Annotated in this window: 99 protein-coding genes, 1 pseudogene and 1 riboswitch (2 of these 101 running past the window's edge); of the genes and pseudogenes, 45 read left to right on the forward strand and 55 right to left on the reverse strand. The window is 70.2% G+C overall.

Annotation, left to right across the window (positions count from 1 at the left end; translation table 11 throughout):
• Together ku and ligD are read left to right on the forward strand one after the other, a co-directional pair.
• Positions 1-155, forward strand: partial view of a non-homologous end joining protein Ku gene (ku, locus tag CDN99_RS07220; protein WP_088384066.1) — the final stretch only. It extends 841 nt beyond the left edge of the window; 155 of the gene's 996 nt are visible here — the last part of the coding sequence; its start codon lies off the left edge, out of view; its stop codon occupies positions 153-155.
• Between the two features lie 8 nt (positions 156-163).
• Positions 164-3,100 (forward strand): DNA ligase D, encoded by a 2,937-nt coding sequence (gene ligD / locus CDN99_RS07225; RefSeq protein WP_088384425.1) that lies wholly within the window; start codon positions 164-166, stop codon positions 3,098-3,100.
• Between the two features lie 186 nt (positions 3,101-3,286).
• Here the strand turns inward: ligD and CDN99_RS07230 are convergent, their stop codons facing one another.
• The gene (locus CDN99_RS07230; protein WP_088384068.1) at positions 3,287-7,150 is read right to left on the reverse strand and encodes an ATP-binding protein; all 3,864 of its coding nucleotides are present in this window, start codon (positions 7,148-7,150) and stop codon (positions 3,287-3,289) included.
• Positions 7,151-7,393: 243 nt separating this feature from the next.
• On the opposite strand from CDN99_RS07230, the gene CDN99_RS07235 reads away from it, so the two are divergent.
• Complete coding sequence (locus tag CDN99_RS07235; protein ID WP_158218774.1) at positions 7,394-7,867, forward strand: DUF4019 domain-containing protein; 474 nt, start codon at positions 7,394-7,396, stop codon at positions 7,865-7,867.
• Positions 7,868-7,977: 110 nt separating this feature from the next.
• Positions 7,978-9,294 (forward strand): polyamine export protein PaeA, encoded by a 1,317-nt coding sequence (paeA, locus tag CDN99_RS07240; protein ID WP_259374713.1) that lies wholly within the window; start codon positions 7,978-7,980, stop codon positions 9,292-9,294.
• On the opposite strand, the gene CDN99_RS07245 is transcribed toward paeA, so the two are convergent.
• From CDN99_RS07245 to CDN99_RS07280, 8 genes are all read right to left on the reverse strand, one after another.
• Positions 9,260-9,772, reverse strand: a complete 513-nt coding sequence (locus tag CDN99_RS07245) for a lytic transglycosylase domain-containing protein (protein WP_088384072.1) — start codon at positions 9,770-9,772, stop codon at positions 9,260-9,262. The genes paeA and CDN99_RS07245 overlap by 35 nt on opposite strands.
• On the reverse strand, positions 9,769-10,851 hold the full coding sequence (locus CDN99_RS07250; protein ID WP_238139406.1) for a type II secretion system F family protein: 1,083 nt from the start codon (positions 10,849-10,851) through the stop codon (positions 9,769-9,771). The genes CDN99_RS07245 and CDN99_RS07250 overlap by 4 nt, the downstream gene beginning before the upstream one ends.
• Before the next feature lie 93 nt (positions 10,852-10,944).
• Complete coding sequence (locus tag CDN99_RS07255) at positions 10,945-12,906, reverse strand: GspE/PulE family protein (protein ID WP_141100683.1); 1,962 nt, start codon at positions 12,904-12,906, stop codon at positions 10,945-10,947.
• Positions 12,899-13,612 (reverse strand): hypothetical protein, encoded by a 714-nt coding sequence (locus CDN99_RS07260; protein WP_088384076.1) that lies wholly within the window; start codon positions 13,610-13,612, stop codon positions 12,899-12,901. The genes CDN99_RS07255 and CDN99_RS07260 overlap by 8 nt, the downstream gene beginning before the upstream one ends.
• 13 nt (positions 13,613-13,625) lie before the next feature.
• Positions 13,626-14,945 carry a type 4b pilus protein PilO2 gene (locus tag CDN99_RS07265; protein ID WP_088384078.1) on the reverse strand — a complete coding sequence of 440 codons (1,320 nt, stop codon included), beginning with the start codon at positions 14,943-14,945 and terminating at the stop codon, positions 13,626-13,628.
• Positions 14,945-16,594 (reverse strand): secretin GspD/PilQ domain-containing protein, encoded by a 1,650-nt coding sequence (locus tag CDN99_RS07270; RefSeq protein ID WP_088384080.1) that lies wholly within the window; start codon positions 16,592-16,594, stop codon positions 14,945-14,947. Before CDN99_RS07270 ends, CDN99_RS07265 begins: the two co-directional genes overlap by 1 nt.
• Complete coding sequence (locus CDN99_RS07275; protein ID WP_088384082.1) at positions 16,591-17,178, reverse strand: toxin co-regulated pilus biosynthesis Q family protein; 588 nt, start codon at positions 17,176-17,178, stop codon at positions 16,591-16,593. Before CDN99_RS07275 ends, CDN99_RS07270 begins: the two co-directional genes overlap by 4 nt.
• 11 nt (positions 17,179-17,189) lie before the next feature.
• Positions 17,190-17,843 (reverse strand): type II secretion system protein, encoded by a 654-nt coding sequence (locus CDN99_RS07280; protein WP_088384084.1) that lies wholly within the window; start codon positions 17,841-17,843, stop codon positions 17,190-17,192.
• Between the two features lie 103 nt (positions 17,844-17,946).
• On the opposite strand from CDN99_RS07280, the gene ligA reads away from it, so the two are divergent.
• Positions 17,947-20,016, forward strand: coding sequence for an NAD-dependent DNA ligase LigA (gene ligA, locus CDN99_RS07285; RefSeq protein ID WP_088384086.1), 2,070 nt, complete (start codon positions 17,947-17,949; stop codon positions 20,014-20,016).
• Positions 20,017-20,019: 3 nt separating this feature from the next.
• On the opposite strand, the gene CDN99_RS07290 is transcribed toward ligA, so the two are convergent.
• Positions 20,020-21,300 carry an MFS transporter gene (locus CDN99_RS07290; protein ID WP_088384088.1) on the reverse strand — a complete coding sequence of 427 codons (1,281 nt, stop codon included), beginning with the start codon at positions 21,298-21,300 and terminating at the stop codon, positions 20,020-20,022.
• 140 nt (positions 21,301-21,440) lie between these two features.
• Here CDN99_RS07290 and CDN99_RS07295 point away from each other — a divergent pair, with 140 nt between their 5' ends.
• Positions 21,441-22,052: a TetR/AcrR family transcriptional regulator gene (locus CDN99_RS07295; RefSeq protein WP_158218775.1), complete on the forward strand. Its 612-nt coding sequence runs from the start codon at positions 21,441-21,443 to the stop codon at positions 22,050-22,052.
• On the opposite strand, the gene CDN99_RS07300 is transcribed toward CDN99_RS07295, so the two are convergent.
• From CDN99_RS07300 to CDN99_RS07310, 3 genes are read right to left on the reverse strand one after another with little or no spacing between them, the layout of a single operon-like run.
• Entirely contained in the window at positions 22,027-22,971 is a 945-nt protein-coding gene (locus CDN99_RS07300; RefSeq protein WP_088384091.1) for a DMT family transporter, read from the reverse strand. The two genes, CDN99_RS07295 and CDN99_RS07300, sit on opposite strands and share 26 nt — an antisense overlap.
• Positions 22,968-23,522, reverse strand: coding sequence for a methylated-DNA--[protein]-cysteine S-methyltransferase (locus CDN99_RS07305; protein WP_088384093.1), 555 nt, complete (start codon positions 23,520-23,522; stop codon positions 22,968-22,970). Before CDN99_RS07305 ends, CDN99_RS07300 begins: the two co-directional genes overlap by 4 nt.
• The gene (locus CDN99_RS07310) at positions 23,519-25,114 is read right to left on the reverse strand and encodes a DNA-3-methyladenine glycosylase 2 family protein (protein ID WP_088384095.1); all 1,596 of its coding nucleotides are present in this window, start codon (positions 25,112-25,114) and stop codon (positions 23,519-23,521) included. Before CDN99_RS07310 ends, CDN99_RS07305 begins: the two co-directional genes overlap by 4 nt.
• A gap of 183 nt (positions 25,115-25,297) precedes the next feature.
• On the opposite strand from CDN99_RS07310, the gene CDN99_RS07315 reads away from it, so the two are divergent.
• Positions 25,298-26,686: a phosphomannomutase/phosphoglucomutase gene (locus CDN99_RS07315; RefSeq protein WP_088384097.1), complete on the forward strand. Its 1,389-nt coding sequence runs from the start codon at positions 25,298-25,300 to the stop codon at positions 26,684-26,686.
• Between the two features lie 59 nt (positions 26,687-26,745).
• A complete protein-coding gene (locus tag CDN99_RS07320) occupies positions 26,746-28,044 on the forward strand; it encodes a 3-deoxy-D-manno-octulosonic acid transferase (protein ID WP_238139407.1) in 1,299 nt (432 codons plus the stop codon).
• 5 nt (positions 28,045-28,049) lie between these two features.
• On the opposite strand, the gene CDN99_RS07325 is transcribed toward CDN99_RS07320, so the two are convergent.
• Positions 28,050-30,584 (reverse strand): GspE/PulE family protein, encoded by a 2,535-nt coding sequence (locus CDN99_RS07325; RefSeq protein ID WP_375134420.1) that lies wholly within the window; start codon positions 30,582-30,584, stop codon positions 28,050-28,052.
• 194 nt (positions 30,585-30,778) lie between these two features.
• Here CDN99_RS07325 and pcp point away from each other — a divergent pair, with 194 nt between their 5' ends.
• The 5 genes from pcp to CDN99_RS07350 all read left to right on the forward strand — a co-directional run bounded on the left by pcp (position 30,779) and on the right by CDN99_RS07350 (position 34,456).
• Complete coding sequence (pcp, locus tag CDN99_RS07330) at positions 30,779-31,417, forward strand: pyroglutamyl-peptidase I (RefSeq protein WP_088384101.1); 639 nt, start codon at positions 30,779-30,781, stop codon at positions 31,415-31,417.
• Positions 31,418-31,772: 355 nt separating this feature from the next.
• On the forward strand, positions 31,773-32,057 hold the full coding sequence (locus CDN99_RS07335; protein WP_088384103.1) for a BufA1 family periplasmic bufferin-type metallophore: 285 nt from the start codon (positions 31,773-31,775) through the stop codon (positions 32,055-32,057).
• On the forward strand, positions 32,054-33,037 hold the full coding sequence (locus CDN99_RS07340; RefSeq protein WP_238139408.1) for an MbnB/TglH/ChrH family RiPP precursor modification enzyme: 984 nt from the start codon (positions 32,054-32,056) through the stop codon (positions 33,035-33,037). Before CDN99_RS07335 ends, CDN99_RS07340 begins: the two co-directional genes overlap by 4 nt.
• A gap of 61 nt (positions 33,038-33,098) precedes the next feature.
• Complete coding sequence (locus CDN99_RS07345; RefSeq protein WP_141100685.1) at positions 33,099-33,869, forward strand: hypothetical protein; 771 nt, start codon at positions 33,099-33,101, stop codon at positions 33,867-33,869.
• Positions 33,870-33,877: 8 nt separating this feature from the next.
• Complete coding sequence (locus CDN99_RS07350) at positions 33,878-34,456, forward strand: DoxX family protein (RefSeq protein WP_238139409.1); 579 nt, start codon at positions 33,878-33,880, stop codon at positions 34,454-34,456.
• On the opposite strand, the gene tolA is transcribed toward CDN99_RS07350, so the two are convergent.
• The 16 genes from tolA to CDN99_RS07430 form a co-directional block, all read right to left on the reverse strand.
• Positions 34,434-35,339, reverse strand: coding sequence for a cell envelope integrity protein TolA (gene tolA, locus CDN99_RS07355; RefSeq protein ID WP_088384437.1), 906 nt, complete (start codon positions 35,337-35,339; stop codon positions 34,434-34,436). The genes CDN99_RS07350 and tolA overlap by 23 nt on opposite strands.
• Positions 35,340-35,367: 28 nt before the next feature.
• Positions 35,368-35,808 (reverse strand): protein TolR, encoded by a 441-nt coding sequence (gene tolR / locus CDN99_RS07360; protein ID WP_088384107.1) that lies wholly within the window; start codon positions 35,806-35,808, stop codon positions 35,368-35,370.
• Positions 35,809-35,829: 21 nt separating this feature from the next.
• A complete protein-coding gene (tolQ, locus tag CDN99_RS07365) occupies positions 35,830-36,522 on the reverse strand; it encodes a protein TolQ (protein WP_088384109.1) in 693 nt (230 codons plus the stop codon).
• A 171-nt stretch (positions 36,523-36,693) separates the two neighbouring features.
• On the reverse strand, positions 36,694-37,107 hold the full coding sequence (gene ybgC / locus CDN99_RS07370) for a tol-pal system-associated acyl-CoA thioesterase (protein ID WP_088384438.1): 414 nt from the start codon (positions 37,105-37,107) through the stop codon (positions 36,694-36,696).
• Between the two features lie 74 nt (positions 37,108-37,181).
• Positions 37,182-38,384 carry a pyridoxal phosphate-dependent aminotransferase gene (locus tag CDN99_RS07375; protein WP_088384440.1) on the reverse strand — a complete coding sequence of 401 codons (1,203 nt, stop codon included), beginning with the start codon at positions 38,382-38,384 and terminating at the stop codon, positions 37,182-37,184.
• 57 nt (positions 38,385-38,441) lie between these two features.
• Positions 38,442-38,939 carry a transcription antitermination factor NusB gene (nusB, locus tag CDN99_RS07380; protein ID WP_088384111.1) on the reverse strand — a complete coding sequence of 166 codons (498 nt, stop codon included), beginning with the start codon at positions 38,937-38,939 and terminating at the stop codon, positions 38,442-38,444.
• A gap of 5 nt (positions 38,940-38,944) precedes the next feature.
• Positions 38,945-39,409, reverse strand: coding sequence for a 6,7-dimethyl-8-ribityllumazine synthase (gene ribH / locus CDN99_RS07385; RefSeq protein ID WP_088384113.1), 465 nt, complete (start codon positions 39,407-39,409; stop codon positions 38,945-38,947).
• Positions 39,410-39,423: 14 nt separating this feature from the next.
• Positions 39,424-40,536: a bifunctional 3,4-dihydroxy-2-butanone-4-phosphate synthase/GTP cyclohydrolase II gene (gene ribBA, locus CDN99_RS07390; protein ID WP_088384115.1), complete on the reverse strand. Its 1,113-nt coding sequence runs from the start codon at positions 40,534-40,536 to the stop codon at positions 39,424-39,426.
• A 47-nt stretch (positions 40,537-40,583) separates the two neighbouring features.
• Complete coding sequence (gene ribD / locus CDN99_RS29605) at positions 40,584-42,368, reverse strand: bifunctional diaminohydroxyphosphoribosylaminopyrimidine deaminase/5-amino-6-(5-phosphoribosylamino)uracil reductase RibD (RefSeq protein WP_310732467.1); 1,785 nt, start codon at positions 42,366-42,368, stop codon at positions 40,584-40,586.
• A 14-nt stretch (positions 42,369-42,382) separates the two neighbouring features.
• A complete protein-coding gene (locus CDN99_RS07400; RefSeq protein ID WP_088384117.1) occupies positions 42,383-43,636 on the reverse strand; it encodes a hypothetical protein in 1,254 nt (417 codons plus the stop codon).
• On the reverse strand, positions 43,633-44,439 hold the full coding sequence (locus tag CDN99_RS07405; RefSeq protein ID WP_088384119.1) for a PilW family protein: 807 nt from the start codon (positions 44,437-44,439) through the stop codon (positions 43,633-43,635). The genes CDN99_RS07400 and CDN99_RS07405 overlap by 4 nt, the downstream gene beginning before the upstream one ends.
• Positions 44,436-44,870 carry a type IV pilin protein gene (locus CDN99_RS07410; RefSeq protein WP_088384121.1) on the reverse strand — a complete coding sequence of 145 codons (435 nt, stop codon included), beginning with the start codon at positions 44,868-44,870 and terminating at the stop codon, positions 44,436-44,438. The genes CDN99_RS07405 and CDN99_RS07410 overlap by 4 nt, the downstream gene beginning before the upstream one ends.
• Positions 44,867-45,427, reverse strand: a complete 561-nt coding sequence (locus CDN99_RS07415) for a GspH/FimT family pseudopilin (protein WP_088384123.1) — start codon at positions 45,425-45,427, stop codon at positions 44,867-44,869. Before CDN99_RS07415 ends, CDN99_RS07410 begins: the two co-directional genes overlap by 4 nt.
• A gap of 210 nt (positions 45,428-45,637) precedes the next feature.
• Complete coding sequence (nrdR, locus tag CDN99_RS07420) at positions 45,638-46,081, reverse strand: transcriptional regulator NrdR (protein WP_088384125.1); 444 nt, start codon at positions 46,079-46,081, stop codon at positions 45,638-45,640.
• A 16-nt stretch (positions 46,082-46,097) separates the two neighbouring features.
• Complete coding sequence (gene glyA, locus CDN99_RS07425; protein ID WP_088384127.1) at positions 46,098-47,348, reverse strand: serine hydroxymethyltransferase; 1,251 nt, start codon at positions 47,346-47,348, stop codon at positions 46,098-46,100.
• 87 nt (positions 47,349-47,435) lie between these two features.
• Positions 47,436-47,578: riboswitch (ZMP/ZTP riboswitch) on the reverse strand.
• A gap of 140 nt (positions 47,579-47,718) precedes the next feature.
• Positions 47,719-48,567, reverse strand: a complete 849-nt coding sequence (locus CDN99_RS07430) for a lytic transglycosylase domain-containing protein (RefSeq protein ID WP_088384129.1) — start codon at positions 48,565-48,567, stop codon at positions 47,719-47,721.
• A 301-nt stretch (positions 48,568-48,868) separates the two neighbouring features.
• Between CDN99_RS07430 and CDN99_RS07435 the strand changes: the two genes are divergently transcribed.
• Positions 48,869-50,422, forward strand: coding sequence for a UbiD family decarboxylase (locus CDN99_RS07435; protein ID WP_088384131.1), 1,554 nt, complete (start codon positions 48,869-48,871; stop codon positions 50,420-50,422).
• 229 nt (positions 50,423-50,651) lie between these two features.
• Here the strand turns inward: CDN99_RS07435 and CDN99_RS07440 are convergent, their stop codons facing one another.
• Positions 50,652-51,446, reverse strand: a complete 795-nt coding sequence (locus CDN99_RS07440; RefSeq protein ID WP_088384133.1) for a YdcF family protein — start codon at positions 51,444-51,446, stop codon at positions 50,652-50,654.
• Between the two features lie 35 nt (positions 51,447-51,481).
• Between CDN99_RS07440 and CDN99_RS07445 the strand changes: the two genes are divergently transcribed.
• From CDN99_RS07445 to CDN99_RS07475, 7 genes are all read left to right on the forward strand, one after another.
• On the forward strand, positions 51,482-55,432 hold the full coding sequence (locus CDN99_RS07445; protein ID WP_141100687.1) for a DUF748 domain-containing protein: 3,951 nt from the start codon (positions 51,482-51,484) through the stop codon (positions 55,430-55,432).
• A 103-nt stretch (positions 55,433-55,535) separates the two neighbouring features.
• On the forward strand, positions 55,536-56,111 hold the full coding sequence (msrA, locus tag CDN99_RS07450; protein WP_088384137.1) for a peptide-methionine (S)-S-oxide reductase MsrA: 576 nt from the start codon (positions 55,536-55,538) through the stop codon (positions 56,109-56,111).
• The gene (locus tag CDN99_RS07455; protein ID WP_238139410.1) at positions 56,111-56,893 is read left to right on the forward strand and encodes an ABC transporter ATP-binding protein; all 783 of its coding nucleotides are present in this window, start codon (positions 56,111-56,113) and stop codon (positions 56,891-56,893) included. The genes msrA and CDN99_RS07455 overlap by 1 nt, the downstream gene beginning before the upstream one ends.
• Complete coding sequence (locus CDN99_RS07460; protein ID WP_088384139.1) at positions 56,890-58,308, forward strand: ABC transporter permease; 1,419 nt, start codon at positions 56,890-56,892, stop codon at positions 58,306-58,308. The genes CDN99_RS07455 and CDN99_RS07460 overlap by 4 nt, the downstream gene beginning before the upstream one ends.
• 128 nt (positions 58,309-58,436) lie before the next feature.
• Positions 58,437-59,003, forward strand: coding sequence for a DUF3299 domain-containing protein (locus CDN99_RS07465; RefSeq protein WP_141100688.1), 567 nt, complete (start codon positions 58,437-58,439; stop codon positions 59,001-59,003).
• A gap of 9 nt (positions 59,004-59,012) precedes the next feature.
• Entirely contained in the window at positions 59,013-59,441 is a 429-nt protein-coding gene (locus CDN99_RS07470; protein ID WP_088384141.1) for a hypothetical protein, read from the forward strand.
• 274 nt (positions 59,442-59,715) lie between these two features.
• The gene (locus tag CDN99_RS07475) at positions 59,716-61,884 is read left to right on the forward strand and encodes a TonB-dependent receptor (RefSeq protein ID WP_238139411.1); all 2,169 of its coding nucleotides are present in this window, start codon (positions 59,716-59,718) and stop codon (positions 61,882-61,884) included.
• Between the two features lie 3 nt (positions 61,885-61,887).
• Here the strand turns inward: CDN99_RS07475 and pdxH are convergent, their stop codons facing one another.
• Positions 61,888-62,523: a pyridoxamine 5'-phosphate oxidase gene (gene pdxH / locus CDN99_RS07480; RefSeq protein WP_088384143.1), complete on the reverse strand. Its 636-nt coding sequence runs from the start codon at positions 62,521-62,523 to the stop codon at positions 61,888-61,890.
• Between the two features lie 162 nt (positions 62,524-62,685).
• On the opposite strand from pdxH, the gene CDN99_RS07485 reads away from it, so the two are divergent.
• Complete coding sequence (locus CDN99_RS07485) at positions 62,686-63,327, forward strand: nucleotidyltransferase family protein (RefSeq protein ID WP_088384145.1); 642 nt, start codon at positions 62,686-62,688, stop codon at positions 63,325-63,327.
• A gap of 95 nt (positions 63,328-63,422) precedes the next feature.
• Here the strand turns inward: CDN99_RS07485 and CDN99_RS07490 are convergent, their stop codons facing one another.
• Positions 63,423-64,070 carry a gamma-glutamylcyclotransferase gene (locus CDN99_RS07490; RefSeq protein WP_158218776.1) on the reverse strand — a complete coding sequence of 216 codons (648 nt, stop codon included), beginning with the start codon at positions 64,068-64,070 and terminating at the stop codon, positions 63,423-63,425.
• Positions 64,071-64,286: 216 nt separating this feature from the next.
• Here CDN99_RS07490 and edd point away from each other — a divergent pair, with 216 nt between their 5' ends.
• Both edd and CDN99_RS07500 read left to right on the forward strand, forming a co-directional pair.
• Positions 64,287-66,107, forward strand: a complete 1,821-nt coding sequence (edd, locus tag CDN99_RS07495) for a phosphogluconate dehydratase (RefSeq protein ID WP_088384149.1) — start codon at positions 64,287-64,289, stop codon at positions 66,105-66,107.
• A gap of 54 nt (positions 66,108-66,161) precedes the next feature.
• A complete protein-coding gene (locus CDN99_RS07500) occupies positions 66,162-66,794 on the forward strand; it encodes a bifunctional 4-hydroxy-2-oxoglutarate aldolase/2-dehydro-3-deoxy-phosphogluconate aldolase (protein ID WP_193531697.1) in 633 nt (210 codons plus the stop codon).
• Between the two features lie 249 nt (positions 66,795-67,043).
• Here the strand turns inward: CDN99_RS07500 and CDN99_RS07505 are convergent, their stop codons facing one another.
• The 4 genes from CDN99_RS07505 to CDN99_RS28160 all read right to left on the reverse strand — a co-directional run bounded on the left by CDN99_RS07505 (position 67,044) and on the right by CDN99_RS28160 (position 70,145).
• The gene (locus CDN99_RS07505) at positions 67,044-67,592 is read right to left on the reverse strand and encodes a hypothetical protein (protein WP_088384151.1); all 549 of its coding nucleotides are present in this window, start codon (positions 67,590-67,592) and stop codon (positions 67,044-67,046) included.
• Positions 67,593-67,644: 52 nt separating this feature from the next.
• Positions 67,645-67,806 (reverse strand): DUF1328 domain-containing protein, encoded by a 162-nt coding sequence (locus CDN99_RS07510; RefSeq protein ID WP_083525687.1) that lies wholly within the window; start codon positions 67,804-67,806, stop codon positions 67,645-67,647.
• Between the two features lie 238 nt (positions 67,807-68,044).
• Positions 68,045-69,829, reverse strand: coding sequence for a glycoside hydrolase family 19 protein (locus CDN99_RS07515; protein ID WP_141100689.1), 1,785 nt, complete (start codon positions 69,827-69,829; stop codon positions 68,045-68,047).
• Complete coding sequence (locus CDN99_RS28160; protein ID WP_141100690.1) at positions 69,816-70,145, reverse strand: hypothetical protein; 330 nt, start codon at positions 70,143-70,145, stop codon at positions 69,816-69,818. The genes CDN99_RS07515 and CDN99_RS28160 overlap by 14 nt, the downstream gene beginning before the upstream one ends.
• Before the next feature lie 401 nt (positions 70,146-70,546).
• Here CDN99_RS28160 and CDN99_RS07520 point away from each other — a divergent pair, with 401 nt between their 5' ends.
• A complete protein-coding gene (locus tag CDN99_RS07520) occupies positions 70,547-71,824 on the forward strand; it encodes an MFS transporter (protein ID WP_088384155.1) in 1,278 nt (425 codons plus the stop codon).
• Between the two features lie 72 nt (positions 71,825-71,896).
• Here the strand turns inward: CDN99_RS07520 and CDN99_RS07525 are convergent, their stop codons facing one another.
• Both CDN99_RS07525 and CDN99_RS07530 read right to left on the reverse strand, forming a co-directional pair.
• Complete coding sequence (locus tag CDN99_RS07525; protein WP_088384446.1) at positions 71,897-72,247, reverse strand: DUF1428 domain-containing protein; 351 nt, start codon at positions 72,245-72,247, stop codon at positions 71,897-71,899.
• Between the two features lie 496 nt (positions 72,248-72,743).
• On the reverse strand, positions 72,744-72,965 hold the full coding sequence (locus CDN99_RS07530; RefSeq protein ID WP_088384157.1) for a hypothetical protein: 222 nt from the start codon (positions 72,963-72,965) through the stop codon (positions 72,744-72,746).
• Positions 72,966-73,600: 635 nt separating this feature from the next.
• Between CDN99_RS07530 and CDN99_RS07535 the strand changes: the two genes are divergently transcribed.
• Positions 73,601-73,957: a hypothetical protein gene (locus CDN99_RS07535; protein ID WP_088384159.1), complete on the forward strand. Its 357-nt coding sequence runs from the start codon at positions 73,601-73,603 to the stop codon at positions 73,955-73,957.
• 119 nt (positions 73,958-74,076) lie between these two features.
• On the opposite strand, the gene CDN99_RS07540 is transcribed toward CDN99_RS07535, so the two are convergent.
• The gene (locus tag CDN99_RS07540; RefSeq protein ID WP_169727034.1) at positions 74,077-74,418 is read right to left on the reverse strand and encodes a PRC-barrel domain-containing protein; all 342 of its coding nucleotides are present in this window, start codon (positions 74,416-74,418) and stop codon (positions 74,077-74,079) included.
• 134 nt (positions 74,419-74,552) lie between these two features.
• On the opposite strand from CDN99_RS07540, the gene CDN99_RS07545 reads away from it, so the two are divergent.
• The 6 genes from CDN99_RS07545 to CDN99_RS07570 all read left to right on the forward strand — a co-directional run bounded on the left by CDN99_RS07545 (position 74,553) and on the right by CDN99_RS07570 (position 81,665).
• Entirely contained in the window at positions 74,553-75,485 is a 933-nt protein-coding gene (locus tag CDN99_RS07545; protein WP_193531698.1) for a YihY/virulence factor BrkB family protein, read from the forward strand.
• 110 nt (positions 75,486-75,595) lie between these two features.
• Positions 75,596-76,657 (forward strand): glycosyltransferase family 9 protein, encoded by a 1,062-nt coding sequence (locus CDN99_RS07550; RefSeq protein WP_088384163.1) that lies wholly within the window; start codon positions 75,596-75,598, stop codon positions 76,655-76,657.
• A gap of 540 nt (positions 76,658-77,197) precedes the next feature.
• Complete coding sequence (locus CDN99_RS29170; RefSeq protein ID WP_141100691.1) at positions 77,198-77,680, forward strand: hypothetical protein; 483 nt, start codon at positions 77,198-77,200, stop codon at positions 77,678-77,680.
• Positions 77,681-77,976: 296 nt separating this feature from the next.
• On the forward strand, positions 77,977-78,312 hold the full coding sequence (locus tag CDN99_RS07560; protein WP_088384167.1) for a hypothetical protein: 336 nt from the start codon (positions 77,977-77,979) through the stop codon (positions 78,310-78,312).
• A gap of 484 nt (positions 78,313-78,796) precedes the next feature.
• The gene (locus CDN99_RS07565) at positions 78,797-80,254 is read left to right on the forward strand and encodes a sigma-54-dependent transcriptional regulator (RefSeq protein WP_088384169.1); all 1,458 of its coding nucleotides are present in this window, start codon (positions 78,797-78,799) and stop codon (positions 80,252-80,254) included.
• Positions 80,255-80,459: 205 nt separating this feature from the next.
• Positions 80,460-81,665: a DNA topoisomerase IB gene (locus CDN99_RS07570; RefSeq protein ID WP_088384171.1), complete on the forward strand. Its 1,206-nt coding sequence runs from the start codon at positions 80,460-80,462 to the stop codon at positions 81,663-81,665.
• Between the two features lie 52 nt (positions 81,666-81,717).
• Here CDN99_RS07570 and CDN99_RS29175 read toward each other — a convergent pair.
• Positions 81,718-82,278: pseudogene (locus CDN99_RS29175) on the reverse strand (D-glycero-alpha-D-manno-heptose-1,7-bisphosphate 7-phosphatase); the annotation flags it as partial.
• Between the two features lie 61 nt (positions 82,279-82,339).
• Complete coding sequence (locus tag CDN99_RS07580; RefSeq protein WP_158218778.1) at positions 82,340-82,870, reverse strand: response regulator; 531 nt, start codon at positions 82,868-82,870, stop codon at positions 82,340-82,342.
• Positions 82,871-83,151: 281 nt separating this feature from the next.
• Here CDN99_RS07580 and CDN99_RS07585 point away from each other — a divergent pair, with 281 nt between their 5' ends.
• The 4 genes from CDN99_RS07585 (at position 83,152) to CDN99_RS07600 (ending at position 85,265) form a co-directional block, all read left to right on the forward strand.
• Complete coding sequence (locus tag CDN99_RS07585; RefSeq protein WP_088384177.1) at positions 83,152-83,640, forward strand: hypothetical protein; 489 nt, start codon at positions 83,152-83,154, stop codon at positions 83,638-83,640.
• Between the two features lie 164 nt (positions 83,641-83,804).
• Positions 83,805-84,197 carry an ElaB/YgaM/YqjD family protein gene (locus CDN99_RS07590; RefSeq protein ID WP_088384179.1) on the forward strand — a complete coding sequence of 131 codons (393 nt, stop codon included), beginning with the start codon at positions 83,805-83,807 and terminating at the stop codon, positions 84,195-84,197.
• Between the two features lie 14 nt (positions 84,198-84,211).
• Entirely contained in the window at positions 84,212-84,742 is a 531-nt protein-coding gene (locus CDN99_RS07595; RefSeq protein ID WP_088384181.1) for a hypothetical protein, read from the forward strand.
• 16 nt (positions 84,743-84,758) lie between these two features.
• Entirely contained in the window at positions 84,759-85,265 is a 507-nt protein-coding gene (locus tag CDN99_RS07600; RefSeq protein WP_088384183.1) for a hypothetical protein, read from the forward strand.
• A 75-nt stretch (positions 85,266-85,340) separates the two neighbouring features.
• On the opposite strand, the gene CDN99_RS07605 is transcribed toward CDN99_RS07600, so the two are convergent.
• The 3 genes from CDN99_RS07605 to CDN99_RS07615 all read right to left on the reverse strand — a co-directional run bounded on the left by CDN99_RS07605 (position 85,341) and on the right by CDN99_RS07615 (position 89,592).
• Positions 85,341-85,793 carry a ferritin-like domain-containing protein gene (locus CDN99_RS07605; protein WP_088384185.1) on the reverse strand — a complete coding sequence of 151 codons (453 nt, stop codon included), beginning with the start codon at positions 85,791-85,793 and terminating at the stop codon, positions 85,341-85,343.
• A 92-nt stretch (positions 85,794-85,885) separates the two neighbouring features.
• Positions 85,886-88,216, reverse strand: a complete 2,331-nt coding sequence (locus CDN99_RS07610; RefSeq protein ID WP_088384187.1) for an ATP-binding protein — start codon at positions 88,214-88,216, stop codon at positions 85,886-85,888.
• A gap of 92 nt (positions 88,217-88,308) precedes the next feature.
• Positions 88,309-89,592, reverse strand: coding sequence for an AI-2E family transporter (locus CDN99_RS07615; protein WP_141100692.1), 1,284 nt, complete (start codon positions 89,590-89,592; stop codon positions 88,309-88,311).
• A 735-nt stretch (positions 89,593-90,327) separates the two neighbouring features.
• On the opposite strand from CDN99_RS07615, the gene rpoN reads away from it, so the two are divergent.
• On the forward strand, positions 90,328-91,731 hold the full coding sequence (gene rpoN, locus CDN99_RS07620; RefSeq protein WP_238139412.1) for an RNA polymerase factor sigma-54: 1,404 nt from the start codon (positions 90,328-90,330) through the stop codon (positions 91,729-91,731).
• A 172-nt stretch (positions 91,732-91,903) separates the two neighbouring features.
• Positions 91,904-92,773 (forward strand): hypothetical protein, encoded by an 870-nt coding sequence (locus tag CDN99_RS07625; RefSeq protein ID WP_088384193.1) that lies wholly within the window; start codon positions 91,904-91,906, stop codon positions 92,771-92,773.
• Here the strand turns inward: CDN99_RS07625 and CDN99_RS07630 are convergent.
• Positions 92,742-93,098, reverse strand: a complete 357-nt coding sequence (locus tag CDN99_RS07630) for a hypothetical protein (protein WP_088384195.1) — start codon at positions 93,096-93,098, stop codon at positions 92,742-92,744. The two genes, CDN99_RS07625 and CDN99_RS07630, sit on opposite strands and share 32 nt — an antisense overlap.
• A 245-nt stretch (positions 93,099-93,343) precedes the next feature.
• Between CDN99_RS07630 and CDN99_RS07635 the strand changes: the two genes are divergently transcribed.
• On the forward strand, positions 93,344-94,351 hold the full coding sequence (locus CDN99_RS07635; protein WP_088384197.1) for a hypothetical protein: 1,008 nt from the start codon (positions 93,344-93,346) through the stop codon (positions 94,349-94,351).
• Positions 94,352-94,402: 51 nt separating this feature from the next.
• The gene (locus CDN99_RS07640) at positions 94,403-95,524 is read left to right on the forward strand and encodes a mechanosensitive ion channel family protein (RefSeq protein WP_088384199.1); all 1,122 of its coding nucleotides are present in this window, start codon (positions 94,403-94,405) and stop codon (positions 95,522-95,524) included.
• 178 nt (positions 95,525-95,702) lie between these two features.
• Here CDN99_RS07640 and otsB read toward each other — a convergent pair whose 3' ends face one another.
• The 3 genes from otsB to CDN99_RS07655 are packed head-to-tail and all read right to left on the reverse strand — an operon-like array spanning position 95,703 to position 99,348.
• Positions 95,703-96,461 (reverse strand): trehalose-phosphatase, encoded by a 759-nt coding sequence (gene otsB / locus CDN99_RS07645; protein WP_158218779.1) that lies wholly within the window; start codon positions 96,459-96,461, stop codon positions 95,703-95,705.
• The gene (locus CDN99_RS07650; protein ID WP_088384203.1) at positions 96,461-98,743 is read right to left on the reverse strand and encodes an alpha,alpha-trehalose-phosphate synthase (UDP-forming); all 2,283 of its coding nucleotides are present in this window, start codon (positions 98,741-98,743) and stop codon (positions 96,461-96,463) included. The genes otsB and CDN99_RS07650 overlap by 1 nt, the downstream gene beginning before the upstream one ends.
• The gene (locus CDN99_RS07655; RefSeq protein ID WP_141100693.1) at positions 98,740-99,348 is read right to left on the reverse strand and encodes a hypothetical protein; all 609 of its coding nucleotides are present in this window, start codon (positions 99,346-99,348) and stop codon (positions 98,740-98,742) included. The genes CDN99_RS07650 and CDN99_RS07655 overlap by 4 nt, the downstream gene beginning before the upstream one ends.
• Positions 99,349-99,772: 424 nt before the next feature.
• Between CDN99_RS07655 and CDN99_RS28610 the strand changes: the two genes are divergently transcribed.
• The 3 genes from CDN99_RS28610 to CDN99_RS07665 all read left to right on the forward strand — a co-directional run bounded on the left by CDN99_RS28610 (position 99,773) and on the right by CDN99_RS07665 (position 101,050).
• Positions 99,773-100,183 (forward strand): hypothetical protein, encoded by a 411-nt coding sequence (locus tag CDN99_RS28610; RefSeq protein WP_158218780.1) that lies wholly within the window; start codon positions 99,773-99,775, stop codon positions 100,181-100,183.
• A complete protein-coding gene (locus CDN99_RS28615; RefSeq protein WP_158218781.1) occupies positions 100,180-100,740 on the forward strand; it encodes a hemerythrin domain-containing protein in 561 nt (186 codons plus the stop codon). The genes CDN99_RS28610 and CDN99_RS28615 overlap by 4 nt, the downstream gene beginning before the upstream one ends.
• A gap of 115 nt (positions 100,741-100,855) precedes the next feature.
• The gene (locus CDN99_RS07665; RefSeq protein ID WP_088384209.1) at positions 100,856-101,050 is read left to right on the forward strand and encodes a DUF6496 domain-containing protein; all 195 of its coding nucleotides are present in this window, start codon (positions 100,856-100,858) and stop codon (positions 101,048-101,050) included.
• Positions 101,051-101,169: 119 nt separating this feature from the next.
• On the opposite strand, the gene CDN99_RS07670 is transcribed toward CDN99_RS07665, so the two are convergent.
• The gene (locus tag CDN99_RS07670) at positions 101,170-102,576 is read right to left on the reverse strand and encodes a PQQ-dependent sugar dehydrogenase (RefSeq protein WP_088384211.1); all 1,407 of its coding nucleotides are present in this window, start codon (positions 102,574-102,576) and stop codon (positions 101,170-101,172) included.
• Between the two features lie 23 nt (positions 102,577-102,599).
• Here CDN99_RS07670 and CDN99_RS07675 point away from each other — a divergent pair, with 23 nt between their 5' ends.
• Positions 102,600-102,977 (forward strand): type II toxin-antitoxin system HicB family antitoxin, encoded by a 378-nt coding sequence (locus tag CDN99_RS07675; protein WP_088384213.1) that lies wholly within the window; start codon positions 102,600-102,602, stop codon positions 102,975-102,977.
• 106 nt (positions 102,978-103,083) lie between these two features.
• A complete protein-coding gene (locus CDN99_RS07680; protein ID WP_088384215.1) occupies positions 103,084-105,258 on the forward strand; it encodes a TonB-dependent receptor family protein in 2,175 nt (724 codons plus the stop codon).
• 27 nt (positions 105,259-105,285) lie between these two features.
• Here CDN99_RS07680 and CDN99_RS07685 read toward each other — a convergent pair whose 3' ends face one another.
• From CDN99_RS07685 to CDN99_RS07705, 5 genes are all read right to left on the reverse strand, one after another.
• Positions 105,286-107,364, reverse strand: coding sequence for a hypothetical protein (locus tag CDN99_RS07685; protein ID WP_088384217.1), 2,079 nt, complete (start codon positions 107,362-107,364; stop codon positions 105,286-105,288).
• Positions 107,365-107,506: 142 nt separating this feature from the next.
• Entirely contained in the window at positions 107,507-109,069 is a 1,563-nt protein-coding gene (locus CDN99_RS07690) for a hypothetical protein (RefSeq protein WP_088384219.1), read from the reverse strand.
• Between the two features lie 2 nt (positions 109,070-109,071).
• Positions 109,072-109,485, reverse strand: coding sequence for a hypothetical protein (locus tag CDN99_RS07695; protein WP_088384221.1), 414 nt, complete (start codon positions 109,483-109,485; stop codon positions 109,072-109,074).
• 159 nt (positions 109,486-109,644) lie between these two features.
• Complete coding sequence (locus CDN99_RS07700) at positions 109,645-111,132, reverse strand: serine/threonine-protein kinase (RefSeq protein WP_088384223.1); 1,488 nt, start codon at positions 111,130-111,132, stop codon at positions 109,645-109,647.
• Positions 111,133-111,339: 207 nt separating this feature from the next.
• Positions 111,340-112,851, reverse strand: partial view of a hybrid sensor histidine kinase/response regulator gene (locus CDN99_RS07705; RefSeq protein WP_088384225.1) — the 3' portion only. Its footprint extends 471 nt past the window's final position; only the last 1,512 of its 1,983 coding nucleotides appear in the window; its start codon lies off the right edge, out of view; the stop codon is at positions 111,340-111,342.

Below are 112,851 nucleotides of genomic sequence, written 5' to 3' on the forward strand. Positions count from 1 at the left end.
TGATCGCCCGCAAGGTCGAGCAGGGCGAGACCGAGACCGTCACGCCGCTCGAATCCGTGCCGGACGAGTCCGGCGACGGCGGCGGCAACGTCGTCGACCTGACCGAGTTGCTGCGCCGCAGCCTGGGCGGCAAGAAGAAGCCCAAGGCGGCGTGAGCACCGCCATGCCGACCGCTCCCCGCAACGACCCGTTGGCGCGCTATCGACAGAAGCGCGACTTCCGCATCACGCCCGAGCCGGATCACGTCGAGGACGACGACAAGCCGCGGTCGACGCGGGCGCGCGCGAAGGCCCCGCGCCGCGCGACGCGACCCGCGGTGGGGGCCTTGTCCTTCGTCGTCCAGAAGCACTGGGCCAGCCACCTGCACTACGACTTCCGGCTCGAGCTCGACGGCGTGCTGCTCAGCTGGGCCGTGCCCAAGGGGCCGTCCTTCGATCCCAAGGAGCGCCGCATGGCGATCCATGTCGAGGACCACCCGCTGGCCTACGGCGGCTTCGAGGGCACCATCCCGCCGAAGCAGTACGGTGCCGGCGAGGTCATCGTCTGGGACAACGGCATCTGGGAGCCCGAGGGCGACCCGAGGCAGGCCTTGAAGGACGGCAAGCTGGTGTTCCGGCTGCGCGGACAGAAGCTCGCCGGCATGTGGCAGTTGATCCGCACCTCGCGCGACGCGTCCAGGCGCGAGCAGTGGCTGCTCATCAAGAAACACGACGGCATGGAGCGCGCGCATGCCGACTACGACGTCACCGTCGCGCTGCCGGACAGCGTCGTCGGCAAGCCGCTGGGATGGGCCGATGAGCGCGACGGAACGGGGGCCGGCAAGGGCGCCGACAGGGCCGCCCGGCACGGCGGTGCCGATGAGGCCGGCGGGGACGGCGCGTCGGCCCGGCAAGCCAGGAAGGGCGGCAAGACGGCCGCCGCGAGGGGGGCGATGGGCGGGACGTCCGCGACGTCCGGGAAGGGGGCCGCGGCGGCGCCCGTGGAGGCCGGACTCGATCCCGCCATCGGCGAGCCCGATCTGAGCCGGGCGAAGCAGGCGCGCCTGCCAATCGAGCTCTCGCCGCAGCTGGCGACGCTGGTCAGCGCGACGCCGCCTGGCGAGTGGGTGGCCGAGGCCAAGTTCGACGGCTATCGGCTGGCGGCGCGCATCGACAAGGGCCGGGCGCGGCTCGTCACCCGTGGCGGCAACGACTGGACGGCGCGGTTGCCGTCGCTGGCCGATGCGATCGTGGCGCTGGGCCTGAGCGATGGCTGGCTGGATGGAGAGATCGTCGTGCTCCGGGAGGATGGCGCGCCCGACTTCAGCCTGCTGCAGCAGGCGATCGGGCACCCGACGCGGACCCGGCACGAGGACATCGTGTATTTCCTGTTCGACGTGCCTTTCCTGAATGGCCACGACCTGCGCGAGGTGCCCCTGAGGCACCGCCGCGCGGTGCTGCGCGCGCTGATGGCGGGCCATGAAGGCGACCGCCTGCGCTTCAGCGAGGACTTCGCGGTCCCGCCCGACGAGATGCTGGCCGCCGCCTGCCAGATGCGGCTGGAGGGCCTGATCCTGAAACGGCCCGACAGCACCTACGTGTCCGGGCGCAGCGAGGCGTGGGTCAAGCTGAAGTGCCAGCAGCGGCAGGAGTTCGTGGTCGTCGGCTTCACCGACCGCTCCGACGGCGCGAAGGCGCTGGGCAGCCTGCTGCTCGGCTATCACGAGCACGGCGAGCTGCGGTACGCCGGACGTGTCGGCACCGGCTGGTCGCTGAAGCTGGCCGGTGAACTGCACCGGCGCCTGGTGGCCCTGGAGCGCAAGACGCCGCACTTCGACGACGAGACCATCGAGCGCAGCCACTGGGCCCGACGCGCCGGCCGCGCGGGCGGCGACGAGCGCTGGGTCAGGCCGACGATGGTGGTCGAAGTCGCCTTCGCGGAATGGACCCCGGAAGGGCACATCCGCCACGCGTCGTTCCAGGGCGAACGCGAGGACAAGGCGGCGAAGGACGTCGAACGCGAGACGGCGAAACCGGCCGATGCGGTGAGACGCGCCGATGGGGCGAAGCCGGTGTCGGGCGTCGACCAGCCACCCACGGTCAAGGTCGCGGCCAAGGCCGTCGCGAAGGGCGCGAAGGGCGTGTCGAAGGGCGAGGCCGTCGAGGCCGCGCAGGGCGCCGAGAAGACGACCGGCAAGACGGCTGGCAAGTCAACGGGCAACACGAAGCGACAGGCCGCAGCCAAGACGGCCGGATCACGCGCGTCGACCGCGGCGTCGGTGGCCCAGGCGTCCTCGGGTCAGCTCCGCATCACGCATCCGGAGCGCGTCATCGACCCGTCCACGGGCATCACCAAGATCGATCTGGTCCGGTATTACGAGAGCATGGCCGAGTGGCTGATGCCACACCTGGGCCGTCGCCCGGTGGCGATCGTGCGGGCGCCCGACGGGATCGACGGGCAGCTGTTCTTTCAGAAGCATGTCGAAGGCGACGACCTGATCGTGGTGCCCGATGCCGCCGCGCTGATGCAGTTCACGCAGATGAACGCGGTCGAGTTCCACACCTGGAATGCGCAGGACGACCGCCTGGATCGATCGGACCGGGTGATCTTCGATCTGGACCCGGGAGAGGGCGTGGCCTGGAAACAGGTGGCGGAGGCGGCCGGCATCGTGCGCGCGCTGCTGCGCGAGCTGGGCTTGCAGGCCTGGTTGAAGACCAGCGGCGGCAAGGGGCTGCACCTGGTCGCGCCGCTGGATCGTCGGCACGATCACGCGACCGCGAAGCGTTTCAGCCAGGCGGTGGTGCGGCACCTGACGGAGACCTTCCCGAAGCGCTTCTCCGCCAAGAGCGGTCCGAAGCATCGCGTGGGAAAGATATTCCCGGACTACCTGCGCAATGGCGAAGGGCAGACCACCGCGTCGGCCTTCTCGGCACGCGCGCGTCCCGGCATGGGCGTCTCGATGCCCATCGCGTGGGATGAACTGCCGGAGGTCAAGCGCGGCGATCAATGGACGCTCGCCAACGCCCGCGATCGCATGAGCTTCCAGAAGCAGGACCCATGGAACGACTACTGGACCTGCCGCCAGACGTTGACCCGCGGCATGAAGCTGCTGGGCCTGTGAACGCCGGGCGTCAGGCGCGAGCGACCGCGCGGCGCCGGCCGAAGTGACCCGCCCCGTGGGGGGCGGGCCGGGGCGGGGCACCGACGACCCCGCCCGCCTGGAGGGCGGGGAAGGGGCGGGAGCGAAACGGTAAAAAAGCAAACGTCCAGCGCCTCATTCGCCGGGTGCGGTCCGGCGTCGGGCCGCTTACCGCCAATCCGGCGCCAACGCCCGCGCCAGATCCCCCGGGTCCGCCGGCTTCACCAGATGGGCATCGAAGCCGGCCTCCGCCGTCCGCTGCCGGTCCTCCGCCTGCCCGTACCCGGTCAACGCCACCAGCCGCAGCGCGCGCCAGGCCGGATGCGCCCGGATGCGCTGGGCGAGTTCATAACCGCTCATCCCCGGCAGACCGATGTCCAGCAGCGCGACGTCCACGCGGCCGCGCTCCAGGAAGCGCAGCGCTTCCGGACCGCTGTGCACCTGCGTCACCTCGTGCCCCTCCATCGCGAGGATCATCGCCAGCGACGCCGCGGCGTCCGCGTTGTCGTCCACGACCAGGATCCGCCGTGGCAACAGACGCGGCACCGCCTCGACCCGCTCGTCCGACGGCTCCGCAACCAGCAAGGGCAGCCGCAGCTCGAAACGCGCGCCGCGACCGAGGCCCTCGCTGAACGCGGACACGCTGCCGCCGTGCATCTCGATCAGCCGCTTCACCAGCGACAGCCCGATGCCCAGCCCGCCCTGCGACCGGTCCAGCGTCCGATCCCCCTGCACGAACAGGTCGAACATCGTCACCTGCAGCTCCGGCGGAATGCCCATGCCGTCGTCCATGACCGCGATGGTGGCCATGCCCGGGCCGCCGTCCTCGCCACGCGTCTCGCTGACCGTCAGATGGATCCGGCCATGCGGGTCGGTGTACTTGGCGGCGTTCGTCAGCAGATTGGCGACGCACTGCACCAGCCGGGCCAGGTCGCCGCGTACCCGCAGCGGCCGGCCGGTGGTCACCGAGAAGCGATGGCGCCGGTCCCGCATCAAGGGCTCCGCCGTCTCGACCGCCTGGGCCACCACCTCGGACAGCGCCACGGGGCCGCACTGCAGCTCCACCCGGCCCTGCGTGATCCGGGACACGTCCAGCAGGTCGTCCACCAGCCGCGTCAGCGTGTCGACCTGGCGCCGGATGATGTCGACCATCTTCCTGGACCGATCGTCGGGCAGGCCCAGCCGCGACAGCACGTCGCCGGCGCTGCGGATCGGGGCGATGGGGTTGCGCAGCTCGTGCGCCAGCATCGCCAGGAACTGGTCCTTCTGCCGGTCCGCGTCCTCCAGGCGGCGCCGCGCGCGCAGGTGCGCGGAGATCTCGCGGAAGTAGCACACCACGCCCGGCGTGCCGTCGGGCAGCGGGATGCGGTTGATCTGCCACTCGTAGGCCTCGGTGGCGCCTCGGTCGGTGCGCGCCTGGATGAACTCCGGCGTGTAGTACGGGTCGCCCGTTTCCAGCGTGCGCTGGAACAGCGACACGATCTGGTCCGACAGCGGATGGCCCCATTGCCGCTCCACCAGGTCGTCGAAGCGCGCGCCGATCAGCTCGTGCGAGGCGCCGAAGGTCGCGCGCGCGGTCGGATTGGCTTCCCGCACGCGCAGCACGCCGGCCTCGTGGCCGACCAGGAAGACGCCCATCGGCGCTTCGTTCAGCAGGGTCTCGAACTGCGCCGTGCGCAGCCGGAAGGCCTCTTCCGCCGCCTGCCGCATGCGACGCAGCTCCAGCAGCGCGCCCAGGCGCGCCAGCAGCTCGCGCGCCGAGAAGGGCTTGGTCATGTAGTCGTCGGCCCCGGCGTCCAGGCCTTCGATGCGGGCGTCCTCGCCGGCGCGCGCGGACAGCAGCACCACCGGCACGCCGACCAGCCGCGTGTCGGCGCGGATCGCGCCCAGCAGCGCCAGGCCGTCCAGCCTGGGCATCATGACGTCGCTCAGGATCAGGTCCGGCGGCTCGCGCCGCGCCGCCTGCAGCGCCTGCAGGCCGTCGGACACGGTCTCCACGGCGTAATACGGCGCCAGCAGGTCGCGCACGTAGTCGCGCATGTCGGCGTTGTCGTCGGCCAGCAGCACCCGCGCGCCGAAGGTCGGCGCGAAGCGCAGGTCGGCCGCGTCGATGGCGCCGGCCTCGATCCGTCGCGTATCGACGGCCTCGCGCCCCGCGTCGTGGGCGGGCAGCCAGCGCAGCGCCTCCTCGACGAAGGCGCGCGCGCCGGTCGTGCTCGGCGCTGTCTCGGCACCGCGACGCGCGGTCTCGCGCTCGGGCTCCACCCGATCCGCCGGCAGATGGTCGCGGCCCAGCGGCACCGTGACGCGGAAGAGCGTGCCTTCGCCCTGCACGCTGGCGACGTCGATGCGTCCGCCATGCAGCTTGACCAGCTCCTGCACCAGCGCCAGGCCGATGCCGGAGCCCTCGTGCGTGCGGCCCTCGACGCCGGCCACGCGGTGGAAGCGCTCGAACAGGCGCGGCAGCTCGTCGGCCGGAATGCCGACGCCGGTGTCCGCCACCTCCAGCACCGCCTGGCGCGGATCGTGGCCCTGGGGCCGCAGGCGCACCGTCACCTGGCCGTCGATGGTGAACTTGAAGGCGTTGGAGAGCAGGTTCAGCACCACCTTCTCCCACATCTCCCGGTCGACGTAGGCCGGCTGGCCCAGCGACTGGCAGTCGACCTCGAAGACCAGCCCGGCCCGCTCCATCGCCGAGCGGAAGGTGCTGGCCAGGTCGCGCGTCAGCACCGCCAGCTCGGTCGCCTGGTAGCGGGCCTGCGCGCGGCCGGCCTCGATGCGGGAGAAGTCCAGTAGCGTGTTGACCAGCCGCCGCAGGCGCCCGGCGTTGCGCAGCACCAGCGACAGCCGCTCGCGCTGCGCCGCGCTCAGGTCGGGCGTGGTGATCAGCTCTTCCAGCGGGCCCAGCATCAAGGTCAGCGGGGTGCGGAACTCGTGGCTGACGTTGGAGAAGAAGGCGGTCTTGGCGCGGTCCAGCGCGGCCAGCGATTCGGCGCGGCGGCGCTCGGCCTCGTAGGCCGCGGCATCGGCCAGCGCGGCGGCGATCTGGCCGGCCACCAGTTGCAGGAAGCCGCGGTAGGCCTCGTCGTCGGGCCGGCGCGGGCTCAGGCCCGCGACCAGGAAGCCGGCCAGCTCCGCGCCCGGGCTCTTCAGGGGCAGCAGCACCGCGCGCTCGACGGGCTCCGGCCACGGCGGCAGGTCCAGGTCGAGCCCGAGCGCCGTCAGCGAGGGCAGCTCCTGCGTCGTCTCGGCGTCATACAGCGCGCGCAGCGGCCAGCCGCTCGGCGCGTCGTCCAGGTTCAAGCGCTGCGGCAGTTGCGCGGCGCTGCGCTCGCCCGCGCAGCCGGCGCGGCGCACCGAGCGACCGCCCGGCTCGGTCAGGTAGAGCGCCGCGACGGGCAGGTCGAGCGGGAACTCCCCGAGCACCTCGCAGGTCCGCCGCGCGCATTCGTCGGCCTGGTCGGCGCCGACGGTGCGCGCGGCCAGGTCGCGCAGCACGCGCAGGCGGCGTTCGCCGATGACGCGGTCCGTGACTTCGGTGACCACGCACAACATGCCGTTCACCCGCAGCGTGTCGTCGTAGACCGGGCTGTAGGAGAAGGTGTGATAGGTCTCCTCGCGGAAGCCGCTGCGCTCCAGGAACAGCAGCAGGCCCTCGTCCCAGGTGGCCTCGCCGTGCGTGAGCACGTGGCGGATGCGGCTGTAGGCGGCGTCCCAGATCTCGGACCAGACGCGCTCCGAGCGCGCCCCCAGGGCCCATTCGCGCTTCATGCCCAGCGTTGGCAGGTAGGCGTCGTTGCACAGGAAGGTCATCGACTCGCCCCACGCCATCCACATCGCGTAGCGGGAGTCCAGCATCATTCGCACCACCGTCTTGAGCGCCTGCGGCCAGCCGTCCGGCGGCCCCAGCGGCGTGGCCTGCCAGTCCAGGCCGCGCAGCCGCTCGCCGACCTCGCCGCCGCCGTCCAGGAAGTGGCGCCATTGCGGCGCGGCCCGCCCGGGGGATGCATCTCCAGCGGCGGCAGGGGACATGGGGCGGGGCCCTCCAGGGCGGAACGGTGGGTGAAGGAGGCGGGGCGAGTCTACAAGGCACCGAGCAAGCGGTGCGCCCGAGTGGGCGGGGGCGCGGGCACGGCGCGCGGTCCGCGCGCGGAAGTGCCCATGACCGCTGGCGGGGCGGCCGGTCTACCGTATAAGCGGGGCGTCGGTCCGTCCGGGCCGGCCTTGTCGGGGGGCGGCGCGACGTCGTCCTCCTCACCCACCCGAGGGAGAGTCATGACGATCAACGCATCCCTGCGCGCGGCCGCCCTGGCCGGCGCGATCGCCGCGACGGTGTCGCTGGCGCCGCCGGCCCTGGCCCAGGCCGGAGGCAACAAGTCCGTTCCCACCATGCAGACCGTCGAGGCCAGCGACGCCGCCACCAAGGCCGCCACGGCCTGGCTGCAACTGACCGACGCCGGCAAGTACCCGGAGAGCTGGAACCAGGCGTCCAAGGACTTCCGCGGCGCGATCTCCAGCAGCGATTGGGCGGCGGCCTTGACCTCGGTGCGGACGCCGCTGGGCGCGCCGACCGCGCGCGTCCTGAAGTCCGCCGACTTCAAGCGCGACCTGCCCAACGCGCCGCCGGGAGAGTACGTGATCCTCCAGTTCGACACCGCCTTCGAGAAGAGGCTGGGCGCCGTCGAGACGGTGGTCGCCGCCCGCGATCCGGACGGGGCCTGGCGGGTCTCGGGCTACTTCATCAAGTAGGCGCGCTGCCCGCATCGGCCGGCCGGGCGGCGGGTTCTCCTCGACCAGGGGCTGCGTGCGGCGTTGGGCGGCCGCTACACTGGCGGCTTCCCGATTGAGAAAGCCGCCTTTTGAGTTCCAGCCTGTTCCTGATCCTGGTGCTGATCGTCGCCAGCGCATTTTTCTCGATGGCGGAGCTGTCGCTGGCGGCCTCCAGGCGCCTGCGGCTGCGTCAACTGGCCGACGAGGGCGACGCCCGCGCGGCGCAGGTGCTGAAGGTGCAGGAACAGCCGGGCCACTATTTCACCGTCGTCCAGATCGGTGTCAACACGCTCGCGATCCTGGCCGGCGTGGTCGGCGAAGGCGCGCTGACCCCCCATTTCGAAACGCTGCTGCGGCCGCTGATCGACATCGATACCGCGCAGCGCGTCGCCTTCGGGCTGTCCTTCGCCTGCGTGACCATCCTCTTCGTCGTGCTGGCGGACCTGCTGCCCAAGCGGCTCTCGCTGAACGAGCCCGAACGCGTGGCGATGGTGCTGATCCGCCCGATGCTGTTGCTGACGCTGTTGCTGCGTCCGGTGGCCTGGGCCTTGAATCTGGTGGCCGACAGCCTGTTGCGGCTGCTGGGCCGTCCGATGACCCCGGACAACACGATCACGCACGCCGACATCCTGGCGCTTGCGGCGGCCGGCCATCAGGCGGGTGTGGTCGCGGCGGCCGAGCAGCAGGTGATCGAGAACGTCTTCGAGCTGGAGACCCGCACGGTCGAGTCGTCGATGACCTCGCGGGAACGGGTGGTGTATTTCTCGCTCGACGATGACGAGGCGCTCGTGCGCACGCGCATCGCGGACTCGCCGCATTCGACCTACCTCGTCTGTGACAAGGACATCGACCAGGTCGTCGGTTATGTCGACGCGACCGACCTGTTCCAGCGCGTGCTGCGCGGCGAGGTCATCAGCCTGCGCGCCGAGCCGGGGCTGATCAAGAAGGTGCTGATCGTGCCCGACCGGCTGACGCTGGCCGAGGTGCTGACCCAGTTCCGCCAGGCGCATGAGGACTTCGCGGTCATCGTCAACGAGTACAGCCTGGTCGTCGGCGTGATCACCCTCAACGACGTGATGAGCACGGTGATGGGCTCGATGGTGTCCACCGACGAGGAAGAGCAGCAGATCATCCGCCGGGACGACGGCAGCTTCCTGGCCGACGGCATCACCCCGATCCCGGACGTGCAGCGTGCGCTGGGGGTCGACGACTTCCCGCACCACGGCCAGTACGACACGCTGGCCGGATTCCTGATGGTGATGCTGCGCCGGATCCCGAAGCGGACCGACGTCGTCGAATGGCACGGCTGGCGCTTCGAGGTGGTCGACGTCGACAGCCATCGCGTCGACCAGGTCATGATCGCCCGCGTGGTCAGCGGCGCCGCGCCGGCGTCGGCGTCGGATTGAGCGACGGCGCCGCGGCGCCCAGGGCGATTTCCTCCTCGGCCTTCAACCGCGCGTAGTGGCGCAGCACCTGCCGCGCATAGGCCAGGCGTTTCTGCGGATCCTGGGCGTTGTAGGCGCCGAGCGCCATCGCGGTATCGCCCATCCTCCGGAAGTTGCTGGCCAGGATCCAGGCGCCGACCATCGCGTTCGCGCAGGGGTCCCACAGGTCGTGCGCGTGGACGCCGTATCTGGCCAGCGTGGGCACCCAGGACGAGTTGATCTGCATCAACCCGATGTCCGTCGAGCCGTCGGCGTTGCGGTGGGACGCGCGCGGATTCAGGTTGGACTCCTGGCGGGCCACCGCGCGCAGCAGCAGCGGTGACACGCCGTAGCGCTGGCCGGCCGCTTCGAAGCACATGGCTCGGGACGTCACGGTCGCCAGCAGCAGCATCGCGCCCAGGGCGCCGGCACGGAAGACGGAGCGCGCGCGTCGTGTCATGACGTCCCCATCTCCATTTGCATGCTGTTCTGCACCTCCATCACGGTGGAGAGAAATCCGCCGACCAGGAACAGCAGCAGCGCCGCCGCGGCCACGAGCAGCAGACCGTTGAGTCGCGCGGCCGAATCGGCGATGCCGCGTTGCAGCCGGTCGATCGAGCCGACCCCGATCTTGACGAAGGCGGCGACGGGATCGCGGCGCTCGGCGGCGTCCTGGACGCGTTCTTCCATGGCTGGATTGAGCACCCCGGTGGCGAAGGCGCGGCCGAACTGCGCGGCCTGCCGGTCGGACAGCCGGGCGAGGATCTGCCGCAGGTGCCAGCGCATCCACGGCCCGCTGAAGCGGCCGGCGCGCTCCAGCGAGGCACGCAGCGAAACGCCGGCCCGCATCAGCGAGGACAGCGAGATCACCAGCATCGCGCCCGAGAAGTCCCGATAGAGGCTGAACGGCGGATACCGGTCGAGCCAGCGTCGCCCCGGGCCTTGCCAGCGCGGCAGCGCCCACACGAACAGCGCGCCGCCCGCGAGTGCCATCGCGCCGATCATGAGCCCGTGATGGCGCACCAGCCAGGCCACCGCGTACAGCGCCTGCCCGAGTGGCGGCCAGCGCTCCGGCGCGATCAGGTCGGCCAGCACCGGCACCGCGTGCAGCGAGAACACCACCAGGATCGCCGTCATCGCGCCCAGCAGCATCAGCGGATAGGCCACGGCCTTGCGGACCGCGCGGAACATGCCGTCGACCTTCTCGACGGTGTCGGACAGGAAGTGCAGCCCCTGGGAGAGCCGCTCATCGCCGCCGCCCTGCAGCGCGTCGATCATCAGCAACTCGCTGGGCGGCACGACGCCGGCCAGCGCCCGCGCCAGCGAACCGCCCATCGCCGCGCGCAGCATCCGGCGGTAGAGCAGTTGGTCGCCGCGCGAGCGGCGCCGGGCGCGCACCTCGCATTTGCGCAGGATGGTGAACAGCGGGACGCGGTCTTCCAGCGCGGCGGCCAGGTCGTAGTAGAAATCGCCGCGTCGCTGGCGCAGCCGCCGTGCCGCGGCGCGCACCAGCAGCCAGTCCAGGGCGGGGATCAGCACGGCGTCAATGCGCGCGGCGCGCGCGAGACCGCCGGCGCGGCGGCGAGGTTCGAACGGATTGTCGACAGGGTCATGCTTGCAACGGGATCGGGTTCATCGGTCGGCCTCGTCCGCGGCCAGGGTCTGGGCCAGCAGCAGCGCGCTGCCGAAGGTCCGCTCGAAATGGAACGGATCGACCCGACCGGCGGCGACGTCGTGCAGCACGTGGCCCCAGGCGTCCTTGCCGTCCATGTCGGGATCGGTGAACGAGGCGGTGCGGCGGCGGCGCCAATGGCGCCGGGCCTCGGCGTCGCGGCCCTGGCGAAGCAGGTCCAGCAGCCGCAGGTCCGGCACGATCACCTCGGCGCCGACCTTGACGCCGGCGGTGCCGTTGCGGGCGTCCGTGTCATCGTCGGCGCCGGGGGGATAGTCGATGCCGGGGCGCCGGCAGTGCGTGCAACCGTTCGCGCTGGCGCAGTGAATCGTCAAGGGATCGATGCCAAATCCGTCACGCCAGACCTGTAAAGCGTCCGGGCTCATGACGCGGACGGCCGGGCGCTTGCAGTGTTCGCAGTTCAGCGGCATCAGCACCTGGTAGACCAGGGCGGAGATGAATTCGGGGTCGCACAGGTCCTCGCGGGCCAGGCCCAGCAGTCGCGATGACAGCCGGCCGAGGATGCCCAGCGCCGAGGTCGCATGCACCGTGGACAGGATCTTGTGGCCGGTCTGGATCGCCGCTTGCGCCATGCCGGCGGACAGCGCGTCGCGGATCTCGCCGAACAGGCCGACGTCGGGATCCATGCGCAGGAAGGCCAGCATCGCCGCGTGGAAAGGGTCGGCGCCGGCGACCGCGCCGCGCTGGATGGACAGGTGGCTGACGCCGGCCGTCTCGTACTCGACCGGATCCTCGATGGTGAACAGCTTGCGCGAGCCCTCGCGTGCGAGCAGCGCCATCATGGTGTTGAGCGTGGTCGTCTTGCCCGAGCCGGTCACGCCGGCGACGAACACGCCGCCCCAGGCCGAGGCCAGGGCCTCGTTCAGCCGGCGTGCCTGCCACGGCGTGTAGCCGAGCGTCTCCAGCGTGCCCAGGCGCGGGCGTCCGCCGCCGGCCGCGCGCAGCAGCCGGATCACCACGTCCAGGCCGCCGACGGCCGGGTGGCTCTGGTAGCGCAGCGTCAGCCGCGTGCGCCCGAAGTCGAGCGGGATCATCGCGGCCTGCGGCACGGCGCCGTTGAAGGCGACCTCGCTGCGGGAGCGCTCCTCGGCCAGCATGGTGTAGGCGGCCGAGATGCCGTCGACGGCGATCCGCGCCGGATAGCGGCCGAGCGGCCGCATGCGTCCGTCGAGCCGCACGCGCGCATGGGCGATGGCGTCGCGCACTTCCAGATGCAGATCGCTCGCGCCGGCGTTCATGCAACGCTGGATGACCGCGCGGAACCACTCGAGCGGCGAGGACCTGGCGACCATCGCCTCGATGTCGCGGGCGGTCTCGGCGGCCTGACGCTCGTCGGCGGTGGGCTCGGAGGACCCGACGCCATCCGTGGCATCGGTGGTGCGGATCCTGTCGGTGCGGGCGTGGAGGGCGGTGGCGCCGCCGCCGCCAGCGCCCTCACCACCGTCGGACGCGGTGTCGGCCCGGCTGGTGGCGGGCAAGGCGCCCGGGAGCTCGTCCGTCGTCGCCAGCGCGGCGAAGACCACCGGATCGGCGGTCCGATGGCCGGCGTAGTCCAGCCCCAGCGCCTTGCCCGCCTGGATCAGGTGATACCAGGGCGTGCCGTGGACCTCGTCGATGGCGGACAGCAGCAGGAAGCGCCCGCCCGCCAGCCCGAGCGCCGCCAGCCGGTCCCGCTTGTGCCGTGGCACGCGCAGCATCCCCGTCGGCCCGGCGCCGACGAGCTGATCAGACGCCGTGGAGATCACGCGCTCGAAAGGCGGCAGTTGGGAGGGATCCGAGAGGTGGCGGTCGGCGGTCGCGGCAGCGGTCGTGCCCGTGCCCGTGCCCGACCCATGCCTTGCCGCGGGTCCGGCGCCAGATGCCTGATCGGGCACGGGCGCCGGCGCGACGGGGTCAGTCATCGTCCGCGGGCCCGTTGCCATCGTCGACGGTCGATGCGCCCGGCAGGGGCAACGAGGCGGCGCGGGCCGCCGCATCGGCGGCATCGGCCAGGCGATGCGATGGTGATGCCAGGGCCGACGGCGTGGGCGCGGACCACTGCGACGGCGGCGAGGCGGGCGCTTCGAACTTGAAGCTGCCCAAGGCCGTTCCTCGCGAGGGCGGTTTCAGCAGCAACTGTCTCGGCGGTGGCGGCGCGCCGGCGGCGGACGATGCCGGGGCGGGGCGTTGCAGCATCAGCCCTTGGTCCGTCAGACCTACCACCTGCCAGGGACCGACCTGTCGACGGTCGACGTCGGCGACGCTGATCGAGCGGATGCGGCCCCCGTACAGAATCTCCGCATGCCAGCGCACGCCGACGGCGGTCAGCGACCAGAGCTTTGGCGGACCGTCGAGGGCGGTTGGACCGGTGGTATGCGTGGCCGGCGCAAGCATCGATGAGGCGGCGCCGGAAGGAGCCGGCACCGGCGTGTCCGCCGTGCGCTGCGCTTCGGCCAGGCGCGTCGCGGCGGCATGCAGTTCGGCGGACTTGTTGCGCCGTGCCACGTCGATCAGCTCGCGCAGCGTCGGGTCCCGTGTCGTGGCGGCGGCGGCCTCGGGCAGCGTCGATGCGCCACTCGCGGCCGTCGCCGTCGCCGTCAGGAGGAAGGACCTGATCAGGCGTGCCATGGGCCGTCGGGATTCAGTAACTCTGACCATTCGCGAAGAGAGAGCCGGTAAGTTCGTAGGTGATTTGCGTGCCGGCGAGGGTCAGCGTCAGCGTCTCGGGTACCGTGTAGGCAGGGAGCTCCAGCATCGGCAGCGACCACAGGCCGTCGACCACGCGCCATTCCAGGCGGACGATGCCAGTGCCGATCTGCGCGGCGCCAGTGCCGGTCGCCTCGGCGCCGAACGGCGCGCCGGACGCAAGGGAGGTCCGTCCACCGACCAGCGCCAGATCCTGCAACCGGCTTCCCCACGCGTTGACCGCGTCGCGCAGCCGGGGCAGGCGCTCCTGGACCAGCATCTCGGCCGATCCCGCCGGGACGGACTCTCCCGTGGCGACGATCGCGGTCGTCATCGTCGTGCCGAGCCAGTCCGCGCCCGGCGGGTGGCTCGCCGCGAAAGCCGGTGCGCCGAGCTGGCCGCGCGCTTGTCGGTCCAGGTCCTCGAAGCTGCCGTGATGACGTGCCCAGTGCGCGACGCAGCCTCCATACCGGTCGCAGTCCACCCGTTGCAGCGACCAGCCGGCACGGCTGAGCGGCAGATCGGCGATGGCGTCGCGCCAGCGAGTCAGGGTGGCGCTGCCGGGACGTCCGGCCGCGGCGAGCAGCCGCGTCTGCGTCTCGTGCCGGGCTTGGGTCCGGTGCTTCGTCGCCGCCGCGCGTGCCCGCGCCGCCGCGGCTTCGTCGGCTGCCCGCGTGAGCGCCTGCGCACGGTGCAGCCACCAGGCGGCGGCGATCGCCGCCAACAGCAGCGCCGCCGTGCCGGCGATCAGCACGCCCCTGTCGGGCAGCCGCCGCAACGACCGCAGCCGCGCCTCCCGGTCCGGCTGACCGAATGGCGGCTCCAGGGCCAGGACGTCACCGATCTGTTCCCGGCCCGGCAGATGGCTGGCGACGCGCACGGCCTGGTCCGGGTGCATGTCCCGGAACTCCTGGAGCAGCGCCAGCGCCGCGTCCAGGTCGGGCAGCAGGCGGTCGAAGCCGGGAACCGGGCGTCGCTCCATCAGGCCGACGAAGGCCACGCCCGGGCCCGCGGCGATCAGGCAGGCCTCCGCGCCGCGCTCGGCGAAGCCGGCGATCAGCAGCGCGACGCCGGAGTACGGCTGGCCGTGCCCCGTCAAGCGACGCGCCAGGCCGATCAGGCTGCCGTCGGGCAGCGTCACCGCGTGGCCGTAGCCGGCTTGCCTGGCCTGCCGCAGTTCCGGACGCGGGTCGTCCGGCTGGGCCACCGGATGCCATTCCAGCCCGAAGACCAGGCGCAGGCCGGCGACGTCGACACATTGAATGCCCTCGCTCATCACAGCTCCGTCAACCGGGGCGTGATCAACACGACCGTGCCCTGCTTGCCGCGCGAGCCGCGACGCGCCAGGGGCAGCAGCCCGCGCAGGATGTCGGCATCGTCGAGTTGCGTCTGCTCGCGCTCGAAACCGGCCAGCACCAGTGTCTGACCGGCAGGCACGCTGACGCGCTGCATCGCGCTGAAGCTCATCGTCTCCGGCAATTGCACCGACTGCGCCGAGGTCCCGGTGCCGCTCGCGAAGGAGCGCAACTGGCGCAGTTCGCTGACCTGCAGCGCGGTTTGCAGCAGCACGCGGTTGGAATCCAGGATCACCGGCAGCACCGTCAGGCCCAATCCGGTGGACAGCTTCCCCGGCTCCAGCGCGCCGGGCGAGACGGCGCCGGTCGTGGGGTTGACCACCGCGGCGGTCGCGCGCTGCACGTAGGAGATGGTCTGCAGCGCGCCCATCGGCACCGGCATCCGGTTGGTCGTGGTCACCACGCTGGAGTAGGCGGTGGAGACGCGGCCGTACTCCTGCAAGGCCTTGGCGACCCACTTGCTGGGCGACTCGCGCGAGGCGGATGCCCCCAGCACGAAGCTCAGCGCGGCCGTCGCGCCGCCGCCGATCGGGCCGAGCGCGGCGGGGCCGGTGAACTCCAGCGCGTTGCCGCGGCCCAGCCGGCCCAGCATCGCGTGCCAGTCGATGCCGGCGCTGAACTGGTCCGAGAAGCTGACCTGCAGCACCTCCACCTCCAGCACCACCTGTCGCATCAAGTTGGTGTTGATCGCGTCCAGGTAGGCCTGCGCGGCCTCGACGTTGGCCACCGCGTCGGTGACGGTGACCAGTCCGGAGCGGGGATCGACCAGCAGCTTGGCCCGCGTCGACAGCAGGCCCTTGAGCGAATCCGTCAATCCGGCCCAGTAGTCGCTCTGCGCGCTGAAGTCGACCTTCGCGGCGCCTGAGCCGCCGCTGTCGCTGCCACCGCCCAGCACGTCGAAGCTGGCCGTCGTGGCGAGACCGTTGGGCAGGGCCTTGACGGCGATCGCGCGGGTCACGACGCGCGAGAACACGATACGCCCGCCACCGTAGGTCCATTGCAGACCGGCCTGGCTGGCGACCCGATCGAGCAGGCCGGCGAGCGGGCCCGCGTAGTTCAGCTCGACGGTGTTCTGATGCTCGGCCGGGGACAGATCCAGCCGCCGCGCGCCGGAGCGTCCGGCCAGGCGGAGCGCCGCCGCCTCGTCCGGCGCGAGGTCGGGCTCGGCGGCGGGGGCGGACAGGTCGCCGGGCGCGTAGTCGGCGGCGCTTTGCAGCGCGTCGGGCGTCATGACCACCGGCAGCTCGATCAGGCGCGAGATCGCCTCGGCGACCGTCACCAGCGGCAGTCGCCCCGGGTAGTGCAGCCGCACGTCGCCCAGATGCGGCGGCAGGCTGGTCGCGAGCCGCAAGGGCACGGATCGCTGCGCGAAGCGGATCGCCGGATCGGCGACGACCAGTGGCGGCAAGGCCTGCGGTTCTCGGACGCGCGCCTGGAAGGCGCCGCTGCGGTCGAGGTGCTCGCGATGCTCGACCATCGAGCGCCGGGCGGCGGGCAGCGCGCAACCGGCGAGCGCCGCCGCGAGCAACGCGGCCGTTGGTATCGCGGCTGGACGTGTCGCCCGTCTCATCGTCGCTCTCCATCGAGCAGGTATCGGCCGACGCGGACCACGCGCGTCTCCGGCTGGATGCGGGCCTGCAGCGGGAAGTCGGTCGCGCTCAAGGCGGTCATCGCCTGGCCGAGTGCGTCGAGAAAATTGCCGCGCAGCGTGACCTGGGCGTCGATGGGGAAGTCCCGCTCCGCCTCCCAGACCAGTTGCCAGCCCGCCGCGCGGGTCCAGCGGCGCAGGGTCTGATGGAAGGTGCCGTCGGTGAGCTCGATGGTCCAGTCCATCGAGGCTTCGGACCGCAACGTGTCCATCGCCGCCGAGACCGACCGCGATGGCGCGCGCAGCGACACGGCGGGCCGAGGCGTGGCGATCCAGTCGATGTCGGCGATCGTCGCCGATGCCGATGCCGATGCCGATGCCGATGCCGATGCAGGTGCAGGCGCAGTCGTGGGCGTGGGCGTGGGCGCAGCGGTGGACGCCGCTGCCGGCGGCGTGCCCATCGGCGGCGCGGGGCGCGCGAGCAGGGGCACCGCGAGCGACGACAGCGCCGCGATCACCACGGCCGAGGCCGTGGGGCTGCGTCCGGAAGGACGAGGTCGGGACATGGCGGGGGACCTCAGATCTTCATCAGCGCGTGGACGGAAACAGTTTTGGCGTCATTGGGCGAGCAGACCTTGGCCAGCTTGACCAGCTCGATGCCGATCGTGCTGGCGGGATCCATGACGACGGCGTCGTTGGCGGGGGCGGCGGCCAGGGAGGCAGGGGTCGCCACGTCGTCGACCCAGATGCCCTGCGCCATCGGCGCCAGGCCGCGCACCACGCCCGCGCACTGCGAGGTCGGGATCTCCGTGAAGCTCAGCGCGAAGCCCTGGCCGACGTCCACGCGGCCGATGGTGGCGGTGGTGCCGTTGGCGAAGATCTTGCCGCCGAAGGGGTTCTTGACGATCGCGTCGACGCCGGTGCCGACGACGATCTCGGCCGGGAACGCGCCCAGCGCGACGGCGTTGGGAGTCGTCAGCTGCTTGAGGTCCAGGCCCTCGCGCATGCCGGCGATGTTCATCTTGATCTGCGGTGCGTAGCGCAGCAGCGCCGAGCGGTCGAGCTGGTCGTTCAGACTGCGCATGCCGATCAGCACCACCACCATGATGAAGATGATCACGGCCAGGCCGATCATGAGCTCCAGCAGCGTGGCGCCGCGCTGGCGAGGGCGCCGCTGGAAGCTCCTGCCGATGCGGGGCGCGGAGACGGAAGCGGACGGGGTGACATTCATCGGGAGAACTCCTTCAAGGGTCGTACATGGGTGCCGCATGACCGGCGGCGGCTCAGTGGCGCTGCGCCACAATCCAGGCATGACACCCCCGAGTCCCGCCTCCATGACCGCCGAACAGGCCGCGGCGCGCGCCGCCGAACTTCGCGACCAGCTGCACCATCACGCCCACCTGTATTACGTGCTCGACGCGCCCGAGTTGCCCGACGCCGAATACGACAAGCGCTTCCAGGAACTGCAGGCCCTGGAGGCCGCGTTTCCCGAGGTGCTGACGCCGGACTCGCCGACGCAACGCGTGCTCGGCCAGGTGCTCGACGGCTTCGTGCCGGTGCGTCACGCGGTGCCGATGCTCTCCATCCGGACCGAGACCGACACCGAGGCCAGCGGCGCGGAAAACTTCGACGCGCGTGTGCGTCGTGAGCTCGACCTGCCGCCCACCGCCGGGCCGGTGGAGTACGCCGCCGAGTTGAAGTTCGACGGTCTCGCGATCAACCTGCGCTACGAGCACGGCGTGCTGGTGCAGGCCGCCACGCGCGGCAACGGCGAGACCGGCGAGGACGTGACGCAGAACGTGCGCACGATCGGCCAGATCCCGCTGAAGCTGCGGGGCGACGGCGCGCACGCGGCGGTGCTGGAGATCCGCGGCGAGGTCTACATGCGCCGCGACGATTTCGAGGCGCTCAACGAGCGCCAGCGCGCCGCCAACGAGAAGACCTTCGTCAATCCGCGCAACACGGCCGCGGGCGCGATCCGGCAGCTCGATCCGGCGCTGACGCGGCAGCGGCCGCTGAGCTTCTTCGCCTACGGGCTGGGCGACGTGCAGGGCTGGGACATCCCGCCGCGCCACAGCGAGCTGCTGGACGCGCTCAAGTCCTTCGGCGTGTCGGTCTGCGCGGACTGCGCGGTCGCGGTCGGCGCCGAAGGGCTGGTGGCCTTCCACCGCGAGATGGGCGAGCAACGTGACCGGCTGCCGTTCGACATCGACGGCGTCGTCTACAAGGTCAACAGCCGGGAGCTGCAGCGCCGGCTTGGCTTCGTCTCGCGCGAGCCGCGCTGGGCGGTCGCGCACAAGTACCCGGCGCAGGAGCAGGTCACCCGGCTGGACCGCATCGACATCCAGGTCGGCCGCACCGGCAAGTTGACGCCGGTGGCCAAGCTGGAGCCGGTCTTCGTCGGCGGCACGACGGTCAGCAACGCGACGCTGCACAACGTCTTCGAGCTGCGCCGCAAGGGCGTGCGCGTCGGCGACCAGGTCATCGTCCGCCGCGCCGGCGACGTGATCCCGGAGATCGTCGGCAAGGTCGACGCGACACGGCCGGCCTACGTGCCCAACTTCCACATGCCCCGGCATTGCCCGGTCTGCGGCAGCGACGTGGTGCGGGAGCGCGGCGGCATCGACCACCGCTGCAGCGGCGGCATCTTCTGCCCGGCGCAGCGCAAGCAGGCGCTGCTGCACTTCGCCGGCCGGCGCGCGATGGACATCGAGGGGCTGGGCGACAAGCTGGTCGACCAGCTCGTGGACGGCGGCATCGTCGCCAGCCTGCCGGCGCTGTACAAGCTCGGCGTCGCGAAGCTGACCGCGCTGGAGCGCATGGGCGAGAAAAGCGCGCAGAACCTGGTCGACGCGCTGGAGAAGAGCAAGCGCACGACGATGGCGCGGTTCCTCTTCGCGCTCGGCATCCGTCAGGTCGGCGAGACGACGGCCAAGGACCTGGCCAGGCACTTCGGCAACATGGACGCGCTGATGGCGGCGACCGAGGAGCAATTGCTGGAGGTCAAGGACGTCGGCCCCATCGTGGCCCGCAGCATCGCGGCGTTCTTCGCCGAGGCGCACAACCGCAAGGTCGTCGAGCAGTTGATCGCCGCCGGCATCACCTTCCCGCAGGGCGATGGCGCCGCGTCGGCGCCGCTGGGGCCGCAGCCGCTGGCGGGCAAGACGCTGGTGCTGACCGGCACCTTGCCGACGCTGTCGCGCGACGAGGCCAAGGCGCTGATCGAGGCCGCGGGCGGCAAGGTCAGCGGCTCGGTGTCGAAGAAGACCAGCTTCGTGGTGGCGGGCGAGGAAGCCGGATCCAAGCTGGACAAGGCCCGCGAGCTGGGCGTGACGGTGGTCGACGAGGCGGGGTTGCAGACGCTGCTGGCCGCGCCGCCCGAGGCGGTCGACGCGGCGGAGTGAGCGTCAGGCCGCGGCCGTCTTGCGGCGGATCGCCATCGCCAGCCCGGCGGCCACCAGGCAGGCCGCGCCGGCGACGTACAGCGCGGGGGCGTAGCTGAGCAGCAGGCTGCGGCTCAACCCCGCGCCGTAGGCCGCGACGGCGGCGCCGATCTGGTGGCCGGCGAAGATCCAGCCGAAGACCATGCCGACCTTGGCGGCGCCGAAACGCTCGGCCGTCAGGCGCACCGTCGGCGGCACGGTGGCGATCCAGTCCAGGCCGTAGAAGACGGCGAACAGCGACAGGCCGTAGAGCGTGAACTCCGCGCTCGGCAGCCACAGCAGCGACAGGCCGCGCAGCGCGTAGTACCAGCACAGCAGCTTGCGGGCGTCGTAGCGGTCGCTCAGCCAGCCCGAGGCGATGGTGCCGATGAAGTCGAACATGCCCATCATCGCCAGCACCGAGGCCGCCGGCACCGCGGCCAGCCCGTAGTCGCCGCACAGCGAGATGAAGTGGGTCTGCACCAGTCCGTTGGTCGACAGCCCGCAGATGAAGAAGGTGCCGAACAGCAGCCAGAAGGTCGGCTGGCCGACGGCCTCGCGCAGGGCGGTGAACGGCGTGCGCCAGGTCACCGCGGCGGCGGGCGCGGGCGGCGCGGCGGAGGCCGTCGCCGGATCGGCGCCGTAGGGCGCGATGCCGACGTCGGACGGACGGTCCCGCATGAACAGCAGCACCAGCGCCATCACGCCCAGGCAGAGCACCGCCAGCGGCAGCAGCGGCGCGCGCCAGCCCCAGCCTTCGATCATCCAGGCGGCGATGGGCAGGCAGATCAACTGACCGGTCGCGGCGCTGGCGGTGAGGATGCCCATGATCAGGCCGCGGCGCGTGGCGAACCAGCGGTTGGACACGACCGCGCCCAGCACCAGCGCGGTCATGCCGCTGCCCAGGCCCAGCACCACGCCCCACAACACCACCAGTTGCCACAGCTGCGTGACCAGCCCGGCCAGCAGCATGCCGCCGCCGACCAGCGCCAGCGCCGTGCTCACCACCGCGCGCACGCCGAAGCGCTCCATCAGCACGGCGGCGAACGGCCCCATCAGCCCGAACAGCGCGAAGCGCAGCGCCAGCGCCGACGAGATCTGGCTGGTCGACCAACCGAATTCCTTGGCCAGCGGCTGCAGCATCGCGCCGGGCAGGCCCAGCGCGGCCGACATGAACAGCATCGTCAGGAAGGTCAGTCCGGCGATCACCCAACTGAAATGAAGACCCCGGTGGGTCAGGCGGCGGGACATGGCGGCAGCAAGCATGAGGCACCCGTTTTGATGACGGTCGGCATCGTATCCGGAAGCGTTGCGTGGCGCGCTGATTTGATGATGACCATATTCAAAAGAGAGTCTTGCGCCGATCGCGGGCGGCGCGGCGGGGGATTCCTGCCATGATCGCCGCCATGAAAGTCACGAAGGAACAATCCGCCGCCAACCGCAAGGCGCTGGTCGACGCGGCGGCCCGGCTGTACCGCGAGCGCGGCATCGCCGGTGTCGGGCTGGCGGAGATTTCGCGCGAGGCCGGCTTCACGCACGGCGGCTTCTATGGACGCTTCGCGTCCAAGGAGGAACTCGCGGCCGAGGCCTGCGGCGAGGCCTTCGGCGTGTCGATGGCGCGGTTGGAGGCGCAACTGACGCGCCATGACGGCGACCTGACGGCGCTGCTCAAGCGCTACTTCAGCGCCGCGCATCGCGACGCGCCCGGCGCGGGCTGCCCGATGGCGACGCTGGGGGTGGACGCGGCCCGCGAGGGCGGGCTGCTGGGGCAGGCCATGAGCGACGGCATCGCCGGCTATCTGCGGGCGATGGCGTCGCACCGGCCGGACGGCACCGTGCTGGAGCAGCCGACGGCGGACGACGAGGCCCGCGCGATCCGCACGCTGACGACGATGATCGGCGGCGTGATCCTGGCGCGGGCCTGCGCCGAGGCGGCACCGGCCATGTCGGACCGGATCCTGCGGACCTCGCTGGCAACGACCCTGGCGTCGCTCAGCGGGGCGTCGGCGGCGGGGTGACCGGCGGGGTGCCGGGCGTCGCGCCGGGACCTGGCGGTGTCGTGGCCACCCGGCTCGGCAGCTTCAGCACGCCGACCGCCAGCGCGGTACCCAGCAGCACGACCAGGCAGCCCGCGGCCATCGAGCCGTTGAGCGTCTCGCCGAGGAACAGCCAGCCCCACAGCAGCGCGAAGACCGGGATCAGGAAGGTCACCGAGATCGTGTTGGTCGGCCCGACACGCTTCATCAGCCGGAAGAACAGGATGTAGGCGACGCTGGTGCACAGCAGCGCCAGCAGGACCACCGCCCACCACGCGCGCGCGCCCGGCATCTCGACCGGGCGCAGCGTCCAGGCGGGGATCGCCAGCAGCAGCGCGGCGGCGAACTGGCTGCCGGTCGCGACGGCGAGGGGGCTCGCGCCGCCGAGAAAGCGCTTGGTGGCGTTGGCCGCGATGCCGTAGCTCAGCGTCGCGATCAGCACGGCCACGATGGCGAAGCCGCTGCCGCCGGGCTTGAAGGAGGCCTTGTCCCAGGCCAGCAGCACCACGCCGCCGAAACCCAGCGCCAGCCCCAGCAGCCGCGAGCCGTCCAGGCGTTGCCCGAACCAGGCCCAGGCCACCAGCGCGCCCCACATCGGCGTGGTGGCGTTGAGGATGCTCGACAGACCCGCGTTGATCGACAGCGCGGCGAAGCTGAACAGCGCAAACGGGAAGGCGCTGTTCAGGAACCCGACCAGCAGCAGGCCCTTCCAGTGGGTGCGCAGGTCGCCGAGGCCTTCGCGCAGGCCCAGCAGCGGGATCAGGAACAGCGAGGCCCCGGCGACCCGCATCGCGGCGGTCGCGACGGCGCCGAACTCGGGTGCGGCGATGCGCATGAACAGAAAGGACGCCCCCCAGATGGCGGCCAGCAGCGCGAGTTCGATCAGGTCGTTTTTCTTCACGCGGGAACCCCTTGCTTGACGGAAGCGCGGAGCGTAGCCGGCGCCCGGCCCTCCAGTGTCAGCAGGGCTTCCTTGCGATGCAGGCCGCCGGCGTACCCGGTCAGGCTGCCGTCCGCGCCGATGACGCGATGGCAGGGGATCAGCACCGACACCGGATTGCGGCCCACCGCCGCCGCCACGGCGCGGACGGCATCGGGCCGGCCCAGCCGCGCCGCGAGCTGGCCGTAGGTGACCGTCTCGCCCGCCGGAATGGCGAGCAGCGCCTGCCACACGGCCTGCTGGAACGTCGTGCCTTTCGGGGACATCGGCGGCAGGGTCGGGGTGGTCCCGGCGGATCCCGCGGGTCCGGAGAAGTACTCGCGCAGGATGGCGACGGTCTCGCGCAGCAGCGGGTCGTCGTCGTCGCGTGGGGCGGCGAGCTCGCCGGGGTGGTACTTCTGGCCTTCGAACCAGAGGCCGGACAGCCCGTCGGCGTCGCGGGCCACCAGCAGCCGCCCCAGCGGCGTGTCGGTTTCGGTCCAGGCCAGGTGAGAGGAGGAGGTCGAGGTCATGGCTTGAGTCCCTTCTTCGGCCGGGGGGCCGTGGCGTTCGTTGCGGTCTTTCGCGCGGCCGTCCCCGAGGCCGTCCGCGAGGCCATCTGCGAGGCCTCCCGCCACAGCTGCAACACGGCGTAGCTGCGGTAGGGCGCGAAATGCTCGGCGGCCTCGACCAGCTCGCGGGGGCGCAGCGGGCGGCCGGCGCGTTGCTCCAGGCACTGCTTCAGCACGACGTCGCCCGGCAGGTAGGCATCGGGCCAGCTCCAGCCGCGCATCAGCATGTAGTGCGCGGTCCAGGGCCCCAGGCCGGGCAGGGCGGCGAGTTCGGCGATGGCGTCCTCGACCGTGCCGCGGCCATGCGCGAACGCCAGCAGCGGCCATTGGCCGGCCAGGTGGATGAGCGCCTGCGCGCGGCGCGCCGGCATGCCCAGCGAGGCGATGTCGTCGACAGTCGCGGCCGCCAGCGTCGCCGGGGTGGGGAACACGTGGGAGACGCCGTCGGGCGCGCCCAGCGCCTCCGGCAGCGGCGCGCCGAAACGCGAGATCAGGCGCGTCGCCAGCGTGCGGGCGGCGGCGACCGTCACCTGCTGGCCGAGCACGGCCCGGATCGCGAGCTCGAACCGGTCCAGCGACCCCGGCAGCCGCAGCCCCTCGGCGGGGGGGCCGAGGACTTCGCCCAACGCGGCGGCGATCGCCTGAGGATCGGCGTCCAGGTCCAGCCAGCGGCGCAGGCGCGGCATCAGCGTCGCGATGGCCGGCCACAACGACGCGCTCAGCGACAGGCGCACCTGGGCGCGTTCGGCGCCGTCGGGGCTCAGGCGCGCCGAGACCCAACCCAGCAGGTCGGGCTGGCCCGGGCGGACCAGGCGCACGCTGCGCGCCAGCGACAGCCGCTCGACATCGACCGTCTCCACGCCGGGCACGGCGCGGGCGGCGAGGAAGGTCAGCAGCGCGGTGCCCAGCAGCGGAGGGCGCAGGTCGAGCCGCAACTCGGCGGTTTCGGCGGCATGGGCCGAGGGGGGGCCGGTCTCCGAGCCGCCCTTGCGCAGTGCAGTCGGGCTCAATCGATAGTGCTCCTGGAACGCGGCGTTGAAGCGTCGCAGGCTGGAGAAGCCGGCGGCCAGCGCCACCTCGGAAATCGGCAGGCGTGTATCCGTCAGCAACTGCTTGGCCAGCAGGAGCCGACGCGTCTGCAGGTACTGCAGCGGCGCGACGCCGTGCACGGCGGTGAAGACGCGGCGCACATGGCGCTCGCTGACGCCCAGGTGGGCGGCGAGGGCGGGCAACGAGGCGTCCTCCGGCGCGCATTCGTCGAGCCAGCGGGCGGCCTCGCGGGCCAGCACGTCGGCGGCGTCCATCGCGCTCCAGGGGCGCGCGGCGGGAGCCAGTTCGGGGCGGCACTTCAAGCAGGGGCGGAAGCGGGCCGCCTCGGCCAGCGTGGCGCTGGGGAAGAACTGGCAGTTTTCGCGCTTGGGCGTGCGCACCCGGCAGATCGGCCGGCAATAGACGCCGGTGGAGGTCACGCCGACGAACCATTGCCCGTCGAAGCGCGCGTCCCGCGCCAGCAGGGCGGGATAGCAGTGGTCGGGGTCGAGCAGGAAGTCCATGGCGTGAATGATAGGAGTCGATCCCGCCTGGGGCTGGCCGTTTTCGGACACGTTCCTGAGACCCCCGGCGCGCGATTCGCCTTCGGTGCACCGGGTTACATGGTGGGTCCGCGGGCGCTGCCTACAATCCGCCCCAGTTTCGATCCGGTCTTCAAGACTTTCACCATTCCTACAGGGAAGCACATGCAAGTTCACGCATCCATCTTCAAGGCTTATGACATTCGCGGTGTGGTTGGCACGACGCTGGACGAGGCGCTGGCCGAGCACCTGGGCAAGGCCTTCGGCACCGAGGCCGTGAAGGCCGGCGAGAAGGCCGTGGCGGTGGGCCGCGACGGCCGTGTGTCGGGCCCGTCGCTGGTGGAGGCGCTGATCCGTGGCCTGAAGTCGACCGGGCTGGATGTGGTGGACATCGGCGCGGTCACGACGCCGATGCTGTATTACGTGGCCGCGACACGCGGCAAGCATGGCTGCAACTCCGGCATCCAGGTGACCGGCAGCCACAACCCGAAGGACTACAACGGCTTCAAGATGGTCCTGAAGGGCGCCGCCGTCTATGGCGAGCAGATCCAGGACCTGAAGCGCCGCATCGAGGCCGAGGACTACGCGACCGGCGACGGCCGCGTCGGCAAGATGGACGTGACCGACGAGTACGCGGCCCGCATCGTGCGCGACGCCAGGCTGGCGCGGCCGATGAAGATCGTCGTGGACAGCGGCAACGGCATCCCGGGCGCGACCGCTCCGGCGATCCTGCGCGCGCTGGGTTGCGAGGTCGTGGACATCTTCTCCAAGGTGGACGGCGACTTCCCGAACCACCACCCGGATCCGTCGCGTCCCGAGAACCTCGAGGACCTGCGGCGCATCGTGCATGCCACCGACGCGGAACTGGGCCTGGCCTTCGACGGCGACGGCGACCGCCTGGGCGTGGTCACCAAGGACGGCACGATGATCATGCCGGACCGCCAGATCATGCTGATGGCCGCGGACATCCTGAAGCGCCTGCCGGGCTCGGAGATCATCTTCGACGTCAAGTGCTCGCAACGCCTGGCGCCGTGGATCGTCGAGCACGGCGGCAAGCCGCTGATGTGGATGACCGGCCACTCGCTGGCCAAGGCCAAGCTCAAGGAAACCGGCGCGCCGCTGGCCGGCGAGCTGTCGGGCCACATCTTCTTCGCCGAGCGCTGGTACGGCTTCGACGACGCGATGTACACCGCCGCCCGGCTGCTGGAGATCCTGTCGCGCAGCGACGACCCGAGCCGGGTGCTGAACGACCTGCCCAACAGCGTCAACACGCCCGAGCTGAACGTGCCCTGCGCCGAGGGCGAGCACCATGAGGTCGTGAAGAAGCTCAAGGAGATCGCCGAGTTCCCGAACGCGAAGGACATCATCACGATCGACGGCATCCGCGTCGAATACGACGACGGCTTCGGCCTGGTGCGCGCGTCCAACACGACGCCGGTGCTGGTGCTGCGCTTCGAGGGCCACACGCAGGAGGCGCTGGAGCGCATCCAGAAGGAAGTGCTGGCGCAGCTCAAGCGCGTCAAGTCCGACATCACCTTCACGTCGGGTCACTGATGGCCGGGGCGGGCGGTCGCCCCGGCGTGGCGGCCGCCTGGCCTCCGCGGCCGGACAGCGTGAAGGAACGATTCGCGCGCGGCGTCTTCAGCACGGTGCTGAGGCTCGCCAGTCCGGCCTACGTGCTGCGCCTGCTGCTGCGTGGGCGCGCCGAGCCGCTCTACCAATCCCACCTGGCCGAGCGTTTCGGCTTCGGGCCGGCGATCGCGCCAGGCTCGGTGTGGGTGCATGCGGTGTCGCTGGGCGAGACCCGCGCCGCCGCCGCGCTGATCGATCGCCTGCGGCGGGACCGTCCGGGCCTGCGGCTGCTGCTCACCCACACCACCGCCACGGGCCGCGAGGCCGGCCTGCCGCTGCTGCGCGACGGCGACGCGCAGCGCTGGCTGCCGTTCGACACGCCCGGCGCGGTGCGTCGATTCCTGCGGCGCACGCGGCCGTCGGTCGGCGTGTTGATGGAAACGGAGATCTGGCCCAACGTCCAGCGCCAGGCCTTGAAGGCCGGCGTGCCCATGGTGCTGGCCAACGCGCGCCTGTCCGCGCGCAGCCTGCGCCGCGGCGAGAAATTCCAGGCGCTGCTGGCGCCGGCGGCCCGCGCGCTGCGGCTCGCGCTGGCCCAGACCGCCGAGGATGCCGACCGATTGCGCCAGGCTGGCGTGCCTGACGTGCGGGTCTGCGGCAACCTCAAGTTCGACTTGCAGCCCGACGAGGCGTTGCTGGCGCGAGGCCGCGCCTGGCGCGCCGGGCTGACCCGTCCGGTGGTGATGCTGGCCGTCTCCCGCGAAGGGGAAGAGGCCGCGATGCTGGCCGCCTGGCAGGCGGCCGCGGCGGCGCGCGCCGAGGCGGGGTCGCCGTTGCTGCTGATCGTGCCGCGTCATCCGCAGCGTTTCGACGAGATCGCCGCGCTGGTGACCGATGCCGGGCTGACACTGGCGCGGCGCAGCGCCTTCGGCAGCCACGAGCACGCGGTGCCGCCGCCGAGCGCCGGCGTGGCGGACGCGTGGCTGGGGGATTCGATGCGCGAGATGGCGCTCTACTACGGCCTGGCGGACGTTGCCTTGCTGGGGGGGAGCTTCGAGAAGCTCGGCGGGCAGAACCTGATCGAGGCGGCGGCGTGCGGCGTCCCGCTCTTCATGGGACCGCACACCTTCAACTTCGCCGAAGCGGCCGAGCTGTCATTGGCCGCGGGCGCATCGCGCCGTGCCGCAACGATTCCCACGGCGTTGAGCGAGGCGCTGTCGCTGCTCACCCGTCCCGAGGAGCGCGATGCGATGGCCGAAGCCGCGACGACGTTCGCCTCGGCGCATCGTGGAGCAGCGGCCCGGATGGCCGCGCAGATCCTGGAACTGGCAAGAATCTGACGCGGCTACTGATTGCTCGTGGCTCGCACTTCACCCAGGGTGGTGACGCCCTGCAGCACCTTGGCGATGCCGTCCTGACGCAGCGTGCGCATGCCCTCGGCCATCGACTGGTGCATCAGCTCCTCGGCGCGTGAGCCGGTCTGGATCAGGCGACGCAGCGGGCGGCTGACGATCAGCAACTCGTGCAGGCCGGCGCGGCCCTTGAAGCCGGTGTGATCGCACTTGTCGCAGCCGGGGCTGTGATATCGCAGCAGGTTCGGTTGCCCGTAGGCGCCTTGCCATTCGGCCAGCACCGCCTCGCGCGCGGGCCGGTTCTCCGGCGAGAAGACGTGCAGGTAATCGTCGAGCAGTTCCTGCAGCGTGGCGTCCGGCATCGGCTCGGACTTGCGGCAGGCCGGGCAGATGCGCCGCACCAGCCGCTGTGCCAGCACCGCGAGCAGCGAATCGGCGAAGTTGAACGGATCCATGCCCATGTCGAGCAGACGCGTGACGGTTTCCGGGGCGCTGTTGGTGTGCAGGGTCGAGAGCACCAGGTGACCGGTCAGCGAGGCCTCGACGGCGATCTCGGCGGTTTCCTCGTCACGGATTTCGCCGACCATGATCACGTCCGGGTCCGCGCGCAGGAAGGCGCGCAGCGCCTTGGCGAAGGTCCAGTCGATCTTCGGGTTGACCTGCACCTGCCGCAGTCCGTGCTGGGTGATTTCGACCGGGTCCTCGGCCGTCCAGATCTTGCGCTCCGGCGTGTTGATCTGCGACAGCACCGAGTGCAGCGTGGTGGTCTTGCCCGAGCCCGTCGGACCCACGCACAGCACCATGCCGTAGGGCCGCTCGGCCGCCGCCTTCAGTTCCTTGAGGTTGCGCGCGGACAGGCCCAGCTTCTCCATCGGAATCGGCCGGGCCGAGGCCAGGATCCGCATCACGACGTCTTCGAGACCGTTGTTGGTCGGGATCGTGGCGACACGCAGCTCGATCTTGTGCGGCGACGAGAACCGCGCGAAATTGATCTTGCCGTCCTGCGGCTTGCGCCGCTCGGAGATGTCCAGGTCGCACATGATCTTGATGCGGGCGATCAGGGCGCTGCGGTAGGTGTGAGGCAGTTCCACGTGGGGCTGCAGCACCCCGTCCTTGCGGAAGCGGATCTTGACCTTCTCCTTGCCCGGGTGCGTCTCGATGTGGATGTCCGAGACGTTCTGGTTGTGTGCCTCGATGATCATGCTGTTGATCAGACGCACCAGCGAGTTGTCGCTCTGCTCGATCGGATGCTCTTCCTCGCGCGCGGTCTCGCGGGCCGTCTGCTCCTGGCCCTCGCGCTCCAGCGTTTCGATCAGCTTGTCGGAGCTGTCCAGCTCGAAATCCATCGTCAGCGCCGGCAGGCCGCCGTCGCGGTTGGGCAGCGGCTGGTTGCCGAAACGCTCGTAGGCGGACGGGATCGCGAACTGCAGCGAGCCCAGCCGCGCCAGCGCCGGCACGACCTTGAGCTGCGTGATGAACTCGACCTCGTCGATGCAGTCGCGCCGGGTCGGGTCTTCCATGGCGACGATCAAGCGGCCTTCGCGCAGCACCAGCGGCAGCACCTCCAGCCGGCGCGCCACCGAGAACGGCAGCTTGCGCACCGCGTCCGGCTCGATCGCGAAGTTGTCCGCGTCGACCAGCGGATAGCCCATCTTGCGCGCCAGCGCGGACTGCAGCTGCGCGCGGGTGACGATGCCCTTGCGGACCAGCAGCTCGCCCAGCGGCACCGAGCGGTCGTGCTTCTGCTGTTCAAGCGCCTCGTCCAGTTGCGCCTGCGTGACCAGCTCCAGCGCCAGCAGCGCCTCGCCGATGCGCACCATCGGCATCTTGGCCTGCTGCTCGATGGCTTGCATCAACTGCTCGGCGCTGACGATCTGCTGCGCCACCAGGATGTCGCCGACGCGCCGGTCGCGCAGCTGACGCTGTTCGTCGACCGCTTCCTCGACCTGCGCCTGCGTCGCCACCAGCTCGCGCACCAGCATGTCGCCGATGCGCTCGCCGACCTCGAAACTGGTCAGGCCCTCGCGCGGCACGAACATGCATCGGACCCAATCGCTGGTGTCGCTGACCGGCGGAAAGAGGAACAGGCCCAACTCGGTCTCGTGATGACCGATGGTGACGCCGCGCTGCTCCTCGCCGCCCTGGTAGACCAGGCGGAAGTCGCTGCGCGGCCGCTGATCGAGCGCCATCGGATCGCCGGCGTCCTCCGCGTCTCGCGGCGGGACCTCGATCGCGTGCAGCAGCTTCAACGCCTTGAACTGCGAGAACTTCAGCGGCATCGCGTTGCGCGCTGGCGGCACCACCACCTGCGCCAGCCGCTCCGACGGCACCATCAGGATCACCTTGCCGACGGTGCGGCTGCCGTTCAGGCCGAGGATCTCGCACGCCTGCGGCTCACGCTGCGGCTTGGGACGGGGATAGGCGGCGAATGGCGGGGTCGGCCACTCGAACAACGGGGCCTGCTCGGCGGCCGGCGAAACACTCGGCTGGGCAGGGGACCATTGCAGCGGCACGGACGGGTCGGACATGTAGCGGTCTCCGCGAATTTCTCGTCCGGGAACACCGAGCCAGCGACAACATTCGCCGACTGTCGGCCTCCCCAGGCGCTCATAGGTAGAAGAGTAACCCGTTTATGTGAATTACCCACCCGGAGAAGCCATCAGCGCCTCTGAAAACTTGGGTTCAAGGAGGGGCAAGGACCGACCCCGCTAGACTGGCCGGCATGAAGAACATTCTGCTGACCGGCTTCGAACCGTTCGGAGGCGAGCGCGTCAACCCGTCGTGGGAACTGGCCCGCGCCCTGAACGGCGAGCTGATCGGCGGGTGCCGGGTGGTCTCGGTGCAACTGCCTTGTGTGTTCGGCGAGGCCTTGCGGCAACTGGACGAGGCGCTGGACCGCATCCGACCCGTGACGGTGCTGGCGATCGGCCAGGCGGGCGGGCGCTGCGATCTGTCCCTGGAACGGATCGCGATCAATGTGGACGACGCGCGCATCCCGGACAACGCCGGCGCCCAGCCGATCGACGAGCCGGTCGTCCCGGCCGGTCCGGCGGCGTACTTCTCGACGCTGCCGATCAAGGCGATCGTGGCGGGCCTGCGGGCGCAGGGATTCCCGGCGTCGGTCTCGCAGACGGCGGGCACCTTCGTCTGCAATCACCTGTTCTACGGCCTGCAGCATCGACTGGCCGCCAGCGGCGTGCGCAGCGGCTTCATGCACATCCCGTATCTGCCGGAGCAGGCGGCGCATCACCCCGGCGCGCCCAGTCTGCCGCTGCCGACGCTGGTGGCCGCCACGCGGGTGGCCCTTGCCTTGGCCACGAGCGCCGAGGAACTGCGGCAGGGCGGCGGTCAGCTCGATTGACCGGTCGCCAGCAGGTTGCCGTCGGCATGCCATGTCAGGCCATCGGCCTGACAACGCGGCGGCATGGCGTCATCGCGATGCTCCCCAACCGTTGATCGCTGCCCCTGCGACGGCGCCGCTTGGCGATCTCGGTTCGCGTGTGATGTGAACTCGCGGCGAGCGCGAATTCTTGGGTGGTTCTGGGTGGCAGCTCACTTTGCTTGATGCATGTCAAGGACAGCGCCGCTCCTGCGACACGAGACCGTTGGGTGACCCAACTGAGGCGCCTGTGCTCGGCGGGCATGGCAATCGTGCCGGACGCCCTGCGCAAGTTCAGTCATATCGCGGGGGCGTGCCCTGCATTTTGGAGTCACCCATGAATACCCGTCACGTTGTCCTGGCCGCCCTGACGGCCGCCCTGTCTGTCGGCGCCGCTGGCGCCGCTCACGCCGCCAACGGCAAGGAGAAGTGCTACGGCGTCGCCAAGGCCGGTCAGAACGACTGCGCCAACACGACTGGCGTCCATTCCTGCGCTGGCCAGTCCAAGGTCGACAACGCGCCGGACGAATGGAAGTACGTCGCCAAGGGCACCTGCAAGGTGGCCGGCGGCAAGACCGCCGATGAGGTGAAGGCCGAAGCCGTCACCAGGGCCGGCAAGTGAAAGCCGGCGCCACGCTCTGGCCGGTCGCGGTCGGCATCGGGTGGCGCCAGCCCCATTACCGGGAGGTGATGGAGCGAGGCGCTCCCGGCGTCGATTTCCTGGAGGTCCATACCGAAAACTTCGTCGCGCCGGGTGGCGCCTCCCGGCAGATGCTGCTGGACGCGGCTCGCCGGCATCCGGTGAGCTTGCACGGCGTGGGGCTCGGGCTGGGTTCCGCGGTCGGCATCGATTGGTCTCATCTGAAACGCGTGCGCGAGCTGGTCGACGCGGTGCGCCCGGCGCTGGTGTCGGAACACGCCTGCTTCAGCCGCGTGCAGCGCCATCACGAGGCGATGCACGCGCATGAACTGCTGCCGATCCCGTTCAGCGCCGACAGCCTGGCGTTGCTGGCTTCACAGGTCGATACGGTCCAGCAGGCACTTGGGCGCCAGATCCTGATCGAGAACCTGAGCGCCTATGTCGCCTGGGACGAGGACGCGATCAGCGAACCCGATTTCTTCAACGCGCTCGCCGCGAAGACGGGCTGTGGTCTGCTGCTCGATCTCAACAACCTGCTGGTCAACGCCCTGAATCGCGGCCGCGACGCCGAGGCCGCGGTGCTCGATTGCCACGCCTGGCTCGACCGCATCGACGCGGGGGCCGTCGGACAGTACCACTTGGCCGGTCATGCGCGGCTGGGCGATCTGGTCATCGACGACCACGGCAGCCAGGTCGGCGAGGAGGCCTGGGCGATCTACCGCCATGCGCTCGGTCGGATTGGTGCACGGCCGACCCTGGTCGAGTGGGACAACAACATCCCGTCGCTGCAGAAGCTTTCCAGCGAAGTCGCGCGCGCCCGCGCGGAGCAGGGCACGCTGGATCGAGCGCTCATCGCCCCACCGCCCCTTCGGCTGTCGGCGCGCAATGAGTCCGCGGGCCGCTCCGGACGTGTCGGCCATGCGGTGGCCACCATGCAGGAGGCCGACGATGCCGCTGAATGATTTCAAGGACATGAGCGAGCGATATGAGCTGCTGTCACGGCAGTCACGTCTGGTGGAGGCGGTGCTCGCCGCCCCCGGCTCCGAGCCGTCGTCGCTGGTGCCATCCGGCCTGCAGGCGCTGCCGGGCATCCGGGGCGGCTTGCCGCGTGCGTTGCAGGTCTATCGCAGCCACGCGGTGGCATTGGCGGATCGCGCCCTGACGGCCATCTATCCGCGTTTGCGCGATCAGATGGAGGCACAAGCTGCCGGCAGCTTCGCCGCGTTGGCCTGGGCCTGCTGGCGACTGCATGCGCCGGCGCAGGCCGATCTGGGTGATTGGGGCGAGGCGCTGATCGGGATGCTCGCGCGGGCTCGAGCCGAACAAGGCCTGCCGGCAACCTGGCCCGCGCTGGCACGACTGGAGTGGGCGATGCATCGCGTCGAACGCCTCGCCGACGTGTCGCCCGACCTCGGATCGTTGGCGCTTCTCGGGCGTCTGCCCGCTGGGGCGGTTCGGGTGGTGCTGTCGCGTCAAGTCGAACTGCTGCGCTGCGACGACATCGAGTCGCGCGAGGTGTTGTCGATTCCGGAGGAAGCCTTCGGTCAAGGACCGCGGGAAGCGCTGATCGTGTGGCGAGACGGCTGGAAGGGCAGTGCCATGGCGCTCGATGCCGCCGCCCTGCGCTGGTACGAGGCGCTCGACGAAGGCCTGGACCTGGAGCGCTCGCTGCTTGCGGCCGGGCCAGGTTTCGATTTCATCGCGTGGCTGCCAGCGGCGGTTACGCGAGGTTGGCTGGCGTGCATCGAGACCGCGGGTGTCGCGGCAGTGATGGCGCCGTCATCCGTGCGATGAGGGGACGTATGTTCATGATCAACCACCTGGGCCGCGCGAACGTGGCCTTTTCGACGGTGCCGACGACGCGCCTGTTCCGATCTCCCTGGCGCCGGGCACTCGGCGCGATCGGTCGCGCGCTGACCGATCCCGGCGCGCGCGGCTCGAGCCGACTTCGCGGTAGCCTTGGCACCCTGGTCGAAGGGCTGCAGGACGTGGTCGCGCTCACTGCCCGCTGGTATGTCGGCATGGCATTCCTGATGTCGGGCCTGACCAAGATCCGGGACTGGGACACGACCCTGGCGCTGTTCCAGGACGAGTACCACGTGCCCTTGCTGCCGCCGGAGGCCGCCGCATGGCTGGGCACCGGCGGCGAGCTCCTGCTGCCGGTCCTGCTGATGCTCGGTCTGGGCGGGCGATTCGCGGCGCTCGGCCTGAGCGTCGTGAACGTGATCGCGGTCTTCAGCCTGACCGACATCGCGCCGGCCGCGCTGATCCAGCATCAACTCTGGGGCGCGTTGCTGATCGTGCTGGCGGTGTTCGGTCCGGGACGCGGCGCCATCGACGCCGCGATCCGCGCCTGGCTCATTCGCGCGGACGGAAGGTGATGATCATCACGCGGGGCACCGTGCCGTCGGTGTCCCGCGGCAGGATCTCCGTCTTGTCCAACGCCCGCAGCACGGCATTGTCGAAGTCCGGCAGACCGCTGGACTTGACGATCTTGCGGGCGACGATGGTGCCGTCGGGACCGGCGCGCACCTCGACCTCGGCCTCGGGGTTGGATGGGCCGCCCGGGTCGTTGTAGATGATGTTGGGCCGCACGCGGGCCTTGATGCGCCCCGCGTAGTTGGCCGACGGACCGGAGCTCTTCAGCGCGTTGCCGGTCGAGGTGGGACCGCCGCTGGCGCCCGCCATCCCCTGGATGCGTCGGATGTTCTCCTGGCGCTGCGCCTCGGCCCGGGCCTCGGCGTCCTTGCGGGCCTTCTCCGCCTTGGCCTTCTCGGCCTTGTCCTTGGCCGCGTCGTCCTTCTTCGCCTGCTCTTCCTTGAGCTTGCGATCGCGCTCTTTCTTGTCGGCCTCGTCCTTCTTCTGCTGCTCGAGCTTGCGCTTCTCGTCGGCCTCGCGCTGCGCTTGTTCTTCCTTCTGCTTGCGCTCCTTGGCCTTGGCGATCGCGATGTCCGCGTCGCGCTGCGCCTGGACCTCCTGAGGCGTCGGCTCCTGAGGTTTGGGAGGTTCCGGTTTCGGTTCAGGCTTCGGAGGTTCCGGCTGGTTGTCCGTCGGCAGTTGCTCCTTGGGCGCGGCCGCCTTCGGGACGGCCGACCACAACTCCGCCTCCAGGGCGGGCACCGGCTTGGAGCGCCAGCTGACGCCGAAGCTCAACGCCATCACCAGCAGGACGTGGGCGACGATCGCCAGGCTGAACCCGCGGCCCAGGCCGGGCGCGGGCGGCGGCCGCAACGCGTCGCGGTCGAGAGGAAGTCGGGAGGCCATGCTCATCGCGTGCGGTCTGTCCTCGACATCAGTTGTCGGCGGCCGCGCCGTTTTTCACCGACAGGCCCACGCGCTGGATGCCGGCGCGCTGCAGCACGTCCATCGTCTTCACGACGGCCTCGTACTTGACGTTGCGGTCGGCGGAGATCACGACCGGCGTGTTCGCGTCGCCGTTTTGCGCTTCCTTGACGCGCGTCGCCAGCGCCTTGAGCGGCACCGGGGACGGGTCCTGGTCGCCGTCGAGCTTGATCTTCAGTTGCTCGTCGGTGCCGACGATCACCTGGATGACGTGGGCCGGCTGCGTGCGGCTCTGGCCGACGCTGGGCAGGTCGACCACGCCGGTGGTGATCAGCGGGGCGCTGACCATGAAGATGATCAGCAGCACCAGCATCACGTCGATGAAGGGGACCATGTTGATCTCGTTCATCGTGCGACGGCGGGAGCCGCCGCGGGAAGACATCGAGGGCATGTCGGTCTCCGTCGGTCGCGATCAGCGCGCCGCGGCCGGCGCGGGTTGGCCGGCGTTGCGCTGCAGGATGTTGGAGAACTCCTCGATGAAGGTCTCCAGCGTGATCGCGTTGCGGTCGATCTGGCGCGCGAAGCGGTTGAAGGCCAGCACCGCCGGAATCGCGGCGAACAGGCCGATCGCAGTCGCCACCAGCGCCTCGGCGATGCCCGGCGCGACGGTGGCCAGCGTCACCTGCGTCAGGTTGGACAGGCCGACGAAGGCGTGCATGATCCCCCAGATGGTGCCGAACAGCCCCACGTAGGGCGATACCGAGCCCACCGAGGCCAGGAACGACAGGTGCGATTCCATCGCGTCGAGCTCGCGCTGGAAGCTGGCGCGCATGGCGCGGCGGGCGCCGTCCAGCAGCGCGGTGGGGTCCACCACGCGCTTCTCGCGCAGCTTCAGGAATTCGCGCATGCCGGACGCGAAGATGCGCTCCAGCGGCGCGCCGTCCTGGCGGTTGGACACGCTGGTGTAGAGGTCGTTGAGGTTCTTGCCGGACCAGAACTCCTGCTCGAAGCCCTCGTTGCGCGCCTTGATGCGCGACAGCGAGATCAGCTTGCTGAAGATCACGCTCCAGCTGGCCAGCGACACCAGCAGCAACGCGGCGATCACCAGCTGCACCGTGAGGCTCGCGTGGGCGATCAGGGAAACGATGGAGAGGTCTTGGTTCATGAGGTCGGCGAGGGGTGATCGCTGGGGGCGTCCGGAGCGGGCGCCGGGTTGAAGTCGACGGTCAAAGGCGGAATTGTGACAAGGCTGGGCGCCTCATCGGCAAACGGCGGGCCAGCGTCTGCAAACAAGCGTGTCAGCGATCTGCGAAACGAGCCGGGGCGCGCCGTCACGTCAGGTCGAGGCGCCGGGCGTCGCCGGTTGCAACGATTGCAGGATGCGTGCCGGTATGCGCGCCGGCTTGAGGCTCAGCGCGTCGACGCAGCCGATGCGGATCCGCCCTTGGGTCAACAGCTGCTCGCCGCGCCAGACGTGCTGGTCGATGACCATGCTGGCGCGGCCGATCTCGGTCGGCTGCACGCTGACACGCAGCCAATCGTCCAGCCGGGCCGGCGCCAGATAGCGCAGTGCGGTATCGCTGACGACGAACATCAGGCCCTCGTCGCGGCGCATCGTTTCCTGCTCGAAGCCGAGGCCGCGCAACCACTCGGTGCGGGCACGTTCCATGAACTTCAGGTAGTTGGCATAGAACACGACACCGCCGGCGTCCGTGTCCTCCCAGTAGATGCGCAGCTCATGCTGGAACATCGGTAGCGCTGCGCCGACCGAGCCGGTGAGCGCGAGCGGGCCGCCGAGCAGGGCCGGGACGGAGGAGGGCGCGTTCATGCGGCACGGGCTTTCAGTTGATCCAGGCGGGCGCGGATGCGCGACAGCGCCTCGCGCAGGTCATCCATGCCGCTGGCGAAGGACAGGCGCAGGAAGCGCTCGCCGAAGGCGGGGCCGAAGTCACGCCCCGGCGTCAGCGCGACCTGGGCGTGTTGCATCAGGTCCATGCACAGGTCCCAACTGGACAGGCCCGTGCCGGACGCGTCGGCCCAGGCGTAGAACGCGCCGTCGGGTGGCACGGGCACGGGCAGTCCCATCGCCTGCAGCGCGGGCACGACGAGGTCGCGTCGGCGCTGCAGTTCCTGGCGGCGGCGCTCGTACTCGTCCAGCGACTCGCGCTCGAAGCAGGCCAGCGCGGCGTGCTGAGCGATGGTGGATGGGCAGATGTAGAGGTTCTGCGCGAGCTTCTCCACCGGCGTGATCATCGCCTCGGGCAGCACCAGCCAGCCGAGCCGCCAGCCGGTCATGCCGAAGTACTTCGAGAAGCTGTTGATCGAGACCACGTCGCCGCCGAGCGCCAGCGCGCTGCGCGCGTAGCGGCTGTCGTAGCTCAGCGACTGGTAGATCTCGTCGACGACCATGACCCCGCCACGTTCACGGACGAACGCGTGGATGCGGGCAAGCTCGTCGGGCGCGATCGAGGTGCCGGTCGGGTTGCTCGGCGAGGCGAGCAGCACGCCGCGGCTGCGGTCGTTCCAATGTGCCTGCAGCGGGCCCAGGCTGAGCTGGAAGCGCTCGTCGGCGGTGGACGGGATCAGCACCGGCGTGGCATCGACCGCCTCGACGAAGTGGCGGTTGCACGGATAGCTCGGATCCGGCATCAGCACCTCGTCCCCGGCCTGGAACAGCGCCAGGCAGGCCAGCTGCAGCGCCGCCGAGGCGCCGGCCGTGATGACGATGCGATCGGGGTCGATCGCCAGGCTTTGCGTGTTCCGGTACCAGTCGGACAGACGCTGCCGCAGCGATATCAGGCCGTTGGCCTGCGTGTAGGGAATGCGGCCCGCGGCGGTGAAGCGCGCGGCGGCGTCGCGCACCTCGGTGCTGGCGCCGAAGTCGGGCTCGCCGATGTTCAGGTAGATCATGTGCCGGCCGCCGCGGGCCGGATCGCACACCGCCGAGCGGGCGATCTCGTCCGCCCGCTTGGCGCATTCCATGACGTAGAACGGCTGGATCCGTCCGACGCGGTCGGCTAGCTTGATGTCGATGGACATGTCGTCAGAGAAAACCCCGCCTGAAAGGCCGCCGCGAGGCGGCGATCAACCGCCCCGCGCCGCCTTGACCTCGACCGGCCGCAGGTCGGCCGCCGCGCGGTCCAGCACGCCGTTGACGTACTTGTGGCCGTCCGTGCCGCCGAAGGACTTTGCCAGTTCGACGGCCTCGTTGATCGCGACCTTGTACGGGATGTCGATGCAGTGCTTGAGCTCGAACGCGCCGATCAACAGGATCGCGTGCTCGATCGGCGACAGCTCGGTGGTCTTGCGGTCCACGTGGCGGGCCAGCACGGTGTCCAGTTCCGCCGCATCCTCGATCGCGCCGTTGAGCAGCTTGTCGTAGTGATTGCGGTCGGCCTTGTCGAAGCCTTCCTGCTCACGCGTGTGGGCGTCGATGACGCCGAGGTCGTCGCCGGTCACCAGCCATTGATAGAGGCCTTGCAGTGCATGCTCGCGCGAGCGTCGGCGGGCCGACTTGGCGGGCGGACGCTTGGCGGCCGGCTTGGCCGCGGGCTTGCCGGCGGCGGGGGAGGAGTTATCCATGGAGCTCACTTGAGTTCTTTCAACAGCAGCGCCATTTCGACGGCGACGGTTCCGGCATCACGGCCCTTTTCTTCGGCGCGGGCCCGGGCTTGCGCCTCGTTCTCGACCGTCAGGATGGCGTTGGCGATCGGGAGGCGATGATCGAGCGTCAGGCGTGTCACGCCGGCCCCGCTTTCATTGGCGACCAGTTCGAAGTGGTAGGTCTCGCCGCGGATGATGCAGCCCAGCGCCACCAGCGCGTCGTAACGACCGCTCGCGGCCATCGCCTGCAGCGCCACCGGCACTTCCAGCGCGCCGGGCACGGTCACGTGGCGGATGTCGGCGGCTTGCACGCCCAGGCGATCCAGCTCCGCCAGGCAGGCCCTGGCCAACGTGGACGTCAGCTCATCGTTGAAACGCGCCTGGACGATGCCGACGCGCAGGCCGCTTCCGTCCAGTTGGGTCGCTTGACCCTTGTCAGATCCTTGCATGCGGTCCTCGGCGTTCAGCAGTTCTTCGCGGTGGCGCCGCCCTGGGCAGCCTGGAAGCCGGTGACTTCGAGGCCATAGCCGGTCATGCTGGGCATGCGGCGCGGGCTGCCGAGCAGCTTCATCTTCTGCACGCCGAGCTCGCGCAGGATCTGCGCGCCCACGCCGTAGGTGCGCAGATCCATCGTCTGGTGCGGCTCCTCGCCGGTGGCGGACTGCAGCCGTCCGAGCAGCGCGGCGGCGTCCTCGGCGCAGTTCAGCAGCACCGCCACGCCGGCGCCCTCGCGCTGGATCGCGGCCAGCGCCTCGGGGAGCGGCCAGCTGTGGCCGCAGCGGCCGGCGTCCAGCAGGTCCAGCGCGGAGAACGGCTCATGCACGCGCACCAGCACTTCCTGGTCCTTCTGCCACTGGCCGAGCACCAGCGCCATGTGCACGTTGTCGGAGCGGTCGCGGAAGACGTGGCATTCGAAGCGGCCCTCTCGCGTCTCCAGCGGACGCTGGGCGACGCGCTGGATGATCGACTCGTTGCGGCTGCGGTACTCGATCAGGTCGGCGATGGTGCCGATCTTCAGGCCGTGTTCCCTGGCGAAGATCTCCAGATCGGGCAGGCGGGCCATCGTGCCGTCGTCGTTCATGATCTCGCAGATCACGCCCGCGGGCGTCAGGCCGGCCATGCGCGACAGGTCGCAACCGGCCTCGGTATGGCCCGCGCGCATCAGCACGCCGCCGTCCTGTGCCTGGAGCGGGAAGATGTGGCCGGGCTGCACCAGGTCCGTGGCGACGGCGCCCTTGGCGACCGCGGCCTGCACGGTGCGGGCCCGGTCGGCGGCAGAGATGCCGGTGGTGACGCCAGTGGCGGCCTCGATCGAGACCGTGAAGGCCGTGCCGTGCTTGGTGCCGTTGCGGGTGGCCATCGGCGGCAGTTGCAGTTGCTCGCAGCGCTCGCGCGTCAGCGTCAGGCAGATCAGGCCGCGGCCGTGCTTGGCCATGAAGTTGATCGCTTCCGGCGTGACGTGGTCAGCGGCCAGGACGAGATCACCTTCGTTTTCGCGGTCTTCCTCGTCGACGAGGATGACCATGCGGCCGGCCGCCAGCTCGGCGACCAGCTCGGGAATCGGAGATATTGGCATGGGCGGGATTGTAGGCGGGCAGGCCGGCGATCCGGGGGCGCCGGGGATTACGCGGGGACCTCGGGCCGCAGGCGCAGCCGGAGGTCGCCGCCCAGGGGCCGGCTGTCGACGATCCGGTAGCGCGGCGCCTGCGTCAGGGCGGTCAGCGCCCCGAGATCCACCATGCCGCGCCCCTCGCCGATCAGCATCGGCGCGAGGTAGATCAACAGTTCATCGACCACTCCGCTGCGCAGCAGGGAACCGTTGAGCTTGTAGCCGGCCTCGATGTGCAACTCGTTGACCCCGCGCTGGCCCAGATCGCGGATCGCGGCGGCGAGGTCCACCTTGCCGCGCGGCTCGGCGACCGAGACCAGCTCCGCGCCGCGGTCGGCGAGCACCCGTCCGCGTTCGCCCGGCTCCGGCAGCGCGTGATAGACCAGCAGGCGCCCGGGCGGAACAAGCAACTTGGCCTCGGGCGAGATCTCCAGGCGCGAATCGATCAGCACCCGCCGCGGCTGCAGGAGGGTCTCGACCTCACGCACATCCATGCGCGGGTCGTCCTCGCGGGCGGTGCCGATGCCGGTCAGCACGGCGCCGGCGCGGCGGCGCCAGGCATGGCCGTCGCGTCGCGCGTCGGGGCCGGTGATCCACTGGCTGACGCCGTTGGACAGCGCCGTGCGGCCATCCAGTGACGCGGCGATCTTCATGCGCACGAACGGTCGCCCCCGCTGCATGCGGGAGAGGAAGCCGATGTTGAGTTCCCGTGCGTCGACGGCGAGCGGATGCTCGACCGGCAGCACGTCGGCGGCGATGCCGGCGGCACGCAGGCGCGCCAGTCCCTGGCCGGCCACCAGCGGATTGGGATCGCCGAGCGCGACGACGACGCGCCCGGCTCCCGCGGCCGTCAGCGCATCGCAGCAGGGCGGCGTGCGGCCGTGGTGCGCGCAGGGCTCCAGCGTGACGTAGACGGTGGCGCCGCGCACGTCATGGCCGCGCGCCTGCGCGTCGCGCAGCGCCATGACTTCGGCGTGAGCCTGTCCCGCGGCCTGCGTGTGCCCCTGGCCGAGCACCTGGCCCCGGCCGTCGACGATGACGCAGCCCACGCGCGGGTTGGGATCGCTCAGGCCGATGGCCTGCTCCGCGAGCGCCAGCGCCCGGGCCATCCAGCCTTCGTCCGCCAGTGTGATCGTGGCGTGCGCCGGCGTGGCGGACGACCCCGGAGAAGACCCGGAAGAAGGGTGAGACGACAACTCGGAAGACAGGTCGGAGGACGGCCTCTGGCCGGGAGGGGACGCTTGCATGGGGCGCAGTCTAGCCGGCCCCTCCGGCCCCAGAAGGAGCAGGGCCGGCAGCGACGGATCGAACGTCGGGATGAGACTGTCCAGCGACATCGCCCGCCGTTGGCCCCCGCGGTCGATCCAGGCCACCTGCAGGTGGACCGGCCGGAACGGGACCGGATCGGGGTCGACGGCGCTGGTCATCGGGGGGCTTGTCGGCGCTTGCGCCGTGGACCCCGTGGGCGACCGCGACCCACGGTCACCCCGATCGAATCCCAGCGCGGCATCCGGTTCGGCCGCGTCGCCCTCCAACTCGTACGCGGCGCCAGGCCCCTCCCATCGAAGCGACAGCGGGGATGCTGCCGCCTTCCATCGCCAGCGTTCCATCTCGTTGCGAGCGAGCCGCAGCGCATGGTCCTGCTGACGCGCCGAGTCCGCCGCGAGCCGCATGCGGAACTGCAGGGTCAACAAACCGGCCGTGCCGATGGCGACGATCGCCAAGGCCAGCAGGGCCTCGATCAGGACGATGCCCGCGAGCGGGGACCGCGCGGCGCTGGTGTGAATCCTGGGGCGCATTCGGTCCTCCGACCTCAACGGGTGGGTGTCCAGCCGCCGGGCACTGGCAGAAAGCTGCCCATCCGACGGCTGATTCCGCGCAGGAGCGCTGGGTCATGGATCAACTCGACGGATCGGCCCCGGTCCAGGATGCCGTCCGTGACGATGGCCCCGCGAATCGATGCGGGCGCGCCCGCCGGGGGGTGCCAACTGACGCCATCGCGGGCGTAGAGCACGCCCAGGAGTGGGGTGGACACCGCCAGGTCCAGTCGTCCGTCGACGATCAGCACCAGCGGCGAGCCGTCGACCGCTTCGACCGGCAGGTCGGACAGACGAGCATCCCCGTCGATCCACAGCAGCCTGCGTCCCCGGGCCAGCGCGGTGGCCAGCGCCTGCCGGCAATCGGAAGTGCAGCGGAGCCGAGTGATGGCCGGCTGGCTGCGATAGCGCGCGGGGGGATAACCGAAGGTCCGCATGAATGCACCGGGGCCCTCGACGAGCGCCGTCGGAGGCGGTAGTCGCAAGGCGCTCAGCAGCGCCAGGTGCTGCGACACCTCCGCGACGCCGATGGGGCCGTCGTCGCCGCGGTCGCAATCGGGCGCGCGATCGCTGCAGCCGCGCACGAGCAGTCGCAACTGACCCGGAGTGGCGGTGTCGGTAAGTCGAACGGTGAAGAGGGGTTGAGCCTGCGCTGGTGCGGCTGACGGGTCCACCGCGGGGCCGGGCAGGGCGCCCGGCTGGCAACGACAGGCCCATCGCAGGGCGCCGGTGTTGGCGCAGGCCGCTTGCCATGTGGAGGATGCCTCGGCCGTGCCACCCCCGGTGCCGGGCGAGCCTTCCGGCGCGCTCGTCGCGGCGCTCGTCCCGCCAGTCGTCAGGACGCGGTAGTGGCCGTCCTGCGCGACCTGGAGAAAGCGGTTCCGGAAATCCATGGCCGCGGAGCCTGGGCGGTCCGCGCGACCCGCGGTGCTGGTGTTCGTGCGGGCGTCGACGTTCGCGTCGGCGGCATCGTTCGACGTGGTCGATGAACCGGCCTCGGGAACGCTCCCCGCTGGACCGAATGCCGGACGGCACTGGTCGTCTATGCGCCCTGTGTTCAGCATGGCCAGGGCCCAGGCGAGGCCTGACTCGGCCGCTTCGGCGGCCATCGCGGCGCGCAGATCGTTGGCGGCCACGCGTTGCGCGGTCGACAGCTGTCTCGCGGCCCAGGCCGCGCCTAAAGCCAGGATCGCGAGCAGGATCGCGCACATCGCCAGGGTGCCGAGGCCCCGTTCATGTCGTCGGCTCATGAGCAGCTCCCCGAGAGTGAATCGTTGCGGATGCGGGTCTGCGCCTCGATGCGATGTTTGACGCGCGCGTCGTGGACGGCCTCCGCCTCGATGACGAAACGGACCTGCAGTGATCGCAGGAAGGGTCCGCACTCGCTCGCGAGACAGGGCGTGGGGCACAGGTCGCCGAGCGCGTGGTCGATCGAACCGAGCCAGGCTTGGAACCCGACGATGCGCAGCACGGCGGGGTCGGTGAGCGGCTGATGGCGGCCGGCGATGAGCTGGTCCAGGCGCCCTTGCGCGAATCGGAAGCCGGAGGTCTCCCGGACGTCAGTCGCGGGATCGATCGAAGCGCCGCTGCCGCTCCCCTTGTTGCTGCCGCCGTTCACTGCGACGTCGCCTCGCGCGAAGCTGTAGGTGATGCGGCGGCCGGCGTCGTCGACAGTGATATCGGCCGGAGGATTCGAGTCCCGCGCAGGCCTGTCTTCCCGCCACACCGCGTCTTGTGGTCGGTCCCGGAAACCTGCGCGGCGCAAGTCGTGCAGCATCAGCTCGGCGGTCGCGCGGAGATCCTGCTGCACCTGCAGTTCCAGCATCAGCCGATGGTGCTCCCCGAGCTGGAGGCCGGCCGTCGCGAGCGCTCCGGCGATGATCGCGAGGCTGATCGCCACGCCCACCAGCACCTCCACCAGCGTGAAGCCGGACGATGTTCTTCGCCTGGAGTCATGGGGCCGGCGGCTTGCCGCCATCGATCGAAGAGGGCGGCGAAGGCCGAGGCCGCGGCGGATGCGAAGGCAGGCTGACATCGGGATCTCCGCGCTCATTGCGGCCAGCAGGCGTCCACCCGCTCCGCGCCGTGATCGTCGAATCCGGTCGCGCGCACGCTGCCGTTCTCCAGGCTCAGCATCAGGACCCGGCAAGTCCGGTCGCCCGTCTGGGCGCCTGTCGCGTGGGCTTCCATCGCATAGCGCGTCCTGTCGGCCTGCACGATGCGCAGTTGGTAGAGGCCGTTGCGACTCGTCGCGGCATGCCCCAGTTCCTCCAGGCGTTGCGCGTAGCGAGGCGCTTGCGAGCGGAAGCGCTCCTGGGCCAGTTGCAGCATCTGGAGCGCCTCGCGGGCTTCGGCGCGACGCGACCTCAGCACCTGGTCTCGAAAGCCCGGCAGTGCGAGCGTCGCGAGGACCGCAATGATCGCGAGCACGACGACCAGTTCGATCAGCGAGAAGCCCCGGCGCGGCTGAGCGGGCATGTTCATGCGCACCTCGGCAGCCGGCTCATCGCGCCGTCAGGCGTGCAACTGCGTACGCGTCCGGTGATGCCGATCACATGGCGCACCACGCCGATGCCCTCGACCTGGACATCGATCGTCCCCGCGACCGACACCGTTCCTTGGCGTCCGCTGAACAGCATCGAGGGCACGTTGGACCTCACCGTCGCGTGACCGGGACGCAGATGCCATCGCATCTGCCGGATCGGCCGGGCGCTGTCCTCGCAGACCGGGGGGGTGTCCATGCGGCAGGCGCAGGCGCCGACGGGGCCGGTGTGGAGCACGTAGCAGCTGCCGGCGGCGTCCTCGCCGAACCGGATGATCACGTTGCGCGCGCCTTGCAGCGCCTCGCTGCGGGCCAACTGGAGATCGCCGAGCACCGCCTGGGCGGCGTTGGACAGCCGCACGCGCCACAGCCAGTCGCGCAGGTCAGGGCCGGCGAGCATGGCGACCAGCGCGACGAGCGCGATGCCGACGAATGCCTCGATCAGGCTGAAGCCGCGGGCGGGCCGGCGGCGAGCGGCAAGGTATGGGAAGCAGGGCACGGAACATCTCCCGGGAGGACTGCACCATCCGCCGCACGGACGCATGAACGGTCATGCGGGGCGCGGCAGGTCATGAGCAGGACTCTAGGGAGACGGACGCTGACACGCGTCGCCTTCAAGGGGGAAAACGAAGGCCCGCCGATGGGGGCGGGCCTTGGGGAAACTGTGCGCATGGGCGCACAAGGGGCGCGCGCCGAGGCGCGGTCCGGATCAGATGTCGCGGATCAACTGGCGGAACTCGTCCACGTCCTCGAAGCTGCGATAGACCGAGGCGAAACGGACGTAGGCGACCTTGTCGATGCGCTTGAGCTCGCGCATCACGTGCTCGCCCAGCTTGGTCGACGGGATCTCGCGCACGCCGCTGGTGAGCAGCTTCTCCTGGATGCGCTCCAGTGCGGCGTCGATCTGCTCGATGCTGACGGGACGCTTGCGCAGCGCCAGCGACATCGAGGCGCGCAGCTTGCCCACGTCCAGGTCAGCGCGGGTGCCGTCCTTCTTCACCACCATGGGCAGGGCGATCTCGGCCCGCTCGTAGGTGGTGAAGCGCTTGTCGCAGGACTGGCAGCGGCGGCGGCGGCGGACGACGTCACCCTCGTCCGACTCGCGGGTCTCCGACACCTGCGTGTCGCCATGACCGCAGAACGGGCAACGCATGCGCCGCGCCCTTCGCTCAGCGGTAGACCGGGAACTGACGCGTCAGCTCGGCCACCTTGTCGCGCACGCGGGCCAGGTTGGCCTCGTCATGCGGGTTGTCCAGCACGTCGGCGATCAGGTGGGCGGTGGCGCGCACCTGCTCCTCCTTGAAGCCGCGCGTGGTCATCGCGGGCGTGCCCAGGCGGATGCCGCTGGTGACCATCGGCTTCTGCGGGTCGTTCGGGATGCCGTTCTTGTTGCAGGTCATGTGGGCGGCGCCCAGGATGGCCTCGGCTTCCTTGCCGGTCAGGTTCTTCGGGCGCAGGTCCACCAGCATCACGTGGCTTTCGGTGCGGCCGGACACGATGCGCAGGCCGCGCTCGATCAGCGTCTCGGCCAGGACCTTGGCGTTGGCCACGACCTGCTGCTGGTACGCCTTGAACTCCGGCGACAGTGCTTCCTTGAAGGCCACGGCCTTGCCGGCGATGACGTGCATCAGCGGGCCGCCCTGGATGCCGGGGAAGATGGCCGAGTTGATCTTCTTGGCGATCGCCTCGTCGTTGGTCAGGATGATGCCGCCACGCGGGCCGCGCAGGCTCTTGTGCGTCGTGGAGGTCACCACGTCGGCGTGCGGCAGCGGGTTCGGGTAGGCGCCCGCGGCGATCAGGCCGGCGTAGTGGGCCATGTCGACCATGAAGTAGGCGCCGATCTCCTTGGCGATCTTGCCAAAGCGCTCGAAGTCGATGCGCAGCGCGTAGGCCGAGGCGCCCGCGATGATCAGCTTGGGCTTCTTCTCGCGCGCCAGCGCTTCCATCGCGTCGTAGTCGATCTCTTCCTTGTCGTTCAGGCCGTAGGAGATCACGTTGAACCACTTGCCGCTCATGTTCAACGCCATGCCGTGGGTCAGGTGGCCGCCTTCGGCCAGGCTCATGCCCATGATGGTGTCGCCGGGCTGCAGCAGCGCGAAGAACACGCCCTGATTGGCTTGCGAGCCGCTGTTGGCCTGCACGTTGGCGAACTCGGCGCCGTAGAGCTGCTTGAGGCGGTCGATCGCCAACTGCTCGACGATGTCCACGTACTCGCAGCCGCCGTAGTAGCGCTTGCCAGGATAGCCCTCGGCGTACTTGTTGGTGAGCTGGCTGCCTTGCGCCTCCATGACAGCGGGGGAGGTGTAGTTCTCCGAGGCGATCAGCTCGATGTGGTCTTCCTGGCGCCGGTTCTCCTGCTGGATGGCGGCGAAGATCTCGGCGTCGACGTTGGCGAGGGTTTGTTGGGTGCGGTCAAACATGATGATGTCGGCTCAAGGGTTGGCGCCACCCGCCCGGCTTCGGGTCAGCGGACGGGCGCGGGCGCAGTCCGGTGCTGAAGACGGAACGACGGCGGCCCAGGCGAACGGCACGGACAACCGGAGAACGTCTCCGGCCGCTCGCGCTTCCCGGTGGTGACCCACCTCGGGCGACGCCAGCCCCGTGCGGATCACGAGGAAGGGCGCCCTGATCGCCAGTTGCGCGAAGCGTGCAGTGTAGCCGCACCGCCGAGGGGCACGAACGCTCGCCGGGGGAATCCTGGACCGACGCCTTCACCAATGAAAAACGGGCTCCGTTCACATCGGAGCCCGTCGATCGCGGCGCCGGAGTGCGCCACGGGGAATCTGCCGCTCAGTGCATCACCGTCATCGCGACCTGCTCGCCGGTGGGCACCGGCGCGGACGCCGGCTCGCGGATCGGGCGCGGGGCCGACGGACTGATCGTGCGGCCTTGCGCGACCGCCTTCAGCAGCTCCTGCTCCGCCAGCACGCGGCCCGCGTAGCCGGTGTCGTCCGGCAGGTTGGCGGCGCCGACGTAACGGCGCAGGCCTTCCTCCAGGGTGCCGGCGCGCTGGATGCATTCCTTGAGCACCTGGACGCCGACGCGCAGATTGGTGATCGGGTCGAAGGCGGCGAGGTTGCCGCCGAAGGCCTCGTACTTGTCGTCGTGGACGCGCGTCATGACCTGCATCAGGCCCTGGGCACCGACGGCGCTCTGGGCGAACGGGTTGAACCCGGACTCGATCGCCATGATGGACAGGATCAGCGTCGGGTCGACGCGGGCACGCTGGCCCACGTCCCAGGCTTCCTTGACCAGGCGGCTGACCGGCTCGGGCGCGACCTTGTAGCGGCGCGCCAGGTAGTTGGCGACGGCCGCCTGCTGGCGCGTCAGTTCCTTCGGGTCGACCGCGGTGGCGCGGTTGATGGCCTCGGGTTCCGCCATCAGCGCGAGTACGTCGCCGGAGGCTTCGACGCGGGCCTCGTGGCGGGCGTTGAGCCAGCCCAGCACCTGGTTTTCCAGTTGCTGGCGCAGATCGGCCTGGCTGGCGAAGACCAGTCCGACGGCGACGACGGCGAAGCCCAGCAGGGCGAGCGTGTTGTGGCTGACGACCAGGAGGCCCTGGCCGATGTCCTTGATGAAGAGCACCAGGGCCGATTGCGCCTGGCGAGGAAGGGATAACCAATGAGAACGCGCTGTCATGCGACTCCTTTCTCCGACATCCCGACCCGTCGATCGCTCGAGTCTCCTCGGCGGCGGCGGTGCGGGGCATGGCGATAATGGGCCGGATCGGGCATCGGTGCCGACGGCTCGGAGGGCTCTCTGAGGGCTCCGGGCGGGCGTCGCGACCAGACGGGCGATCCAGCGGCCATTTGGCAGCGGACCGGTTTCGCCGTCCCACGGGCGAAGACCGGGATAACCCTGGGGTCAGGGCAGGGCGCGATTCTATGGATCAAAAATAACCCGTCAACCTGATAGGGCTTGTTCCTAACTACTTTAAGTTATGAAGTACCGAGATTTGCGTGATTTTGTGGGCGCTCTAGAGCAAATGGGGGAGCTGCGCCGGGTGGTCGACCCGGTGTCGCCGGTGCTCGAAATGACCGCTCTGAGCGACCTGGTTCTGAGGGCGGAAGGCCCGGCGCTGTTGTTCGAACGGCCGACCGGCCATCGCGTGCCGGTGCTGGCCAACCTGTTCGGAACGCCGCGCCGCGTCGCGCTCGGCATGGGGGCCGAGTCGACCACCCAATTGAGGGAGGTCGGTCAGCTGCTGGCCAGCCTGAAAGAGCCGGAACCGCCGCGCGGCCTGCGCGATGTCGGAAAGCTGGCGCAGATGGCCAAGGCGCTGTGGGACATGAAGCCGTCGCTGGTGAAGCGGCCGCTCTGCCAGCAGCAGGTGGTCGAGGGGCCGGACGTCGACCTGAAGCGGCTGCCCATCCAGACCTGCTGGCCGGGCGACATCGGCCCGCTGCTGACCTGGGGGCTGGTGGTGACGCGAGGGCCGCAGGGCATTCCGAATCCGCGGCAACGGCAGAACCTCGGGATCTATAGACAGCAGTTGATCGGCCGCAACCAGCTGATCATGCGCTGGCTGGCGCATCGCGGCGGCGCCCTCGATTTCCGCGACTTCGCCATCGCGAATCCAGGACAGCCGTTCCCGATCGCCGTGGCGCTGGGCGCCGACCCGGCGACCACGCTGGGGGCGGTGACGCCGGTGCCGGATTCATTGTCGGAGTACCAGTTCGCCGGCCTGCTGCGCGGCTCGCGGACCGAGGTGGCGGACACCGCCGTCGGCGAGGCCGGGCGCATGCTGCAGGTGCCGGCCACGTCCGAGATCGTTCTGGAAGGCCACATCCCGCCCGCGCCGGCCGGCTTCACCGGCCGCAGCGAGGACGGCATCCCGCTGAAGGAGAAGGGCGGCTACCTGCACGCGCTGGAGGGCCCGTACGGCGACCACACCGGTTACTACAACGAGCAGGACTGGTTCCCCGTCTTCGAGGTCAACCGCATCACGCAGCGCGACGACGCGATCTATCACTCGACCTACACCGGCAAGCCGCCGGACGAGCCGGCGGTGCTGGGCGTCGCGCTGAACGAGGTCTTCGTTCCCATCCTGCAGAAGCAGTTTCCCGAGATCGTCGACTTCTATCTGCCGCCCGAGGGCTGCAGCTATCGGATGGCGGTCATCTCGATCAAGAAAGCCTACCCGGGCCATGCCAAGCGGCTGATGTTCGGGCTCTGGAGCTTCCTGCGCCAGTTCATGTACACGAAGTTCATCGTGGTCGTGGACGAAGACGTCGACATCCGCAGCTGGCAGGACGTCATCTGGGCGATCACGACGCGGATGGATCCGGTGCGGGACACGACGCTGGTCGAGGGCACGCCCATCGACTACCTGGATTTCGCGTCCCCGGTCAGCGGCCTGGGCGGGAAGATGGGGCTGGACGCGACCAACAAGTGGCCGGGGGAGACCTCGCGCGAATGGGGCCGCGTCATCGAGATGCCGGCCGAGCAGAAAGCCCGGGCGGCGGATTTATATAGGCGTTTGTTCGGGGGCTGATTTCCCTGCTTCCCGAGCATCGGTGCTTGAAAGCATGGGGTCGTCTGCCTAAGGTTGTCTGGCCTTTTCAGGCATATCCTCTGGCGCAGTCTCTGCGCGCCAGGAGCCCCGTGGCACATCGCCGCGGAGCCCCAAAGGCGGCTGGTCCGCCCCCCCCTCCCATGTCCGGCGCACCCGGCGCGGGAGGGGTTTCTATTTGGAGGACGGGGGTGTCATGTCGCCCCTTTCCTCAATGATTGGCCACCAGTCCCAGCCACTCGTAGCCGAGGTAGCGCGCCCGGGCGATGCCCTCCTGCGACGGCAGCAGGTCGCGCCACTCGAAGCCCGGCAGCGGCAGGCCCATCGGCGCGGCCACCAGTTCCACATCGGCGGGCAATGCGTCGCGGAAGGCGCGCATCGCGCGGCGCATGTGGACGTCGTGGGTCACCAGCACGACGCGCTTGATCGGCTTGCCGCGCAGCAGCTCGGCGGTGTATTCGGCGTTTTCGCGGGTGTCGGTGGCGCGGTCCTCGCGCCAGGTCAGCGTGAAGCCGAACTCCTGCGCCGCGGTGCGGTCCGCCAGCGCGGCCTCGGTCATCAGGCCGGGCCGGGCGACGCGCGGCTGGCCGCCGGTGAAAAGCATCGGGATCGCCGTCTGGCGCGACAGCCAGATCCCGTAGCGCAGCCGCTCGATGGAGATCGGCTTCAGCTGCGGGGTGCCGTACTCGGGCAGCAACCGGGCGCCGCCGCCCAGCACGACGATGACGCTCTGCGAGGGCGGCAGGTCCTTCAGCTGCGCGATCCGCACTGCCTGCTGCGGGCCCAGCAACCGGTCCTGCAGCCACAGCGCACCGAGCTCGGTGCTGCCCACCCACACGGCGAGCAGCCCGGCCAGGAACAGCGCGCGGGACAGCCACTGGCGGCGATGGCGCAGCCACCAGCCCAGCAACAGCAGCGGGAAGGCGCCGGTCGGCGGCAGTAGAAAAGCCGCGACGGCGTGTGTCAGATCGTTCATCGAGTGCCAGGTGTTGAGGCCCGCCAGCATAATCACCTTCGTTGACGACTAGGCTGGCTTCACACGTGCTGTTCTCCGCTCTTCCCGTCTGGCCTCGCCGCATCGCGCGCGGAGTGCTGGCGTTGGTCCTGTTCCTGCTCGCGATCCTGCTGGTCGCGTGGGTGGCGCTGCCGATGTGGATCGAGCGCGCCGGGGTGCGGATCGCCACGGAGCAACTGGGACGCACCGTGACGCTGGGCGCCGCGCGCTTCCAGCCCTGGCGGCTGGCGTTGACGCTCGAAGACCTCAGGATCGCGGGCCCGGCCGCGGACGCGCCGCCGCTGCTGGCGGTGCGGCGCATCGAGACGGCGCTGTCGCCGCGCTCGTTGTGGCACCTGGCGCCGGTGCTGTCGGAGCTCAAGGTCGACGCGCCGCAGGTGCGCGTCGCGTTGCTGGCCGACGGCAAGACTGACCTGGACGACATCGTCGCGCGCCTGGCCGCCAAGCCGACCCCTCAACCCCAGGCCGACGAGGGGCCCGCCGAGGCCGCGCTCTACAACATCGAGCTGACCGAAGGTGAGTTCCGCCTGGACGACCGGTCGGCCGGCATGGTCCACCAATTGAAGGCGCTGCACCTGGGCATCCCGTTCCTGTCGACGTTGGACGCTGACGTGGAGGTGCATGTGCAGCCGCGCCTGGCGGGGCAGCTCAACGGGGTCGGGTTCCAGAGCGAGGGCCAGGCCCAGCCGTTCGCCGAAACGCGCAGCGCCAGCCTGACGGTGAAGCTGGAGGCGCTGGACCTGTCGGCCTATCGCGCCTACTGGCCGCGCGAGCTGCCGATGCGGTTGGCCAAGGGACTGGTCGACACGCAACTGACCGTCGACTTCCGGCAGCCGCCCAAGCAGGCGCCGGAAGTGAAGGTCAGCGGGCGGGCCGCCGTCCGCCAGTTGTCGCTGCAACGGCATGACGGCGATGGCTGGGAGGACTGGTTGCGCTGGCAGGCGCTGACGGTGGATCTGGCGGATGTGCAGCCGCTGAAGCGGCAATTGCTGCTGGGCGCCGTGACCTTGCAGCAGCCGGAGCTGCTGATGGGGCGGGACGCGCGAGGGCAGTTGTGGCTGCCGGTCGCCGCCGCTCCTGCGCCCGCGGTGCCCGCGGCGCGTCCGGCGGCCGTGCCAGCGAGGGCGCCGGCGTCCGCGGTCGCCGCTGGCAAATCCAAGGCTGGCGCGCCCGCGCCGTGGCATGTCGGCGTCCAGCGGCTCGCGTTGAGCGATGGTCGCGTCGGCTGGACCGACGAGACCCTGCGCCCGACCGCCCAATGGCGCGTCGATGGCCTGACCATCACTGGCACCGGCCTGAGCTGGCCGCTCGCCGCGAAGGCCGCGCCCATCGACATCGCCGCGCGGCTGGCGCCGGAGGGCGCCAAGGAGGCTGCCACGCTGTCCGGCAAGGGGCAGGTGGGGGCGGCCGGGGTGTCGCTGGACTGGGCGCTGAAGGACCTGGCGCTGCAGGGTTTCGCGCCCTACCTGAAGGCCGTCACGCCGCTGGCCGTGCAGGGCATCGTGTCGACGCAGGGTGCCGTGAGCGCCGGGCCGAACGGCGAGGATCCGAAGCTGTCGCTGCGCGCCTTCAGCCTGGACGGGCTGTTGGCGGTGGAGGGGCGCAAGCAGGTGCTGGCCATGAAGCAACTGAGCCTGGATCAGGCGGAAGTCGCGTTGGACAGTCGCAAGCTGACGGTCGGCCGACTGGCGCTGGTGGCGCCGCAGGCACAACTGGGGCGGGACAAGGCCGGCCGTTGGAGCTGGGATGCCTGGCTGCCGGCGTCCACGGTGTCCGCCAAGGGGCCGGCCAGCGCGGTCGCGTCACGTCCCCGCGCGCACGCCAGAACGGGTGACCGGTTGACGTTGTCGCCGCCCGAGCGCGAGGCCGCCCCAGCCATGTCGACGACGAAGGACGCTGCCGGCGCGCCATGGACCGCGCAGATCGGCGAGGTCGCCGTCGAAGGCGGGCAGGCGACGCTGCTGGACCTGGCCACGCACGTGCTGGCGGACGAACCCGCGCGGCCGATCGGCGTGCAGGAACTGGCCGTCAAGGTGTCCGGCATCGACTGGGACGGCCGCCAGCTTCGCAAGCCGCTGCCGGTCCAGGTGAGCGCGACCATGCGCCGACCCGATGCCACGCGGCGTGGCGCGCGCGACATCCCGAAGCTGCGCTGGGATGGCCAGCTCGCGCTGGCGCCGCTGAAGGTGACGGGGCGCCTCAACGCGGAGCACCTGCCGCTGCAGTGGATCGACCCCTATCTGGATCCTTCCATCGGCATCCACCTGCAGCGCGCCGACGGCACGGTGCGCGCGGGCCTCGCCTTCACCGAGACGCCCAAAGGCCCCGCGGTGCGCGCCACCGGCGAGCTGCTGATCTCCGACCTGCGGCTGCGCCAGGCGCGGCTGCAGAACGGCCAGCGCCGCTCCGCCGAGGACCTGCTGAGCTGGCAGGGGCTGAAGCTGGCCGGCGTGCAGATGAAGCTGGACCCGGGCGGCACGCCGGACGTGAGCATTCAGCAGGCGGTGCTGGACGAGTTCTATGCCCGCCTGATCGTCAACGAGCAAGGCCGGCTGAATCTGCGAGACCTGCGCCAGACGGACGAGGGCCAGGCGGTGGCCGCGGTGGCGGGCACGCCGGCCGCGTCGGCCCCGGTGGCCGCGACGATCGCGCAGGCGACCGCCGCGCCGCCGCCGACCGCGGCCTCCGCCGTCGCCGCGGCAGCGCCCGGCGCCGAGCCGCCGCTGCGCCTGAGCATCGGCGAGACCCGCGTCAACGGCGGCCGCGTCGACTTCAACGATCGTTTCATCAAGCCCAACTACAGCGCCAACCTGAGCGAGCTGACGGGCACGCTGGGCGCGTTCTCGGCCGGGTCGGCGGAGATGGCCGCGCTGCAGCTGAAGGGCCGCGTCGAGGGCACCGGGTTGCTGGACGTCAGCGGCAAGCTCAATCCCAGCGGCGCGCCGCTGGCGCTGGACATCACCGCCAGCGCGACCGACATCGAGCTGGCGCCGCTGTCGCCGTATGCCGGCAAGTACGCCGGCTACGCGATCGAGCGCGGCAAGCTGTCGACGCGCGTGCATTACCAGATCGAGCCGGGCGGCCGGCTGCAGGCGGACAACAAGATCGTGCTGAACCAGCTGAGCTTCGGCGAGCGCATCGACAGCCCGACGGCGACCAAGCTCCCGGTGCGGCTGGCGGTGGCGCTGCTGAAGGACAGCAACGGCGTCATCGACGTGAACCTGCCGGTCAGCGGCTCCATCAACGATCCGGAGTTCAGCATCGGCGGGCTGGTGGTGAAGCTGATCATCAACCTGCTGACCAAGGCCTTGACCGCGCCGTTCTCGCTGCTGTCCGGCGGCGGCGGGGCGGAGATGAGCCAGCTCGAGTTCCAGCCCGGCACGGCCGCGCTGCAGCCGGAGGCGGCCCAGAAGCTGGCGCCGCTGACCAAGGTGCTGGCGGAGCGTCCGGCGCTGCAACTGACCATCACCGGCTGGGTCGATCCCGAGGCCGAGCGCCAGGCCGCCCAGGCGGCGCGGCTCGAAGAGGCGCTGGTCACCGAGCGGCGGCGCGAGCTGCGCCGGTCGCAACTGGCGCAGTCCGTGAGCACGCCGGCCACCGCGGCGTCGGGCGCCGCCGACGCGCCGCCGGCGCCGGTCGTGCTCGACGAGGCGACGCGGGCGCGGCTGCTGAAGGTCGTCTACGACAACGCCAAGCTGCCCAACAAGCCCCGCAACTTCATCGGGTTGGCGAAGGACCTGCCGGCGGCGCAGATGCGCGAGCTGCTGATGAGCAGCTACGCCGTGACCGACGAGCAACTGCGGGAACTCGCGCTGCAACGCGCGGTCGCGGTACGGGATGCGCTGATCGAGCGTGGCGTGCCGAACGCGCGGCTGTTCCTCTCCTCGCCGAAGCTGCACGCCAAGGGCGACGACCGTGCCGACGCGAAGGACAAGCCCTGGCAGCCGCGCGTGGACTTGGCGCTGAGCGCACAGTGAACGACGGCGCCGGCCCTATGCTGGCCGACCTTGATCGGCGGCCGAGCGCCCCGATGTGTCGGGGCCATCGGCCCCCTCCGCAGGACCTCACCAGGACATCGCCATGACGACCCCACTCCATCCCCCCGCGCTCGGCCCGAACGACGACCTGATCACCCTCGGCGGCGGTTGCTTCTGGTGTACCGAGGCCGTGTTCCTGCGCGTCAAGGGCGTGCTGTCCGTCGAGTCCGGCTACACCAACGGCCAGGTATCGAATCCAACCTACGAGCAGGTGTGCTCGGGCAATACCGGCCATGCCGAGGTCGTGCGCGTGCGCTTCGATCCCCAGGTGGTGAGCCTGACGGACTTGCTGCAGGTGTTCTTCACCATCCACGATCCGACGACGCTGAACCGCCAGGGCGCCGACGTCGGCACGCAGTACCGCTCGGGCATCTACTACCGGCGCCCCGAGCAACTCGCCGAGATCCGGCAGGTGATGGACGACGCTCAGCGCGCCCACGGCGGCAAGGTCGTCACCGAGCTCCAGCCGGAGCAGAACTACTGGCCCGCCGAGGCGTATCACCAGGACTACTTCGCCCATCATCCGGAGCAGGGGTACTGCGCCTTCGTCGTCGCGCCCAAGGTGGACAAGTTCCTGATGAAGTTCAAGGAGCTGGTGAAGGACGAGGCGTCGACCTGATGGCGGCGCCGTCCTCGATCGGACTGATCGCGCTGTCGGACCTGCGGATGCGCTACGGCGCCACCGAGCTCGCGTTTCCCGACTTCGTGCTGCCCCAGGGGGGGCATTTGCTGCTGCGCGGCGCGTCGGGCAGCGGCAAGAGCACGCTGCTGGCGCTGATGGCCGGCTTGCTGACGCCGTCCGGTGGGCGCCTGACGATGGGCGGCCAGGAGGTCGCCGCGCTCGCGCCCGCCGCGCGGGACGCCTGGCGTGGCGCCTATCTCGGCTTCGTGCCGCAGCGGCTGCATCTGAGCCCGTCGCTGTCCGTGCGGGACAACCTGTCCCTGCCCTACGTGGCGGCGGGGCTGGCACCGGACCTGGGCCGCATCGAGGCGGTGCTGGGCGAGCTGGGCGTGGCCGCGTTGCTGGATCGCCGGCCGCATCAACTGAGCCAGGGGCAGGCGCAACGGGTCGCGCTGGCGCGGGCGCTGCTGCGATCGCCGCGTTTCGTGCTGGCCGACGAGCCGACCGCCAACCTTGACGACGACGCCTGCGCGGCGACGCTCGCGCTGCTGCGTCAGGCCGCCGATCGGCACGGTCTGTGTCTGGTCATCGCATCGCATGACGCGCGCATCGAGAGCGCCTGGACCGGCTGGCCGGCGCTGCATCGGCTGCGCCTGGCGTCGTCGGCCGCGTCGCCCGGCGCCGCACCGATGGCGCGGTCGGGCCAGAACGCCACGCCGCAATCGATCCAGCCGCCGATCCAGGCACCCAGCCAGCCGCCGATCCCCCCGTCCGCATGAGCCGCTCCCCGTTGAACCTGCCGCGCCTGGCGTGGCGATACCTGTGGGCGCGGCCGATGCTGACCGCGCTCAACCTGATGCTGCTGAGCCTGGGCCTGGCGGCGATCGGCTTCGTCGTGCTGGTCAGTGAGCAACTGGAGCACGGCGTCAAGCGCGATCTGGCCGGCATCGACCTGGTCGTCGGTGCGAAGGGCAGCCCGATGCAGATCCTGCTGGCCGGGGTGTTCCATCTGGACCAGTCGACCGGCAACATCCCGCTCGCCACGGTGCGGCAACTGCGCCAGCAGCCGCTGGTCGCCGAGGCGGTGCCGATCTCGCTCGGCGACAGCTTCCGGGGGTTTCGCATCGTCGGCACGACTGCCGGTTATCTGTCGCTGTACGAGCTCAAGCTCGCGCAGGGGCAGGGCTGGACCGTGCCGATGCAGGCCGTGATCGGTGCCGAGGTGGCGCGACGGTCTGGCCTGAAGCCCGGCGACCGCTTCCACGGCACCCACGGCCTGGCCTCGGGCGGGGACGAGCACGAGGGGGCCTACGAAGTCACCGGCGTGCTCGCGCCCACAGGCGGCGTGGCCGACCGGCTGGTGCTGACCGATCTGGCCTCGGTCTGGGAGGCGCATGCGGCGCATGGTCACGCGGCCCGGACGACGGGCCAGGATCCGGGGCAAGCTGCCGCGGGCGGCGACCCCGCGGCGCGGGGGGCGACCGACGCCCATGACGCCCATGACGCCGATGGCACCCGTGACGGCCATGACGGCCACGGCTCCCATGAAGCGCATGATGCCCGCGGCGCCATCGGCGCTCAGCGCCCGGCCCGACCTCGCGACGGCGACCCAGCCCAGGCCCAGGCCCAGGCCCAGGCCGAAGCCGCGCTCGAGGTCAGCATGGTCCTGGTCCGTTACCGGAGCCCGCTCGGCGCCGTGATGCTGCCGCGCTGGGTCAACGCGCAGCCCGGTCTGCAGGCGTCGGTGCCGGCGCTGGAAACCGCGCGGCTGCTGAGCATGCTCGGCGTGGGCGTCGAGGTGCTGCGCGGCTTCGGCCTGGTGCTGCTGTTGGCGGCGGCGCTGTCGGTGCTGGTCGCGTTGCTGCACGCGGTGCGCGAGCGCCAGGGCGATCTGGCCATGCTGCGAATGCTCGGCGCGACGCCCGCGCGCGTGGCCGGGCTGATCGCGCTCGAGGCGCTGATGCTCGCGGCCCTGGCGACGTTGCTGGCGCTGGGCCTGGCGCATGCGTTGACGGCGGGGTTGGGCGCGATGCTCGCGGCGCAGCAGTCGGTGCAGGTGTCGGGCCTGTGGTGGTCGGCATGGGAGGCGCTGGTGCCCGCGTTGGCGCTGGGCCTGGCGTTGATCGCCGCCGCGTGGCCGGCCTGGCGCGGCTATCGACTCGACGTCACCGAGCTGCTGCAGACGCCACGCTGAACCTGCCCGGCGGCACGCCCGCTCGAATGAGCGGGCCGGGGTGGCCCGCCTGGGCGCCTCACGACCCATGACGAGCGCGTTTGCAATATTTGGGAGGCACAATGTCGCCCTTCACGCCTTCTTCACCCATGCGTAGCCTTCCTTTCACCGCTTCCACGGCTTCTTCGCGCCCCGGCCAGCCGGCCGGGCTGCGCGCCGCGGCGCTGGCGCTCCTGCTGGCGCTGGGTTGCGGCGCCGTGCAGGCGCAGGCGGGCGCCGCGGTGCCGATGGGCTCCGGCCCCGGTTATCACGACCCGCGCAGCCCGTTCAAGCCGTTGCAGGACATCGAGGGTGTCGTCAGCTGGAAGCTGCTGTCGTCGGTGACGGTGAAGGCGGACAAGAGCAAGGTCATCCCGACGTTTCCGTCGGGGGTGCTCGCGTTGGACAAGCGCACGGTGAAGGTCCAGGGATTCATGATGCCGCTGGAGCCGGGCGACAAGCAGAGCCACTTCCTGCTGTCGTCGGTGCCCACCAGTTGCTCGTTCTGCGTGCCCGCCGGCCCCGAGGGCCTGGTGGAGGTGCGCAGCAAGTCGCCGGTGCGCTACACGTTGGACGTGGTGACCGTCGAGGGCCAGTTGGCGGTGCTGAACGACGATCCCTACGGCATGTTCTATCGCGTCACGCAGGCCGTCCCGGCCACGGTGACGACGCGCTGATCCGCAGCCATGCGCGTCCCGGCCGCCCCCTCGCACCGCCGCCAGCATCGCTGGTGGATCTGGCTGTGCCTGGTCGGCCTGCTGGGTTTCCAGTCCATGGGGCTGGTACACCGGGCGATGCACGGTGGCCGGATCGTGGAGCCGGCCCGCTTGGCGCTGCTGACCGCGCAGACCGCCGCCCAGACAACGGCAAGGGCTGCTGGGCGGGAGGCCTCGATCGAGAGCCCGGCTGAGGTCATTCCCCAGCGTTTCGGCCACGCCGCGGGCGGCCTCGACTGCCAATTGCTCGACCAGCTCAGCCACGCGCTGGGCCCGACCGTCCAGGCGCTCGCCTGGACCGCGCTGCTGCCGGACTTCCCGGTCAGCACGCCGCAGCCCCACAGCGCGCCGCTCGCGCAGGTGTGGCGCAAGAGCGCCCGCGGCCCTCCGCTGGCCTGAACCCTTCCATCGATTCCTCTCCCATCGGCCCGCCTCGGCGCGGCCGACCCGCGCGCGTCGGCGCCATCGGCATTGACATGACTTCGACATGACGTCGCTGTCGTCGGCGTTGCCCAAGTCGTCGATGCCGTTCATGCCGTCGTCTGAACGATTCCGTTCGAACGATGCCACGCGCCGGGACTTCCAAGAATTTGATGGCGCCGTGGCGCATCGCCGGCCTCCCTGGCCCTCACGTCGGGAGATCGGAGGCGCCACGCCGCTCGAAAGCGTGTTCATGGTCACCATCTCTTCCCATTCCTTCATCGTGGCGGCTTCCGCTCGTGCTGGCGCTGCGTCGGCGCCCACCCGCCTGACGCTGCTGGCGCAGGCGTTCGGCCTGGCGATGGCATTCGGCGCGACGGCCGCTTCGGCCCAGCAAGCTACTGCGGCGCCAGGAGCCGCCGATGCCGCGGACGCCGCCGCGGAGGCCGGGAGCACTTCCGGCGGCACAGCCAGGACCCGCAAGCAGCAGCTGGAAGCCGTCGTCATCACCGGCAATCCGCTGAACCTGCGCGACGTGGTCGCGCCGGTGCAAACGCTCTCCGGCGACGCGCTGACGCTCAAGCGCGGCGCCAGCCTGGGCGACACGCTGGAAGGGCTGTCGGGCGTGGGCTCGACCTACTTCGGCCCGAACAGCAACCGGCCGACGCTGCGCGGCCTGGACGGCGACCGGGTGCGCATGCTGAGCAACTCCGGCGCGTCGGTCGATGCGTCCAGCCTGAGCTTCGACCACGCGCTGCCGGTCGATCCGCTGGTGCTGACCCGCATCGAGGTGCTGCGCGGCGCCGCGGCGCTGCAGTACGGCGGCAATGCGATCGGTGGGGTCGTCAATGCGATGGACAACCGCATTCCCCGCCTGGCCCAGCCGGGCCTGGGCGGCACGGCGGAAGCGCGCCTGGGCGGCGCGGCCAACGAGCGCGGCGGCGCGGTGGTGCTCGATGGCGGCACATCGGCGTTCGCATGGCACGTCGACGCGGCGGACCGCCGCGCGGACGATCAGCGCGTCCCGCGCTTCACCAGCGAGGACGGCGTCTCGACCCACGTCCGCAACTCCGACAGCCATGGCCGCAGCGGCGCGGTGGGTGGGTCGCTGCTGTTCTCGCAGGGGTATGCCGGCGTGTCGGTCGAGGACTACCACAACGAGTACGGCGTGACCGTCGAGCCCGACGTCCGCATCCAGATGCAGCGTCAGCGATTGGCCACCGCGGGCGAGTGGCGCGATCCGCTGCCGGGCCTGGCGCGTGTGCAATGGCAGTTCGCCAGCAGCCGCTACAAGCACCAGGAAGTGGAGGGCAGCGGCGCCGTCGGTACCGTATTCCAGTCCGACGGCAAGGACGGCCGCGTCGAAGCCCAGCATGTGGCGATCCAGACGCCGTGGGGACCGCTGCAGGGCGTGCTGGGCTGGCAGTGGGAGCAGAGCGACTTCTCCGCGCTGGGCGAGGAAGCGCTGGTGCCCAGCACGACGACACGGTCCAACGCGGTCTTCCTGATCGAGCAGTTCAAGTCCGGACCGTGGAGCCTGCAGGCCGGCGCGCGCGGTGAGAAGGTCAAGGTCGGATCGACCGGTGGCGACGAGGAGCGTTTCGGCCTGCCGACCACACGTCGCTTCAGCCCGCGCAGCCTGTCGCTGACCGGCGGTGTGGAGCTGGGTCGCGGCTTCAGCCTGTCGAGCAGCCTCAGCAGCAGCGAACGGGCGCCGACCTTCTATGAGCTGTTCGCCAACGGCGTGCATGTGGCCTCGGGCGCCTACGAGGTGGGCGACGTCAACCTGCGCATGGAGCGCGCCAAGGCCGTCGACCTGGGCTTGCAGTGGAAGCAGGGCGAGTCCAGGTGGAGCGTGCAGGTCTACCAGACGCGCTTCTCCAACTACCTGGCGCTGGACGCGAGCGGGCGCCAGATCGCGCAGCCCACGGAGGACGGCGGCGTGGAGAGCGTCCCCGAATACGTCTATCGCGGCGTGCGCGCCCGCATGCACGGCGTGGAGCTGGAAGGCCATCAGCCGCTGCCGGCGCTGGCGGGCTGGGACCTGACGCTGGGCACCACGCTGGACCTCGTGCGCGGCACCAACCTCGACACCCACGAGCCGCTGCCGCGCCTGGCGCCGGCGCGCGCCAGCGTGTCGCTGCAGGCGCAGCGCGGACCGTGGCTGATCCAGGCATCGCTGCGCGGCGCGGCGCGGCAGGACAAGGTGCCGGCGCTCGACACGCCCACCGCCGGCTACGGCATCCTGCGCGTGAACATCGCGCGCCACTTCGACCTGGGCGGGATGGACGCGATGTGGTACGTCAAGCTCGACAACCTGGCCAACAAGCTGGCCTACAGCGCGAGCAGCGTGCAGACCATCCGCGAGTTGACGCCGATGCCGGGCCGCAGCCTGTTCGCCGGGCTGCAGGTCAAGTTCTGAGGCTCAGGGCGCGAGGCGCTCGCGCACCCAGGTCCCCTGGTCGAGGCGATAGACCAGGCGATCATGGAGCCGGGACTTGCGCCCCTGCCAGAACTCCCAGCGCTCGGGCACCAGCCGGTAGCCGCCCCAGTGCGGCGGCCGGCCCGGATTGAGCCCGTGCTGGGCGGCGGCCTTGGCCGCATTCGCGACCAGCACCGCGCGCGAGGTGATCACCTGGCTCTGCGGCGAGGCCCAGGCGCCCAGGCGCGAGTCCAGCGGGCGGGACGCGTAGTACGCATCCGATCGGGCCGCGTCGACCTGCTCGACACGGCCTTCGATGCGCACGACGCGCTCCATCTCGACCCAGTGGAATTGCAGCGCCGCGAACGGGTGCACCGCGAGTTCCCGTCCCTTGCGGCTGTCGTAGTTGGTGTACCAGACCAGCCCTTGCTCCTCGATGTCCTTGATCAGGACGATGCGGGTCGAGGGCCGGCCGTCCGCCCCCACGGTGGCCAGGGTCATGGCGTTGGGCTCGGGGACCTTGGCGTCCAGGGCCTCCTGCAGCCATTGGCGGAACTGGCGCAGCGGCTCGGCGGCGGCCAGGTGTTCGTCGAGCTCGTCGCGCTCGTAGCTCTTGCGCAGGTCAGCGAGTTTGTCCATCGCCGGAGTATCGGGCGATTTATGCAGACCTTCCCTTAAGTAAAGCTCCCACTCGTGAAACCTCGGGTGGGAGCGCGCCGGCACGGCAGGCATGCTTCCTCTCACAGCCGTGCCGTTAGAGCCGGCGCAGGGGGATCGGGACCAAACCAGAAGGAAGTTCGCATGAATCAGCGACGACCCGTTGTCGTCGTGCTCGCGGCAGGGCGCGGACAGCGCTTTCGCGGCGAGGGCCACAAGCTGGAACAGGTCTTGGGTGAGGACACCGTGTTGGCGCACACGCTGCGTCAGGCGTTGGGCTCGGGCCTGTCGATGCTGGTGGTGACCTCGTCCGCGTTGGCACCGATGGTCCGACGCCATGTGGCCTCGCGCGACATGCTGGTGCTGCCCGACCAGGACCGCCTCGGGCGCCCCGCGCCGCTGGGCATGGGTCACTCGATCGCGGCGGGGGTCGCGGCGACCGGCGATGCGCCGGGGTGGCTGATCCTTCCCGCCGACATGCCGATGCTGCGCTCCAGCACCTTGCAGGCGGTGGCGCAGGCGCTGGAGAACGATCCCATCGCGTATGCCCAGTACCGCGGACGACGCGGCCATCCGGTGGCCTTCAGCGCGGAGCTGTTCTCGGAGCTCGCCGCGCTGCAGGGCGACGAGGGCGCGCGGCGACTGCTGGCGCGTTATCCGGCGCAGGCGGTGGAGGTGGATGACCCCGGCGTGTTGATCGACGTGGATACCGTCGAGGATCTGCAGCGGCTGCGCGCCGATCCGTCGCAGCCGCGGCCCAGCGATCTCGGGATCCGGACGAACTGACGCCCCCGACGCCCGCCAGGGAAGGGCGAATGACGGAGCAGCGCGAGCCCTCGCGGGGACTGCTCGCCGGCGGCGCAAGGGTGGCGTGGACCTCGTCAGAGGCCGTTGAGACGGGCCAGCTCGAGCTGACGTTCCAGTGCCTGGTCGTGAATGCCGTGCTCGCGCAGGCAGGTCACGGCGCGTTGCAGGTAATCCAGCGTGGTGCCGTAGCGCCCGCGCGCGTGGCGCAGGATGTGCAGCAGACGGTCGTCGTTCAGGTCGCCGACCCAGCCCGGGCTGCGCCGCGAGATCGTGAACGCCAGGGCCTTGCGGGTGATGCCGCTGTCCGCGCAGTGGCAGTCCAGCCAGCGCGGCACGTAGGTGCCGACCACCATCTCCCTCAACCACAGCCGCTGCAACTGAGCGGCGCTGTGCTCGGGGTCGACGCGATACAGGAGGCCGCGGCAACTGCCGCCGGACAGCAGCGTCATCACCAGCCCCGGCTGCTCCACGCTTCCCCGGTTCACCAGCGAGCGCAGCCGCAGCGCGCGGTGATAGCCCTGGACCTTCGCGACCACCGTCTGTGTCGGGGTGAAGCCGGGGTTCCACATCAGGGAGCCGTAGGCGAACAGCATCAAGCCGTGCTCGCGGTCCCATTCGCGCTCCACGATGTCGAGCATCTGGCGGCTGTGGGCGGGGAGGTCCTCCAGGCGGGCATCGGCCAGTGGGTCCGGGTTGGCTTGTGGGATCGTCGGGTTCAACATGGGGGAAATGCTGCCACATGACGGCCGCCCCTGCCTGCAACCATCGGTGCGTTGGCGGGGGTGGGAGCGTTTCATGCCGCGTTGTTTTTGGCGCCTCGCGGGGCGCTCTTGTAACCCGCTTGTACCTGGGTTTGCCGTTCGAAGAGAGACGGGCCGGGTGGTGGCGTGTAATATGGTTACCAATCAAACCCTGGCTGAGTTACATCAGCAGTCGGCATGAACAAGACGCTTCTCGACGTCACGGCGCGCATCCGTGCGCGTAGCGCCGCTCCGCGCGAGCGCTATCTGGACCTGATCGAGCGACTGGCGGGTCGCCAGCGCGGCGTGCAGCGCCTGGGCTGCGCCAATGTGGCCCACGCGGTGGCGGCGATGCCCGCCAACGACAAGCTCCGCATCGTCGCGGAGAAGGCGCCCCACCTGGGCATCGTCACGGCCTACAACGACATGCTGTCGGCCCACCAGCCCTACGAGGACTATCCCGCCATCATCCGCGACGAGGTCCATCGCCTGGGCGCCACCGCGCAGGTCGCGGGCGGCGTGCCGGCGATGTGCGACGGCGTCACCCAAGGCACGCCGGGCATGGAACTGAGCCTGTTCTCGCGCGACACGATCGCGATGGGCACGGCAGTCGCGTTGTCGCACGACGTGTTCGACGCGGCGCTGCTGCTGGGCATCTGCGACAAGATCGTGCCCGGCCTGCTGATCGGCGCGTTGCACTTCGGGCATCTGCCCTGCGTGTTCGTGCCGGCGGGTCCGATGAGCTCCGGTCTGTCCAACAACGACAAGGCCAAGGTGCGCGAGCTCTACGCGCAAGGCAAGGTCGGCCGCGACGAGCTGCTGCAGGCGGAATCGCAGGCTTATCACGGCGCCGGCACCTGCACCTTCTACGGCACCGCCAACAGCAATCAGATGCTGCTGGAGGCGATGGGCCTGCACGTGCCGGGCGCCGCCTTCGTCCACCCCCACGACGGCCTGCGCGAGGCACTGACCCGCCACGCCGTCCGGCAAGTGCTGGAGATCATTCCGCAGCGCCGCTACACCCCGATTGGCCGCATGGTCGACGAGCGCTGCATCGTCAACGCCATGGCCGCGCTGCTGGCCACCGGCGGGTCGACGAATCACCTGATCCACTGGGTCGCGGTGGCGCGGTCGGCGGGCATCCTGATCGACTGGAGCGATTTCTCCGACCTGTCCGCGGTGGTGCCGCTGCTGTCCCGCGTCTACCCGAACGGCAGTGCGGATGTGAACCAATTCCAGGCCGCGGGCGGCCCGGGCTTCGTGATCCGCGAGCTGCTGGGCGCCGGCCTGATGCACGGCGACGTGCTGACCTCCGTCGCGGACCAGGGCCTGAGCGCGTTCGCGCGGCTGCCGCATCGCGCCGAAGACGGCTCGGTGACCTGGACCGACATCGCCGCCAAGAGCAACGACGAGGCCGTCGTGCGCACCGCCGCCGCGCCGTTCTCGCCGACCGGCGGGCTCAAGCTGCTGGCGGGCAACCTGGGCCGCGCGGTGATCAAGGTCTCCGCGGTGCCGGAAGACCGTCACTCCATCGAAGCCCCGGCCCGCATCTTCGAGAGCCAGGAAGCGATGCAGGCGGCGTTCAAGGCCGGCGAGCTGGAGCGCGACGTGGTCGTCGTGGTCCGCTTCCAGGGCCCGCAGGCCAACGGCATGCCGGAGCTGCACAAGCTCACGCCGCCGCTGGCGGTCCTGCAGGGCAAGGGCTTCAAGGTGGCGCTGGTGACGGACGGCCGCATGAGCGGCGCGTCCGGCAAGGTGCCCGCGGCAATCCACGTCAGCCCCGAGGCGTTGGCCGGCGGCCCGCTGGCCCGGCTGCGCGACGGCGACCTGGTGCGCGTCTGCGCCAACAGCGGCGAACTGACCGCGCTGGTGCCGGCCGCCGAATGGGATGCCCGCCCGCTGGCGCGCATCACCGACGACGCGATCGAGGAGAACGGCGCCGGCCTGGGCCGCGAGCTCTTCGCCGGCATGCGCCGCAACGTGGCCTCGGCGGAGGAGGGGGCGATCACCTGGCTGTGAGCCGGTGACGCGCAGGCCCGACCGCCCCGACAGATTCGACTACAAGGACCCCGCATGAGTTCCAATCTGGACACCCTGAGCCTGGCCGAGCACGGCCCGGTGATCCCCGTCATCGTCATCGATCGCCTCGAGCACGCCGTGCCCCTGGCCCGCGCGCTGGTCGCCGGCGGCGTGAAGGTGCTGGAAGTGACGCTGCGCACGCCGGTCGCCCTGGAGGCGATCGCCGCCATCGCACGTGAAGTGCCCGATGCCATCGTCGGTGCCGGCACGCTGCGCACCGCGGCCGATGCCGCCGCTGCGAAACACGCCGGCAGCCGCTTCGCGGTCAGCCCCGGCTTCACGCCCGAACTGGCTCGCGCCTGCGAAGCGCAAGGCCTGCCGCTGCTGCCGGGCGTCTCGACGGCCAGCGAGGTCATGATGGCCTCGGACGCCGGCTACCGTTTCCTCAAGCTGTTCCCGGCCACGGCGGTCGGCGGCACCAGCTTGCTGAAGGCACTGGCCGGTCCGTTCCCCGACGTCGTCTTCTGCCCCACCGGCGGCATCACGCCGCAGACGGCGCCGGACTTCCTGGCGTTGTCCAACGTCAAGGTCTGCGGCGGCTCGTGGCTCACCCCCGCGGATGCCGTGAAGGCGGGCGACTGGGCGCGCATCACGCAACTGGCCAGGGAGGCCGGCGCGCTGCGCTGATCCCTGGCCCGCCCGAATGCAGAACGCCGGCTGCGATGCCGGCGTTTTTCTTGGCGCCGACGAGGCCTGACCAGAAGCCCGAACGGCGCCGATTGCTCGGCGCCGTTCGGGCGGAAGAATGTCGACAGGGGGACCCGGGCAGTTGTTCGAGTTGGCACCCGGGTCCGCCGGTTCAACGTGGGCGACCGTTGCTGCCGACCAGGTCGGCGGTCACCCCCCACTGGGGTCGAACCGATTGCTGCCGCCGATTCAGCGCTGGTTGTAGCGCGCCTTGGCGGAGTTCACGCAAACATCCTTGGCATCGCCGGCCAGGGTGTTGCACTTCTCCGAGGCCAGCTTGTAGTCCGCCTTGACGCGCGTTTCCTCGGCGTCATCCACGGCCGCGGCGACCTTCTTGTTCATCTTCAGCTCGGCCTTGGCCTTCTCGTAGGTGGTCTTGGCCTCGCGCTGGCAGATGTCCTTGGCCTCGCCGGAGCGGTCGTCGCAACGTTCCTTGGCGACGTCGTAGCGGGCTTCATAGCGCGTTTCGATCAGCTTGGCCTCGTCCTTGGCGTTGCCGCTGTAGTTGTATTCCAGCTGCGCCAGCGCGACCTTCTCGCGGCCCTTCGCCTCTTCGACGCAGATGTCCTTGGCATTGCCGGACAGCTTGTCGCACGAATCCTTGTCGACCTTGTAGGTCTTCTTGATGTCGTCCTTGGCGCCGTCATAGACGGACTTGGAGAAGTTGGCGGCCTGTGCCATGCCCGCGCACAGGCTGAAGGCGGCGGCGATGAGGGCGACGGTGGTGGGCTTGTTCATGGCAGTCCTTTTTTTGCTTTGAATCGGTGGATCCGGAGGGGTCAGGGGGTCGTCACTTGCGCAACAGGCTCATCACGAAGGTCGCGACGGCCATGATCACGAAGACGAAGAAGAGGATCTTGGCGATGCTGGCTGCGCCAGCGGCGATGCCACCGAAGCCGAACAACGCGGCGATCAGGGCGATGACGAAAAACACGACGGCGTAGTGCAGCATCTCGGTCTCCTGCGCGGCACCGTGCCGCGATGAATGGACTTTAGGGATGGCGCCGTTCGCGAAGGGCAGTCCCGCACCGCGACCCGTCGTCGGCGCCGGAAACGATCGCGTGTAGGAGGTCTCCTACCATTCGTCACGAAAAGGAAAAACCGCCCGTCGGCGGGGGGCCGGACGGGCGGTCGGGAGAGCCGGGCCAGGCCCGGTTGGCGTGGTGTCCGGAGACACCGTCGGCCGAGGGTCACCAGCCGTAATAAGACTTCTGGTTGAAGCAGGTGGCGCTCTGCACCGCCTCCGGAGACGACGTGGATATCTTGTCGTTCCAGATGTTGGTCGCGACGCTCACCCGGGTGGCGCCCGGATTGATCGACCTCTCGTTGAAGTAGGTCGTGTACGCGTTGTAGTAGCTGATGCGCTGCGGCGGGCCCTGATGCCAGGAGGCCGCGCCGTTGCACTCCAGGCCGCCGTTGACGATGTTGATGATGGTGCCGATGCGGAACGCCATCACGCCTTCGTCGGTCGTGTCCCCGGTCGCGACCGGGCCGGTGGGTTGACCGTTCACGGTGAAGCCGGTGCGCAGTTGCGGCAGGCCGCGATCGGTGCTGTTCCGGGAGATGTTGATGGCATCGCCGTACAGCACGTCATGCGACGACGGCTTCTGCCCCTGCGGCGTCATCCAGAACCAGATGCCCGACAGGATGGACAGCGCGCCGTTGGTGGCCACCAGGTCCGGGCGCTTGAGCAGCGTGTCGGGTGCGGTGATCACGTCGCGCATCAAGCCGCTGTCGTAGAGCCAGCGCGAGAAGGCGCCGTAGTTGTAGTTCCAGGACAGCTGGATCACGCCACGTCCGTGGTACGAGCGTCCCGGCACCGGCGGGAAGTCGACCGAGCCGGTATCGACGTATCCGATGTTGGGACTGGTGCCGTCGGTGTTGCTCGTGTAGCCCACTTCCTCGACCCAGTACAGCGCGCCCTTCCAGACTTGCGTCACCCGTCCGTCGCGGTCGATGTAGTCGCGGATCCACGGCGCCGGCGCACCCTGCCAGGAGCCGGAGGTCTCGCGGGAGGACTTGGCCCAGAACACCAGGAACTCTTGCGACTGCTGCTTCAGCGTGCCCTCGTTGAGGAACTGCTTGCAGTTGTTGGCCTTGGCCCAGCCGTTGTACTCCAGCACCGCGCGGCGGAAGGCGGGCAGGGTGAAGGTGTCCGTCGAACCGTCGGGTCGGGCGATCGGCTCCATGTTACGCGTGCCGCCTTGCGTGTCGTACTTGCCGGAACGCAGCGGGAAGAGCCAATCCCAGTCTCCGGCGCTGACTTGACGCAGGAAGGCGTAGCCCTCGGCGGGCAAGGTCGAGCCGGAATCGACCGTAGGCGCGACCACCGGGCTCGGAGGCGGGACCGTGGGCATCACCGGCGGCACCACCGGCGTGCCGCCAGGAACGACCGGCTTGACCGGATCCTGCGGCGGCAGGTGATCGATGCGGCCAGCCGCATCGGACGACGGCGTGATCGGCGCCGTGGTGCCGTCGGGGCAGGCCGCCAGCCGTTCCCACGGGGTCTCCCACTCGTGGGCGACGGCGGTGGCGGGGTTGAAGCCTTGCGTCCAGTACTTCGCCTTGAAGCAGGAAATGCTCGCCGGCGCGCCGACCGCCACGATCATGCCGCCGGTGTAGGCGGTGGAGGCGTACCACGGCGGGGTGAGCTCGATCGACACGGTGCCCGCGCCGTCGACGATCTGTGCGGCGCCGACCCTCTTCCAGGGGCCCTCGTTGCTCGTGAAGCTGGGGGCGTCCCCGCGGGTCCACCAGGCGTTGACGAAGACGGCCTGCTTGACGACGCCATCGACGGTCGCGCGATAGGTCACTCGTTGACCAGCGGACGCGTAGGTGGTGTCGGCGCTCCAGACCTTCGCGGCGGCGACGGACGTATCGGCGGCCAGGGCCGGAAGCGGCGCCAGGGTGGTGGCGCCGAGGGCGACGGCGGCGGCCAGCGCGACGCGGCGCAGCAGGGGCTTAGCGCGAACCATGAATCGCCTCCCCGGCAGCGTTGTAGTGGTCCACGGCCTCGCCGTAGGAGTTCGGGCCGCTCGCCGCATAGGCGGACGAGGGAATGACCGGGATCTCGGGCGCGGTGCGCGCGGCTTGCTGCTCGGGCCGGGGAGTGGCGGAGGCGCTGTTGTCTTCGGTGCCACCGCCGCAGGCGGAGAGGGTCAGCGTGACCAGAATGGCCAGCGCGCCAAGAAAGGGACGATGCGACGTCATGTCGGCTTCTTTCGATGCGGGTTGAACGGAGGCAGCATCTTCGGAAGCCGTTGGAACGATGAACACTACCGAAACGGCCATCGAATGCTCCGTGACCAGCCACCATCGACCATTGGCTTGTGGATTTGGGTTGATTCAGTGAGCTTGTTGAAGAGGGTGGGGGACTGCTGCATGGTGTCGAGACGTTGGCGCATGAGGGGCTCCAAGTGCCGGACCGACGGAAGTCGACCGGGATTGATGGAGATCGACGGTGGGCCGACACCCACGGCGGGCGGACCGCGTCGCCTGTCTTGACGTGTCGTTGACGGGCCGGCGGCGACGTCGTCTGGCTTTTCTCAGCGTCCATGCTGACCAGACGCTGCAGCCTCGGTGTTCGTGGCATCGCCATCCGCCCAAGGGCGAGAACTGGGTCGAGGCGCGCCGGCGCGCCTCGCTACACTGGCCGCCGCCCGCCCAAGAAGGCCTCGAAGAGCCGCCCCCTCGTGACCACTCCTTCCTCCCTCGGCGCCGACGGCGCCACGCCCCGATCCAGCGTCTTCCGCCATCCCGGCTTCACAGCCTTCCTGGTGGCGCGGCTGGCCGCGGTGCTGGCCGGGCAGGTCCAGGCAGTGGTCGTGGCCTGGCAGGTCTATGACCTGACGCGCCAGCCGCTGGCGCTGGCGTATGTCGGGTTGGCGCAGTTCATCCCCATGCTGTTGCTGCTGTTGCCGGCCGGGGACCTGATCGATCGCTTCAGCCGCAAGCCCATCCTGGCGATCAGCTGGGCGGTGAGCGCGTTCTGCGGTCTGGCCCTGTGGTGGCTGTCCGGCCACGGCAGCGCCGGGGTGACCGGCATCTATGCGGTGTTGGTGCTGTTCGGCTGCGCGCGGGCGTTCTCGGGACCGGCGCTGCAGAGCTTGCTGCCGCAGATCGTGCCGCGCGAACAGCTCGCGCAGGCGATCGCCGCGAACAGCATGCTGCTGCGCATCGCCAGCATTGGCGGCCCGTTCCTGGGCGGCCTGCTGTACGGCTTCGGCGGTGCGTCGCTGACCTTCCTGGTGTGCCTGGCCTGCTTCACGCTGGGCACGGCGCTGCTCGTGGCGCGCGTGCCGGTGCGTTTCGCGGCGCCGCAGGGGCCCGTGCAGGGCAACATCTGGCAGCGTTTCGGCGCCGGCATCCACTTCATTCGCTCGCGGCCCATCATCCTGGGCACGATCTCGCTGGACCTGTTCGCGGTGCTGCTGGGCGGCGTGGTCGCGCTGCTGCCGATCTACGCGCACGAAGTGCTGCATGCCGGGCCCGAGGGCCTGGGCGCGCTGCGCAGCGCGATGGCGCTGGGCGAGGTGACGGCGGGTTTTTATCTGAGCATGCGGCCGTTCAACCGGCATGTCGGCCGCACGATGTTCATCGCGGTCGCGGTGTTCGGGCTGGCCAACCTGACCTTCTCGCTGTCGACGACCTTCTGGCTGTCCTTCGCGGCGCTGGCCGTGGCCGGCGCGGCGGACATGGTCAGCGTCTACATCCGCGGCGCGCTGGTGCAGTTCTCGACGCCCGACGACATGCGCGGGCGCGTCAACGCGGTGAACATGCTGTTCATCGGATCGTCGAACGAGCTGGGCGAGTTCCGGGCCGGCAGCGCCGCGGCGGCGCTGGGCGTGGTGCCCGCGGCGGTGACCGGCGCGGTCTGCACGCTGGGCGTGGTCGGCGCGTGGGCGGCGCTCTTCAAGCCGCTGCGCACAGTGGATCGTTTCGAGGAAGCGACCCCGGCCATCACGCGCTGATCGCGGCGATCCCGCGCCGACGGCGCCACGATCTCGGCGGCGGCGTCGAGCCGGCCAGGGTCGAGCCCGGGATCAGGCGCGGGTCAGCACGGTGAATCCACCGAAGATCATCCGCTGCCCGTCGAAGGGCATGTCCTTCATGTCCTTGATGATCGGGTCTTCCATGAAGGCCTGCATGCCGGTGTCGCGCACGGCCTTGGACGGCCATTCGACCCACGAGAACACCACCGATTCATTCTCCGCGCGCTTCACCGCCATGGTGAACGAGGTCACCTTGCCCTCGGGCACGTCGTCGCCCCAGCACTCGACCACCGACAGCGCGCCATGGCGCTTGAACAGGGCGGCGGCCTCCGTGGCCATCTTGCGATAGGCCTCCTTGTTGTCGTTCGGCACGGCCAGCACGAATCCATCGACATAGCTCATCTCGGTCTCCTGATTGGTTTGCATCGTTCGGCGACGTCACCCGACGTCGCACATGGGCTCGACGATCCAACGGCCGCCGTTTCGACACGGCACCGCGATCCGACCCGAAAAAAGCCGCGCCTACCCGAAGGTGAAGCGTGGCAAAGGGAGGATGCAGTCAAACAGTCAGAGAGTCACAGTCACGAAATCAACCTCGAGTTCACGGAAAAGGAAGCGGAGTGGAAGAGCGACACCGCGGTGATTCAATGGCTTCAGTCTACGGAGCGTCTCGCGAGGCCGGAGTCGGACGACTGTCGAAATCCCTGTAGGACATCAGGCGGTCGCCGCGATCCTCGACGGCGCAAGGAAAAAGCCGCGGCTGCGGAGGCGGCGCGCGGCTTGAAAGCTCGCAAGGGCAGGGAGGAAACAAGCGACTGAAGAACGGGACGGAGACGACTCGCGACGATAGGGGCACAGGCCTGGCGCTCGGGAAATCCCGGGGCGCCCCTCGATGCGCTCAATGGCTGTTGCGGCCTCGCACGGCCGGCGGCAGGTAATCCTTTCCGACCATCGCCCGAGCGAACAGGTAGTTGTTGCGAGCCCGCATGGGCAGGCTGTCCAGGTCCACGTGGCCTTGCTGGTCGCAGGGGAAGCACATGGCACGGCCGGCGTCGAAGAGAGACTCGAATCGGACTTCGAATTGAGGCGCGGCGGCTTCGGTCACGGTGAGGAGGCTCATGATGTTTCTCCTGGTGAGGTCCTTTGCAGCAACTATCGGCGCCGGCCCGGGGACTTCCCATAGGCGCACCTCGGTGCCCGATGTCGGTGGGCGGAACCGTCGGATGTCCGGCTTCGTCCTACAGCTTGTGGGTTCAACGGAAGCGCGATCGGCGGCGTTGACCCGGTCGGCGGCAGGGTGGGCCGCTTCACACTGCTTTGCAGCGCGTCGCGCGGGCCGGTCGACGGCGGCGCGTGGGCCTCGGCGCGCCGCAGTGCGGTGTCCGGCATGCAACCTGCCAGCATCCACACCAGGGCACCGCGCGCCCATTCCGCGCGCCATGGCGAGCCCCCTGTGGGAGACCTCCTACATCGGCTCGCGGTGCCCGCCGCTTCGCCTCGGCGACGGCGGCGGACAACATGCGCTCATTGCAACCCGATCCCGCCCCGGATCATTTCAGCCAACCCAGCGCCCCAGCGCGCCACGGAGTCACCAGGCTCGCGATGGCGATGCGTGCGGGCCTCACCGAGCGAGGTCACCATGGATGACATGTTCTTGCTGATGACGCTGGCCACCTGCACCGCCACCGCGGTCGCGGTACGCATGTGGACCTGGCTGGATGAGCTGGTGCGGGAAGACAACCAGGAGGAACTGTCATGAGCGCCCGTCCACCCCTTCCCCCCGAGCATCCGGCCGATGCGTCCATCGTCGACGCCGCCACCGAGATGCAGCCGGTGTCGGAGAACCCGCTGAGCCAGTCCGCCCTCATCTGCGGCGAGGTGACCTACCGCTCCGGTGACGGACCGCTGATCGTCATCCGACCGGGACCCGTCCGCGTGGAGATCAACGCGAACGACGTGACCCTCGGCTGGGACGACGGCCAGGCGCGCCTGAGCGCGGTGATGCCGCGCAGCGAATACGCGCGTTTCATCGGGGAGGGCGCGATCAAGCCCGTGGTGCCGCATCGCGCCGACGATGCAGCGCCTGACGGCGACAAGGCGTCGCCGAACTGACGGTCGAGGCGCGGGCTCCGGCGACGCGTCTTCGTGCCGCCGATGCACGAAAGGAAGCCGCCCCAAAGGGCGGCTTCTTCATGGGCGCGTCGATGAAGCGCCCACCGATCACGCATCGATCACATCCATGCGACGCCGTAGTAGTCGTAGACCTTGCGGCCGTATTCGTCGCTGTACTCGGGGCGGTCGGACTGCGCGTAACGCGGCGCCTTCTCGAGCTGGTCCTCGCGCAGCGGCACGACGTAGCCATCCAGGCTGGTGTCGTACTTCAGCATGTTCCAGGGGATCGGATACCGGTCGGTGCCGATGCCCATGAAGCCGCCGAACTCCAGCGCCGCATAACGGACGAGGCCGGAGCGTTTGTCGATCACCAGGTTGTCAATACTGCCCAGCTTGTCGCCGTTGCCGTTGTAGACCTTGGTGCCTTCGACGCGGTCGGAAGAAATGGTGGTGCTCGCCATGAGAATCTCCTGGTGGGGTTGGGGATGACCTGACGAGGCAAGGCGTGTGCCTCCGCGCCGGGAATTTCCCTTGCCTCGGCATAAGACCGGATCGTCACTGACCTCCCTTCACTCGCCGCGTCGCGGCCTCGCGCATGCCCAAACTGCCCACCCACGTCCAGGAAGCCATCGAGATCGTCCGCGAGGCCGCGCAGAGCTGGAGCGACGACAACGCGCCCAGCATGGGCGCGGCGCTGTCGTACTACACGCTGTTCTCGATCGCGCCCTTGCTGCTGATCGTGATCGCCGTGGCCGGCATCGTGTTCGGTGAGCAGGCCGCGCGCGGCGAGGTGATGGACCAGTTGTCCGGTCTCATCGGCCTGGAGGGCGCCACGGCGGTGGAGGAGCTGCTCAAGCGCGTCAACCGGCCGGAGGAGGGCGGCTGGGCCGCGGTGATCGGCACGGTGGTGCTGCTGGTGGGCGCGACCTCGGTGTTCGCGGAGCTGCAGAACTCGCTCAACCGGATCTGGAAGGCGCCGCCCAAGACCGGACCGGTGTGGGACGGCCTGCTGACGCTGGTGCGGCGCCGCCTGCTGTCGCTGGGATTGATCCTGGGCCTGGGCTTCCTGTCGATGGTGTCGATGGTCGCCAGCGCCGCGCTGACCGCGCTGGCGCGCTGGTGGACACCGTGGCTGGGCGACTTCCTGCTGGCGGCCCAACTGTTGAACGGGACGCTCGCGTATGCGCTGATCACGGTGCTTTTCGCCGTCATCTACAAGTGGGTCCCGGACGTGCCGGTCCGCTGGCGCGACGTGTGGGTCGGCGCGCTGATCACCGCGGCGCTGTTCAGCCTGGGCAAGACGCTGATCGGGCTCTACATCGGGCACAGCGGCGTCAGCTCGGCGTACGGCGCCGCGGCCTCGCTGGTCGTCATGATGCTGTGGGTCTACTACTCGACGCAGGTCTTCCTGATGGGCGCCGAGCTGAGTTATGCCTTTGCCAGGCGGCACAGCCTGCGCGAGCAACTGGCCGAGACCCCGACGGCGCTCCAGGCCGCCTCGGCGACGGGCACCCGGCCGATGCGCTGACCGACTGTCGGGCGACGGGCCGCGCCCCCTTTTGATGCGAGCGGCCGATCACCCCGCAGCCCGCGCCGTTACTTGCTGCGCGAGCGGCATGCCGATTGCCAGGGAGGGGGATGATCCACCTCTCCACCGACCAGCGCGCGCGCTCGCCGGCCCCTGCGGCCGACGACGCCGGGCTTGCCGTGGTCCAGGGGCAAGACCTGGCCCCGGATGCACTGACGCTGGCGCTGGAGCGGCATCGGCGCTGGTGCAACGTGCGGCGCGTGCTGTTGGTGCGCCTGGACGGCGCGGCCGGGGTGCTGGCGTCCACCGCCGCCTTCGCCGCGGTGCGCGAGACCATGCCCTGGGCGCAGTTGACCTTGCTCGCGGCGCCGGACGCGCTGGCCTTGCGGCCGCACCTGGACGTCGTCGACGAGCTGATGAGTTTCAACGCGCCATGGACCGCCGACGGCGCCGCCGCGCTGGACGCCGAGCCGGCGACGATGCGGGGCGACGCCGAGATGCACCTCGTGCGCAAGCTGCGGCGCAGTCATTTCGACGCCGCCATCCTGTTCGCGTCCTCGGCGCAGAGCGCGCTGCCGGGCGCGCTGCTGTGCCGCATGGCGGGCATCCCGCTGACGCTGGCCCATGTGCGGGAACCCGCCCATGGCCTGCTCACCGATGCGGCGCCGGACGAAGGGGTGGTGCACGACGATCCGCGCCGGCAACTGGCGCTTGTCGCCCACGTGGGGCTGCGCACGGCGGATGAAGGGCCGCGCTTCCGCCTGCTTCCCAAGGACGGCCAGCAGGTGCGCGAGGCCCTGCGGCAGGCCGGCCTGGGCGATGGCCAGCGCTATCTGATGGCGTGCCTGGGCGGTGGCGGCGCGCGGTGCTGCGCTCCGGAGGCGTTCAGCGCCGCCGCCGACGTTCTGCTCGACACCTGGGGCGACGACACAGTCGCCGTCTTCTGCGCCAGGCCTGGCGACGAAGCGATGTTGCCGGCTGCGCTGGCCGCGATGCGCGCGCGCGCCCTCGTGCTGCCGCAAGGGCTGTCCTGCGGTGAACTCGCGACGCTCGCGGCGGGCGCCCGCGTGCTGATCGCGGTGGACGACCTGCCGCTGACCCTGGCCGCGGCCGCTGGCGTGCCGGCGGTATTGCCAGGCCAGGCGCTGCGGCGCGAGCGCGTTCATTCCTGACTGGCCGCGCCCGCCGATGGCCGTCCCGTGGTCGCATCCCGAGCGATGAACCACGCCTTCTCGCATCCGGACCTACCGCCGTGGCGCAGCCCGCGGTGGGTGGCGCCGTAGATCCTTGAGGAAGGACAGGTCATGCCAACAATGCGAGAGATTCCCGCACATCACGTCCCGCATGGCTACGGTCGAGGGGCAGAGACCGACAGCGACGACTGTATCGAGAGTGAGAACGACCTTCTTGACCAACGGTTGGGCGCGATCCCGCTGAGCGAGGTCGGTCCGCTCGCATCGAGATCCGGATCGCAGCGGGACGAGCGACCCGGTGCCTGGGCCCGACATGCCGCCCAGCAGTCGGCGTGGTCGCGCGGCGCGGCGCTCAGGCATCACGCGGAGCAGGGCCGCGGCCAGCATCGCGTCGTGCCGTCCGCCCCGCACGATCGGGCCGATGCGGCCCTGCGCGCGTATCCGCCGCAGCCTTCCAATGCGGCGCATGCGGCGTATTCATCGCGTCCTTCGCGTCCTTCGCGTCCGGCGCCGCAGCTGATGCAACATCCGCTGCAGCAGCCCTATCCGCTGCAGCAGCAGTACCCCATGTACCCGATGTACCCGATGCTGTCGCCTCACGGGGGCTACGCTCCATCGCAGGTCTTCGGACCGTGGTCGCCACAGGCACCGATGCCGGGCATGGCGTCGCCGGGCTTCGTGTCGATGAACTGCTTCAACGGGCTGGGCTATGGCGCCGCATCCTTCGCTGGGCAAACGGCCTGGCCGGCGTTTCCACCGTGCCAACCCTGGGCGATGCCCTGTGGGAGTTGGACGAACGATCTGTCGGGCGTCGCCGGCCTCACGACGGGCAGCTTTCTGGGCGGCCTGGCAGGCGGGGCGTTGGCGGGCATCGCTGGCGGCGTGATGTCGGGGCTCGGTGCCTTCGCGCAGGGCGCGATGGCTGGCTGGAACTCATGGGCCAGCCCGTGCGGCATGCCGCCATACGGCCTCGGCTGCTACAGCCCGCAGATCTGGCGGTGAAGGCTGTCGACCCCTCGCCGACGCATCGAGTCGAGGGTCCCTGCGGAAGACCCTGATCCGCACCGCGTCCGTGGGCCATTTCTCCAGTCGGCGGTGTCCCGGAAACCGGTGCGAAATCGTCACGGGACGTAGCGCCGGGCACATGTCTTGCCGAGGCTTCCGGGCCACGCGACACGCGTTGGGAAGGTTCCGGAGAGCCTCCTCCCGCGTGCCGGATCTCGTCTCATCCCGAGCCGATCCATGCGTGAGCGGGACCGAGTTTTTCGATGACTTGTCTTCACCACAGGAGGTTCTTCATGCACCTGCGCAAGCTCGCCTGGGCTGTGCCGCTGCTGTTGGCCGCGACCGCGGCCCAGGCGGAGGGCTCCGGCAGTTTCCTGGAGGGTGCCAAGCTCGCCGCGCTGGTCCGTCCGGAGGCCGCGGCCCCGTCGAACAGCCCTCCCCATGATCCGGTCGACGCCAGAACCGCTGCGTCCAGCAAGGCGTTCGCCCCGTCGCCGACGACGGTGTCGGCCCTGTCCCTGGATGTGGCCGACAGCGCCGGCAAACGGCCCGAGATCCGCAACGTGCTCACCCTGGTGGCCGCCCTGGCGCTGGTGGGCTGGATCCAGCGCCGGCGTCCGGATGCCTGACGCAGGCAGTTCCGGCCGGCGGTCCCCGACCGCTCACAGGCACCGGCGCGGTTCGACAACCGCTTCCCGGTGCCGATTCATTTCCGCGTCGCCCCTGGCGTCGCCAACACCCCCGCACCGCTTCGAGCGCACCTGCCCAGGCGCATGAGAGCGAGCGAGTTGTTCGACATGCGATTGGTTGAACGCGATCGGCGGGGCGATGAAATCGTCGATTGGAATATTTTTCAAATCGAATCGACGATGGGGGCTGGCAAGAAGTCGTCTTGCTGCAAGAATGAGTTATGGAGGTTCAGCGAACATTTTTCACGAAGACTGAGCCGATGGTGAAGGTGACCCGGGAGGCCGGCCGCGCAGGGACCGGACGGACACCGTCACAAGATGATGCAAACAATCGGGCGCGTGCTTGCAAGCCGTCGTTCCAGGGCTGCCGATCCGCGATCCGGACGGCGCCCGGCGGCCGCGCCCCACAACCAAGGATGTACCGGTGACCCATGCGTTGATCGTGGATGACGATGTCGATTCCGTCGCGACCCTGCAAGAACTGATTTCCAGCGAGAAGTTCACCGTTTCGGTGGCCCATACCCTGCGCGACGCGCGCCGCCACATCGCGCTGCAGCAACCGGACGTGGTCCTGCTGGACTTGCAACTGCCCGACGGCAACGGGATGGAGCTGTTCTCCGACCCTCAACTGGTGGCCAACTCGGAGGTCGTGCTGATCACCGGCCACGCCAGCCTCGACACCTCGATCCAGGCGCTGCGCCTGGGGGCGGCGGACTACCTGGTCAAGCCGATCAACATCACGCAGCTGCAAGGTGTGTTGTCGCGTGTGATGAAACCCGCGGCGCTGCAGGCGGAGGTCGCCGACCTGAACGCCAACCTGGCGCACAGCGGCCACTTCGGCCTGCTGTGGGGGCGCACGCAGCCGATGCAGCGCATCTACGACCAGATCTCGCGCGTGGCCGGCACCAGCGTGTCGGTGTTCATCAACGGCGAGAGCGGCACCGGCAAGGAGCTCGTCGCGCAGACCGTGCACGACCTCAGCCGCCGGCGCAAGAAGCCGTTCCTGGCGGTGAACTGCGGCGCGATCTCGCCCAATCTGATCGAGAGCGAGATCTTCGGCCACGAGAAGGGCGCCTTCACCGGCGCGGACAAGCAGCACGAAGGCTTCTTCGAGCGCGCCAGCGGCGGCACGCTGTTCCTGGACGAGCTCACCGAGATGCCGCTGGAGCTGCAGGTCAAGCTGCTGCGCGTGCTGGAGACCGGGCGCTTCATGCGCGTCGGCTCGACGACGACGCTGGACGCCGACGTACGCGTGATCGCCGCGTCCAACCGGCCGCTGCTGCAGGCGGTGCAGGCCGGCAAGCTGCGCGAGGACTTGCTGTACCGCCTCAACGTGTTCCCGATCGAGATGCCGCCGCTGCGCGAGCGCCTCGACGACGTGCCGCTGCTGGCCGACCACTTCCTGCGCGGCATCGCCGTGAAGGAAGGCAAGAGCAAGCGCTTCACCGCGCGGGCGCTGGCCCAGCTGCAGACCTACCACTGGCCCGGCAACGTGCGCGAGCTGCGCAACGCGGTCCAGCGCGCCTACGTGATGGCCGCCGCTGACGTGGTCGACGAGCAATGGCTGCCGCGTGGAGAGAACGTCGACGCACAGGCCGCCGTGGCCGCGGCGCCGGCCGCCGGGTTCTCGCCGTCGGTGCCGGCCTTGGCGCCGGCGCCCGCATCGTCCCCCGCGGAGGTCTCCGGACCGTCGGTGACGATGCCGCTCGGGAGCTCGATGGCGCAGGTGGAGAAGGCCTTCATCCTGGCCACGCTGCAGCATTACAAGCATCACAAGGAGCAGACGGCGGCCGTGCTCGGCATCAGCCTGAAGACGCTCTACAACCGGCTCAAGGAATACGCGGCCGAGGATGCGGCGGCGGCCGACAAGGCCGAGCAGTAGTCCCTTCGAGGGCGCCTTGCCGCCGCGTCCCAAGGCGCTCGGTTCCTGGAGGCTGAGCACGGGCTCTCCATGGGGCATGGGCATGCCCGCCAGGATCCCCATGCGCCATTCCGGCCCGATCGCCGCTCGCTGACCGTGGGCCTGGGCTTGCTGCCTTGTCTGCCTCGGCATGCGGCCTGCCTTGCGAAGGCAAGGAGGGCGCCTCATGTCGCTGCGTTGGGTATCCGATCGCGAGCCGGGCCTGCGCCGGCTGCGCGCCGCCAAGGGCTTCCGTTATGTCGATGCGTCGGGGAGCCCGGTGCGCGACGGCGACACGCTGCGCCGCATCCGCGCGCTGGCGATCCCGCCGGCCTACGTCGATGTCTGGATCTGCGCGCGCCAGGACGGACACATCCAGGCCACCGCCCGAGATGCGCGCGGTCGCAAGCAATACCGGTATCACGCCGACTGGATGGCGCTGCGGGGCGAGAACAAGTTCGGGCTGCTGCTCGACTTCGGCCAGCGCCTGCCGCGCCTGCGCCGTCAGGTGCAACGCCGGCTGAGCGACGGCGGCCTCGACCGGGAGCGCGTCATCGCCGCGCTGGTGCGCTTGCTCGACCGGACCTGGATGCGCATCGGCCATCGCGAGTACGCGCGCAGCAATGGTTCCTATGGCCTGAGCACGTTGCTGTGCCGCCATGTGAAGGTGAAGGGCGATGCACTGGTGCTGACCTTCACGGGCAAGAGCGGCGTGCGCCATCAACTCGCACTGCGCGACGAGCGCATCGCCGCGCTGGTGCGCCGCTGCCGCGATCTGCCAGGCAAGGAGCTGTTCGGCTACGAGGACGGGCAGGGCGAGGCCCGTCGCATCGACGCCTCCGATGTCAACGACTGGTTGGGCGAGGTCGGCGGTCCGACCTGCAGCGCGAAGGTCTTCCGCACCTGGCATGCGAGCGTGCTCGCGCTCGATCTGCTGCGGGCGCACGCGCGGGCGGGCACCGCGCCGGTCGACGCGGCGAAGGGCACGATCCAGGAGGTGGCGAGCCGCCTCGGCAACACGGTGGCGGTGTGCCGCAAGTCCTACATTCATCCCGCCGTGCTGGAGTGGGCGCAATCGGACCGGCTCGGCGCGCTGCCGGATCAGCCATGGATGAAGGCGCCGCCCGCGGGCGCGGGCCTGAGCATGGCGGAGCGTCGCCTGATGGGGCTGATGCGGACGCAGCCCCAGGTATCGGTGGCTACGCCTGCGCCGGCGCCGGTGTCGCGGGCAGCGGCGGATGCGGCACGGCCGGCACGGCGCCCCTCGGCGTCGTCGCCCGCGGGCCGGTCGCCGCGTTCTCGCTCGGCGCGCTCGCCGCGTCGTGCGCCGCGAGCCGCGACGCCGTCGCGTGAAGATTCAACAGGTGATCGGCCAGCGACGTCCAGTCGCTGAAGACCGCGTCGGGCTCGCGCAGCGGCGAGCGGCGCCAGGCCGTTTCCGCGCCGGTGTCCAGCAGCAGGCCGCCGGTGCCGGCGCGATGGCCGGCCTCGACGTCGTCCAGCATGTCGCCGACCATCCATGACCGGGCCAGGTCCAGGCCGTGCGCGCGCGCGGCGCGGACCAGCATGCCCGGCGCCGGCTTGCGGCACAGGCAGGCCGGACGGCCTTGCGCGTCGGGGGCATGCGGGCAGACGGCCACGTCGTCGATGGCGACGCCGAAGTCGTCCTTCAGCCGGCGTAGCAGCGCGCCCTGCAGATGCGCGAACTGGGCGCGCGTGAAGGCGCCGCGGGCGATGCCGCTTTCGTTGGTGACGATCACCAGCGCCAGGCCGGCGCTCTGCAGTCGCGCCAGCGCCTCGCCCGCGCCGGGCACCAGCCGCAACCGCGCGGCATCGGCGAGCGGGGCGATCGTGTCGGACGGCTCGGGCGCCAGCAGCGTGCCGTCCTTGTCGAGGAAGACGCAGGCCCGCAGCGACGCCGGCGACGCGGCATCGCGACGTTCCTGGGCCAAGCCCAGGTCGTGGATCGAGATCGTGCCCAGCGGGGCGTCGAGCCACGCGCTCATGCGCCGCCCTTCGCGTGACCTTTCACGCGACCCTTCGTGTCGCCTTCCGCCGGGGCCGCGCTCATCGCGGCAGGCCCATGCCGGCACGCGGCATCGCGGCGACGTAGGCGGCGCGTCGCGAGCGCGCCGCCAGGCCGCCCGGGTCGTCGCGGCGTCCACCGCCTTGCGAGGGGTCCATCATCGGCCCCCCCTCGCGGTCGCCCGGGGTCAGGTGCACGCCACGCGGCGGCGGCAGCAGTTCGGCCAGCCGGTCCAGCGTGCGCCGCACGTCCAGCGGCTTGGCCCACAACTCGAGGAAACCGACGCCGACCGCGTCGAAGTCGGAATCGGCCGTCACGGCGATCGCCGGCACCTGCGCCCAGCCACGCCGCATGCGCAGCAGCTTCAGCAGGTCGGAGCCGTGGCAGTCCGGCAGGTTCAGGTCGACCAGCAGCAGCGCCGGCAGCATCCGGGCGCTCATCCGCCACGCGGGCATGCCGGCTTCGGCGACGTGCAGGCGCAGGTCGCGGCGCTGCTCGAACATCGCCTCCATCACGATGACGTTGAGGGGGCTGTCCTCGATGTACAGCACCGTGGTGAGACCGTCGTTCATCGATGCACTCCTTCCCTGTCCTTGTGAATTGGTCGGGAGGCAGGGCAAGAGACATGCCCGACCTTCCCCCACATCCTGGGGACATTGAGGTACCGCCGTGTTACCGCCGGATGGCCCGGACGTCAACGTTCCCGACATCTCGCCCGAGGTGGCGTCAGGGGTTCTCCGCAGCGGATGGCGCGGCGGCTTCGCGGGCCGGAAAGGCCGGGCGGTCGATGGGTACGAGGCTTGCCTTCGACAGGTTGTCTGCCGATCCACCGCCCCCTCGCAAGGAGCCCGACATGGCCCTCTCCACCCCACGATCCGACGACGATCATCCGACCAGCTTCGGCGTCCACAAGCCGGTGGACCATCTGGTCATCAGCTTCCCGACCGCCGCCGAGGCAGGACAGGCCCGCGCCGCGTTCAGCGCCCTCGGCATCGCCGAGGCCGACCTGCATGCCTTCACCGATCGCGAGATGGTCGATCGCGTGGCCGAGGACCTCAAGCGGGCCAGCCCGCTGGCCTCGATCGGGCAGGAGGTCAACCTGCTGCGCAGCCATGGCGAGCTGGCCGAACGCGGCTACCACTTCCTGGTCGTCAAGGCGAAGAACGACGACCACGCCCGCGAGATCGCGGAGATCGCGCGCCGCAACCACGCCGAGCGCGCCCAGTACTACGGCCACTTCATCATCGAGGCGATGCTCGAGCCCGAAGGTGGCCGGCCGCAGGTGGCGGAGTCCCCGCATCGCGGGCTCGATACCCATCCCAAACCCCCGCTACCGCGTTGAGGGGCACCGCCCCCCCTCGCGTCCGTCCCGGGGTCGGCAAGACCCGGGCCGGCTGGACACCGCCCCGATGCGGACGCATGCTGGCGCCGCCTCCCGTGGGGCACGCCGCTTGCCGTTCACCGACCCACCCCCTCCGCCATCCGGCATCACGAAAGGACACGAACATGAGCACCACGCCCAACAACGAGAAGAGCGACAAGGCTGTTCCGTTCACCACCACCGAAGACGCGGTCAAGGCCGGCCATGTGCCCGCGAACGGCACGTCGGCGACGACCTCGGCCGCATCGAGCACCGCGGGCGTGGACCTCGTGAACCGCGTCGCCGAGAAGGCGCACGCCACGATCGACCGCCTCGCCACGCAGGCGACCCCCGCGGTGCAGCATTTGCAGAAAAGCCTGGAGGACACCAACGAGCTGCTGCACGAGCGCGCCGATCGCCTGCGCACGACCGGCAACGAGTGGTGCGACGGTCTGCGCACCAGCGTGCGCGAGCATCCGCTGGCCGCCATCGGCACGGCGCTGGCGGTGGGCCTGCTGATCGCCCGCCTGACGCGCTGAGCACGGCGCGTCCCATGAGCGAAGGCACCACCGCTTCGTCCGCCGCCGCCGCCGGGGCGGACGGGGGCTTCCCGCCACCGCCGCCGCCACCGGGAAGCGGCCCGTCGATCCCGGGCGGCGGCGGGCCCGCGTCTCCGACGGACGCGGGCTGGCTGGGCGACCTCGGCGGCATGGCGCGCGCCGCGCGCGGCATGCTGTCGGGCCGGTTGCTGCTGCTGGCGCTGGAACTGCGCCGCGCCCGCCACGGCCTGGTCAGCCTGCTGATCCTGACGGTGGTGGCCGCGATCGCCGGCGCCACGGCCTGGATCGCGTTGTGGGCGGGCCTGGCCGCGCTGGCGGTGCAGTTCGGCCTGAGCTGGCCCTGGGCCTGCGCCGCGGTGCTGGGCGCCAACCTGCTGCTGTTGCTGTGGGTCGTCGCCGCGATGAAGGCCCTGACGCCGATGCTGGCGCTGCCCGCGTCTCGCCGCCAGTTCCACTGGCTGTTCAACGATCCGATGGATCCTGAGGAACCGACCGCCGATGGCCGCACCGCAACACCGACCTGATCCGCGCAGGACTCCCGTGGCGCCCGACCTCCCGGACCTGCCCGAGACGCTGGAGGACCTGACGCTGCGCATCGAGATGGCCGAGTTGCGCGTGGTGCGCCGCGACCTTGAATTCCATACCCATTGGGACTCGTTGCAACTGCGCGGCAAGGCCGCGCTCGCTCCCAGCCACTGGTTGCTGCCGGCGCTGGGCACCGGGGCGAGCTGGCTGTTCTGGCGCCTGATCCGGCGCCGGCCGCGCCGGCATGGTCGCGGCTCGGGGCAGGGCCGTCGCGACCATTCGCTGCATGCCGCGCAGGATGCACAGGCGCATCGCGAGGGCGATGCTGGTGGCGCTGGCGGCGATGCCGCGCGGCCGGAACTCGGCACGCTGCAACTGCTGACGATGTTGTGGAGCTTCATGCCGACGCGGTTGCGTGGGCAACTGGGGCCGGACATGACGCAGATGTTGCTGGGCGTGATCGCGGGCTTCATCCAGGGGCGCAAGCAGCAGCGCAAGGACCGGGACGCGGCCGAGGCCTAGGCGCCGCATGGCGAAGCCCAGGTCCGGGCCTCGCAGCCAGGGACCGGGCCGCGGCAAGCGACCCGGTCCCTGGGCTTACTCGGCGTTGCGCGCCTGGTCGCGCAGCAGGCGGATCTGGTCGTGATTGCGCAGGGCGCCGGCCAACTGGCGCTGCACCACGTCCACCACGCCGGCCGGCAGCGGCTTCTGCGCCGCCTTGCGGTAGCGGGCGACGGCGGTGTCCTCGCCGCGCTCGCATTCCTCCAGCATCGCCTTGTCGCTGTAGCCGGTCAGCGTGCCCTTGACGGCGACCCAGCCGCGATGCATCGCGCCGGAGGTGCTGCCTTCATCCTCGGGCGTGCCGCCGTGCTGCCGCACGATCTGCTGCAGTTCCGAGCACGCCTGGCGGCAGTCCGCCGCGCGTTGCGCGAAGACCTCGCGCAGGCTGGCGCTCTTCACGTGTTCCGCGCAGCTCAGGAAGCCGTATTCACCGTCCTTGCAGGTCTCGATGAGCGTGTTCAGCTCGTCGATGACGTCCTTGTTGTCCATGACATTCCTTCCGTGGGGGTTGGGATGTCCGGTATTCAGCAAGGCATGTACCCGTCACCGCGTCTTCACGCCGGGCCGGCGGCGCCGCGGGCTCAGGCCGAGGTCGGCAGGCCCATCGCGCGTCGCAGGCCTTCCAGGATCTGCGACGGCGAGGCCGGCTTGCGCAGCACGATGAAGGAGGACTCCGCCGTCAACGCCGCGCTGTAGCCGCTGATCAGCACCACCGGCAGCCCCGGGCGGCGCACACGCAGCTCGCGGGCCAGCGCCTGGCCGTCCATCGAGCCCGGCATCATGACGTCCGACAGCACCACGTCCACGGCGGCGCCGCTTCCGAAGAGCTGCAAGGCCTCGTCCGCGTCGCGCGCCGGCAAGACCTGGCACGAGAAGCTGCGCAGCAGGCTGGCGGTGATGCGGTTGAGCTCTTCGTTGTCCTCCACCAGCAGGACCCGCACGCCCGACAGGCTGCCGGCCAGGCTGGTCTGGCTGGGCTGCTCGGGCCGCGTCATCGGCGCGCTCGTCTGGGACGGCAGCAGCAGCGTCACCGTGGTGCCGGCGCCGGGCTGGCTGGCGATGCGCGCGGTGCCGCCGGCCTGCACGCAGAAGCCCAGCACCTGGCTCAGGCCCAGGCCCGTGCCCTTGCCGACGGCCTTGGTGGTGAAGAACGGCTCGAAGACGCGCGCCAGCACGTCCTCCGCGATGCCCGGGCCATGGTCGGTGAAGGTGATGGCGACGTACTCGCCGGGCGCGAGGTCCTGCACGTCGAAGGACTGGGCGCGGCGCGCCTCCACCGTGACCTCGCCCATGCCGTTGGTGGCGTCGCGTGCGTTCAGCGCGATGTTGATCAGGGACAGCTCCAGCTCCGACGGGTCGACGCGCACGCTGGGCGCGTCCGGCGCGACGTTCATCGTGACCTGCATGCGCTTGCCCAGCACGGTGGCCAGCAGTTCCTTCATCTCGCCCAGCGTCGAGCGCAGGTCGACGATCTGCGGATGCACCGGTTGACGGCCCGCGACGCGCAGCAGGTGCTGCGTCAGGCGGCTGCCCACGTCGACGGACCGGATGATCGCGCCCAGCGGCATCGCCAGCGCCTCGGCGTGCGGGCTGCGCTGGATCAGGTGGGCGCTGTTGCTGATCACGCCCAGCAGGTTGTTGAAGTCGTGCGCCACGCCGCCGGTCAGGCGGCCGAGCGCGGCGGTGCGTTGCGAGCGGGAGCTGAGCTGCTCGGCCTCGCGCGTGCGCTCGACGGCGTCGTTGACGCGGAGTTCCAGCTCCGAGCGCCCCTGCCGGATCGCCGCGCTGGCGTCTTCCAGCGCCTGCGCCACCTCGTCGCATTCGGCCATGCCGGTGCGCTGGGCCTGCACCGGTTCGCCGGCGCGCAGCTTGTTGGCGATGGCGTTGAGCTCGTGGATCGGATCGGAGATGCGCCGGCTGATCCACAAGGCGCCAAGCAGGCCGATGAGCACCAGCACCAGCGAGCCGACGGCGATCGGCTGCAGCGTGCCGGCACGGCCGCCCAGTCCGGTCGGCCGCGGCACCGCGGTCACCACGGTCCAGCCTTGCGGCGACTTGCTGAAGTAGCCGCGGATCGGCTCGCCGTCCAGGCTCAAGGTCTCGAAGACCGCCTCCTCGCGACCGGCCAGCAGCCGCTTCATGTCTTCGGTGGCCGGCCGTCCGGCATACCCGGCGCCGCCCGGATGGCGCGCGATGACGGTGCCGCGGCTGTCCATGATGGTCGCGGTCCAGTCCGACGGCAGGCCCTGCGTGTCGATGATCTGCTGCAGTTCCTGCGGCAACACCGTGACCGTCATGTTGAGCAGGACGCGGCCGTTGCGTCCGATCGGCTGGACGACCGAGGCCCGCCATTGCCCGGTCGCGGGGTCCGGCGACAGGTCGCCGATGAGCGGCTGCTCCAGCAGCGGGGCGGTTTCGCGGACCGGCAAGGCGCCCGTCGTGGCGGGTGGCAGGCCCGGTGGCGCCATGGCCGGTGCCGCCGCCGATCCGGTGACGGCACCGCCCGCGGCCGTGCCGGACGCGCCGGCGCCGATTGGCGTCGCCGGGGCGGCGCCGGCGGGGAGGCGGGTGCTGAACAAGGTGCGCTCTGGCGTGGTCAGCTCGACCCAGCCGGCCATGCCCTGGACCGCGCGGCGCGACTGCAACGCCAGCATCGCCAGATCGTCCGCAGGAATCTGCGGCGCGTTGTCCAGGATCTGCGACAGCGACAGCACCCGCGCGATGCCGGCGCGGCGCTCCAGCTCCCGGTCCACGACCATCGACAGCGCGCGCGTGTTGTCCCGCATGTGGCGGATCGTCGCGTCGGTCTCGTCGGCCCAGGTCTGCCAGCTGACCCAGAGCGCGGCGATCACGCCCGGCAGCATGACGGAGAAGACGAGCAGCAGCAGGCGGGAGCGGATGGGCAGGGACATGGGGGGTGCGGAGGGACGGAGTCGCCAATGAGGCCAGGCGCCGGTGCCGGTGCGGGTGCCGCGCTGCGGCGGCAGATTATGAGCGGTGCTGTTCAAGGAATTTCAGGCTCGTGGGACGGGCCGGACCGGTCGATGAAGGGGACGGCGCCGATCGGCGCGCCGGCGGGCGACGGGATCGTCGCGGTGGTCGTGGCCGTGGTGACGGTGGTGGTCGTGACGACCTGCGTGGCCGCGCCCGCCGGCAGGACCCGGGGCGGGCGCAGCAGGGTCGACAGCGGTGGGCAGGGGCGGTCGCTCTCGCGCAGGTACAGGGCCACCGGTCGCATGCGGCGGTTGCGCTGGCTGATGCTGCGCAGGCAGATCAGCAACGGCACGGCCAGCACCGCGCCGGCCACGCCCCACAGCCAGCCCCAGAACATCACCGACAGCAGCACCGACAGCGGGTTCATCGACAGCCGCCGGCCGACGACGAAGGGCGTCACGAAGTTGGCCTCGACCGCATGCACGCACAGGTAGGCGGCGGCGGGGGCCGCCAGCGCGGTCAGCCCGCCGTCGCCCGGCGACGAGGCGAGCGACGCCGCCAGCAGCAGCCCCGCCATGATCAGCGGGCCGAGGTAGGGGATGAAGTTCAGCAGCGCCGCCAGCGCGCCCCACAGGCCGGGGTTGGGCAGGCCCACCAGCCACATCGCGCCGGCCACTACCAGCCCGACGCCCAGGTTGATGGCGGACACCGAGACCATGTAGCGCGAGATGTCGCGCTGCGCCGCGCGCAGCCCGCCCAGCACCACCGCGCGCAGGCGCGGTCGATGGGGCAGCAGCTCGATGCAGCGCGACAGCACCCAGTGCTCCGAGGCCAGCAGGAAGTACAGCAGGATCGTCGTGGCCGCGGCGGACACCAGCAACCGCACGCCCTGGCCCAGCACCTGTGCGGTCAGGGCGACGCTCTCGCTGGCGAGGCGCTCGCGCAGCGGATCAGCCGGTGGCGGCGCGGCGGCGCGCCCGGCGACGCGACGCTCCGTGGGCGGGCCGAAGCCCGGGATGGCGGCCCGCCAGCGGTCGACGCGGTTCAGCGCCTGCGTCACGGCCGCCGGCGCGCGCTCCCACCACTGCGCCGCGGGCTCGGCCAGCAGCGCCACCGCGAGCACCGAGCAGCCCACCACCGTGGTGACCAGCATGCCGGCGCTGATGGCCTCGGGCACGCCGTGGTGACGCATCGTGCGCACGGCCGGCGCCAGCACGAAGGTCAGGATCAGCGCCACCAGCACCGGCAGCACGATCGCGCTGGCCTCCTTGAGCAGGAAGATCAGCGCGATCAACAACAGGCCGCGCGACGCCCAGCGGCGCATCGAGGTCGGGGGCAGGGCGGCGGCACGCAAGGCGTCGGGTCCCGGCGGCGTTCAGGAAGGCCGCGGGGCAGTCGCCCCGCGGCCATGACGGGGCGTCCGGGCCGGCCCCCGAAAGGGCGTGGGCACGGCGCGGCGGAAGGGGCGGGGCATGGTGGTCTCCTCGGCGGCCGCGTGCGGTAAGGAATGCGCGGTCAGATGTTGTTGAGCGCAATGAAGCAATCGCCGGGCCAGCGCGCGAGGACGCGGGTGCGAAAGCGTCGCCTTCCGCGCGATCGGCCAGTCGCCACCGCATCGTGGCGCGCGCTGGGGCGGGCCTGGGGATGTCCGCGTACACGGTACGCGCGGGCCGCGTGCATGCCGGAGGTGGGCCGGATACGGGCCGGACGTGGGCCGGATACACGCGTGACACGGGCCGGGTACAGGCTGGGTACGGCGTGCGACGGTAAAAGCTACCGCAAAGCGTTCCGGGCGGCGGGGTTCGGAACGGCTACGCGCGACGCGATGACGACGGAGGGGACGGCGTCCATGCGATCGCGCGTGGGCGGGTCGATGCCCGGCAGGCCCCATGCCCAAAGGGTTTGCGGGTTCGGGCCGGGCACGCCGAATGGCCGTCAGTCCGCGATGTGAAACCGCGCGACCAGGGCGGCATGGGTCTTGCGTTGAGGGGATATCGCGCCGGTTCGCCGGCACTGCCTACAACGCGGCGACCGCCCGTTGCAGGCGGTTTCAACCTCTAGCCCGATCAGGAGTTTCCCAGTGGGAGCAATGGAACTACGGCACGAGCACAGGCAGTCGCAGACCCTGTCACCCCGACTGCAGCACGCCGTGCGGCTGCTGCAGATGTCCTCGTTGGACTTTTCGACCATGGTCACCGACATGCTGGGGCGCAACCCCTTCCTGGAAGTGACCGAAGGCGGCGATGAAGCCGCGGCCATGGACGGCGACGCGCAGGTGGCGCCGGCGCCGGTGATGGCCGACATGCCCGAGCCGCTGCCCGACGACCGCGAGATCTGGCGTGCCGAGAGCTCGGGGTCGCTGCGGCGCGCCGAGGACGGCGAGCTCAGCGCGCTGGAGATGACCGCCGCGCAGACCTGCCTGCGCGAGCATCTGCGCAGCCAGTTGAACGTGTTGCGCCTGTCGTCGCGCGATCTGCTGCTGGCGTCGATCGTGGCCGAGTCGGTCGACGACGACGGCTATCTGCGCAGCTCGCTGGAAGAGCTGGCCGCGGTCGCGCAACTGCAGCCGGCGGTGGAGCTCGGCGAGATGCAGATCGCGCTCAAGCGCGTGCAGGCGCTGGATCCGCTGGGCGTGGGCGCGCGCAGCGTGGCCGAATGCCTGCTGCTGCAACTGCCCAAGATCGAGGACACCCGCAGTCGCATGCTGGCCGAGCGGATCATCACGCAGCATTTGAACCTGCTGGCCTCGCGCGACATTCCGTCGCTGGCGCAGTTGCTGGACGTGAGCGTCGCCGAGGCCGAGATGGTGTGCCTCAAGCTGCGCCGCTTCGATCCCCGACCGGGTTGGCGCTATGAGACGACGCAGGCCGCGTACATCGTGCCCGACGTGCTGACGACGAAGGTGCGCGGCCAGTGGCGCGTGCAGCTCAATCCGGCGGTGATCCCCAAGGTCCGCATGAACCAGGTCTATGCGGAGCTGTTCCAGCGGCATCGCAAGCAGGGTCATGCCGAGATGGCCAACCACCTGCAGGAAGCGCGCTGGACGATGCGCAACATCGAGCAGCGCTTCTCCACCATCCTGGACGTGGCCAACGCGATCGTGAAGCGTCAGCGCCACTTCCTCGAATTCGGCGCGATGGCGATGAAGCCGCTGGGCCTCAAGGAGATCGCCGACGAGGTCGGCATCCACGAGTCCACCGTGTCCCGCGTGACCAACAACAAGTACCTGGCGACGCCCTCGGGCGTGTACGAGCTCAAGTACTTCTTCTCGCGCGCGATCGTCAGCAGCAACGGCAGCGCGTGCTCGGGCACCGCGATCCGCGGCCTGATCAAGGACATCATCGAGGCCGAACGCGCCGAGAACCCGTTCTCCGACGCGGAGATCACGCGCCAACTCGCCCGCCAAGGGCTGGTAGTGGCGCGGCGCACGGTGACCAAGTACCGGCAGATGCTGCGCATCGACGCGGTCGAGCGGCGCCGTCAACACAGCTGAGGCGCTGGCCACGAACGAATTTCCGGGACAACTTTCCGAGGCGCGATGGAGACAAGGACGGAGCCCACGAAGGCTCCGTCTTCATTTGGCCAAGGAACCGCGACCGGCACCGCCGAACTCATGCCCTCTTCATGTCGCCCGATCCCCGGGCGCGGCTGAGCAAGGAGTCCGGATGCCATCGACGAAATTAACGACAGGAGCCTATCTCTTCGGCCCCAACGCCGACGCGGACCATGGATTCGACGAGAGGCGAACGCAGAATCGTGAGCGCGCTCACGTGACAGGCCGCTGTCTGGACGTGACCGGTCACGACATGGTGGATCCGCGGGCGGCGCTCGAAGAGGTGGCCGGGCTGTCCATGGATGCGGCGTGGTGGCGCGAGGAACTCGATGTGATGGGGAAAGGCGACGCCCTTTACCAAGACATGGAGGCCGCGCGGAAGGTCTGGGGGGAATGGGAGACGTGGCTGGAGGGGGCCTCGATGCCGAAGCCGCTCAGCAAGGAGGAGCGGCGGCGCGGCATGAGCGACGCACCGCCGAAGCTCTCTGGCAGCATCGCGCACGCACTGGGCGAGGACTACCGGCTGTACAAGACCTTGGAGAGTCATTGCCGTGTTCGCCTCGGTCGGGGCGGGCGTGACGAGAGGCTCGGAGCCGAGCGGACCCGGCTTGCCGGTCCGTCCAAAGTCGTCGCGCGGCCAAGCGTCATGGCCGTCAACGCGACGGCGGCGCCTGCTGAACGCGTCCTCCATCCGGCGGTTGCCCGCATCGACTCGATCGGCATTGCCTATCCCCCGAACTTGGACCGCTTCAGGTCATCGGCATGGAACGCCGCTCATGCGCCGGTTGAGCCCTCGGCACCCCCGGCGTCGATGCTCTATCCCCTGACGCCCACGGCGCCGTCGAGGTCGATGTCCACGGCGCACAGCTCGATGGCATCGATGCAGAGCCGGTACTTCTCGGCCCAGGACGAGACGAGCACCCGCCGCCCCGGCGCCGATCCGGCCGGTGCTACTTCCGATCGCGGTTCCCCGCGTTCTTGACGAGTCGATCGCGACGCTCGGCATCCAGCCCGGGCGTGGCGCGCAGGTCGGTATCGACCTGGCCCTGCTTCAGGTCGTCGTGCGCCTGGCCGATCACCTCGCGCTGCTGCTGGCCGGCGGCGCCGGTGCCCATGCCACCGGTCGAGTCGGCGCCGGTGCTCTGATCGCGCTCGTGCGGCAACTGCGCGTCATTGTCACTGCCGGATGCAGAGTCCTTCGAGCGCTTGGACCCTGGCGACACCGGCGCCTTGTCGAGCATGCGGCGCGGCGCGGGCGTGGGACGGTCGGCCTTTCCGTCGGTTTTGCGGTCGGTGGTGCTGCCCATGGCGATTACCTCGTTCGTTGCGATACAGCCTCCAGGCAAGCGGGCAACCCATCGAGATGGGCGTCATCCAGCCCGATCGTTCACACGCATTCGCCGCCATTGCCATCGCGCTCGGCATCGCTCATGTCGCGGTGCATGGGTCGCGACGAGCGCAACGCCGGTGACCGCCGCTCGCGTGCAGGCACTGACACGCGTCCGGAGCCGACCGCGTGGTTGCGATCGGTGGGCAACATCAGGAGCAAGCAATGAACAACTTTCCATTGACGTCGTACGACCCATTGGCGTCGGCATTTCGGGACGCGCTGGAGGGCGCGGAGGCGCTTCCCTCGGCGGGGCGGCCCGGCACCGATCCGCTGGATGCCTGCCTGAGTGGCGATCTGCCGCCGGGCCGGCTGCCGCGTCTCTCGCGCGAGCGTGGCGCAGGGGCTGGGCGCCCCCCGCATGACTCGAACGCGGATCTCTCGACCGTGTCGCGCTACTTCAGTCAACTCGCCAAGGACCGCTCGGGTATGCACGTCGCGCTCCCCCGGCTGATCGAGCACCTGCGCAGCGACCTCGGTCTGCGCCAACGTCCGGATCCGGCCTTGCCCGCCATGCTGTTGAAGGCCGGGCGGGAGCTGTCGATCTGCATGGACGCGAGGGAGGCGCTCTTCACGATGCATTTGAACCTGAGCGAGTTTCGCAACCGGATTCGCCTGCCTTTCGCGGAGCGCCTGGAGCGTTTCGAGGCCAGACTGAAGCAGATCGACATCGAGTTGGGCGACGCCGGGCTCTATGCGCCAGCGGCAGACAAGGGGATCGCCGGAGCGATCCAGGACTTTTGTGGCCGCACCGCAAGGGTTCTTGCCCAGACCGACTCTGCCCTCAAGGGCGGTCTCTCCCTGAACGAGATCGTCAAGGCGAGCAGCACCCATGCGGACGCCCTTGGGACGACCCTCCTCGACTACGAGGCAGCAATCCGGAACAGCCTTGGACCGTCGGCCATCATCGCCGAGCAAGCGGAGCAGCGCGAGGCGATGGTGGCTCGATTCGACGCCTTGCGGCCGCAACTGTTGGCCAGGGGGGGCACCCTGGCGCAGATCCGCTCGGAGTTGTTCGCGGCGTCAGCGGCGCGGGCCGTGGCGCCGCCGGTCCCGGCGACCGGCGGCATGATCGACCTGGACCCGCCGTCGTTCGACGACCCGGAGGAGGGGGAGGATGGTCCCGTGTCGCCCACGGACAGCGGCGAGCTTTGGGAGCGCGGTTTCCATTGATGCGTGCGTGCGCGATCCGACGCCGGAACGACGCTTGCCGCACGGCGTGCCATGAACGCATGGCACGCCCGACTCTCGACCCTCGACGCCCATCTGTTGCTGTGGGGGCAGTTCTTGATAGGCGCCCTGGTCGTCATCGCCGGCGCGCTGCTGCTGCACGCGATCCTGCGTCCCGTCGCGTTGCGGCTGACGCGCTTCTCGCCGCTGCTGACCTCGGTGGTCCGGCGCTGCGACAGTCCCACGCGATGGGCGCTGCCGATCGTGGCTCTGCTGATCGCGGCCCAGGGCGTGCCCGATACCGTGCTCGGCATCGACGGCGTCCAGCATCTGCTGGGCGTGCTGACGATCGCGGCGATCGCGGCGGTGGCGATCGGCGCCGTGTCCGGCGTCGCCGCGGGCGTGGCCTTGCTGCATCCGGCCGATGTGGAGGACAACCTCAACGCCCGGCGCATCCAGACGCAGACCAAGGTGCTGTCGCGCATCGCCAAGGCCACCGTGCTGCTGACGGCGCTGGCCTTCGTGCTGATGACCTTCCCGCGGGCACGGCAGTTGGGCGCGAGCATGCTGGCCTCGGCGGGCATCGCGGGCCTGGTTTTCGGCCTGGCGGCGCGCTCGGTCTTCGGCAACCTGCTGGCGGGCCTGCAGATCGCGATGGCGCAGCCGATGCGGCTCGACGACGTGCTGATCATCCAGGGCGAATGGGGCAGGGTGGAGGAGATCACCTCGACCTACGTCGTGCTGAAGATCTGGGACGAGCGTCGGCTGGTCATCCCGTTGCAGTGGTTCATCGAGAACCCTTTCCAGAACTGGACGCGGACCAGCTCCAGCATCCTCGGCACCGTGATGCTGTGGGTCGACTACACGCTGCCGGTACCGGCGCTGCGGGACAAGGCCACGGCGATGTGCAAGGCCTCTGCGCACTGGGACGGGCGCGTCTGCGGCGTGCAGGTCGTCGACACGACGGAGCGCACGATGCAGATCCGCGTGCTGGTCAGCGCGAAGGATTCCGGCAAGGCCTTCGACCTGCGCTGCGAGCTGCGGGAAGGCTTGATCGCCTACATCCAGAAGGAGTTCCCGCAGTCGCTGCCGCGCGTGCGGGCGCTGATGGAGAGCGAGCCGGCACCGATGGCGCCCATGGAGAAGCCGACGCTGCCGCCGTCGCCGGCGCCTTGAGGCGGTCGAGGCCAGCCCAGAACGCTTCATCGACCGAGCGGGATCAGGCCGACCCGGGGCCTGTTTGCTCCATGTCCCCCTTCGTCAGCCTGCTGGCTGCCGAATTCCTCCGAATACTTGCGCAAACAGGCCCCGGGGCGGCCTGATCCGGACGGCGGGTGCTCGGCGCCGGCCGGAGTCAGGGGAGTGCTTCCAGCATCAACTGAAGCACGGTCTCCATCTCCGCCTGTTCCTGCAGGTAGTAGGAGGCGTGGCTGTGGTCCAGCCGCGGCCCGACGCGCGCCGTGACCCAGTCGGACCCGGCGCGCTGGAAGACCGGCTCGTCGTTGGTGTCGTCGCCGACGTAGAACGCGGCGTCGGTGCCGTAGTGCGTGGTGAGGCGCGCCATCGCGTCGCCCTTGTCCGGCGCGCCCTTCACCAGGATGTTGACCACGCGCTTGCCGGTCTCGGCCTCGATGCCGGGCGGCATTTCGTTCATCAGCTCGGCGATGGCCTCGCGCGCCAGCACCGGGTTGGGCGCGAGCCGGTAGTGGATCGCGATCGACGCGCCCTTGTCCTCGACCGTGGCGCCGGCCTCGTTGAGCATCGGCTCCAGCCGCCGCGCATGCCGCCGGAAGGTCTTGAGCGTCTCCACCACGCGCGGGTCCGGCCCGAGGAATTCATCCTCCGCGCCGTGGTTGCCGATGATGTGGGTCGGCTTGAAGCCCAGCCGATGGCGCACGTCCAGCACCTGGCGGCCGGTGATGACCGCCACCGGCAGGCGCTCCGTCAATTGCTGGAGCAGCCGGGCGATCACCGGCGAGATGCGTGCCTCGTCGGGATGCATGACGATGGGCGCGAGCGTGCCGTCGAAGTCGAAACCCAGCAGCGGGCGGTTGCGCATCAGCCGCTCGATCGCGGCCCGGCCCTCCGGGCCCAGCAGGGGGCGCACCGGCATCATGGCGCCACCGCCTCGCCCGACTCGCGCGAGCGACGCTGCACGCGCCGCGTGATGCGCTCGCGCAGCCGCCATTGGCCGGCATCGGTCAGCATGCGGCCGGCCCAGCGGTAGACGTTGAACTCGCGCACCGTCATGCGCAGGCTGGCCATGCGCTCGCGTTGCTCCTGCGGCGGCATCGTGGCCGCGCGGTGCAGCGCGTCGGTGGTCTCCTCGACGTGGTACGGATTGATCACGAGCGCCTCCGGCAACTCCCGCGCGGCACCGGCGAAGCGGCTCAGGATCAGCACGCCCTGGTCGTCGTCGCGCGCGGCGATGAACTCCTTGCAGACCAGGTTCATGCCGTCATGCAGGCTGGTCACCACGCACATGTCGGCCGCGCGATAGAGCTCCATCAGCGCCGGATGGTCGTGGTGCTCGGCCAGCAGCAGCACCGGCTTGTAGCCCGCGTCGCCGAAGCGCTGGTTGATGCGGTCCGTCACGCGGTGGATGCGGTCCTGGAACTCGCGGTACTCCTCCAGCGCGCTGCGCGTGGGCGCCGCGACCTGCACGAGCACGAATCGTCCCTGCCACTCCGGATGTTTCTCCAGCAGCCGCTCCACCGCGTGCACCCGCTCCAGGATGCCCTTGGTGTAGTCGAAGCGGTCCACGCCGACGGCCAGCATCGTGTCCGGCGCCAGGTGCAGTCGCTCGAAGACCGCCCGGCGCGCATCGGCCGGGGACGGCCAGCCGGCGCGCTCCTCGTCGGTCGGCCAGGCGATCGAGATCGGATAACTCTGCACCAGCGTCGGCTCGCCCTGATAGCTGATGGTGGCGTGTTCGTGCTCGATGCGGGCCTCCAGGTAGCGGTCCACCGTCTCGGTGAAGTTCTTGCAATGGAAGCGCGTATGAAAGCCCAGGATGGTGCTGCCCAGCATGCCTTGCAGCAACTCGCGTCGCCACGGGCAGATGCCGAAGGACTCGGGGTTGGGCCAGGGGATGTGCCAGAAGGTGATGATGGTGGCCTTGGGCAGCTTCTCGCGCACCATCGCCGGCAGCAGCGCGAAGTGGTAGTCCTGCACCAGCACCACCGGGTCGTCGCCGCGCGCCTCCGCCACGACGGCGTCGGCGAAGCGTTGGTTGACCGCGCGGTACTGCGCCCAGTCCGATTCCCGGAACACCGGCCGCACGTGCGCGACGTGGCACAGCGGCCACAGGCCCTCGTTGGCGAAGCCCTGGTAGTAGCCCAGTTCCTCTTCCTCGGTGAGCCAGATGCGCCGCAGCACGTATTCCTTCGTGTCCGGCGGCACGGCGACACGGTCGTTCTCGTCCACGACCTCCTGGTCCGCGCTGCCGCTGCCGTGCGCGATCCAGGTGCCGGAGCAGGCGCGCATCACCGGCTCGACGGCGGTGACCAGGCCGCTGGCCGGCCGGCTCACGGTGACGCCGTTCGGGCCGCGCTGATGGATGTAGGGCTCGCGGTTGGAGACGACGATCACCTGGTCGCCCCGCAACTGCGTGCGCAGCAGTCCGCGCAGCCGCTCGGGGTCCCAGGGCGTGAGCGGTCCGTGCTCGCGGTACAGGTTGTCCTCCAGCTCGCGGATGTGCTGGCGGATTTCCACTTCCAGCGGCTGCAGTTCCGGCGGCGCCGAATCGGCCGCGCCGCCCTGGCCCTTTTGCAGCAACGGACGCACCAGCCCCTCGCCGCGCAGGATCGCGCGCATGCCGGAGACCCAGCCGCGCCAGCTGAGCTGCGCCACGATCATCGTGATGCCCGCGATGGCCAGGCCCAGCACGGTGATGAAGATGATCATGTAGCGCCGCGTGTCCAGGCTGCGGCGGTCGGGCAGGCTCAGGTCGTGCAGCAGCACCAGCCGGTCCGAGTCGGCCTGCGCCGGATTGACCGGGAAGACGCCCACGTGCACCGCGCCGCTGGCCAGTTCCAGACGCGGGTCCTTTTGCGCGGCGGTGGCCTCGGCCTCCTTGCAGCCGAGCGTGTCCGGGAACCCCTTGGTGCTGAGCACCTGCGTGCCGTCGGCCGCGCACATCGCGATGCCGACCAGGCGTTCGTCGAGGACGCCGCGTTCAAGGAGGTTGCGCAGGCGCTCGCGCTTCGCGCCGGGCTCGATGTCGGAGATCGCGACGGACAGCGTCTTCGCGACCATCGCGCCGCGCGTGCTCAGGTCGCGAGAGAACCAGCGCAGCGTCATGCGGTCCAGCAGCGGCAGCGCCAGCAGCGCCGCGACGGTCAAGGTAACCAGCAGCGGGACCAGGAAGCGGATCTGTAGATGCAGTGATTTCATGCCCGTCCGCCCACCCGCCCGAAGGCGGTGCGCAGACGCCGACGGAATCCGTCGTCGGCGCCGTCGTCCGCGCCATGGGCCTTCCAGCCGTCGTCGATATCGACATCGTCATCGACATCGTCATCGATGTCGTCGCCATCGACCTCGCGGCGGCGCAGCGCCACCATGCCGCCGATCGCCAGTCCGGCCGCGAAGCCGCCGTAGACCATCATCAGGCTCAGCATCGAAGGCGGACGCGTGCCCGCGGCGGTGGCGTGCCGGTCGGCGCCGGGGGTGAGCAGCGGCGGAGCCACCACCCGGTCCAGCCCGGCCGCGACGCCGGTCAGCAGCAACGCATCGAGGACGGCGTTGCCGTGCGTGGGCCGGCGGCGCAGCGCGCGCATCCGGTCGTAGAGGGCGCCCCAGACGACGGCGGTGGCCGTGTGCAGGGCGATGTCGGTGGCGGCGGATCTCAGCGGCGGCCGACCGACGCGGTACTCCGAGCGCCCGACCAGATGGGCCAGGTCGGACCGGCTGCCGCGCAACAGCGCCAGTCCCGAGAACAGGCTGGCCAGCACGCCGTCGGCGCATGCCCGGCGCAGCGCCGGGAGCAGCAAAGCATTCAAAGGCGACTCCTGTGACAGAGAGAAACAAGCCTCCGTCATAGGCAAACGTCGTGCCGGGCGACGGCCCGGCGCCCCGTGATGCGAACGTCCGCCGGTGCTCGTTCAATGCACCGCGGTGGGCGGCGGCATGTAGGGCGGCTCGCGCACCGGAATGGGGTTCTCGCCGGGGGGCGGCGGGTCGATGATGTCCGGGGGATGTCGCTCGGGCTCGGGGGCGGGGCCATGCGGCGGCGGCGGCACGCTGGGGACTTCATCGGGATGAGGCGGGCTTGGTGGGATGGAGTGAACGCGCAGGGGCGTGACGGCGTGGCGCATGGGCATCCTCGAAGAGTGGGGGAGCGCGCCAGTACCGACGACGGCGCGGGAACCGGGCGCCTGCAAGCGGCGCGCCCGGGGCTGAAGCGATGCGCCGGCCGATGCCGGGGTGTCCGCGGCGGTCGCGCTCGCTCGCGACGTGGTGGCACGCGGTGGCACGATGCGTGTTCAGTTCTTCGATCGGGAAGGCACCTCGTTTGCCGCATCGCTTTCAAGGAGGCTCCTCATGAACGACCAGGCTATCGAGACGCCCCGGCGCGACGCGATGTTGTCCGCGCCCAGGCCCGCCCCGGCGCCGTCGGACAAGACCGGCCGCGAGGCCCCCGCCCAGCCGCCGGCTCCCGGGCCAGATCAGGCCCCGCACGAACATCCCGACGATCCGGGCGTGCATCCGGATGGCCCGCGGCGTTATCACGACGATCACGCCACGCCCGCGCGGCAACGTGCCGGCGAAGGCACGGCGGCAAGCTGCGCGCGGACCGGGGGGAAGGCGACGGCGGAAGAAGGAGCGACCGCATGAGCCACGTCTTCATGCCCAGCGACGTGCGCGCCGACCTGATGGCGCGCGACGAGGTCGTCGCCTTGCTGGTCGACGACCACCAGCGCGCCCAGCACGCCTTCCACCAGTTCGCCCGGCTCTGGGAGGGCGGCGACATGGAGTCGTGCGAAGTCCTGGTGCGCCGCACCTGCGCGCTGCTGACGCTGCACGCGACGCTGGAGGAAGAACTCTTCTATCCCGCCGTGCGCAAGTGCCCGGAGATCGGCGCCAGCGAGCGCCGCCTGATCAACGAGGCGGAAATCGAACACCTGGTCGTGCGCATCCTGATGTCGCAGTTGCGGCGCATGCATGCCGACGATGCGCAGTTCGAGCCGCTGGTCGGGGTGTTGGGGCGCTATGTCGGGCATCACGCGCAGGACGTGGAACAAGGCATTCTGCCGCGCCTGACGCACGCGGCGTCGGTGGACTGGCGCGCGCTGTCCTCCGCGATGCGACGCCGTCGTGCCGAGCTGGAGCGGCAATGGCAGGACGAGCTTCGCGTTGAGAGCGCGGAGTCCGAGCGGCAACAGGACGCCTGATCCTCCGCCCGATCCCGCGCCCCACCGACAGTCGATCCGCAGTCCGGGCGGCGGCGGATCGCGCGGCGGGTTTGTCGGAGGGGCGGACTTCCACATCCCATCGAAAGGACATCCCATGAGCACCTGGTACGGCAAGAAGGCCCAGGAGGAAGTGGCCCAGGCGCTCCACGAGGAAAAGCGTGGCGAACTCAAGAGCGGCGGCGACGGCAAGACGGTGACGAGCCGGAAGCAGGCCGTCGCGATCGGCCTGTCCAAGGCACGCAAGGCCGGTGCGAAGGTGCCGGCCAAACGTTCATCGGCGCATCACTGAGCGCGGGCCCCCGCGGGCCCCCGCGGGCCATCGCGGCCAGGGGCGCGGGGCCCGTCTTCGGCATGGCGCGCCTGGTGCGAGGTCCGCTCGCCGGATGACTGGGTCGCCGGAGGGCCCGCTCACTGCGCGGCCGGTGTGCTGGCCGCGCCTGTCGCCGCGGGGAACGCAGCCGTCGGACCGGCCGCGCCGCTGGCGGTGACACGCCAGATCACGTTGCCGACGTCGTCGGCGACGAGCAGGGCACCCTGGCGATCCACCGCCACGCCGACGGGGCGGCCCATCGCTTCACCCTTCTCGTTGAGGAAGCCGGTCAGCACGTCCAGCGGCATGCCGCTGGGCTTGGCGCCGACGAAGGGCACGAACACGACCTTGTAGCCGGCCGGCTGCTTGCGATTCCACGAGCCGTGCTGGCCGATGAACATGCCGCTGGCGTAGGTCTGCGTCAGCTTATTGCCCTCCGCGGAGGCCAGGCCCAGCGACGCGGTGTGCGCCCCGACGGCGTAGTCCGGCACCAGCGCCTTCTCCACCAGTTCGGGCCGCTGCGGCTTGACGCGGTCGTCGACGTGGCGGCCGTACCAGCTGTACGGCCAGCCGTAGAAGCCGCCGTCCTGGACCGAGGTGATGTAGTCGGGCACCAGGTCGTCGCCCAGCTCGTCACGCTCGTTGACCGAGGTCCACAGCGCCTTGCTCGTCGGCTCCCAGGCCAGGCCCACCGGGTTGCGCAGGCCGGCGGCGAAGACGCGCGTGGCACCGGTCTGGACGTCGATCTCCAGGATGCCGGCGCGGTTCTGCTCGTTCTCGATGCCGTTCTCGGCCACGTTGCTGTTGGAGCCGATGCCGGCGTAGAGCTTGGTGCCCGCCGCGTTGGCGATCAGGCTCTTGGTCCAGTGGTGGTTGATGCTGCCGCCGGGCAGGTTGGCCAGCTTGGTCGGCTTGCCGGCCAGGCGGGTCTGGCCGGCGGTGTAGGGGAAGCGCATCACGGCGTCGGTGTTGGCGACATAGAACGTATTGCCGATCAGCGCCATGCCGAAGGGCGAGTTCAAGCCCTCGGCGAAGACGAAGCGCTGGTCGGCGATGCCGTCGCCGTTGGTGTCGCGCAGCAGGGTGATGCGGTTGGCGCTCTTGACCGTGGCGCCGGCCTTCTTCTGGAACTGCTTGGTGATCCATGCCTTGGGGCCCTTGCCGTCGTCCGGGCGCTGTGGCGCGTTGGTCTCGGCCACCAGCACGTCGCCGTTGGGCAGCACGTAGACCCAGCGGGGATGGTCCAGCTTGTCGGCGAAGCGCGTCACGGCCAGGCCGGCGGCGGGCTGCGGCTGCACGCCGGTCGGCCAGCCGACGGCCTTGGCGACATTGATGGTGGGCAGCAGGCCCTTTTGCGGCTCGGGCAGCGTGGGATTGGGGCCGTAGCCGGGGGGCGTGGCGGGTTGGGCTTCGAGGGCGTGGGCCGGCAGGCCTGCCGCCCAGGCGCCCAAGCCGAGGCTCGCGGCAACGATGCCATGGATCAACGGGGCAGTGCTCTTCTTCATGGGTTCTCCGACGGAGGGAAGGAATGACGGTGTGGGCATCGCCGGACCTGCCGGCGTCGCCCCCTGACGGTCGCAGCCCCAGCAAGCGGGGTTCCCAAGCGCAATCCACCCGATCCGCCGAGGAGGGCGAGCATGTCGGGCTGTGCACCGAGTTTCCTTCGCTGTCATGGCTCGCCCGCACGCCCCAGGAAGCGCTGAAAGGCGTCTATCGCGTCGTCGAAGACGTGGTGGCCGATATGCGGGCGCAGGGCGAGGACATCCCGGAGGCCATCGCGGATCGGCTGTTCAGCGGAAAATTCGCCGTCCGCATTCCTCCCGATCCGTACCGTCGCCTGACGTTGCAGGCGCGAGCGCAGGGCGTGAGCTTGAACCGGCTGGTGGCGTCGAAACTCTGCGCGTGAGCGGCGCGACCGAGCGGCCATTCCTTCGACGCAGGCCCTGGCACCCCGCTTGCTCTGCCCGCTGCTGGTCGCGCCTTGGCGCGGACGGAAAGAGTCAAGGAGACGCATGACGCGAAGCAGGGATTGGATAGGAACGGCGGCGCTGCTGTGGTGCGGCGTCGCGGCGGCGCGGGAGGCGCCTTCGAGCGGCGTGCCGGATGAGCCGCTGAAGCAGCTGCCCGCTGTCGTGATCACGGGCAGCGTCTCCGAACGGGCCCTGGAGAACGCGCCCTACGCGGCCTCGGTGATCGACGCCGACACCTTGCGCGGGGCCGGCCCGATGATCAATCTGTCCGAGGCACTGAATCGCGTGCCCGGCATCACCGCCAATAGCCGCCAGAACTACGCGCAGGACCTGCAGCTGTCGTCGCGCGGCTTCGGCGCGCGGGCGCCGTTCGGGGTACGCGGGCTGCGGCTCTACACCGACGGTATTCCGGCCACGATGCCCGATGGACAAGGGCAAGTGACCCATTTCGACCTCGCGTCCGCGCGCCGCGTCGAGGTGCTGCGCGGCCCGTTCTCGGCCCTCTACGGCAACAGCTCGGGTGGCGTCATCGCGCTGGTGAGCGCGCCGGTTCGGGAACGGTCGGCGGCGTTGGACCTCGACGCCGGCGGCGCGGGGCTGCGTCAGGTCCGGATCACCGCCGGCACGCCGTTCGGCCAGGGCTGGGAAGCGCAGGTCGGCGCGTCCCACCTGGAGATCGACGGCTTTCGACCGCAGAGCGCGGCCCGGCGCACGCTCGCCAACGGTCGTCTGACCTGGACCGGCGAGCGCGATCGGGTGCTGGTGCTGCTCAGCGACATCGACCAGCGCGCGCAAGACCCGCTCGGGCTGACCGCCGCGCAGTTCGCCGCCGATTCCGACCAGACCACGCCGCAGGCGCTGCAGTTCAACACTCGCAAGAATGCCAGCCAGACGCAGCTCGGCGCGCGATGGCAGCATCGTTTCGACGCCATGGGGCCGCTGGCCGAGGGTCAGTGGATGGCCTATGCCGGGCGCCGCTCGGTGGCGCAGTGGCAGGCGATCACGGTGGCCGCGCAGACGCCGGTCGGCAGTGGCGGCGGGGTCGTCGATTTCGATCGGCGCTACGACGGCGTCGATGGCCGCCTGCTGTGGCGGCTGGGCGAGGCGACGCTGGCCACCGGCGTCAACGTCGAGCGCCAGACGGATGATCGCCAGGGCTACGAGAATTTCGCGGGCGCCGGCGCGGCGCAGCGGCTTGGCGTCACCGGCGCGCTGCGTCGCGACGAGCGCAACGAGGCCGTGACCCGCGAAGCCTACGCCCAGCTCGAAGTGCCGCTGGGCACGACCCTGAGCGCGAGCGCCGGCGTGCGCGCGGGGCGGGTCACGATGTCGGCGCGGGATCGATTCCTGTCCAACGGCGACGATTCGGGGTCGCTGCGGTATGACTATGCGAACCCCGCCGTCGGCCTGGGCTGGAAGGTCGCGTCGGACCTGCTGCTGCATGCCGCCCTCGGTCGCGGCTTCGAATCCCCGACGCTCAACGAGCTGGCGTATCGGGCCGACGGGCTTGGCGGTTTCAACGCGGCGCTGCGCCCGCAGAAGAGTCTGCAGCAGGAGGTGGGCGCGAAGTGGCGCGGGGAACGGGTGGCGCTGGATGCCACCGTCTTCCATGTCACGACGCGTGACGAGATCGGCGTGCTGACCAACAGCGGCGGCCGATCCAGTTATCAGAACGTGGGGCGCACCCGGCGCGACGGCATCGAGCTGTCGGGCGCCTGGCGGCCCGCGTCGCGATGGCACGCTCAGGTCGCGCTGGGCACGTTGAAGGCGAGTTACCGGGATGCGTTCCTCACCTGCGTCGGCACGCCTTGCGCGTCGGCGAACGCGTCGGTCGCGTCGGGGAATCGCATCGCGGGGACCAACGGCGGCAGCGCCTACGCGGAACTGGCCTGGCGCCCACGCGGCGGACCGGGTGACGAGGGAGCGCCGGTCTCCGAGCTCGGCGTCGAGTGGCGCGGCGTGAAGCGAACCGCCGTCAACGACACCAACAGTGAATGGGCCGCCGGCTACGGTGTCCTCAACCTGCGCGCGCGCCACGGCGGGACGATGGGCGCGATGCGGTGGGCGTTGATTGCCCGCGTGGACAACATCGCCGATCGGCGCTACGCGGGGAGCGTCATCGTCAACGATGGCAACGGCCGCTTCTACGAGCCGGCACCGGGGCGATCGTTCTGGATCGGGCTGTCGCTGCGCGCCACGGCGTCCGGCGCCGATTGAGCGCCGCGCGCGCCTTCAGGCCCTGCTTCAGGCCAGGCGCGCGCGAACCTCGACCTCGATCAACGCCAGCGCCTGCAGACGATCCCTGGCCGCGCGGATGGCGGCGTGATCGCGGGCCCCCAGCTTGTCGACCGCATCCATCGTGCGGACCTTCAGATCGGCGATGCTGCCCAGCAGGGCCAAGCGGGCCGCCTGGGACTCCGCCGGACCGCGAAGCGCGCGCAGCGCCTTGAACTCCACCAGCAGCGCCCCCAGGCGGCGGTCCTTCCTCTTGAAGGGGTTGCGCGGCATCGCGCGGGACAGCAGTGCATCCACCGCCGCGTTCGACAGCGGTTCGTGGACGTCGGGCCCGCGCTCGACAACGACCCAGTCCTTCTCGGCAGGGGCGGGCAGGAAAGTGGGGCGCACCACCGTCTCATGCTTGACGGACGCCAGGCGCGGTGACGGCGTCTCGTCGGCCGGCTTCGATGCGATCGTCAGGCCCGTCCGGCCGCCGAGGTGGCGTTCGAAGCTGCGTGCCATCCGGAGCGGATCGGATCGCTCCGCGGCGGACCAGGTGAGCATCTCCTTGTCCATCTCCCGCGCGGCGTGCGGGGCGCCCGCGGGCAGCAGCTCACCCCTGCGGGCCTGATATCGCGCCATCAACGCACGCAGCGACTGGTCGGGCGTCTCGCGGATCAATTCCTGGACCAGCCTCAGGCCGCGCACGCCGATCCGTACCGCATCCTCGCTGAGTCGCTGGTCCGGGTGGGCGGCTGGGGATACCTTGGCGAGGCCCGCCGCGGTGTTGCTGACCAGCGCCTGGCGCTCGCGCAGCAGCGTGGTTTCGTAGCGGGAGGGGTCGATCGCGAGGATGGCCCGGGCCAGGGCCGGATCCAGCGCCTGATCGGCGGCGGGCAGCGGGGTTCGCCCGTCAGGCGCGCGACACAGCATGTCCAGGCTCAATTCGCGCTGCATCGCCAGCGCCTGAGCGTGCGGTTCGGGGAACCCGAGTGCCAGATCGATGGCGTGGCAGCGGCCGTCGTCCTGCACCAGCAGGTTCGCCCATTTCAGATCCGTATCGCCGATCAGCAGCTTGGCCAGCACCGCGCGCTGCAGTTCGGCCGGATGAATGCGAAAAGCCGACACCTGATCCGCCGCCAGCATCGACCGAAAGCTCGACGCATCGGCCGACTCGTCCATCGCTTCGAAGTGCGCCTCCGGGCCCAGCATGCGTCCCGGCAGGCCGGTCTGGATCAGGGCGGAAGCGCCGTCGATGTCCACCACCTCGGCGTGGGCCGAGGAAAATGCGATGCCGCCCTGGCGATGAATCTCCGCAAGGGCGGCGCCGGCCAGCGCCTCGCGCAGCGCGCCGGCGCCCTTTGGCATCCAGCTTTGAGCGGATTCGCCGCCGCAGGGCTTGACCACGTAGATGACCGCGCCCGTCGCGTCGCGGATCAGCGATACCTCGCTCGACGAGGCCGCCGCGGCGGCGCTGCCGAAGCGCTCTCGCAGCGCCAGGGCATGGGCTCGCATCGCGTCGCCTCGCGTGGTCCGGTCGCCGTGTGTCAGAGCGTCGCGAGCGCGGAAGTCGTGGATCCGCAACTGCTGCGATTGCGCGGCGTCCAGCATGCGCCGGGCCGCCTCTCGACGTTCGGACTGGACCGGATCGCGGCTGGCAAACCATCGGCGTCGCTCGCGCGATGTCTCGTTGTGGAGGTACTGACGCGCCGACGCCATCAGTGCCGTCGTGATTTCCTCCGAAAGATGCAGTGGACGCCTGCACACCTGCATGGCGAGTTCGCAAAGGTGCGCGAACGCCGCGTCGCGGCTTCGCGCGGCGCTTGGATCGGCCCCACGCGCGAGGGCCTGCAATCGGCCGACAGAGAAGGTGTCCCGGAACGGGTGATCCCCGTGTGATGGCACCTCGCTGCTTTCCGCGGCCGGACAGCGCATGCGCATCGGATTGCCGGCCCGTCGCAGGAGGGCGTTGACGAAGACGGCTTCCTGCTCCCCCAGATGGCGGCGGCCAGGGGCATCCAAGGCCAGTCGCCAGCCGCTTTCATGGGCATCGAGGAGTGGATCCCAGTTTTCAGAGGTGAACAGCGAGATGGAGGTTTCGCTCATGGCGCACTCCTGGCAATGCAGTCAACAGGGTCGACGGGGATCAAGTCGTCCTGGCGTCTCGATTCGAGTCGGAATCCGGGCGATGCCTGTCACTTCCGTCGGGTGTCGGAGCGAGTGGGCCCTGGGCCACGATGTCGTCGAACTAATCGATCGAGTCGGCGGGGCTGGCATGACCATCGGCGTCGATGACCCGAAGCGCGTCCTCGGGGAGCAGGGCATTCAGCGGGTCGACCGAGTCCGCCCAGTTCAATGCTTGAGCATCGAGGTGGTCGGCGATGCGCGCGGTATACGCGCGCAGCAGTTGGCGCATCGATTGCGTCGGGGCCTCTCTCAGCAGTTGCCGCACGAGTCCCACGGACGCGACGACCTGGAGCACCGCGTCCTTGCTGATGGCGTGGCACGGTGCGGGTGCGCTTTCATCGATTTCGGGGTTGCGCAGATCCGCGATCCACCACGGATGAAAGCTCAGCAGCGTTTCACGCAGGGTTTCGACGTCGACCCTGGCGAGGGCGGAGGCCGTCGCAGCGTCGATGGGTTCATCCCATTTTTCGCTACAGGGGAGATAGAAGAGCGCTGGCAAGTCGCCGCGCTGCAAGGCGTCGAGGGACGGCTCCAACGATCGGGCTTCCGGGAAACCTCGATCGGCATTCAGCGGCCAGAAATGGCCGTCCGCCTGTTGTATCTGGTCCTGCCAGCGGCTCGTGAAGTCCAGCGAGAAAAGCCGGCACAACGCGGCGCGTTGCAGTGTCGACGCCGGGGCGGTTGATAGGGCGGCCAGCGAAGCTTCCCGGAGCAGTGACTGGGCGTTGGTGTCGCCCTTGCCCAGGCGCGTGATCGCCACGCGGAATGCCGGCGCCAGCGCCGGGACCGGCGATAGCAGGGCCAGGCCTTCGGTGGGGTGGCCGTGCAGGGTCAGGTCGGTCCGGCCGAATGCAAGCCTGGTCTGCTGCTCCAACTGGTGCAACAGCGCGTCGCCCAGCAGGTCGCGATCGATCGATGCGTCGCTGGCGGCACGCCTCGCGTAGATCGGCTGTCCGCTCGCATCACAGATCAGCGTGACCGTGCTGCCGATCGGGAGTCGAATGGACGCGAACTCCCTGCTCATCGCGAGGGCATGGCTGCCGACCGCTTGTGCCCGATAAGGGGCATCGATCCGCATGGCCTCCGGATAGCCGCAGGCCTGATCGATCGACGCTCCCAGCGCCTTCGACGCCGCGGACCACATGGCCTTGGCGTGAAACGCGTTGTCGATGGCCACCGGCCTGCGTCGGCCCGACGGCAATACGCGCGTGTTCATCGCGCCGGTCAGAAGTCCTTGTACATCGGCGGACGTCGTATCGAGGTAGGCACGAGCGCGCCGGATGACCTCGCGCGCCGCCGCGCGCACGTCGTCTTTCGGCGCGGCGGCAAGCGCGTCCGACGCCTCGCACAAGCGGGCGAAGCCCGCGTCGCGCTCGGTCTTGCGGAAGATCCCGGTGGGGGCCTTGGCGGAACTGGCCAGCTTGGCGATGAGGTCGCGCGGAAAACGAGTTGCGAACGTGGGAACGACAGACTCGGCGGCGTTGTCGTGCTGCGCCGCCTGTTGCTCCTTCAGGCTGTCGACGAAGACCCATTGCTCATCGGTCAGAGGGCTGCCGGGCGCTGCCTCTGGCGTGTCGGACGTTGCACCTGACGGCGTGGACGATGTGCGGGTGAGAGGGTGCATGGTCAGACCTCCAGATACGGAAGTTGGTGGGACAGCTCGTGCAGGACCCGACGCAAGGTCGAGCCGCTATCCAGGGAGACAAAGCCGTTGGCGTCGAGCAGGGCGACAAGCTTTTGATCCGGAAGGACGCGGGGGGCGTCGGCCAATAGCAGCTTGAGCCGGACCAGGACCTGGTGACGTTGCTGAATGTCCCCGGTCCGCGCCTGAGGGACGGCGCCGTCCAGGCGGTCGAGCAGCGCCGTCAATGGCCGTTCGAACTCGTCCATGGCGGCACGCATGTCGGCAATCGCCAGGTCGAGCAGCCGCTCGATGTCGGCTCGGTCGGGTTGGCTTGCGCAGCGCCGGTGGACGGTCTCGCGCAGATCGCGCAGGCCGGCCTCGATCCGGCGCCTTGCCTGAGGCCACAGCCTGCGCACCGAGTCGATGTGTCCTTCGCGTGCGGCCTGCCCGGAAGGATGCGAAACGGGAGAACCAGCGAAGCGACGGGCGGCCGCTGACCGCGGAAGGTTTGCTGATGACATGTCAGATGTGTCGGACAGGTCGAGGCGGCAGTTCGGCGATCAACGCAAGGCAGGTCAATCGAGGGGGCTGTGGCTGCCCTTCTGATGCATCTCGGCCCGCATCGCGTCGAAGCGTTTGCGGAAATCGATGGGAGACCGTTGCAACAGATCGGGGTGCTCGCGCGTCACGGCGGCGTGAGCGGTCAGGGCGTCCTCGGGACAGAACTGCGCGAGGTTGGTCGGCGCCGACATGATCTCGCGGAGACGATGGGGGGACAGGTCACCGACGCGCTCCAGGCAGTCGTGAATGATCTTCAGACCGAGAACGCCGCGCTCCATCGCTTCCTGCGTGAACTGTGCCTGGATCGCTCCAGCCTTACCGAGCGCTTCCTCCATCAGCTGTCGATACTCCTGCAACAGGTTCTCGCAGGCGCTCTCCAGGAATTCTTGAGCCATCGCCGGCTTCAGCGCGCCTATCGCCTGTCGTGTTCTCGGGCTGAAGGGCGCACTGCTGCTCATCGCGTCGACCTGGGCCAACAACGCGGGCGATCCGCCCCGCGCCAATGACGCCATCGAACAATCGTCTGGAAATGCGTGAGAGGCATTCAGCTGCCAGTAGCGGTCGTTCGTGTCGACGAGCACGTCGCCAGTGCCAGCGCCGAATTGAGCGGAGCAGATGCGTGCGATCAGCAGTCGATCGGACTTCTCCTTCGACAACGGCCGTTGCAAAGCGGCTTCGAGCCGCTGCTCCGGCGAGCCGTCGACATTCGAATGCCCCGCCGATGGGGGTGGCGACAAGGTCAGCTCGAAGCCGCTGGGGGGGCGCGCCAACACGCCGAACTCCACGCCCAACTCATCGGCGTCGCGGGCCGCGGGGTTTGCCGGCCACTGGACCAAGGCCGCGTCGGCCGCGGAGAAATCTAGGCCGGACGTATCGCTCATCCAGCGCTGGAAGACCGACACCGGCACCGCTCGCGCCGCGGCGGCGCCCGGCGTTCCAGCGCTGCCTGCGCGCGATGGGTCGATGGCGGTGAACGCGTAGGCGACCTTGCCTTTCGCGTCGAGGATGAAGTCGACGTTCGGCAACGCGGCGCAACGCACCTGACCGAAGCTGTCGCGGTAGGCTCGGGCGTGGGCCTGCATGGCACGGGTCCGTGGGCGGAAGGCCTGCTGATTGCGCTCGGGATAGGTCTCGTCGAAGAGGTCCTGGAGCGTGACGCGCGCCGCGGCGAGCAGGTGACGGCCCAGGTCCAATCGGGAAGAAGAGGGCCGCGGATCGACCTTGGACAGCAACTTCCCGGCGATGCGGATCACCTCCTTGGCGGGTCTGCGCACATGGTCGCGCGGCGATTGGCGCAGGTCGAGCGCGGCCAGGCAGAGCGCGTGGAAGGTCGGATCGAAAGGGCTTTCACCGGCCAACGTCAGCAGCTTGTCGTTGTTGATGCCTTCCAGGCATTCGTTGAAGGCGTGGGTCGCGGGGGCCGTGTACTTGTGGTTCAGGCTTCCAAGGAAATGGCTCTGGTCCTGGGTGGGCGTCTCGACGGCGTCGAAGGGCGGATCCACGATTTCCCAGTCGGCTTCGTCAGGCGGGGAAATGCGAGAGGGGTGGCGTGCGAAGGGCATATCGGTCGCGTGGCCGCGACCGGTCGGTCGACGGCATCACGCCAGGCGTTGGACATGTAGGTATGTCAAACGCGAACCTCATAGGTTCGCTCAACGTCCATCCGACCGCGTCCCCTGGCCTTGGCGCCTTGTTCCGGCGCCTGGGGGTCAGGGCTCGGAGGACGCCGTGATCTGCTCCACCAAGCGGATCAGCAACTGCGGTTTCAGCGGCTTGGCCAGATGGGCGTCGAAACCCGCCTGCAGCGCCTGCTGGCGGTCCAGGTCGCGCGAGAACGCCGTCAGCGCGATGGCGCGCAGCCGCTCGCCGGGTGCTTCCAGCGCGCGGATCTCGCGCATCAGCTCATAACCGTCGCGGCCCGGCATGCCGATGTCGCTGATCAGCAGGTCGAAGCCGTTGGTGGACAAGGCCAGCAGCGCCTCGTCGGCGCTTTGCACGACGGCGACCCGGATGCCTTGCTCGCCGAGGATCAATCGCAGCATCGCGCCGGCATCGGCATCGTCGTCCACGACGAGCACGCGCAGACCCGCCAGCGTGACCGACGTCCCGTCCGCGCCGTCCAGTCCGCCGAAGGCGCTGAAGCCACCCGGGCCGGTGTCGGTGTCGACGTTCACCGGCGCCGCTTCCGCGCCGGGCAGCCAGAACTCGATGACGGTGCCGCGGCCCGGTCCGTCGCTGCGCACCTCGACCCAGCCGCCATGCGCCTCCACGAGGCTCTTGACGATCGCCAGGCCCAGGCCCAGGCCGCCGTGCTGGCGGTTGCTCGCGGCGTCGCTCTGCGTGAAGCGGTCGAAGACGTGGGGCAGGAACTCGGGCGCGATGCCTTGGCCTTGATCGCGGACCTCGATCGCCATACCGCCGTCGCGCGCGCGCAGGCCCAGCGCGATCGCGCTGCCGCGGGGGGAGAACTTGGCCGCGTTGCCCACCAGGTTCCAGATCACCTGCTGCAGCCGCCCGCTGTCGGCCAGCAGCGCGACGTCCTCGTCGTGCAGGTCGAGGTCGAGCCGATGGCCGCTCTCGTCCAGCGTGTGCTGCAGCGCCGCCACCGCCGACCGCACCACCGCGCCCGCCGCGACCTGCTCGCGCGCCAGCGGCAGCTTGCCGATGTTGAGGCGGGACATGTCCAGGATGTCCGCGATCATGCGCGCCTGGATCGAGACGTTGCGATCGATCGCCGCCAGCCCCTTGGCCAGCAGCTCCGGCGGGCTGTGCCGCTGCAGCACGTGGGTCCAGCCCATGATCGCGTTGAGCGGCGTGCGCAACTCGTGCGAGAGCACCGCGATCAGGTCGTCCTTCATGCGGGACAGGCGCTCGGCCTCGCCGCGCGCGCTGCGCTCGCGGTCGAGCAGTTCCTGGCGCTGTCGCGCGATCAACTGGCGCTGCGAGATGTCCGCCGCCATGGCCACGCAGACACCGGGCTCGATCGGCGGCGACGCGGTCCACTCCACCTGCACCGGCGCGCCGCCGGGCGGCAGCAGCGGGAACTCCGCATGCAGGCCGTCGCCGCCCAGCGCGGCGACGAAGTCGCGCGCCACCGGCAGGTCCGGCCTGGCGACGAAGTCCGTCAGCGGCCGGCCCACGACCGATTCCCCCTGGCGCCCCAGCAGCGCCAGCATGGCGGGGTTGGCGTCCAGCACCAGGCCGTCGCCGGCCTTGAGCAG

The organism is Roseateles aquatilis (assembly GCF_002205645.1).
In the GTDB taxonomy this organism is placed as follows: Bacteria; Pseudomonadota; Gammaproteobacteria; order Burkholderiales; family Burkholderiaceae_C; genus Roseateles; species Roseateles aquatilis.

What these genes read in the sequence shown, in the direction of transcription:
- ligD (WP_088384425.1), top strand. Translation starts at nt 164, where the DNA reads ATGCCGACCGCTCCCCGCAACGACCCGTTGGCGCGCTATCGACAGAAG.
- CDN99_RS07230 (WP_088384068.1), bottom strand. Translation starts at nt 7,150, where the DNA reads ATGTCCCCTGCCGCCGCTGGAGATGCATCCCCCGGGCGGGCCGCGCCG.
- CDN99_RS07235 (WP_158218774.1), top strand. Translation starts at nt 7,394, where the DNA reads ATGACGATCAACGCATCCCTGCGCGCGGCCGCCCTGGCCGGCGCGATC.
- CDN99_RS07245 (WP_088384072.1), bottom strand. Translation starts at nt 9,772, where the DNA reads ATGACACGACGCGCGCGCTCCGTCTTCCGTGCCGGCGCCCTGGGCGCG.
- CDN99_RS07255 (WP_141100683.1), bottom strand. Translation starts at nt 12,906, where the DNA reads ATGACTGACCCCGTCGCGCCGGCGCCCGTGCCCGATCAGGCATCTGGC.
- CDN99_RS07260 (WP_088384076.1), bottom strand. Translation starts at nt 13,612, where the DNA reads ATGGCACGCCTGATCAGGTCCTTCCTCCTGACGGCGACGGCGACGGCC.
- CDN99_RS07265 (WP_088384078.1), bottom strand. Translation starts at nt 14,945, where the DNA reads ATGAGCGAGGGCATTCAATGTGTCGACGTCGCCGGCCTGCGCCTGGTC.
- CDN99_RS07270 (WP_088384080.1), bottom strand. Translation starts at nt 16,594, where the DNA reads ATGAGACGGGCGACACGTCCAGCCGCGATACCAACGGCCGCGTTGCTC.
- CDN99_RS07275 (WP_088384082.1), bottom strand. Translation starts at nt 17,178, where the DNA reads ATGTCCCGACCTCGTCCTTCCGGACGCAGCCCCACGGCCTCGGCCGTG.
- CDN99_RS07280 (WP_088384084.1), bottom strand. Translation starts at nt 17,843, where the DNA reads ATGAATGTCACCCCGTCCGCTTCCGTCTCCGCGCCCCGCATCGGCAGG.
- ligA (WP_088384086.1), top strand. Translation starts at nt 17,947, where the DNA reads ATGACCGCCGAACAGGCCGCGGCGCGCGCCGCCGAACTTCGCGACCAG.
- CDN99_RS07290 (WP_088384088.1), bottom strand. Translation starts at nt 21,300, where the DNA reads ATGCTTGCTGCCGCCATGTCCCGCCGCCTGACCCACCGGGGTCTTCAT.
- CDN99_RS07295 (WP_158218775.1), top strand. Translation starts at nt 21,441, where the DNA reads ATGAAAGTCACGAAGGAACAATCCGCCGCCAACCGCAAGGCGCTGGTC.
- CDN99_RS07305 (WP_088384093.1), bottom strand. Translation starts at nt 23,522, where the DNA reads ATGACCTCGACCTCCTCCTCTCACCTGGCCTGGACCGAAACCGACACG.
- CDN99_RS07310 (WP_088384095.1), bottom strand. Translation starts at nt 25,114, where the DNA reads ATGGACTTCCTGCTCGACCCCGACCACTGCTATCCCGCCCTGCTGGCG.
- CDN99_RS07315 (WP_088384097.1), top strand. Translation starts at nt 25,298, where the DNA reads ATGCAAGTTCACGCATCCATCTTCAAGGCTTATGACATTCGCGGTGTG.
- CDN99_RS07325 (WP_375134420.1), bottom strand. Translation starts at nt 30,584, where the DNA reads ATGTCCGACCCGTCCGTGCCGCTGCAATGGTCCCCTGCCCAGCCGAGT.
- pcp (WP_088384101.1), top strand. Translation starts at nt 30,779, where the DNA reads ATGAAGAACATTCTGCTGACCGGCTTCGAACCGTTCGGAGGCGAGCGC.
- CDN99_RS07335 (WP_088384103.1), top strand. Translation starts at nt 31,773, where the DNA reads ATGAATACCCGTCACGTTGTCCTGGCCGCCCTGACGGCCGCCCTGTCT.
- CDN99_RS07350 (WP_238139409.1), top strand. Translation starts at nt 33,878, where the DNA reads ATGTTCATGATCAACCACCTGGGCCGCGCGAACGTGGCCTTTTCGACG.
- tolA (WP_088384437.1), bottom strand. Translation starts at nt 35,339, where the DNA reads ATGGCCTCCCGACTTCCTCTCGACCGCGACGCGTTGCGGCCGCCGCCC.
- tolR (WP_088384107.1), bottom strand. Translation starts at nt 35,808, where the DNA reads ATGCCCTCGATGTCTTCCCGCGGCGGCTCCCGCCGTCGCACGATGAAC.
- tolQ (WP_088384109.1), bottom strand. Translation starts at nt 36,522, where the DNA reads ATGAACCAAGACCTCTCCATCGTTTCCCTGATCGCCCACGCGAGCCTC.
- ybgC (WP_088384438.1), bottom strand. Translation starts at nt 37,107, where the DNA reads ATGTTCCAGCATGAGCTGCGCATCTACTGGGAGGACACGGACGCCGGC.
- nusB (WP_088384111.1), bottom strand. Translation starts at nt 38,939, where the DNA reads ATGGATAACTCCTCCCCCGCCGCCGGCAAGCCCGCGGCCAAGCCGGCC.
- ribH (WP_088384113.1), bottom strand. Translation starts at nt 39,409, where the DNA reads ATGCAAGGATCTGACAAGGGTCAAGCGACCCAACTGGACGGAAGCGGC.
- ribBA (WP_088384115.1), bottom strand. Translation starts at nt 40,536, where the DNA reads ATGCCAATATCTCCGATTCCCGAGCTGGTCGCCGAGCTGGCGGCCGGC.
- ribD (WP_310732467.1), bottom strand. Translation starts at nt 42,368, where the DNA reads ATGCGCCCCAGGATTCACACCAGCGCCGCGCGGTCCCCGCTCGCGGGC.
- CDN99_RS07400 (WP_088384117.1), bottom strand. Translation starts at nt 43,636, where the DNA reads ATGAGCCGACGACATGAACGGGGCCTCGGCACCCTGGCGATGTGCGCG.
- CDN99_RS07405 (WP_088384119.1), bottom strand. Translation starts at nt 44,439, where the DNA reads ATGAGCGCGGAGATCCCGATGTCAGCCTGCCTTCGCATCCGCCGCGGC.
- CDN99_RS07410 (WP_088384121.1), bottom strand. Translation starts at nt 44,870, where the DNA reads ATGAACATGCCCGCTCAGCCGCGCCGGGGCTTCTCGCTGATCGAACTG.
- nrdR (WP_088384125.1), bottom strand. Translation starts at nt 46,081, where the DNA reads ATGCGTTGCCCGTTCTGCGGTCATGGCGACACGCAGGTGTCGGAGACC.
- glyA (WP_088384127.1), bottom strand. Translation starts at nt 47,348, where the DNA reads ATGTTTGACCGCACCCAACAAACCCTCGCCAACGTCGACGCCGAGATC.
- CDN99_RS07430 (WP_088384129.1), bottom strand. Translation starts at nt 48,567, where the DNA reads ATGACAGCGCGTTCTCATTGGTTATCCCTTCCTCGCCAGGCGCAATCG.
- CDN99_RS07435 (WP_088384131.1), top strand. Translation starts at nt 48,869, where the DNA reads ATGAAGTACCGAGATTTGCGTGATTTTGTGGGCGCTCTAGAGCAAATG.
- CDN99_RS07440 (WP_088384133.1), bottom strand. Translation starts at nt 51,446, where the DNA reads ATGCTGGCGGGCCTCAACACCTGGCACTCGATGAACGATCTGACACAC.
- msrA (WP_088384137.1), top strand. Translation starts at nt 55,536, where the DNA reads ATGACGACCCCACTCCATCCCCCCGCGCTCGGCCCGAACGACGACCTG.
- CDN99_RS07455 (WP_238139410.1), top strand. Translation starts at nt 56,111, where the DNA reads ATGGCGGCGCCGTCCTCGATCGGACTGATCGCGCTGTCGGACCTGCGG.
- CDN99_RS07460 (WP_088384139.1), top strand. Translation starts at nt 56,890, where the DNA reads ATGAGCCGCTCCCCGTTGAACCTGCCGCGCCTGGCGTGGCGATACCTG.
- CDN99_RS07465 (WP_141100688.1), top strand. Translation starts at nt 58,437, where the DNA reads ATGCGTAGCCTTCCTTTCACCGCTTCCACGGCTTCTTCGCGCCCCGGC.
- CDN99_RS07470 (WP_088384141.1), top strand. Translation starts at nt 59,013, where the DNA reads ATGCGCGTCCCGGCCGCCCCCTCGCACCGCCGCCAGCATCGCTGGTGG.
- CDN99_RS07475 (WP_238139411.1), top strand. Translation starts at nt 59,716, where the DNA reads ATGGTCACCATCTCTTCCCATTCCTTCATCGTGGCGGCTTCCGCTCGT.
- pdxH (WP_088384143.1), bottom strand. Translation starts at nt 62,523, where the DNA reads ATGGACAAACTCGCTGACCTGCGCAAGAGCTACGAGCGCGACGAGCTC.
- CDN99_RS07485 (WP_088384145.1), top strand. Translation starts at nt 62,686, where the DNA reads ATGAATCAGCGACGACCCGTTGTCGTCGTGCTCGCGGCAGGGCGCGGA.
- CDN99_RS07490 (WP_158218776.1), bottom strand. Translation starts at nt 64,070, where the DNA reads ATGTTGAACCCGACGATCCCACAAGCCAACCCGGACCCACTGGCCGAT.
- edd (WP_088384149.1), top strand. Translation starts at nt 64,287, where the DNA reads ATGAACAAGACGCTTCTCGACGTCACGGCGCGCATCCGTGCGCGTAGC.
- CDN99_RS07500 (WP_193531697.1), top strand. Translation starts at nt 66,162, where the DNA reads ATGAGTTCCAATCTGGACACCCTGAGCCTGGCCGAGCACGGCCCGGTG.
- CDN99_RS07505 (WP_088384151.1), bottom strand. Translation starts at nt 67,592, where the DNA reads ATGAACAAGCCCACCACCGTCGCCCTCATCGCCGCCGCCTTCAGCCTG.
- CDN99_RS07510 (WP_083525687.1), bottom strand. Translation starts at nt 67,806, where the DNA reads ATGCTGCACTACGCCGTCGTGTTTTTCGTCATCGCCCTGATCGCCGCG.
- CDN99_RS07515 (WP_141100689.1), bottom strand. Translation starts at nt 69,829, where the DNA reads ATGGTTCGCGCTAAGCCCCTGCTGCGCCGCGTCGCGCTGGCCGCCGCC.
- CDN99_RS28160 (WP_141100690.1), bottom strand. Translation starts at nt 70,145, where the DNA reads ATGGCCGTTTCGGTAGTGTTCATCGTTCCAACGGCTTCCGAAGATGCT.
- CDN99_RS07525 (WP_088384446.1), bottom strand. Translation starts at nt 72,247, where the DNA reads ATGAGCTATGTCGATGGATTCGTGCTGGCCGTGCCGAACGACAACAAG.
- CDN99_RS07530 (WP_088384157.1), bottom strand. Translation starts at nt 72,965, where the DNA reads ATGAGCCTCCTCACCGTGACCGAAGCCGCCGCGCCTCAATTCGAAGTC.
- CDN99_RS07535 (WP_088384159.1), top strand. Translation starts at nt 73,601, where the DNA reads ATGAGCGCCCGTCCACCCCTTCCCCCCGAGCATCCGGCCGATGCGTCC.
- CDN99_RS07540 (WP_169727034.1), bottom strand. Translation starts at nt 74,418, where the DNA reads ATGGCGAGCACCACCATTTCTTCCGACCGCGTCGAAGGCACCAAGGTC.
- CDN99_RS07545 (WP_193531698.1), top strand. Translation starts at nt 74,553, where the DNA reads ATGCCCAAACTGCCCACCCACGTCCAGGAAGCCATCGAGATCGTCCGC.
- CDN99_RS07550 (WP_088384163.1), top strand. Translation starts at nt 75,596, where the DNA reads ATGATCCACCTCTCCACCGACCAGCGCGCGCGCTCGCCGGCCCCTGCG.
- CDN99_RS29170 (WP_141100691.1), top strand. Translation starts at nt 77,198, where the DNA reads ATGCAACATCCGCTGCAGCAGCCCTATCCGCTGCAGCAGCAGTACCCC.
- CDN99_RS07560 (WP_088384167.1), top strand. Translation starts at nt 77,977, where the DNA reads ATGCACCTGCGCAAGCTCGCCTGGGCTGTGCCGCTGCTGTTGGCCGCG.
- CDN99_RS07570 (WP_088384171.1), top strand. Translation starts at nt 80,460, where the DNA reads ATGTCGCTGCGTTGGGTATCCGATCGCGAGCCGGGCCTGCGCCGGCTG.
- CDN99_RS07580 (WP_158218778.1), bottom strand. Translation starts at nt 82,870, where the DNA reads ATGAACGACGGTCTCACCACGGTGCTGTACATCGAGGACAGCCCCCTC.
- CDN99_RS07585 (WP_088384177.1), top strand. Translation starts at nt 83,152, where the DNA reads ATGGCCCTCTCCACCCCACGATCCGACGACGATCATCCGACCAGCTTC.
- CDN99_RS07590 (WP_088384179.1), top strand. Translation starts at nt 83,805, where the DNA reads ATGAGCACCACGCCCAACAACGAGAAGAGCGACAAGGCTGTTCCGTTC.
- CDN99_RS07595 (WP_088384181.1), top strand. Translation starts at nt 84,212, where the DNA reads ATGAGCGAAGGCACCACCGCTTCGTCCGCCGCCGCCGCCGGGGCGGAC.
- CDN99_RS07605 (WP_088384185.1), bottom strand. Translation starts at nt 85,793, where the DNA reads ATGGACAACAAGGACGTCATCGACGAGCTGAACACGCTCATCGAGACC.
- CDN99_RS07610 (WP_088384187.1), bottom strand. Translation starts at nt 88,216, where the DNA reads ATGTCCCTGCCCATCCGCTCCCGCCTGCTGCTGCTCGTCTTCTCCGTC.
- rpoN (WP_238139412.1), top strand. Translation starts at nt 90,328, where the DNA reads ATGGAACTACGGCACGAGCACAGGCAGTCGCAGACCCTGTCACCCCGA.
- CDN99_RS07625 (WP_088384193.1), top strand. Translation starts at nt 91,904, where the DNA reads ATGCCATCGACGAAATTAACGACAGGAGCCTATCTCTTCGGCCCCAAC.
- CDN99_RS07630 (WP_088384195.1), bottom strand. Translation starts at nt 93,098, where the DNA reads ATGGGCAGCACCACCGACCGCAAAACCGACGGAAAGGCCGACCGTCCC.
- CDN99_RS07635 (WP_088384197.1), top strand. Translation starts at nt 93,344, where the DNA reads ATGAACAACTTTCCATTGACGTCGTACGACCCATTGGCGTCGGCATTT.
- CDN99_RS07640 (WP_088384199.1), top strand. Translation starts at nt 94,403, where the DNA reads ATGAACGCATGGCACGCCCGACTCTCGACCCTCGACGCCCATCTGTTG.
- otsB (WP_158218779.1), bottom strand. Translation starts at nt 96,461, where the DNA reads ATGCCGGTGCGCCCCCTGCTGGGCCCGGAGGGCCGGGCCGCGATCGAG.
- CDN99_RS07650 (WP_088384203.1), bottom strand. Translation starts at nt 98,743, where the DNA reads ATGAAATCACTGCATCTACAGATCCGCTTCCTGGTCCCGCTGCTGGTT.
- CDN99_RS28615 (WP_158218781.1), top strand. Translation starts at nt 100,180, where the DNA reads ATGAGCCACGTCTTCATGCCCAGCGACGTGCGCGCCGACCTGATGGCG.
- CDN99_RS07665 (WP_088384209.1), top strand. Translation starts at nt 100,856, where the DNA reads ATGAGCACCTGGTACGGCAAGAAGGCCCAGGAGGAAGTGGCCCAGGCG.
- CDN99_RS07670 (WP_088384211.1), bottom strand. Translation starts at nt 102,576, where the DNA reads ATGAAGAAGAGCACTGCCCCGTTGATCCATGGCATCGTTGCCGCGAGC.
- CDN99_RS07675 (WP_088384213.1), top strand. Translation starts at nt 102,600, where the DNA reads ATGACGGTGTGGGCATCGCCGGACCTGCCGGCGTCGCCCCCTGACGGT.
- CDN99_RS07680 (WP_088384215.1), top strand. Translation starts at nt 103,084, where the DNA reads ATGACGCGAAGCAGGGATTGGATAGGAACGGCGGCGCTGCTGTGGTGC.
- CDN99_RS07685 (WP_088384217.1), bottom strand. Translation starts at nt 107,364, where the DNA reads ATGAGCGAAACCTCCATCTCGCTGTTCACCTCTGAAAACTGGGATCCA.
- CDN99_RS07690 (WP_088384219.1), bottom strand. Translation starts at nt 109,069, where the DNA reads ATGCACCCTCTCACCCGCACATCGTCCACGCCGTCAGGTGCAACGTCC.